Origin of the sequence: Mesorhizobium loti, assembly GCF_013170705.1 — a bacterium.
Lineage (GTDB): Bacteria > Pseudomonadota > Alphaproteobacteria > Rhizobiales > Rhizobiaceae > Mesorhizobium > Mesorhizobium loti_D.
In genome coordinates this window covers 6,130,497-6,245,839 of the sequence record NZ_CP033334.1, presented here as the reverse complement: position 1 = coordinate 6,245,839, position 115,343 = coordinate 6,130,497, and the positions used below count along the sequence as shown (strand labels likewise).

Sequence of the window (115,343 nt, the reverse complement as noted above, 5' to 3'; positions counted from 1 at the left end):
ACGGGCTGGCTCGGCATTCCGTCGTCGATCTCGGCCGAACTGATGGCCCAGCAAGGCTGGGATGCGCTGACCGTCGACCTCCAGCATGGCGCGACCGACTATGTCGACGCCGTGCCGATGCTGCAGGCGATCTCGACGACCGATACGACGCCGATGGTGCGCGTGCCGTGGAACGATCCTGCGATCATCGGCAAGGTGCTCGATGCCGGCGCCTATGGCGTGATCTGCCCGATGGTCAACACCGCCGAGGAAGCTGATGCCTTCGTGAAGGCCTGCCGCTATTTTCCCAAGGGCGGCCGCAGCGTCGGCCCGCTGCGCGCCTCGCTCTATGCCGGGGCGGACTATTTTCAGCACGCCAACGACACCATCATCACCATGGCGATGATCGAGAGCGACCAGGCCGTGAAGAACCTGGAAGACATTCTGAAGACGCCGAACCTCGACGCCATCTTCGTCGGTCCCTCGGACCTTGCCGTCACCATGGGCGAGGCGCCCGGCTTCGATCCGCGCTATCCCTCGGTTTACGAGGCGATCGAATACATCGCCGCCAAGTGCAAGGAAGCCGGCGTCATTCCGGGCATCCATTGCGGCTCGGTGGCCTATGGTGTCGACATGCGCAAGATGGGCTACCGCTTCATGGCCTACCTCTCCGACTTCCGCATGCTGCAGCAGATGGTGGCGCGGTCGCTGCCGGCCTTCCGCGCCGGCACGCCGAGCGCGATCGCGCCCTGATCGGCACATCCGGATCGATCGCCATGACATCGACAAGCACGCCGCGCGGCAAGGTGACGGTCATCGGCGCCGGCATCATCGGCGTCTGCACCGCGAACTATTTGCTCGAGCAGGGTTTTGCCGTCGAGGTGGTCGATCCGGCCTTGCCCGGATCGGAGGAGCAATGTTCCTTCGGCAATGCCGGCGGCATCTGCCCGGGATCCTGCATCCCGAACGCGATGCCGGGTGTGCTTCGCAACGTGCCGAAATGGCTGATGGATCCGGAAGGTCCGCTGATCGTGCGGCTCGCCTATCTGCCGCACGCGCTGCCCTGGCTGTTGCGCTTCCTAGCCGCCAGCCGCAGACCGCGCGTCGAGGAGATATCAGCGGCGATGCGCTCGCTGCACCGCTACACATTTGAGTGCTACGAGCCGCTGATCAAGGCAGCCGGCTGCGAGGATCTTCTGCAGAAGCGCGGTCAGCTTTTCGTCCACGAAACGGCCGATGGCCCGTCGAAGGGTGCCTATGGCCTCGGGCTGCGGCGCGAGCACGGCGTCAAGGTGGACATCCTCGATGCCGATGAAATCCGTCAGCTCGAACCGGCCCTGGCGCCGATCTTCAAGAGCGCGGTCTATTTGCCCGAGCAGGGCCAGTGCCCCAATCCTGGCCGGCTTGTCGCCAGGCTCGCCGAACACGCGGCACGACAGGGTGCACGGTTCTTCAGGGCGAAAGTCATCGGCTTCGACATGGGGGCCAGCGGTCCTTCGGCGGTGCGACTTGAAGGTGGCGATCGCATGCCGGTTGAGACCGTGGTGATTTGCGCCGGCGCCCGGTCGGGCGAACTTGCCCGCCAGCTTGGCGACCGGATCCCGCTTGAAAGCGAGCGCGGCTACCACATCATGGTCAAGGGCGCCGATACCGGCTTGCGCATCCAGACCATCTCGGCCGACCGCAAGTTCGTCGCCTCGCCGATGGAAGATGGCCTGCGGATCGCCGGCAATGTCGAGTTCGCCGGTTTGAGGGCGCCCGCGAACATGCACCGGGCGGATGTTCTCCTGAAGCAGGCGAGACCCATGTTCCGGAAATTGGAGGTCGGCGAGGTCACGCGCTGGATGGGTCATCGGCCGGGAACCCCCGACAGCATTCCGGTCATCGACCGGGCGTCGCGGGCGAGGAACGTCATCTACGCCTTCGGCCATGGCCATCAGGGCCTGATCGGAGGCGCTGTCACCGGCAAGATCGTGTCGCAGCTTGCCGCCGGTTTGCCGACGGCGATCGATCTGGCACCTTTCCGGAAGGATAGGTTCTGATCCAGGACGCGTGACGCGGCTTCAGCGGGAAGTCGCGCGCCATTGTAACTCGACGACCAGCCCTGCCGGTCGGGTCGATTCCGGAAACTAAGGATCGCTCCCAGTCGCGCCGCCGCCATTGTTGCGATCGTAAGACAAAGCCCGGTGCCGGAAGCGCTTTGTTGCGCCCTCGATGGAACCGCTCGATGATGCGCGGCAGCTCATCGTCATCCACGCCTGGCCCCCATCGGAGATCGCCACGCCATTTCGGTCTAGGCTGCGGAGGGCGGCGGCGCCGCTTCGAGCGCCGCGAGCGCCAGCACTTGACGGACGATTCGGCTGGTGCGGTCGACAGACGTGACGATATGACGAAGCGCCTCTTCACGACCGGGACCATCAGGGGTTGCAAGCGCCACCTGTGCCTGGGTCTTCAAGCCCGCCAGAGGGGTGCGAAGCTCATGCGCTGGTATCTGGCATATGGCTTGAGCCTGCGGGATCTGTTCTATCGCTCAAGAGCTGACTGGCCGCTTCGGCCCCAAAGCACGCCAATCTTTGGGAAACTCCATAGCTTCTATCTTGGACCCTTCAGCCGAGAGATCTCCATAGCGAAAGCGTATAGAGCGCATTTGAAAAATGTATTACCTCCAAGGTCCTGATTGCCCGATAGTCCCTCGCGGGTTCCACTGAACTCAGCGTGCACACGGCTCAACGCCCGGCACTAAGGGAGGAAAAATTGACGACATTCGCAACCATGTTGCGATCGCTTGCCGTTGTCGCAACGATCGCCAGCTTCAGTCCGGCATTTGCCGGTGGCGTGGATGAGCTGCCCAAGAACATCCAGGACGAACTTTACAACAAGGACATGATGGATCCGATGCAGCCGCTCGCGGAGAGTGCGTATCGCGATTGGAAGCCAAAGAAGGGTCCGCCGTGGACGATCGGCTATGCAAGCTCATATGCGGGCAATACGTGGCGCGCTGACGTGATGAAACGTCTGCAGGAGGAACTCATTCCGAAATGGAAGAAGCTCGGCCTCGTCAAGGACGTGATCATTACCCAGTCGAACCTGAACGACTCCACGCAGATCCAGCAGATGCGGCAGCTTGTTGACCAGGGCGTCGACGCAATCATCGTCTGTTGCTCCAATCCGACTTCGCTGAACCAGACCGTTGAATACGCTCACCAGCGTGACATACCGGTGTTTTCGGCCACCGGGTATCTGACATCTCCATATGCTGTGAACTCCTCCGCGAATTTCGTGGTCGGTGGCAGCATGCTCGGCGAATGGATGGCCAAGCAGATCAATGGCAAGGGTAACGTCCTTGTTGTCGAAGGCATTCCCGGCGCTTCGGCATCGGATTCCCAGAACGTTGGCGTGCTGAAGGCACTGGCGAAATACCCCGACATCAAAGTGGTGGGTCAAGTTGCCGGCATGTGGACCGACCAGGTTGCCCAGTCCGAGATCCAGAAATGGCTGGCCACCAATCCGGGCGACCTGAACGGCATCATCATCCAGTCGGCGTCTGAGTTGGGTGCCTTGCGCGCTCTGCAACAGAGTGGACGCGACATGGTGCCGTTCTCGATCGGCGGCGAAATCGGTGCGCTTTGCTATTGGCGCAACAACAAGGATTTCGTCAGCCAGGCGGTCCAGGCATGGCCCCCAGGTGATGATTTTGAGTTCGCGTGGAACATCATGATGCGCACTCTTCAGGGACAGGGGCCGAAGGTCCAGTCCATCCTAACGAAGCCGCAGACGCTCACTTACGAGCAGCTCGAAAAGGCCGTCCCGGCCGACTGCAGCGAAGACTCTGACGGCTGGTACAACGTCGGCGCACAGAACTGGGCAAGCAAGGATTACCTGGACCAGTTTTTCCTGCGCCCGGCTGATCCCGAGACCTTCAAGGCGCAGTGACTGCCACCGGTCTGGCCACCCCTTCGACGCCGACGGGGTGGCATTTCCTTCATTCCATGCAAGTCTAGCCGACCAACGTCGGCCAACTGGACCTATGATGTCGTACCCCACGGTTGAACTCTCATCGGTCAGGAAGACCTTCGGGCCGACGGTAGCGCTCGGCGGGTGCAACCTGACGGCCTATGCGGGCGAGGTTCACGCGATCATTGGTGGTAATGGCTCGGGCAAAAGCACGCTCGCGAAGGTTATTTCGGGCGTTCTGATTCCGGATAGCGGCCAGGTCTCAATCCTTGGAAAGTCGGCAACGTCTCCACACGAAGCGCGCCAGCTGGGCATCTCCAATGTTTTTCAGGAGGTGCTTGTTGCAGATGAGTGCTCGGTGCTGGACAACCTTTACCTGGGCGCAGACAGCCTGCTGGGTTCATCCATGAACCGGGAGGAAAAGGAGGCCAAGGCAGCCGCGCTGATGCGCGAGCTCCTCGGCTTCGAAATCGACCTCTCCGGCCTGGTAGGCGAACTGCCCCTGAGCGTCAAACAGTGGGTCACGATCGCCAGGGCTCTCCTTACCGATCCCAAGGTCCTGATCCTCGATGAGTCGTCTGCGGCGCTCGACTTCGATTCCACGGAGAGGCTGTTTCGCAAGATGCGGCAGTTGAAGCAAGGGGGGGCGAGCATTCTGATCGTCACCCACCGTATCGCCGAGCTGGTGCGTATTGCAGACCGTGCGACAGTCCTGCGCGACGGCGTGGATGTCGGCAAGCTGGCTAAAGAGGAGATCACCGAGTCCAGGATTCTCGAACTCATTGCCGGCGCCGAGCGCAGTGGGACCAGCCGTGATCAGCCTTTGCCGACGCGTCTTGGCGACCGACCGGTTCTGCGCGCGACTGACCTTCGGGTCTGGTCAGACGCTGCAGCTGTCAATTTCACGGTGTACCCCGGCGAGGTCATCGGGATCACCGGCCTGGACGGGCAAGGGCAGGCGGACTTCGTAAGGTGCATCGCCGGCATCCAGTCTCCGATTGCCGGCCGGCTGGTGGTGGTTAACGACGGCAAGGCCAGCGAGGTTACTGATCTCGCATCGGCGCGACGAAACAACATCAGCTACGTGAGCGGCGATCGCAAGAAAGAAGGCATCTTTGCCAATCTGAGCATATACGAAAATCTGCTGCTCCCAGTGTATCGCGAATTCCGGTCCGGCGGTGTGCTGAACTTCGTCAACCGAACCAAGCTGACGCCGGTTTTCGAGTGGGAGTCCAGCAAACTGGCCGTCAAAATGGGAAGCCCCCAGAACCTGATCACATCGCTGTCAGGCGGCAACCAGCAGAAGGTGCTGATTGCCAGGGCCTTTGCCGAAAAGCCGGTGGTTTTGGTGCTCAACGATCCGGCCCGCGGCATCGACGTGGGGGCCAAGCTGGATCTTTACCGCAACCTCAAGGAATTCGCGGCCCGGGGCAACGCGGTGGTGTTCCTATCCAGCGAGCTCGAAGAATTCCTGAATCTGTGCACGCGGGTTCACGTGTTTCGCAATGGCGCGATTTCGGCTGATTTTGAGCCGCCGTTCGACGGACATGTCATCCTCAATGCCATGTTCGGTCGCCGCGCAACGGCGCGATTGCCCGGGGAGGCCGCCAACGAGAATGATCCGGACAACCCGATGCCGGTCGCAGATAGCCATAGTCCGAGACTTGAACAGGGCCGGCCGGTGCCAAGGTCTGTGACCCTGCTGAACCAGGAGGTGAACCATATGGCGGCAACACCATCTTTCGTGCTGAGTTGTCCGGATATTGCGCCGGGGCGCGTTATCCCCGACCGGTTCGCCGAAGACAACCGCCTCTCGCCCAGGTTGGTTTGGTCAGGTCCTCCGGAAGGCACGCGCAGCTTCGCGTTGGCCATCACCGATCCTGATCTGCCAGAGGCGTTTAATTTTCCCCGCTCGTTTGCACACTGGCTGGTGGCAAACATTCCGGCGGAACTTAGGGAACTGCCGGAAGGAGCGAGCGGGAGCCTGGGAATGCCGCACGGCGCTGTCGAGTTCAACAGCGACTTCGTGACATTCAAGATCCCGGGATTTGGCAAGGGATACGGTGGACCTTGGCCGCCGGATCGAGCGCACCGGTACTTCTTCACGCTCTATGCGCTGAAGGTGGACAAAGTCGAGTTGCCGGCCGAAGCCGATTTCGCGGTATTTGCGGCTGCAGTGATGCCGGTTGCGATCGATGCCGCGTCGTTCGTGGCAGTTTACGGGCCCGCAAAGAAGTCATTACCCGGTTAGGAACGGGCAGGAATTCCCCAATCAGGAGGATCATATGAGTAGATATGGAAGCAGGAGCAGCTTTGATCTGGAGTGGATCGAGCGATGGGCCAGAAAGGTCAACGATGACCGTATCTTACCGGTCGTCGGCCGTTTTTTTACGAGCAAATTCGTCCTGGGTTTCGATGACACCGAGTATCTGGTGGATGTTCGGGGGGGCAAGATTCAGAAGATTGCACAGGGTCTCACCCCCAATGACATGGGCGTGGAGTTTTGGCTCAAGGCTCCGAGCAGCGCCTGGTCGAAGTTTGCCCAGGAAATCCCACCGCCGATGTTCAACGACATCTGGGCGATGGCGCATCCGCTGCACAAGCAGCTGATTATTGAGGGCAATTCGCTCCCCTTCTGGCAGAATCTGCGGGCGCTGACGCGTATGCTCTCGCTGATGCGACAAGTTTAACGGCAGCGCAGGAGAGTTGTCATGAATACACACGATCCGATTGTGGGGCGTTACGTTTATGTCCAGTGCGAAGGCAAAACGTATCGCACGTACTACGAGGAACACGGCGAAGGCATTCCGATGGTCTGCCTGCATACCGCCGGCACTGACGGGCGCCAGTACCGGCATCAGCTTTGCGATCCCGATATCAGCCAGAATTTCCGTGTCATTGCCTTCGACATGCCTTGGCATGGCAAATCGATCCCGCCGGCAGACTTCCATCTGATGGAAGACGAATACAAACTCACGACCAAATTCTATTGTGAGTTCATCGTGGCGTTCTGCCGGGCGCTGGATCTGCGCAAACCGGTCCTGATGGGCCAGTCAATGGGAGGCAACATCTGCCTGGCATTGGCACTGCGCTATGAAAGCGAGTTTTCTGCCTTCATCGCTCTTGAAGCCTGCGACTATTCGCCGGGATGGTGGATCGATCCGCTGCATCACCCCCACATCCATGGTGGCGAAGTGGTCGCGACCTCGGTGTTCGGTCTGATGGCGCCGCTCTCTCCCGACGATTACCGGTGGGAGACCTGGTGGTACTACGCGCAAGGCGGCCCGGGCATTTTCAAGGGCGACCTCTATTTCTACAGCGTCGATTCGGATTTCCGCGACCAGTGCCAGAAAATCTCGGGGAAGGTGCCGATCTACTTCCTGACTGGCGAGTACGATTTCGCCTGTACGCCGGAAATGACCCAGCGTACCGCCGAAAAGGTCAAGAATTCCGAGTGCATCATCTTTGGCGGCGGTCACTTCCCGACGTCGGAAGACCCGGCGAAATTCAAGGAGGTCATCTCTCCCGTGCTGAAGAAAATCCTCAATGCGGATCCGGAAAGACGCGGTCAAGGCAGCAATGCCCTGTCGGGACGGAGCATTTCCGAAAGCCGGTCATCGTCCCGCAACGAGCGGCCCAACGAGGGCCGGAAGGTCATTGAGTTCTAGGTTGCGTTAGCAACGAAAGACAAATGGTAATGTCTCAGTCCAGGGCCTCCCAAAACACCTACCTGCTGGTCCCGATCCTGCTGATCGCGCTGCTCCTGAGCACTGCGGTCATCAGGGGGCCGAACCTCGTATCGTTATCGGGATTCGGCAGCGCGATCATCGTGTCGGCGCCCTTGATACTGGCGACATTCTCCCTTGTGGCCCTGGCTGTGGCGGGACGCGGCACTGTCGACTTGGCAGTCGGACCGCTGCTCGCTTTCATCAATGTTACGATCGTCAAGCTCAACGGGCTTGGCATCGTGACGGGTCCCTTTGGTGTCATCCTGGTCGCCCTTGGGATCGGCGTGCTCTACCAGCTCTTTTTCGCGCTCATCATCATATTCGTGCGTGTCCAGCCGATCATTGTAGCGCTGAGTGGCTTTCTGGCCCTGACCGGCATCAACCTCGTCATCCTCCCGAGGCCTGGCGGCACTGCGCCCGACTGGATGTCGTCCTGGGGCCTCGGCAACACCATCTTTTCACCGGTCCTTCTGATCGTGTTGCTGGCTATCGCGGCATGGTTGCTGTTCACCATGACCTCGTTCTACACAAACCTGCGTCTGATGGGTTACGATGAGCGCGCGGCCTACACCAGCGGCGTGCGCATCAACGTGGTTCGGATCGGTGCTCATGTCATCGCCGGTCTCTTCGTTGGCCTCGGCGCGATCTGCTATACCGCGCTGATTTCGTCCGGAGATCCGACACAGGGCACCACCATGACGCTGACGGCGGTGACCGCCCTCGTGCTCGGGGGCGTCAGCCTGTCCGGCGGGCGCGGTGGCGTGGCGGGCGGGCTGCTCGGCGCGCTCAACCTCTTCCTGATCGGCTATGTGCTCGCCACGTTCAATTTCGGCTCGACGCAAGCGTTTGTGACACAGCTTTTCTATGGGCTGATCCTCGTTCTCTCGCTGCTGCTGACCCTGCTCGTCCCAGTCATCGGGCGATACCTTTATTTCATTTCGCCCTTTGCGGCATTTGTCGTCCTGGGCTGCGTGGTTCTCGGCATCATGCTGTATGTCAGCACCCGCGACACCTATGGCGTGGCGGCGGTGGCCAGTGATGCCTTGAAGACCAATCCGGACGTGTTGACCCGCTATTTGCTGCTGCCCCCGCAGTCGGGAAGCGGAGTCGCGTTACCCGACCTTTCCCCGCTTCAAAAGGCCGTCTTTGGCTTCGCCGCGATACTGGCCGTGCTGACCCTTACGGTCCGTGTGGTCGTGTCTGAAGCCGTATCAGTGCGCCTCGGCGCGTTCATCTATGTGTTCGTCTCGGCACTCATCCTGCTCCTGTTTCTGGTCGTCGGCGAGCAAAGCCATGCGGCCGGCATTGCGGCGGCCGGACAATTGGTGGGGATCACGGCATGACCCAGACGTTTGGCGACGGCAGCCGCGGTGGCGGCTTATTTGTTCCGCGATCGCGCGCTCTGGTGTGGCTTAACCTGGCGGTCACGTTCGTAGTTGCCGCGATCAGCTTTGGCTTGGGATTCTGGCAGGGGATCAGCGCCCAGGTTGTCATTCTCTACACGGTCGTGCTGGCCGCTGTTCTTTTCTGGCTGATCAACTACATAGCGGTCATATTTGAGCCACGGCCTTCGTCACTGGACACCGGGAGCGCGCCCGCCGCTGCCGGCGGCGTCTGGGCCGGTAACCGGGTTCTGATCATCACCATGTCGGTGATGCTGATCGTGTACCTGCTGATTACCGCTACTGTCCCGTCTTTCAGAAGCCTTGGCAACCTGATCGCCTTCCTGCTGCTGGAAGCGATCCTGGTCTTCGCGTTCAAGGTCAGCAACCGTTTCGCTCACGGCCGGAGCGCGTTTATCGGGCTGATTGTCCTGCTGGCGCTGATTGTGATCAGCTCCTTCACGATCAACGGGTTTCTCTCAGCACCCAATATCAAGGCAATTCTGCTGTTTGCCGCTTTCCTGGGAATCGCCTGCGTTGGCCAAACGCTGGTTGCGCTGCTGGGCGGCTTGGACCTGTCGATCCCATTTGTGATCGGGTCCTCGAATATCGGGCTGCTCTTCCTGATCGGGCTCGGCGTGCCATCGTGGCTGGCAGTCGTCTTTGTGCTGCTCATCGGCGCCACTCTGGGTTTTCTCAACGGCGTCCTGTCATACAGGCTGCAGGGCCAGGCTTTGATCCTGACGCTCGGCATGGGCTTTGCGATTGCAGGTCTGGTCCAGATCCTGACCAGTATCGGGTCGTCATTTGGCGGCAATGTTTTTGGGACGGTGCCCAAATGGCTCCAGAACCTCGCTGCTATGAACGGTCGTACCTTCGGTTTGGCCGTTCCGCCGACAATCCTCCTGTGGATCGTCATCGCGATCATCGTCATTGTCGGACTGCGGTATTCCGCCTTTGGCAGGTATATTTATGCTCTTGGCGGCAATCGCCGTTCCGCCAAGCTCATCGGTGTCTCTGAGTTCAAATACTGGACCGTGGCCTACACCATAAGCGGCTTCTCGGCCGCCCTGACAGGATGCCTGCTGCTGGGATGGAGCGGCGGCGGATTCATAGGGGTCGGCGACCAGTATCTTTTCACAACCCTGGCTGCGGTGGTGATCGGCGGAACCTCGCTTATGGACGGGTACGGCGGCTATGGCTACACAGTGATCGGGGTTCTCGTCCTGCAAGTCCTGAGTGCCTTCCTGATCGGCATCGGGCTCAAATACGAATGGCAACAGTTCATTTTCGGTCTTCTGATCCTGCCGATGGTCGCGCTCTACGGCCGCGCCCCAGACATCAGAGCCCAAGTTTAGGGAAAGCCCATGTTTGGAACACTCTTTCAGTCCAGCGCCGTTGTGAGCACCGCGCTCAGCGTTGCTACCCTTGCCACGTTTGCAACCGCTGCCTTGGCGATGCTGGGCCTGACGTGGACGTCCGAGCGGTGGCGGGTTCCGCTGGCGCTGTCAGGCGTCGCCCTTCTCGCATCGGGCATTGAATACTACGCTGCTTCGAACATTTGGCTGACGGGCCAGCAGCTCAGTGCGGCTTCGCGCTATGTCGCGTGGTTTGTGGTTCAGCCGATGCAGGTGGCATCGGTGTTCTTCTTTGCGAGCATTGCGGGAAAAGTGCCTGTAGGTGTCTTCTGGCGGACACTTGCAGCTGCAATCCTGATGGTTCTCGCACGATACTTTGGTGACGCACGGATTTTCAATCCGACCCTCGGCGTGCTGCTGTCGATCGCCTTCTGGCTCTACATTCTCGGCGAGATGTATTTCGGTGCGATGGCGGATGCCGTCAGCAAGTCGACGCGGCCAATCCGGCTCGGTTATTTCTGGATCAGGCTGATCCTGACCATCGGTTGGGCGATCTACCCGATACTGCACTTCGTGGATGTCGTCATCGGCACGGGACATGTGGCGCCGATCATCGTGCTCTACACCGTTGCTGACCTTGTCAATCTCATCGCCGTCTCAATGATCGTACTCGCCGTCGCCGGCGAGGAGCGTTTCTGAGGGCTGTCAATCTTCGCGCCAAAGTGCTCGGCGCTCGCGGTTAAGTGGAGGATCTTCCCATGAATGGCTCAGATGTGATCGCAGTCGTTATTCTCATAACGATCATCATCGCGATTGGTGTCTATCTGCTGCACTGGCTTTACAGACATTCGTCAAAAGACCAGTCCTTCGTCCGGACCGGCCTTGGGGGCGAGCGAGTGGTCATGGGCGGTGGTGCGCTGATCATCCCGATCGTCCACGACATCACCCGCGTCAACATGAACGCGATCCCGGTGGAAATCAGGAGGCTCGGCGAGCAATCCCTGATCACCAGGAACAAGATGCGCATCGATATCATCGCCGAGTTCTTCGTGCGGGTCGTGCCGACGCAAGTCGGTGTCTCGACCGCCGCCAGGACGCTCGGCGAGCGCACCCAGAATCCGGCCGCGCTAAAGGAGATCGTTCAGGGCCGGTTCGTCGACGCGATGTCGGCCATCGCTTCCACAATGACGATGGATGAGATCCACACCAACCGCGGTCGTTACATGAGCGAGGTCGCCGCTCTGGCGGCGACAACTCTCGGCTCCAACGGTCTCGAGCTTGAAAACGCCTCGCTGACCAACCTCAACCAGACCGCCATTTCCGTATTTGACCCGTCCAACGCGTTCGATGCTGAAGGACTGACGCAGCTGACCGAGCAGATTGAAGAGCGCCGTCAGCTCCGCAACCGCATCGAAAACGAATCGCGGATCGGTATCAAGCTCAAGGATTTCGAGACGGAGCAGCGGGCTCTGGAGATCGAGCGTGACCTTGAGTACGCCCGCATCGAACAGACACAGGCAATCGAAATCCGCAAAGCCTCGCAGCTGGCGGAAATCGAGGCAGAGCGGTCCAGCTCCACGATCAGTATTCAGAACGCCAGGATTCGCAGCGAGCAAGAAGGCGAGCGGATCCGGATCGCCAAGGACCGACTGATTGATTCCGAACGGATCACTACCCAGTCGGAGGTGCGGTCGCTGGAGATCAAGAAACAGCAAGAGACTGAATTGACGGAGATCATGTCGCGCCGCGAGCTCGAGATGCAACGGATCCAGAACCGCCGGGAAGTCGAGGCCGAGAGGATCGAAAACGAGCAGCATGTGAAGGAATCGGAAATCCGGTCGCGACAGGAGTTGTCGATTATCGAGACGACGTCATCGGCCGAGATCGACCAGGCCAGACTGCAGAGCCAACGGGTCACCGAGACACACCGTATCGAAACCGACAAAACCATTGAATTGCTGGCTGTGGCGAAGTCAAAAGAGGTTCGCATCAGCAATGAGCTTGCCGAAGCAGACCAGGAAAAGGCGCGCCTGCAGAAGCGTTACGATGTCGACGTCGAACGCTTGAGGGTTGACGAGGAAATCGTGCAACTCGAGATCGAGAAAAACCAGAAAATCAAGCTTGCCGAGACCAAGGCATTCCAAGAAATCCAGGACGCGTCGATCGAGGCCAACCGGCAGATTGATGAACTGCGCATCGCGGCGCGGAAGTTTGTCGATAAGTATGAGATCGAACAGCAGAAGGAGGTTGAAATCGTCGACAAGGAACGGCTCATCGCGGTGATCAACAAGTCGATCGAGGAAGCCTACGCGAAGACGGAAGCTGCGGAAGCCCTGAAAAAGCAGGTTGAACAGGAAGAACAGGTCAACAGCGCACGCGAAGAAGAGGTGGCCGAACGCATCAAGCGGATCGAGCTTATCCAGTCTTCGTCCAGGATCGAGCGCGACGCCCAGCGCGTGGTCTCTTCGGCAAGAGCCGAGAAGGAAGCTACGGAACTAAGGGCACAGGCGGAAATCGCAGAGTCCAACGCAGCCGAAATCCGCTACGCCAAGGACGCCGCCGGGCAGCGCATGCTCAACGAGTCGGAGAACACCCGTTCGGACGCCAGCAGGCGGAGTGCCATCTACGAGAACCTCGTCAGCAATCTGCCGAGTATTATTCGCGAGACGGTCAAGCCGATGGAAAATATCGAATCCATCAAGATCCTGCAGGTCGATGGACTGCCAGGCCTCAACAGTCCCTCGGAAACAGCTGGCGCGGGCAATGGCGGTTCGGGTGGCGGCAACATGACCGACCGCGTCGTGAACTCCGCCATGAAGTACCGTACCCAGGTGGCGTTCGTAGACGGGCTCATGAAGGACCTCGGGCTGCCGATCGAGAATCTCGGGAGCGCGGGCGGGATGTCGTTCCGCAACTTCCAGGGGCCGGACGCTCCTAAGGACAAGGACGACTGAACGCGGCCCACTTTAGCGAGAACTTTTCATGACCCCGCTCGGCCCAAATGAAACGCTAGACCGCCACGCCCTGGTTATGGCGTGCTGGTTGGCAGCGGCCCTGCCGGCCGCATTCTTGTTCGACTACGGATTCGGCCAAGGCGGGGCGCCCTATCTCCTCTCCGGGTTCGCGATTATTCTGGCGGGATTTGTGGCGCATGTGATCGTCAATGCTGTTTACGGCACAGGATTCTCGCCCCGCGAATTGGGACTTGGCCTCATCATCTATGGAATCGGCCTGCTCCTCTTCGTAGCTCTGTCGCTCGTTGGCGCGCCATTGGCCGTGAATAACTTCATGCCGCTCAGCGTCGGCTTTATCACCACAGGGGCCGTGGTGATTTTCTACCTGATCACCCGGTACGGCGCGCGACAGGCATTTGAAGGGTTCGACGCCATCCGCGACTTCCGTTCGGGTGACCGAGATTCAACCCGTTCGACGGGAGGCTCCGAATGACCTCCCTGCTTGTTTCCATGCTCGCTATCGTTGCGGTCTTCGGTCTCTATCTTGCAACCATCAGCGGCCGTCACACCCAGCAGGCGTCTGACTTCGTGGATGGCGGTCAATCATTGCCGCCTTGGGTGATCATCTTCGCTGGTGCCGGCATTACCTTGGCAAGTCTTAGCCTTTCGGATCACCTGGTTTTGCTCTCCATCTTCGGCCTGCAATACAATCAGATTGCTGTCGGGATCATCTGCGTCGCCCTCGTCGCAGCCCTTACGCAGAAGCGCCTTTGGCTCGCCTCGAGACTGACCTCGTTGCGAACCCTGGGTGACCTGCTCGGCGATTATTTTGGCAGCACCACCCTGCGCATTTTCATGCTTGTCTTGTTGTTTCTCTTCACCATCCCGTTCGCGGCGACGGCTTTGTCTCAGGCGGGCGAACTGGTGGAGGCTTCAACCGCGGGCGACATCCCGTCCGGGCTTGCAATCTGGGCGTTTGCGTTTGCGCTGTTCGTTTGCAGCGTGATCGGCGGCTGGCGCGGCACCGCCTATTTTGTTGCCGCCCAGTCCTTGCTGATCTTAGCCCTCCTCCTGTTCTTCGGCGGTTTCACGGGCTTCACAGTTGGCAAGCTCGCGTTTACCGCTGGCGGCATTGCGACCACCGGGGGCGTGCTGCCCGACATGATCCCCGGAGTGATCCAGTTCACAGCCGGTATCGGCAAGGAACTCCCGATCGGCGGCATCTGGACGACGTTTGCGGGATTGACGTTCGCACTCTCTTTGGGCGGCATCGCCATCAGTCCCGGGTTCAGCTTCCTCGGCATGACAAGTAAGCCGCATCGCGGCTTTGCATTTGGCCAGGTCTGGATGATCGCGGGGGTGGCGGCCGGTGCACTGATATTGGTCGGGCCGATCCTAGCCGGCGAGATCGCGGCAGGAAGGACCCTGACCGCCTTCACCACGCGCCTGGCGTCGCTCGACCAGATGGTGGCGGTGGGCTTCATTGTTCTTTTGGTGGCGGCATCCCAAATTGCCGTGGCGTTTTTCGCTGGATCGGGTGCTTCCATCTGCACGCTCGAACTCACGTCCCGCTATATTGTTCCGGGCATGGACCAACGCACGATGCGGTTTGCGGCACGTGTCACCTTAGCCCTCGTCTATGGCGCCGTCGCCATCGCCGCGAGTTATGCACCGCTTGGCGCGACGATCTTTTCGTCTCTCACGCTCAGTCTGTCCGTGCAGTTCCTGCCGGCAGTGTTAGGCCTTTGCTGGGTGCGTTGGATTAGCCGCAGCGGTGTGCTGACGGGGCTAATTGTCGGAGGTCTCTTCGTGGTGTTTACAGAGAGCTTCGGCTTGGTCCTGTTCGAGCGACTGTTCATCGACCTGCCGTGGGGTCGTTGGCCTCTATCGGTGCATTCGGCCGGATGGGGGCTGATCCCGAATTTTGCGGCGTGCCTGCTGGTCTCTCTGTTCACGCGAAGCGGTGCTGAAAGAGATCGCAGGGACCGCCTCCACGATGCATTTGAGAAAAGCCAACCGGCGCGCAATGGCAACCCTGCGGCCACGACCGCGAAATGGTCGCTGACCCTGCTCTGGGCGTTCTTCGCGCTCGGACCTGGAGCGATCCTAGGCAACAAGTTCTTCAGCGAGCCGATTTTTGCAGGAACTGTCGTGGCGCCGGGCGTGCCATCGCTGCTAATCTGGCAGGTGCTGTTCTGGTTCGTCGGCGTCTTTATCGTGTGGTGGCTAGCCTATCAGGGCCGGCTATCCGTGATAGATCAACCACCGCGCCACCAGATAAACCTCGTGCCTGACATCAACCCCCTGTTTGAGCCAACCACGACGCCGTGGATTGCCCGGCTCCTTGACCGTGTCACCGGCAGGTAGCGGGGAGATGGAGGGCATCGATCTCAGGCGCCTGCGCTATTTCATTGCGGTGTGCGAGCACGGGGGCTTTTCTCGGGCGTCCCAATCCATCGGCGTAGCGCAGCCTTCGCTGACGCGGCAGATCAAACTGCTTGAGAAGGAGGTCGGCGTTTCCCTGATCAACCGCAGCGGACGGGGAGCCGAGCCCACGGCAGAAGGCCGGTTCCTGCTGGGTCGATCCCGCCTTCACATAGATGGCCTGGATGACGCCGTTCGCGAGATGCGTCGGCGTTCCAATGAACTGAAAGGCGAGATATCGCTGGGTATCTGCCCAACTATCGCTTCGCTGTTCCTTGAGGACATCCGCAGTTTCGTCGGAGTTCAATGTCAGGGCGTGACACTGAACGTGGTCGAGGCCTACAGCGGCGACCTCGCCAGCCTCATGCGCGGCGGACGTCTCGACGCCGCGCTTACCTATCGGCCTACTTCGCCGGAAAGGCTCGACATCATCGATCTGTTCTCAGAGCGCCTTGTACTTGTAACGTCCTATGCCGGTGTGAAGCTCCAACCGCCGCGCCAGCTCAGCGACATCGGCCGTCTGAAGCTGATCCTCCCCAGCGAAATCCATGAGTTGCGGCGAATTATCGATCGGGTCTACCAGGCAAGGGGCATTGCCCTCAAGCCAGAGCTGGAACTCGATTCCCTTGGCGCGGTCAAAACCGTGATCGCGGATAAGGCCACGCAATATGCAACCATTCTGCCTCACTCAAGCGTGGCCCGTGAACTCTCTCAACACGCATTGAGTGCCTCCGCCATCGCCGACAGGGACATGACGCGAACCATCGCCCTGGTGCGGCCGCAGGAAAGCGCGGCCCAGCATGTCGTCCTCCCCATCCTGATTGACGAAATCCGCCGGTTGGCGCAGCGACTGAAGAAATCCCAGGGTAGCGCAGACACGGTGTCGTTGGGACAGGGCTAGAATAAGAGGCATTGCCTCGTGGCCTTACCATCACACCGTAGGGAGTCGAGTGTGCCGTTTCGCTATATCTCCCATTACAAAACGCTATTTGACGGAGGGACCCCTTCCGGTGCGATGGTATTGGAAAAGGACGTAAGGGAGCGAGCCATGCCAGGCGCGCTGGAGGGAACGGCCGTCACCTGAATCAAGGAGAGCCAAGATCGTGATGGAAACCGCCCCTGCAAGACGTGTCTCCGTTGCACGCCACGACACCAAGGGCGGTACCGACAACCCGGTGACGGCGACCGAACTCGCACAAAAAGCCCCCACGCAACTTGTCGCCGGCGGCAGTTCGGAAGGTCGCGCTGACGAATTAATGCCGTGCTTGGCCTGCCTACGACCGCTCGATACGTTCGCTGGGGGCACTTCGACGCCGGGGATGCTCGTCCCCAAGTCCGTACCGCGCGGAGCGCCTGATGCTTAAGCGCGGTCGCCAGCAATCCAGTAGAGGTGAATAGTCATGGCCGTATCAGCGACACTCCTAAGCAGGATCAAGGATAAGGACCTGGTCCGCGAAGCGGGATTGATCGGCAACGAATGGCTCGGTCGATCGCAGTCCGGCCAAACCTTCGACGTTACCAACCCGTCGACGAACGAGGTGCTGGCAACATTGCCGGATTTCACGCGAGTGGAAATCGCGAAAGCCATCGACGCAGCTCATGTGGCGCAGAAGGCCTGGGCTGCCCGTACGGGCAAGGAGCGCGCTGCCGTTCTGCGTCGCTGGTACGATCTCACAATCGCGAATCTGGATGATCTGGCCACCATTTTGACCGCCGAGATGGGCAAGCCGTTCGCAGAGTCGAAAGGCGAAATCCTTTACGGCGCGTCCTACATCGAATGGTTCGGCGAGGAGGCCAAGCGCGTCTATGGTGACACCATCCCTGGGCATGCTCGTGACAAGCGGATCGTCGTAATCAAGCAGCCCGTAGGCGTCGTCGGGGCCGTGACGCCTTGGAATTTTCCCTCGGCGATGGTGGCGCGCAAGATCGCTCCGGCCTTGGCGGTCGGTTGTTCGATGGTCTTCAAACCGGCAGCCCTGACCCCTTTGTCTGCCTTGGCACTGGCCGTGCTCGCGGAAAGGGCAGGGGTTCCCGCCGGTTTGCTGAGCGTAGTCCCGATCACCAAGAGTTCGGACTTCGGTGATGAGGTCTGCGAAAACGAAAAGGTACGCAAACTCACCTTTACCGGATCCACTGAAGTCGGCCGCACACTTATGGCGCAAGCATCCGCCCAGGTGATGAAGCTCAGCATGGAGCTGGGGGGCAACGCACCGTTTATCGTGTTCGACGATGCCGACATCGACGCTGCTGTCGAGGGAGCCGTGGTCTCAAAGTATCGAAATGCCGGACAGACCTGCGTTTGCGCCAACCGCCTATACGTGCAGACCGGCATTTATGAGGAGTTTGCGGAAAAACTTGCCCTTCGTGTGAAAGCCTTCAAGGTGGGCGACGGCTTCGCGGAAGGCACCGAGATCGGTCCCTTGGTCGACGATCGCGCCGTCGCCAAGGTCAGGCGCCACATCGAGAACGCCGTCGCTCATGGCGCCAACATCGTGGCTGGCGGCCCGAACCACCCCTTGGGCGGCAATTTCATCTGGCCGACCGTCCTGACCGACGTGACAGGCAAAATGGCGGTAGCCCGTGAAGAAACGTTTGGTCCCCTGGCACCCCTGTTCCGTTTCGATACGGTGGAGGATGTCATTGCCATGGCGAATGACACCGAGTTTGGGCTGGCGGCCTATTTCTACGCCAAGGATATGTCGCGCGTCTGGGCTGTGGCCGAAGCCCTTGAGTACGGCATGGTCGGCATCAACACTGGCCTGATTTCGACGGAAGTGGCGCCGTTCGGCGGCATCAAGCAATCAGGCTTTGGGCGGGAAGGCTCGAAATACGGCCTCGATGACTTCACGGAACTCAAATATCTCTGCTTCGGCGGTATCGCCTAACGCACGCAGGGTTGGCGAGCTGCATTTGGAATCCGAGGGGCGGTTGCATGGAACCAGGAATTGACGCGGCAGGTCTGATCCTGGCGATGCTCGAAGACCTTGGGTCGGAAGCAAGATGGATCGGAAGGACGGTGCGGAACATACCGCCCGCCGCCGTCTATGGCATTGCGCGGAAACCCGGCCGCTCTAGTCGCGCGTCGCTTCGATAATTTCTAACAGGCAATCGCCAGCTTGCGTGCGGCTGATGCCCAGATCCCGTACGCTGTTCATATGGTTCCGATCTTCCAGGGACAGGTTGCGGACACCGAGCCCGAGCGCGCGCAATCGCGTTGCGAAATCAGCCGCCTGCTTGTGGAATGGCGGCGTTTCTTGCGCACCTACCACGATCGTCACCGCGGTATCAGGATCGTGTTGCCGCGTCATCGGCGTGAAGGCCGCGGCCTCCTCGTCGGTGATGCCGATCATTGGCTCGAGGAAAGACGTCTGCAGGGGCTTCAGGTCGTAGAGGCCACCCAGCAGCAGCGCCGCATGGATGTGTGCCGGCGCAGGCGTCTTTTCAAACAGGAATGTCGCCAGATGCGCCCCGGCGGAATGGCCGCTGAGGCTTATCCGGCCGGGGTCGCCGCCATGGCTGGCGATGTTGTCCAGCACCCATTGCTTGGCGCGCCGGACCTGATCCACGATCGCCGCCATCCTCACCTCGGGCATCAGCGCATAGTCGACGATCACCGCGATCGCGCCAGCCCTGGTCACGGTATCCGCGACATAGGAATAGTCGGCCTTGGAGAACATGCGCCAGTAGCCGCCATGGATGAAGATATGAACCGGAAGATTGCCGCCCCGGCCCGGCGGAAAGAACAGGTCGAGCTTCTCGGCGGGGTGTTCGCCATAGGCGAGATCGCCCGCCATGGCCAGCGTCGCCCGGGTCGCGGCGCTGCGCGCCACGATATCGGCCACGATGTCATCAAAATCGGCAACGTGGTCGCGGGTGCGGAAGGGGTCTTTCTGCATGGGAGCCCGATCAGAAGGTGACGGCGATGTATTTCGCCTCCATGAACTCAGCGATGCCGTGATGCTGACCGCCTTCGCGGCCAAGGCCGCTTTGCTTGACGCCGCCGAAGGGCGCCGCTGGATCGGACATCAGCCCGCGGTTGAGCCCTATCATCCCCGCCTCGATACCCGACGCCACACGCATTCCACGTCCCACATCGCGCGTATAGATATAGGCGGCAAGGCCATATTCCGTGTCATTGGCATATGCGATGGCCTGCGCCTCGGTTTCGAACATGGTGATGGGCGCGACCGGCCCGAAGATCTCCTCATGCGCCATGTCGGCTTCGGGCGATACCTGCGACAGCACGGTAGGCGGATAGAAAAAGCCTTCGCGGTCCAAAATAGAACCGCCGCAAAGCACCTTGGCTCCCCGATCCACCGCGTCCTTGACGAGACGGTCGATCTTGTCCACGGCCTTTTTTGTGATCATCGGGCCGCACTCGGTATCGGCATTGGTGCCCGCTCCCACTTTGAGCGCCGCCATGCGTTTGGAAAGCCCGTCAGCGAACCGTTCGTGGATGCCTGACTGGACATAGATGCGGTTGGCGGCGGTGCATGCCTCGCCGGCATTGCGCATCTTGGCGATCATTGCACCGTCGAGCGCCGCGTCAAGATCAGCATCGTCGAACACGACGAAAGGCGCATTGCCGCCGAGCTCCATCGAACAGGAGATAACATGCTTGGCCGCCTCGCCGAGCAAGGTCCGGCCGACCCCGGTTGAGCCGGTGAAGGAGAGCTTCCTGACACGCGGATCGGCCAGCATGGCCGATGTCAGCGGACCAGGACTGGTCGTGGTGAGGACGTTGATGACGCCGGCCGGCACGCCGGCCTCACTATAGAGCGCGGCCAAAGCGTATGCCGTCAGTGGCGTTTCGCTGGCGGGTTTCAGGATGACCGTACAACCTGCCGCCAGTGCCGGCGCAATCTTGCGGGTGGCCATCGCCGCGGGAAAGTTCCAGGGCGTGATCAGCACGCAGATCCCGATCGGCTCATAGTCGACTACGATCCGGTTGGTGCCGGATGGTGCGGTACCGAATTCACCGGTGATCCGGACGGCCTCTTCGGCGTTCCACCGAAAAAACTCGGCCGCATATGCCACCTCGCCACGCGCGTCCCGCAACGCCTTGCCGTTCTCCAGCGAGATCAGCATGGCGAGCGTTTCAGAACGCTCGACCATGAGTTCGAAACAGCGCCGAAGGATTTCCGAGCGCTTGCGCGGCGCTGTCTCTCGCCATCCCTTGGCGGCCTTGGCCGCGGCCTCGACGGCGGTTGCGGCATCGTCGAGCGTCGCATCGGGAACCGCCGCGATCACGGCTCCCGAGGACGGATCGACCACATCGATGAGCTGGCCATCGGAAGAGGGGCGCCACGTGCCGTCGATGTAGAGCCCGTGCGAAAACCGGCGCACGTCATAGCCATCCTGGTCGATTTGCTGGGCAAGGTTCATCGTCTTTTTCCGTTCGTTCAATTGGCGCAGGCCGCGAGGTCGCCGTCGTGGGCTGCCTGAACCAGGCGTCGCATGGCGGCGAAATCGAATGGGCGCGGATTGTTCTTGATGAGGCGGTCGATGCCGAGCGCCTGCTCGGCGGTCCAGTCCAGTTTATCGGCGGGTAGGCCAAGATCCGCCAGCGTCGAGGTGATGCCGATCGCCGCGAACAGCCGCCTGATCTCCTCTATGGCAGCGCCGGCCTGCTCGTCTTCACTGCGCCCATTTGCGGAGAGCCCGAGCGCGCGGCCGATCTCGGCCATTTCAGCGGCGGCCACACGCCTGTTATAGGTCATGACGTAGGGCATCATGGTTGCCACGCCCAAGCCGTGCGCGGTGTGCGTCAGCGCCCCGGCGGGATATTGCACGGCATGAGCCGCCGCCGTTCCGGCGGTGCCGAATGCACACCCTGCCGCCAACGCGCCCATCATCACATCGGCACGCGCATCGGCATCGGTGCCGTCCGTGCAGGCTTTCTGCAGGCCGCGACCCAGCAGCTTTATGGCCAGCAGCGCGAAATGATCGGTCAGCGCCGTCTTGCCGATGAACACGTGCTTTTGCGGCAGGTCCGGGTCCTCGCCGCGCCGCATGGCGGTGAAAGCCTCGATTGCGTGAGTCAATGCGTCGGCGCCGGCGATCGCGGTCAGCCCGGGCGGACAGGTCATCGTGAGGTCGGGATCGCACAAGGCAACCGCGGCGATCAGATACGGGCTCGATATGCCGACCTTGAGTGTCCGGTCGGGATCGGAGATCACCGCGACCGGCGTCACTTCGGAGCCAGTGCCCGCCGTGGTGGGCACGGCGATCACTGGCAGCGTGGGACCGGGCACCTTGAACTCCCCATAGTAGTCCTGGAGTTTGCCGCCGTGGCTGAGCAGCAAGGTGGTGCATTTGGCAAAGTCGAGGCAGCTGCCGCCGCCAATGCCGATCACCATCTCGGGCCGGAACCCCGTCGCCTCGTCGACGCAGATGCTGACTGTTTCACGCGGTACGTCGGGAAGGACGCGGTCATGCACCAGCACCTCTATTGAGGCGTCCTGGAGCGATTTGACGACCTCCGCGAACACCGCGGTGCCGGCGAAGCGCTCGTCGGTACAGACCAGCGCGCGGCGCCCGAACCTGCTGGCGACTGTCGGCAGCGCATGACGCTGGCCTTTGCCGAAAAGGATTTCACGCGGAAGCCGGAGGGCGGCGAAGAGGCTCATGATGATCTTTTTTCCTTTGACGGCGGCTCAACTGGGAACTGGGAAAGGCTATCGCGACATGTCCGCCGCCTGTAGGCGAAGGGCGTTGGACGCGCCGCGGCGACACCTAGGCGGCGGCCCAAAAACATATCCGCTTTAAAATCGTATAGGATATAGGATTGCATCGGCCGGAGCATCGTGTTAGCAGTCCTTACTGTCAAGAGGCAAAAAGATGCAGACCGCGAACTCACCCGATACGACCGAAACGATTGGCGCAGCGGGGCGTATCCAGCGCTCCAACAGCCTGGTCGAAGATGTCTACGAAGCCATCTTCGCTCAGCTCATGGCGCTGAAGATCGCGCCGGGTTCACGCATCACCGTCGATAGCCTGGTCAAGGAATTCAACGTCTCGCACACACCGATCCGGGAGGCGCTCGGCCGCCTCGAAGGTGAAGGCCTGGTGCTCAAGACGCATCTCATTGGGTACCGCGCGGCACCCCAGATTACCCGTCGCCGTTTTGACGAATTGTACGAGATGCGCCTTCTGCTTGAGCCGCATGCCGCGGCGAAAGCCGCCGCTGCCATGGACGAAGCGAAGCTCAGCACTTTGCTGGAAGCGGCCGGCGTGATGTCGCGGCGCGAAGGCAAGGATGATCGCCTGCGCTATTCGAATTTCGCCCGGCAGGACGCGATCTTCCACGACAAGATCATGGAGTTTTCCGAAAACGAACTCATTCGGGAGACGCTGAGCCACCAGCACACCCACTTCCACATCTTCCGCCTGATGTACCATTCCCGCGTGACCGAGGAAGCGCTCGACGAACATGAGGCGATTCTCGCCGCATTCGGTCGGGCCGACCCGGACGCCGCCCAAGAGGCCATGCGCGTCCATATCGAGCATTCCCGCGATCGCTTGCTTCCGGCATTCGATTGAGGCTGGAACCGATGTCCATTGCCGCCAATATCGCAGGGGAGGGAGGAAGCACGCTGTCCTCTGGTGACATGCCGGGCGCCGTCGAACCGGTGCTGCGCGCCGGGCACCTCTCGAAACAATACGGCCCGGTGACGGTGCTCGCGGACGTCACGCTCGACATCCTGCCCGGTGAGATCCACGCCATCATCGGCGAAAACGGGGCCGGCAAGTCGACATTGATGAGGCTGCTGTCCGGCTATGTCGAGCCAAGCAGCGGCACCTTGTCGATGAACGGCCACCCGGTGAAATTCACCAAGCCCAGCCAGGCACAGGATGCCGGCATCGCGCTGGTGCATCAGGAGATCCTGCTCGCCGAGGCGTTGACGGTGGCGGACAATCTGTTTCTCGGGCGTGAGCTTTCGCGCGGCCCGGTCGTGGACGACCGTACCATGCGGCGGCTGGCGGCCGAGAAGCTGGCGCAGATCGGCTGTTTCGTATCGCCGACAGCGTTGGTGCGCGACATCTCGCTGGCCGACCGGCAGATGGTGCAGATCGCTCGCGCGTTGCTTGACGACTACAAGGTTGTGATCTTCGACGAACCGACCGCCGTGCTGACCGGCGGAGAGGTCGAACGGCTGCTGGAAATCGTTCTGCAGTTGAAGGCCCACGGCACCGCCGTGCTCTATATCAGCCACCGGTTGGACGAGGTGCAAAGGGTCGCCGACAAGGTGACCGTGCTGCGCGACGGCAAGATGGTCGGCACCTATCCCGGCAGGACGCTGAACCAGATGGACATGGCGCGTCTCATGGTCGGCCGTGAGCTGGCCGCGCTCTACCCCGAAAAGACCGGGGCATCATCCGATATCCCGATGCTGAGCGTCAGGAACGCCACCGTTCCCGGCTATGCCGAGGATGTATCGTTCACGGTCCACAGGGGCGAGATCCTCGGCTTTGCCGGGATGGTCGGCGCCGGCCGCACCGAGCTGTTCGAGGGTATCGTCGGCCTGCGCCCGGCAACCGCCACGGTCGAGCTCGAGGGCAAGCCGGTCCACTTCCAGTCGCAGCGCGCCGCGATCGACGCCGGCATCGGCTACCTGACCGAGGACCGCAAGGGCAAGGGATTGCTGCTGCAGGAGCGCTTGGCACCCAATCTGACACTCTCCGCGCTTAGCGTCTTCCATCCCGGTCTTTCGATAGGTCGCCGGCGCGAAACGGAGGCCTTGGAAAAGGCCGTCGAGACTTATGACATCAGGGTGAAAAGCCCGGCCGCAAAGGCGGCCCAACTCTCGGGCGGCAACCAGCAGAAACTGCTTCTGGCCAAGATCCTTTTGACCAACCCGTCGGTGGTCATCATCGATGAGCCGACGCGCGGCATCGATATCGCCAACAAGGCGCAGATCTACGCCTTCATCCACGGTCTGGTCGCCAAGGGGAAGGCCTGCATCGTCATCTCCTCGGAGATGCAGGAGCTGATCGGTATCTGCGATCGCATCCTGGTGATGCGTGAAGGACATGTCACCGGAGAACTCAGCGGCGCCGAAATGACTGAAAGCAATGTGGCGCTGCTGGCAACCAGTGGCCCGAAGCCGGGGCCAAAGGCCAAGGGAGGAACAGAATGGCTGTCATGACCGGATCCCCGACGACCCGCCGGATCAGCGATTTGAATCTCACCTGGACCGACGTCGGACCCTTCCTGGCATTGGCTGCCTTGCTCGTGGCGGGCTTTCTTATCAATCCGGACTTCCTCTCGGCCACCAACCTTGCCAACGTGATCACCCGCAGCGCCTTCATCGCGATCATCGCGGTCGGTGCGACGTTCGTCATCTCGTCGGGAGGGCTTGATCTTTCCGTCGGCTCGATGGCCGCTTTCGTCACCGGCATCACCATCATGTTCATGAACGCGATGGCACCGCATGCCGGCCTGTGGGCCATTCCCGCCGGAATGGTCGTTGCGATCCTGGTCGGGTTGCTGTGTGGGCTCGCCAACGGGCTGATCGTCACGGTGGGCCGGATCGAGCCGTTCATCGCGACGCTTGGCACGATGGGAATTTTCCGGGCGCTGATCACCTATCTGACCGACGGCGGCACGATCCCGATCGACCGGTCGCTGCGCGACGCCTACCGACCTGTCTATTTCGGTACGGTCGCCGGCATTCCGATCCCGATCCTGATATCCATCGCGGTTGCCGCCGTCGCATCCTTCATCCTCTACAAGATGAAATACGGACGCAAATGCGCGGCTGTGGGCGCCAATGAGGATGTCGCGCGCTATTCCGGCATCTCGGTCATCAAGACCCGCACCATCGCCTACATAGTCCAGGGCGCGTGCGTGGCGATCGCCGCGATCTGCTACGTGCCGCGCCTTGGCGCCGCCACGCCGACCACCGGACAGCTCTGGGAATTGCAGGTCATCACCGCCGTGGTGATCGGCGGCACCGCATTGCGCGGCGGCAAGGGCCATGTGTGGGGAACAGTCGCCGGCGCGGTCATCCTGGAACTGATCGCAAACCTGATGGTGTTGTCGGACTTCGTCTCCGAGTACCTCGTGGCCGCCGTTCAGGGCGTAATCATCATCATCGCCATGCTCATCCAGCGGTTTTCCAATTCGAAATAGCCCGTGTCCGGACCACGCGGGAGCCAGGTTTTTGTAGGTCCATGGGAGAAGAGAATGTTGAGTAGAAAATGGATCGCGGCGGCCGCCCTTGGCTCGCTGCTGCTGGCTGGACAGGCCATGGCGCAGGACAAGAAGGTCGTGGCGGTGTCGATACCGGCGGCTGACCATGGCTGGACCGCGGGTGTCGTCTATCATGCCCAGCAGGCCGCCAAGGAGATCAACGCGGCTTTCCCGGGCGTGGAAGTGGTCGTCAAGACGTCGCCATCGGCCGCCGAGCAGGTCAGCGCGCTCGAGGATCTGTCCGCCAGCCGCAAACTGGATGCATTGGTCATCCTGCCGTACAGTTCGGAAGAACTGACCCAGCCGGTCAAGGCCATCAAGGGCGCGGGAACCTTCATCACCGTCGTCGACCGAGGCCTGACCGATTCCTCGATTCAGGACCTCTATCTCGCCGGCGACAACATCGCGGTGGGCTCCAATACCGCGAAGTTCATGATCGACAAGCTGGGTGGCAAGGGCGATCTCGTCGTGCTGCGCGGCATTCCCACGGTCATCGACGACGAGCGCATCAAGGGCTTCGAGGACACGATCAAGGGCACCGGACTGAAGGTGCTGGACCTCCAGTACGCGCATTGGAACAGCGACGAGGCCTTCAAGCTGATGCAGGACTATTTGGCCAAGTATCCGCATATCGATGCGGTCTGGGCCAATGACGACGACATGCTGCTTGGCGTGCTCGAGGCCGTGAAGCAATCGGGCCGGACCGATATCAAGCTGGCTCTCGGTGGCAATGGCATGAAGGACATCGTCAAGAAGGTGATCGACGGCGACGCGATGACGCCGGTCGAGACCCCATACCCGCCGTCGATGATCAAGACAGCGATCTACATGACTGTTGCCAATCTGATCGGCCAGGCACCTGTCCGCGGCACCGTCAAGCTCGATGCGCCGCTGATCACCCAGGCCAACGCCAAGGAATACTATTTCCCTGACTCGCCATTCTGATCCGATCCGATCCCCAGAAGGCAAGGCGCGATCCGCGCCTTGCCGAGCCAAAACCGAGAGGAAGAGCCATGCCAGGCAAAAAGATACTGATGCTGACCGGTGAGTTCACCGAGGAATACGAAATCTTCGTCTACCAGCAGGCGATGGAAGCCGTGGGTCACACGGTCCACGTCGTGTGCCCGGACAAGAACGCCGGAGACGTGATCAAGACCTCGCTGCACGATTTCGAGGGCGACCAGACCTATACCGAAAAGCTCGGCCACTACGCGCTGATCAACAAGACGTTTTCCGACGCTGAGAAGCAGCTCGACCAATACCACGCGGTCTATTGCGCCGGCGGTCGTGGCCCTGAGTATATCCGCACCGACAAGCGCGTTCAGGCGATCGTGCGTCATTTCCATGAAGCCCAAAAGCCTATCTTCACGATCTGCCATGGCGTTCAGATTCTCATCGCAGTCGATGGCGTCGTGCGCGGCAAGAAGGTTGGCGCATTGGGGGCTTGCGAGCCGGAAGTCACACTCGCCGGCGGCACCTACATCGACCTGTCTCCGACGGAGGCTTATGTCGACGGGACGATGGTTTCGGCCAAAGGCTGGACGGCCTTGGCAGCCTTCATCCGGGAATGCCTGAAAGTGCTCGGCACGGAAATCCGGCATAACTAAAGATGGTCCAGGCAGAAAGTACTTGGAGCGGTTCACCACCCTGGTTTGAAGTTGCACCGCTCCAAGTGCACAAAGCTCTGGTCAAGCCGCGCTGGTGATCCATACGCCAGCTGGTTGTGCTAGCGCCCTGCGCTGCGCCACGCTTCGTACTCTGCGCGGGCGTCTTCATGCAGCGGATAATAGCGTTGCAGCGGCGCGCCCTGCATGAGCTTCTCTCGCGAAAACTCCTCCCAATCGTGATGCTTCTTCGAGTCTTCGATGACCTGCGCCGCCATCGCGACGGGAAACACCACCACCCCGTCGTCGGCAGCGATAAAGTCGCCGGGGATCAACGTGACACCGCCGGCAGGCAATCGGCGTCGATCACGCGGTCGTGGATCGATTACTGCTCCTTCTTGAACAAATCGCGCGACTGACGCCCGGAAGGTAGCCGACGCCCTGTCTCGAACGTACTGCCGTATCAATTACGCAGCCCGATATCCAAGCGGCAATCAGGGCGAGATGGTTGCCTGCGACCGCACGTCGAAATCAACCTGACATCTCTGACCTGCCGGAATTTGATCATCGGGATTGGGAAGTTCCAATCGAACCCCGAACGTACCGCTGGCGGCGTCGAAGACCTTATCCACCACGGTGACCGCTGCTCCACGCCTTTGCTGGTCAGGCTGGTTGAGGATGATCGAGCCGTGAGTCCCGACGATGATCTTGCCCCACAGATCGACGGGAACATAGGCTTCGACAAAGAGGGGATCGATCTGCACGATCGTCATGATAGGGCTGTCCTGGCGGACGAATTCACCGGCGCGCAGGCTCTGTTCGGCGACAAATCCCTTGATTGGGCTGCGGATGCTTTGCCGATCAAGCAGTGCCTGCTGGCGCTGAAGCTCGATCTGCGCGAGCAGCATCTTGCGCTTCTCGGTGTCGAGGTCGCGCTTGGCGATCTCGACATTGGCTTCCAGCTCCTCGACCTTCGAGGTGGCGACGGATCCAGAGTTCACCAGCTTTTTCGAGCGCGACAGATCTGCTTCGGCCAGCGTCAGCCGTGTCTGCTGCGCCTGCACGGCCTCGTCGGCCTCCGCCTGCGCCTTGGCAAGCGCGACATTGGCCTCCTCCACCGTCGATTCCAGCTTCGCCACCACGTCGCCAGGCAGCACGAGGGCGCCGCGACCGACAGCGACGGACGCCAACAGACCGGTGACCGGCGTACCGATCTGGACGCGCTGCGCCGGCTCGGCGACGCAGTCGAACGTCATGGCTCTGACGGCGGTGGCGGCAACGGAAAGAAGGGCGGCTGCAACGGCGACGATTGGCTTCATTGGTTCACTCTGGACGGCCGGAGAAGGCGAGGGTGCGGCTTTGTTTTTCATCGGAAGCCAGCAGGTCCTTGCGCATGCCCGCGTGCACACGTTCGGCACGGCGCTGGGCGTGGCGCAGCAACCAGCGCGACGGCCTCTCGCCGAGGATCGGAGCAGTTGCCCGGGCGAGGTTCTTGAACGCCCGGCTGGCCGCAAACTCGACAAGGGGATCGTCAAGCGACAGGATCGCCTGGAAGCAACCCGGCTGGCCTTGCCGGCCGCTGCGACCGGCGAGCTGGTCATCGATGCGGCGCGCCTCGTGGCGCTCCATCATGATGACGTGCAGTCCGCCGAGTTCCTCGACGCCTTCAGCCAGATGGATATCGGTGCCGCGCCCCGCCATGCTGGTGGCGACCGTGATGCGGCCGAGTTCACCGGCCTGCGCGACGATGGCGGCTTCCGCGCTGTCCTGCGCGGCGTTGAGAACAAGGTGCGGAAGCCCGGCATTGGCAAGATGCTCGCTGGCGATCATCGAGCAGGCCACGGAGCCTGTGCCGATCAGAACCGGAACGCCACGTGCGTGCAGCTCGGCGATGCGGTTGACCGCGAGCTCCCATTTGGCCTCTTCGTCGGGCAGTACCCGATCGACCAGGTTCTTGCGTCGCCTTGGCCGGTGCGTCGGGATCGCCACCACCGGTAGCCGATAGACATTCCAGAATTCACGGGCGACCTGGCGTGCCGTTCCTGTCATGCCGGAAAGATGTGCGTAGCGGCGGAAGAAGCGCTGATACGTCATGCGGGCTATGGTGGTGCGCCGCGCCGAGGGCTTGCAGCCCTCCTTGACCTCGATCATTTGGTGCAGCCCGTCGGTCCAGGCGCGGTCGGGCATCAGGCGACCGGTGTGCTGGTCGATGATCTGCACCTTGCCGTCACGGACGAGATACTCCTCGGCGCGATGAAAAAGATGCAACGCCGACAGTGCCTGGCGAGCGAATTCCTCACGGACGATGACACCGCGCCATTCCTTGCCATGCGCCTCGGCGAACTCGGCGACACGTTCGCGGCCGGCATCGGTCAACACCACTCGCTTCTGTTCTGTCAAAAGCAGATAGTCGGTACCCGCTTCCAGCGTGGCGGCGAGTTCCAACGCCTCCAGCGCCGCCTCTGCCGAAATTTCGCCCTTCGCTTCGCCCGAAATGACCAGCGGCGTTCGAGCTTCATCGACCAGCACGCTGTCGGCCTCGTCGACAATTGCAAAATGCAGGCCGCGCAGGCGCAACTTCTTCGATCGCGGTGTCTCGTCCTGCAGGCCCTCGAGCTTCAACCGCAGGTTCCCGTCGCGTTGGCCGAGCACGATGCGGTCGCGCAGGTAATCGAATGCCAGTTCCTTGTTGGTGCAATAGGTGATGTCGGCACCATAAGCCGCCTGCCGTTCCTGCATCGATTGACCGCTGACGACGACGCCGACGGACAGGCCGAGCGCATCGTAGATCGGCTGGGTAAGCTCGGCGTCACGCTTGGCGAGGTAGTCGTTCACGGTCACGACATGAACCGGCATGCCGGCGAGCGCCGCCGTGCCGGCAGCCAACGCCGCCGTCAGCGTCTTGCCTTCGCCGGTGGCCATCTCGGCGAGGTAGCCGCGGATCATCGCATATGCGCCGATCATCTGGACGGGGTAGTGGCGCCTGCCGCTCAAGCGCGCCGACAGTTCGCGGATGATTGCAAAACATTCGGCGACGGTGTCTTCCGGAAAGCCGCGCCTGCGCCTGAGCGACACCGAAACATGCCGCGCTCGCAGGCGAAGCGCTTCGTCCGACAACGCCCGCATCTCGCCGTCGAACGCATCTGCCTTGGGCACGATATCGGCGAGCCGGCGTGCACGGCGCCCCGAGCCCGCGACGACGGCATAGGCGAGGACACGCGAGGCGAATTCATCGAGCGGCGCCCGCTTGGCATCTTCGCGTTCGGCATAGAGGATCGGCAGCGGCGGCCTGATCAGAGCGGCGTCAGACATTGAAGCGGCTCAGGAAGGTTTGGCGCACGGTGCGCACCCAGCGCCAGATCAGCGGCTCCCTGCCGTGGTCGAAGCGAACGAAGACGCGGCTGCCCAGAAGCAGATGCTCGCCTGCCTGCTGGGGGGCAACGTCGAAAACGAACAGCCCTTCCAGCGCACGAGGCTTGCCGCTGGCGTCGTTTCCGGACCGCATGGCGACGGTTCCACCACCTTCCACGGAAAGCGCCAGGCTTGGCAGATCGAACTGGGCTGCCGGAACTTCCCGGCTGATACGGGCCGGCACCGGCTTTCCGAACTCGCCCGCGTACCGGACTTCGACGCCGTCAGTGCGCGCGCGCACCAGATCGACCTCGCTTTGCGGCACGATCACGCGCAACTGCGGCGTGGCGGTCGAGACGACATAGCCGACCAGATCGCCCTGGTTGAGGAACCGGCCGGGCAGGTTGGCCGCCTTTGGCAGGATGAATCGTCCCGCGTCATGGGCGCTTACCACCAGTCCGTCACGCCGCTGCTTCACCGAGGCGAGCACGCCCTCCATGTTTTTTATCTGCTCGAGCAGGACGTCCGCCTCGACGCGATCGGAGAACCGCACCGCCTCGTAACGCAATTGCAACTCGTGCCGCTGCGCCTCGATCAGTGCGACGCGGCCGCTAATACCTGGATCTTCCAGCCGCAGCAGTGGCGTTCCGGCCGAAACCATCGTGTCCGGTGCGGTGAGAATTTCGGTGACGATACCGGCGGTGTCGGCCCGCACTTCGGCGCGGTCCGGTATCCAGACCACACCCTGTGCCACCGTGCCGTACGGCATGGGCACGAACAGTACGAGCGTGGCCAGCCCGGCAACAGCGGCTCCGGTCAATGCGATGGCGCGTCCGCGCTGGCCTTGCAGGCGAGGCGTCGTCAGCAGGAATTTCAGGCCCTTGAAGATCGGCATCACGACGGTGCCGAAAACCGTGAACAGGGCAAGCAGGACGCCGATGAAGAACAACTTGGTGGCGACCAGCAATGCGATGGTGAGGCTGAGCATTATGCGGTAGCAGAAGGACAGCACGGCGTAGCCGAACAGCCATTTGCGTTCGCCCGGCGCCGAGGCCGGATTGTCGATATTCGTGATCCCCAGAAGGTAACGCTGGACGAGGTACCAGAAGTAACGGTTGGCGCGGGTGCCGAGATTGGGAACCTCGATCAGATCGGCGAAAATGTAGTAACCATCGAAGCGCAGCAGCGGGTTGCCGTTGAAGAACAGCGTCGAGATGCCGCCGATGACCATGACGTTGAAGGCGGCGGCGCGGGCAAGGCCAGGCTCCGCGTTGACCCAGAAGATCATGGCGGCGGCGGCCAATGCGAATTCGACCATGATGCCTGCGCTGCTGACGACCACGCGGCGCCACTTCTCGCGAAAAGCGGTCGATGCGGTTGCATCGACATAGGGCGCGGGAACGAAGATGAGCAGCATCAGCCCGACTTCGTGCACCGCGCCGCCCCACGCTTTGGTGGCGTAGGCGTGGCCCGCTTCGTGGAACGTCTTGACCAGCGGGTAGATGGCGATGATCAAGGCGACATTGCCGGCGCTGAGCAGGCGATCCGATGCGTCGGAACTCAGTTCGGACCAATGAAGCACCGCCAGCGCGATGCCCGTTCCGACCAGCGCCAGCCATGCGATCAGGCCATAGATCGTGAACAGTGGCCGAACCAGCGGCATGGTGAGATCGAGCCACCGGTCCGGATCGAACAGCGGCATGCGCAGCGCCATCGGATTGCGCAGCTTGTTGATCACCTCGTTGCGCGCCTGCTTGGCGGAGCGGTCGGTCAGTTCCTGGAAATCGGGCGGCAGTTCGCCCTGCAGAAGGTCCGAGGCGTGCAGTTCGGCAAGCAGGTGGATTGCTTCATCCTGCGTCGGCGGGTCGTCGCCGGCGCGTCGCCCGACGAGATCCCATATCTCATGCAAGGTGCGCCTGCCGTCCATGAGCGAGATCATCAGATTGGCGGACGCCGACAGCCGGTGGAAGCGTCCGGTCTGGTGATCCTGCAAAACGTACCAGATCTCGCCGCGGAATTTCTGCCGGTGAATCTGGGCATGCCTGCGTAGCCTGACTTTCAGCTCGGCGACGCGATACCAGGACGGGCTGAACAGCGACTTGGCCACGTCACGGCATCCAGCGCCAGCTTGCCAGGCGCCACCATTCCAGTACCGGCCGCGCCCATATCGAGACGAGCCGACGCTGGTCGATCGCGATCTTGGCGACGCCGATCATGCCGGGCCGCAGCCGCGGCGATGTATGCGTCAGGCTGCCCTCTACCTGGAAAAGGTTCTTGCCGTCCTTGGCCTGCGCCACCGGTGTGATCTTGCCCACGGTCAGCTCGAAATGCTCTTCCGGCAGGGAAGCGAAGATAACCTCGCCCTTCTGGCCCTCGCTGACGTCGGCGATCTGGCGTTCGTCGACCTGCATGACGACGCGGTAATCGGTCAGCGGCGCGATCTCGTAAAGCAGTTCACCGCGGCTGACCGAGCCGCCGATCCGCTGGCTGAGATCGCCGGACACGACGAGGCCATCGAACGGCGCCACGATCCTGGTGCGCGCTATCTGTTCGTCGATCAGCTTGAGCTGCGCGTCGGCCTGGTCGATCTGGCTTTTGACGACATTGATCGTGGCCGGCTGGCGGGTCGCCAGGGCCTTGTCGTATTCGAAACTGTATTGCTGCCGCTGGGTCGCCCAGCGCAGCCGCTCGAGTGCCAGTTCGCGGTCTTCGAGCGTCGCCAGTTCATCGCCGGATGTCACCACATCGCCGGCCCGCGCCTTGGCTTCCTGGATGAAGCCGTCATAGGAGGAAATGATCGCGCGGCGAACCGATCCTTCGATTTGCGCGTCGGCGTTGACGCGATAGGTGTCGGTGGCGAAGTAGCCAAAGGCCGCCGCCGCGGCGAGGCCGATCGCGGCGAGCTTGCGGCCGGTGTAGCCAGGCCCGAGCAGCCGCTTGATCTGCTGCCATAGCGATTCGCCGACCTTGAAGATCAGCCAACGGTCGTTCAGTCGTTTCTCGTTGAGAATGGGACCGATGGCGGTGGCGATCATGTCGAGGATCTGCACGATCTCAGGCTCGAAGGCATGACCGCGCCGGCGTTCGAACGTGATGGCGCCGACAAAGGCGTCGACGACGAACATCGGCACCGTGAGCACCTGGCCGTCATGCTGCAGCCGGGCGACTTCGCCGTGGGCGTGGGTGGCGATCGGCTCATCGACGCCGATCGGATAGAGGATGGAACAGCGCTGGTCGATGGCCTCGTCCATGGCCGCACCGATAGCGCGCACAAGGCCCATCTGGCGGCCGAACTGCGCGGTGTGCGAAATGGCGGCGATGCGGGCCGATCCGCGGCGCGTGAAGCCGACGCTGACCCGGGCGCAGTCGAAACGGATCGCGAGTTCCGTCGCGGCCGCCATGGTCGCGGGAGCAAATCGCTGGTGTTCGAGAACCGAAGCGATCAGGTCGAGCGTGGCGCGTGAACGGTCGAGCTGGCGCACATTGGTGCTGGCCCGCTGGCCGCGCAGATGATCGCGCAGCCAGGCCGAGCCCCACTGGATCTGGCGGATGGCGGCCCGCATCGCCTCCTTGGCCTGCGACGGCTTGGCGACGGCGATACCGACCGCAACCACCGCGATGACGGCATCGTCGAGAAGGATCGGAAAGGCCACGGAGGGACTGGCGACGGAATCGGCGGTCGTGCCGCGCGCCACGGCACGGCGTTCGGACAGGGCCAGTTCCGCCGTGCTCTTGAGGTCCGCTGGCTCGTCGTTCGCTTCCGGCCATGCCGACAGCAGGCGCATTCCTCCACGCGCCTCAACGAGCACAATGCCCTTCGACGCACCGGGGATCATGCTGCATTGCAAGGCGAGCCATGCGGTGGCCAGATCCTCGGATGTGCTTGCTTCGGAGAGGCGCTTCCAGAGCGCTGGCGCAAGAAGCGTCAAGGAACTGGCCGATGCGGCCTCTTCGGCCGCATCCGCATCGTCGCTTTGCGTGACCTTGGCCATTTTTCCCGGTCGCTTACTCGACGTTGAGTGACCCGTAGCGGGCCTCATGCTCGCGCAGCACGCCACCGAGCACGGTCCACAACCGTTTCGCCGCCAGGGGCGTCAGGATGATGCGATTGGACAGCTCGACCGAAACGGAGCCGCCATCCTCGACATTCCAGGTCCGGTTGGTGCCGAAGAACAGGTCGACCTGTTCCCTTGTGCCTTGAACGTTGACCACATTGGCGAAGTGGGTGGTCATCTGGTCCTCAAGCCACTGGACGCCCTTGCGCGCCGTGCCGTCTTCCTTTTTGGGTGCTGCGGGTCTTGCGGGCTTAGCGGATGCTGGTGTCTTGGCCATTTGGTCTCCCATGCCTGTCGTCGCTGCCTCGATCGCGGTCGAGAACCACGGTCGTCGAATGCGCTGCCGGTTTTTACGATTCTCGCCCCGAGAAAGGCACCGACCATCTCGGTCGACACGCCCGAGGCGGACAATAATTCAAATGGGTCGGGACCGAAAGACGTCTTCGCAGCGTAAAGGGAGAAGCGGGAGGTAACGTTACCGCGGCCCGCGCACGGCTCGGACCGCGAAGAATCGCGTGCGAGCCGAGAGCCGGCCTCGGCTAGAAATGGTAGGCGAGGCCGATCCTGCCGGTCAGCAGCGACGGCTTCAGCTCATTCTGATCGAGCTGGGTGTTGGCGACGGTCAGGCCATCCACCGCCTTGGTGTACAGGCCTTCGACACGCAGGCTGAGCTTGTCTGTCAGGGCCGATTCAATACCGCCGCCGATCTGGTAGGCCGACAGCATCTTGCTGCCGCCACCATCGAGCCCGAAGAACTCATCATTGGCGTCGGTCCACAGGCCAGCAAAGCCACCCTTGGCATAGACAAGGGTTGAAGGCGTGGCGAAGTAGCCGGCGCGAGCAGTGAGGGAGAGCTCAGCCTTGACGGTGCCAAACAGCGTCGGAGCGCTCGGATCGAGTGAATTCTGCGACGGATCCTTGAAACGTGCATCAAGGTAGTCAGCACCAGCTTCGACACCGAGCAGATAGGAAGAGCCCAGAAGGAAATTGTAGCCGGCAAAGATTCCGCCACCAATGCTCTGCGCCCCATAGGGACCGACGGTTGCGCCGGGCACGTCGACATCGAGATGCATGACGCCGAAATTGTACGAACCGTCGACGCCGGCATAGAAGCCGTTCCAGTTCATGTCGGGCGCGGCCTCGGCGGGGTAAGCGGAGCCATGCTGCGCGTTGAAGCGATAGGCCAGGCCCGCGGTCACCAGCAGATAGTGGGGATTGAAGGATTCGAAATCGTCTTCGAGAGTGAATTTGTTGAACGCCTGGTAATAGTTCGCCTCGATACGGGCCGTCAGGTTGCCATAAAGGAAGGTTTCAGCGCCAATGCCGATTTCGGCGGCGCCGACCGTCTTGCTGGCAGTGTCGAAAAAGCCTTGCTCGATATCGTCAAGCTTGATGCCGGCATATCCCAGCCGGCCATAGACCAGCGTCTGCGGCGTCACCAGGTAGCCCGCGCGACCGGATACCGAATAGATCGATTTTGCCTTGACCAGCGTTCCGAAGCCACCGGCGGCGAAGGGCGAATAGTCGGCGTCGATCTGCGTATAGTCCAGTTCAAAACCCGCCACCCAGCGATTGCTGAACTGGTAATCGAAGCCGCCATGGACGCCGTAGGCGAAGTCCGCGGCGCCAAACTTGTAGCTGACGGTCCTATCTCCCGCAGACACCGGCAACTGGTCGTAGCCCATATTGCCGAAGGCACCACCGCCGTGCACGCCGACAAAGAATCCGGTCCACGACGGGCCGGTGGCTTCCTGGGGCGCGACGATTTGGTCTGCGGCTCGTGAAAGCGAGGTGACGGAAACGAGCGCGGCGATCGTGACCGACGCTGCGAATAGACTGCGGACCATAAAGTCACTCCCTCACCCAATGTTATTGCGACTAACACGCGGTTCTGAAATGTGTCAAAAAATTGTCCGCAGATTGGGCTCGATCCTATACGCTTGCGATGTACTGTGTTGAATCTGCCACAATAGATGACGATGCCGGTGAAAATAGACGGCCTTAACTGTCGAAAGCTCGAACCGATGAGGCTGGGCAAGTGGAACGTGGGCGAGGACTGGGCGTGATCAATATCGATCCGATACGGCAGGTAGACCGTTTCCTCGAAACCGAGATTGAGTCGCGGGCCCTGGCTCTCGCTTTGTCGCGTGGGCTGGTCGACCTGCTGGCTGGCCGACAGTCGGTGGCTCGAAGCGATATCTATCGCTTGGCTCAAATGCCCGAGACTGCTTTCGACTTCTTTCTTCAGTTGCTGGCAAGCAATGGAGTGGTTCGTGGCGAGGATCCGCTCCGCCTGACGCCGGATTTCCGCGAAGCGCTTGCCCACCGTGACCTGCTGGAGGCAAAGCTCTGGTTCGCCAATCTGGCGGCGCCGGACGTTCATGGCCTTTTTGCGGAACTGCTTTCGGATATTCCGCAGTTCATGGCGCGAGCCCAGGTGTTCGAGCTTTTCCGTTACGACCGCTGCATGGAGGTGACGCCGGAAAACCTCGCCGCCACGGCGCGATGGGTAGGCTACACCTCAACGCTTACCCGATACGAAGCGCCGGCCTGTCTCGACCGGCTGAACCTCGCCGGACACAGGAGGATCCTGGATGTCGGCGGAAACAGCGGTGAATTCGCCCGGCAGATATGCGAGCGCAATCCGTCGATGGAGGCGACGGTTTTCGATCTGCCCGTCGTCTGCGCGCTCGGCCGGCGCCATGTCTCAGGCTCGCCACAGGCGGCGCGGATCACCTTCGAGGAGGGCGATTTTCGCCGCGACCGGCTGCCGGCCGGCCACGACATCATCAGCTTCAAGTCGGTGCTGCATGACTGGCCGCGGGACGATGCCGCCACGTTCATGCGAGAAGCAGCGGCCGCGCTCGAACCCGGTGGGCGCATGGTGATCTTCGAGCGCATGCCGATCGAGCCCGCCGGCATCAGGCTCCCCTATTCAATGGTCGCCAACCTTGTCTTCCTGCCGTTCTTTCGCAAGCCGGATTTTTACGCGGTCGAACTCGACAAACTCGGCTTTATCGATATCAGTATCCAGTCCGTTGGGATCGAGATGCCTTTTGCGCTGATCACAGCGAGAAAGAAATGGCAATGAAGCGGGCGCCCATTGTCGCGATATCGGGCCACCCCGGCAGCGGCAAAACCTCGTTGACCAAGGCATTGCAGGATCGGCTCGGCGTGCCGGCCCTGCACTATGACGATTTCGAGACCATCACCGCATCGCCGCCATCAGAGATCAGGGATTGGATCGAACGCGGGTCGAACTACGACGAGATCATGCTGGAGCCGCTGGTCCGGGAGATGATCCGGCTTGCCGAAACGACGCCACCCCCGAAATGCGTCCTGCTCGACACGCTGCTCGGGCGCGCGCACGGCGCTACCGGCGAACTGATCGACACGTTGATCTGGGTCGATACGCCGCCCGACATAGCGCTGGCCCGCAAGATCGGCGAAGCGGCGGGCAGGGCACGCGCGACCCCTGGCGAAGCGCCGGCCTTCATGGGATGGCTGGAGTCTTACCTGGCGCATTACACGGGATTCATCGCCGGCACTTATGCCATGCAACGCGAACGGGTGCGGCCCGCCGCCGACATCATCATGGATGGCCAGGCTTCAGTGGACAGGCTTGCTGAAGAGGCAGTGCTTGCGATCCTGCAGCGGCTGGATCGGTTTGCCGAGGCCGGCGACCCGAAGCGGACGCCGATCGAAGCGCAAGGCAAGCGCATGCTTTCGCTGATCGAGGATTTGAACTGCCCATTCGGGCTCGAGCGATCGGCCAAGCTTGGCGATGGCGAGATCAACGAGGAGCGGTTCCTCGCCATCGTGCACAAGGATTCGCTGGGAACCGATCCCAAGGCCGGACTTCGTTCGATTGCCCGCAAGCTGTCGCTGCCGGAAGCCATGCTTGCCATGTTGTGCGAACATCTTGGCGAGGCCGAGATCGTGCATTTCGGTTACGAGGGCGGCAAGGCCGGACTGTACAAGATCTATGTCGAGTTTTCCGGACGGGTCCGGCGCGGTCTGGCGAAGGGGGCGAAACCGGTGACCGAGCTGGTCCATGTCGCCGTCAAATGGCGACCCGACGACCCTCAATCCGCCAGGGTTTCGCGCTATCTCTGGCCGGCCGAAGCACGTGGTGTCGCCGCAATCCGGCAGCGTCTCGCCGGATTGCGTGCCAATGCCGCTGCCTTTCCCTCGGTCGATGCCGCCTTTGAGATGATCGAGGCGGCGCGCCACCATTGCCCGGACGACCGGATTTTCTTCATGGAGGTGCAGGAAGACGGATCGCCTCGGCATTCCTTCGACATCAACTTCTACTCGGCCGGTCTGCAGGTTGCCTCGGTGGAGGACACGGTCAGGCGGCTGGGGCGTGCCTATGGTATCGAGCCGGCTAAGATTGATGGATGGCTTTCGCGGATCGCCGGCGAACCGCTCGGTCATCTGTCCGGCGGAATTGGACGCAATGGCCGGGATTTCGCGACGCTTTATTTTGGCGCATCCGCAAGAAAGGGCGTTGGCCGTGGCTGACTTTCTTGAGTGGACGCAGCCGGGTGACAAGCAGTTCGACTATTGCCTTTGGCCTTACGAACCGGTGGCCGCCACGGCGGGCAAGCTGCGCTCCTCGACGCTGCTCTGGCAATCCTTCGAGGCGCTTGGCGCTCCGCCCCTGCTGAACGAGATGGTGCGCGCGGTACAGGGCGAAATCGGTCCGTTCCGGACCGTGTGGGGCGTCAAGCAAAAAGGCAGCGATTTCAGCTGGGAGCTCTATTTCTACGACTACGAGCGCCTTGAGCGAGAAGTCTCGATAGAACGGGTGCTGGCTGCGTTGGCGCCCTATGCGCCGTCGGCGCTCGCCTTGTCGCCGAAGCGCCCCTACTTCATGTTCTCGCTCGATCTCGATGCCGCACTCGGCGCGCAGGAACGCGGGATCGAAGAGATCAGCGTCTATCTCGGCAATCCGAGCGGCGTGGTTTCGTCCGGGCTCTGCTACCAGCTCAGCCCGTCCGGCTTGCGCTTCGACAACCTCTATTATTTCTTCGACGCCAAGGATGATTGGGAAGACATTGTGGGCAAGGTCGCGGCGTCGGCGCATCTCGACCTCGACGGCCTCGATATCTCCTCCATCCTGTGGCCGGAACTCTGCGACTGCGGCATCATCGTCGTTGCCAACAAGAAGTACAATGACGGTGTTTATTTCTCCCGGATACGCATCGACCAACTGATCTGGTTCGTCGACAGGCTAGGCTATCCCGACGCCATCCAGGCCTTCCTGACCGCCAACAAAGCCCGGCTCGACCACATGCTCTATGATGTCGGCATCGATTACCGTATGATCGACGGCAGGCTGGAAATTCTCAAAAGCGCCTATTACGGCGTTCTGTAGATTTCTCATGGGCGCGTGATGGCAATCTACGATCATAGCAAATACGTGTCGCTGACGATGGAGTTCCGCTGCAACCTCAAATGCGTGCATTGCATGATCGAGGGCACGATGGATCGCCTTGCGCCCGAGAGCGATGACAGCTTCCGTGAGTTGCTCGCCCACAACAGCCGCACCCGCCAATGGACGGGCCTTATCCTCACCGGCTCGGAAATCACACTTCGCCGCGACCTGCCGGACCTGGCTCGCCAGGCACGTGCCGCCGGCTTCGACCATGTCCGTATTCAGACGCATGGCATGCACCTGGGCCGCCGGGCGTACAGTGAGAGCCTCGTGGAAGCGGGTATAGATGAATTTTTCGTGAGCGTCGCCGGAAGCGACGCCATGACCCACGACACGATAACCACGGTCAAGGGTTCGTTTGAAAAGACGGTACGCGGATTGGAGATCCTCGACGAATATCCGGGCGTCGCTACAATCACCAATACTGTTGTAACTGAAGCCAGCTATCGATTGTTGCCGGCCGTTGTTGACAGGCTTGCGCATCTGAAGCGGCTCACGCAGATGGAATTCTGGTTGTATTGGCCGATGGCCGAGACCGACGAGAAGGGCCTGGCCGCCAACCATCTGGACGTATTGCCCTACCTGAAGGAGGCGGCGCGCAAAGCGCGCGCATACGGTCGTTCGGTGGAGATCAAGAACTTTCCCGAGTGCCTGCTCGGCGACGATTCTTTACTTCTGGTTAACGATCAGCCGCAACTTTACATCGACCCTGCCTTCTGGGACGAGTTCGCAAAAAACGGCTTCTATCAATGCCCCTACAGGGACAGTTGCGCGTCAACACAATGCCTTGGCCTCAACAGCGCTTATGTCAAAAGATATGGCGATCATGCAGATCGACTGGTCCCGCTGATCAATTCTTCAAAAGAAGCTGTTGCCCTTGCGGAAACCATCGTCTAGTTTCCTAATAAAGGGTTTCCTTAATGTTTTTTTTGGACGGAAGCCGAACGAGATCGTTCGGTTGCTTTTTTGTGCTGATACGGGTGGGGAATGGTTAAGCAACTTTTAATATATGAGCGCGCGGTACCGGTATCACGCCAAAGCCACGGCGACTTGTCGGTCAAGACCGGCAACAATTTTGCTTTCGCCAGGCAGGTTAACTCGGTGCCGCTGATGGCCGCCGAATTTTCCGGTGCCGCGGCAGAATATGCCGTGGTTTTCGCCGGACAGGGCGAAAGTATAATTCCTGTGGTTCTGCTCGGCGTGCGCGACGGTGAGAATCTCTTTGTCAATGAGGACGGATCCTGGGGCGGGCGCTATGTCCCGGCGTTCCTGCGCCGCTATCCCTTCGTCTTCTCGAGCACCGATGACGGTGCGAATTTCACGCTTTGCGTCGACGAGGAATTCGAGGGCTGCAACCGCAAGGGGCGTGGCGAGCGGCTGTTCGACGGCGACGGCGAACGCACATTGTACCTGCAAAACGTGCTTGGTTTCCTGCAGGCCTATCAGGTGCAGTTCCAGCGCACCCAGGCGCTGACCAAGCGGCTCAACGATCTCAACCTGTTCGAAGCGATGCAGGCCCGCTTCACGTTGCGCGACGGCAAGACGCTGATGCTGTCGGGATTTTTCGCGGTCAACCGCGATCGGCTGAAGGCGTTGTCTGGCGATCAACTGGCCGAGCTTGCCAGGGCCGACGACCTGGAACTGATTTATTTGCATCTGCAGTCGATGCGCCATCTGTCGGCGACGGCCGAGCGCATGGGGGCGGGAGCGGTCGGGCTGAAAGATGAAGCGCCCGAGCCGGAAACTGCTCCGGAGCCTGCGGACGCATGATTTGAAGGAGGGCGCATTCAATGCGCCCTTTTTCGCCATTGGGCATGGAAATGGGCAGGGAATTTGGGGCGTTCCGCGCGGTTCATGAGATGAGCGCGCGAGCGGGGGGTAAGCGAAGATGGCATTTCCGTTCAAGTCGGAAGGCATTTCCGGCAGGCCTATATCGCACCGGCGGGCGAAGCTTTCTGAAATCCTGAAAGCCAAACTGGCGCGCTTGGTCAAGGGCTCGCGCGTGCAGCGCGAACTCGCCGACCGCATTCGGCTGATCTTCGATCCACTCGAGCCGCGCCTGCTGCTCAATGCCGACCTCAATGTCAATCTGGCAACCGACGGCCCGAACGTCGACCATGAAATCCTGGTCCGTCTGATCGAAGAGGTGCAGACGGTCAACAACGTCGCCACCACCATCCAGCAGGTCCAGATCATCGACCAGACCGATGGCGGCAAGGTGCTGGCATTCGGCGACCTGAGCACCATCAATGCCAGCGCAAACACGTCGTCGATCTCGATCACCGGCGGCAGCGGCAGGGATACGCTGAAAATCGACGAGGATTCGTTTGGCGCCAATACGCTTTCCAAGTCGATCCTGTTCGACGGCGGCGGCGGCAACGACAAGGTGGTGTTCGACAGCTCCGCCAACACCGCCTGGACGCTGAACGGCAACAATGCCGGCACCATCAATGGCGCGCATGTCGATGTGGCATTCACCGGCACGGAGAACCTGAAGGGCGCCGACGGCAACAACGACACCTTCACGATCGCGGCCGCGGGCAAGCTCAGCGGCACGATGGACGGTGGCTTCGGCGGGCAGGACACGATTGTCTATTCGGGAGGCCTGGCCGCCAGCAGCGCGACGCTGGGGGCGAACGGTTCCGGAAAGGTCACGTTCGCCAATCCGAACGGCTCGACGCTTGCCTTCGAGAACATGGAGCCTTTCGCCGTCGGTGGCGGCGTGCTCGTCGTCGACCGCTCGGCCACGGTTTCGGCGGCAGCCAACAAGAACGTCACCGTGCAGGCGAACGGCGCCAACTCCCTGCGCGTGATCATCGACGGCACCAATTACGATTCGGCGGCGACCAGCTAAGTCTGGCTCTATCTCGGCGACAGCGCCAATGTGACGACGCTTTCGTCATTGCCCAGCAATGCCGGCTTCTCGCTGATGCTGGATGCCGGCGAGGAGATCGCCGTCAATTCGGCCGTTTCAACCACGGGCAGCCTTGGCTTGAGCGCCGAGGACATCAACATCGGCTCCTCCGCCGTGATCAGCGCACAGTCGATCGACATAGAGGCCGTTGACTGGGCTCGCACATCGATCGACGCGGCCGGGATCGTTTCGACGCTCAGTGCAACGACGGCGACGTCGGCAACCGTCACCATCGCCGGATCGCTTGCGGCGGCCGGCGGCGCGGTGACGGTTTCGTCTCAGGTGTCCAACACGGTCAAGGCCCACGGCAAGGCTCAGAGCACCCTGCGCACCATCGCCGCGACGCTGACCGACACATCGACGGTGACGCTGGCTGCCACGGCGTCGCTCACCGGATCGGCGATAACGATAGCGGCCAACACCGGTGTCGATGTAGACCTGATGATCACCGAGGTTCCGATCCCCAACCTCCTTGGCCTTACCGAAGTCGTCGTGCCCGACAACGTTCTTGCGCTTACCAGCATCCCGCAAGACACGATCGCCCAGATCAAGGCCGGCTCCGGCGGCATTTTCGATACCAGCTCGCAGGCTTTCAATGACGCGCTGTCGCGCGGCGAGATTGCCGCGGAAGACCTGGCGACGATGGCGAAGACCGTCATCAACGGTTTTACGAACTCGCAGGTTCGATCCAACGTCACTGTCACCAACACGACGGCAACGTCGGTCGATGCCGCAGCAAAGATCATTCAGACCGGCGGCACGATCAACGATGGCGTCACGGACGTGCAAATCTCGGCCGCCGACGACAGCCGCGTTGCGGTCGATCTTCAGACCGAAACCGATGTGCTGATTCCCGGCACCGAGGGGATAGTCATCTTCTCGGCTATCAGTTCGGACACCAATGTCAATCGGACCACGGGCGTCACTGTCGGTCCCGCAACCGCCGCCGTCTCCACCCATCCAGTGGCGATCAGTGCCCATGGCGATGTTGCGCTCGCCGCGTCCAGCAAGGGCGAGGTGCGCAACGCCATTGTCTCGGGCTCGCTCGGCTCGGTGACCAATGTCGCCTCCGATGCAACGAAGGCGCTGGCCCGTGGGATCACCGTGAATGCCGGTGGACTGGAGGTTACGGCCGAGAGTGCGACCACCTACCGCTCGACCGGTCTCGACGCCGAGAATCGCGTCACTGGCGAAACCAGCGCCGGGATAGACGAGAGCGTTGTCAACGCCGGCACTGGCGGCGTTTCTGTGCTGGCCGGCGACTATTCGACCTTCATCGCGATCGCGACACCCTTCCAGCCGCGCGTGAACCCCAACGACACAGCGCCCTCGACGCAGGTCGCGCGCGTCAGCGTCATCAACATGGTGACCAAGACGACCGCCGCTTCGATTTCGCAGTCGAATGTCGACAGCGACGGCACGGTCACGGTCGCCGCGATAAACCAGACCAACCTTTTGGCCTACTCGTCCTCGGCCCCGGTCGGTGAGGATGCGAATGCCCCGATTGTCGCCAAGACAGCGGTCGCCGGCGTTCTGGCTGTCAACGTCGTCAATGGCTCGACCACGGCAACGATCGATCTCAGCGATGTCCAGACGACCGGCACCGCCGACGTCGTCGTTTCGGCCACCGACAACAGCTTCGTCGACGCAACCATCTATGTCGATATAGACGGTCGTGGTCCGGTCAGCCTGGCCATGGGTTCTTCGAAGGCTGTGACCGGGCTGGAGGCGCTCAACGTCATCGGCTTCAATGTCGGCAGCACGGCCGCTGGTATCGCCAGGGCGACGCTCGATGTCCTGCTCGGCACCCAGTTCTGGACCAACGAGCAACAGGTCAAGGTCAGTGCCACGATCTCGGATTCCGTGGTCGCGGCAGCCGGCGCGCTGATGGTCACGGCACTTTCGAAAGGCGTCGTCAACGCCACCGTCAGCAATGCCTCGCGCAATGTCTCCGAAGGCGGCATTCTCTCCAGCGGCGCGAAGTCGATCGGCGCGATCCTGTCGAGCAACCAGGTCAGCAGGCTTGCTTCGGCGACGATCGACGGCGGTTCGACTTCCAAGCAGGTCAGCGCGAGCGGCGCACTCGATGTCAGCGCCCGGGACGACACCACGATCAATTCCAACACCAAGATCGAGACGGCGGCGATCGCCTCCAGTGACGGCGGGCTGCACGCGCTTGCGGATCTGTTCGATGACGGGCAGAAGCCCGACACAGACCGCTTGCTGACCGACGACAAGGTGGTGCCGCTGGCCTATGGCACCAAGGTCGGACTCGATTACGACGTCAAGACCGATGGCAACACCGGCTCGATCGACGTCAAGACCGGCGATATCGTCTATGTTTCGGTGCTGGGCGGCGCCGGCCATCTCTACAAATATACCGGCCCCGACAAGCATATCGATTTCACGCATAGCTCCACGACCGTCGATTTCGCGACCGATCCCGCCTTCGTCCTGCTGACCGGCGAACGCGGGCAAACCTACACCTATCTGGGCGCCGACAATCCGACGCTCGACCTGACGGATCCGAGCCAGGTCGATTTCACCGACAAGGATCTGTGGAAGGCCGATCTCGATTATTCGATACTCGATTTCAACCTGCGCGCGACCAGCGGCAGCGCGATCGGCGCGGCCATCGTGTTCAACGACGTGCGTGGCGGCGCGACCGCGCTCATCAACAAGGCCAAAGTTCAAGCAGCCACTGTCTCGGTGACGGCGGATTCGACCGGCGCCATCCAGGCCATGGCGGATGTGCTCAGCGAAGCCGAAGGCGGTTCGCCGTTCAACCAGGATGCGCTGGTCCAGAAGGCGCTCGGTTCGGTCAAGGGCTTCCTGTTCAAGGCAGGCGCCACCAGCGGGCAGAGCGCTATTGTGGCAACCAACCTGATCCAGGGGCAGACCTCAGCCAAGATCACCAACGCCACCATCGGTACGAGTGCTAACACGGTCGGCGACGTCACCGTCCACGCCGAGAACCATTCGCTGATCGAGTCCGAAAACAAGACCGTCGCCGAAGTGGGAGAAGGCGAAAAGGCCGCGGCGTTCCAGATCGCCAACAACACGATCGGTTGGGAGCGCGGCAACTTCCTGTTCAACACGGTGGAGACGCTGCTCGGAGACGTCGTCGCCGATGTCGCCGGCGCGACGGGCGATACCAACACGTCGCTTCGCCATGAAAACCCGTTCAATGTCGAAGCCTCGATCACCAATTCCAACGTCACCTCCGATGGCGAAGTGCTTGTCGAGGCGGTATCGAGCGCGCTGATCACCGCGACGATCACCAACGAGGCCTCCGCCTCGGTCGAAGCCCTGTTTGACGGTGCGACGACCGGCTACGGCGCGGTCATTTCCGGCAATAAGGTCAGCAGCACGGCGACCGCGTTCATCAGCGGCGGCACGGTCGTCGCCAAGACGGTCGCGGTCAGTGCCGCCGACGAGGCCGGAATCGAAGCCACAACCGGCCTTGGCGTCAGTTCCCAGCTCGACAACACCAATGGTGTCAACATCGTCAACGAGATCGCCGGCGACATGCTGGACGATTACAAATACACGACGAAGTCGGGCACGCCTCATCTCAACCTGGGCGACACCGTTCGTATCAGCGACGCGGACGACTATGCGGGCACGGGCGAAAAGGGCGGCATCTACCAGTACATGGGACCGGACGGCGCGGCTGTCGATCTGGCGACGGCCAATTTCGACGATTTCGGCCTGTGGAAGAAGCTCAACAGCGACAACCTGATCCCGGCGGATCTGGCCAAGACGGGCCTTTTGGCGGCCGGCATGTCGGAGAAATCCGTGGTCGGCAATGCCACGGGCCTGGGCGGCATCTTCGACCGCAATCAGGTCAAGAGCAATGTGATCGCCAAGCTCGTCAACACGTCGGTGACCACGAACGGCGCGGTTTCGGTCACGGCGGATGAGTCCGCCACCATCACCGCCGTCGACACCAGCGTCATCGACTCCTGGGATTCGACCAGCGGCGTCTCGGTTTCCAATACCGTGCAGGGTGGTGCGTCGGCTTCCGTTGAGAACAGCTCAGTCACCAAGGCAACGAGTGGGATTGCCGGTAACGACCTGACCGTCAAGGCGACGACCAAAGCGACAATCGACGCAACGGCGCTCAGCCAGGCCTATGGCTCGGGCAGCGTCTACGGTTTCGTGCTCGCCTTCAACGCCGTCGGCTGGCAGCCGCAGAACCTGCTCTTCGATGCGGTCGACACGCTGATCGGATCACCCGAGATAGGCAAGGCGCTCGGCAACGAAACACCGGTGCTGACCACCGCCTTCATCACGAACTCCAGCATCGACATCGCCGGCGACATCGATCTGTCGGCCGTCAATGAGGCCGGCATCACCGCCACGACCGGCAACGAAACGGCGATGGACTGGACGAACACGTTCACGCCTTCCGCCAAATATGGCGTCAGCGGCACCGCGGCCGGAGCGATCCTGGCCAGCAACAAGGTCAGTTCGGGTGCGTCCGCCTATATCGACAACAGCGGTACCCCGGCCAGGACCGTCACCGCGGGCGGCGCGGTCGACATCGAGACCTCGAATGCGGCGACGATATCGGCCGACATATCGGTGGTGTCGACAGCCGCGCCGGGCAGCACGCTCGGCGCGCTGCAAGATGTCGTCAGCAAAGTGGCCGATGAACTGGGCGCCGGCGATTACAAATACACAACCAAGTCCGGAACACGCACGGTCGAGAACGGCGACAAGGTCCGTGTCGCGCTCGACTATCTCGACGCCAAATACGATCTCGACACGGTGAGCGGGTCCGTCGACATCACGCATGGCGATCTGGTCGAGAAGGGCGGCACTATCTACCGCTATCTCGGCGACGATCCGATCACCCAGACAAGCGGCATCACCCTGACCGACACGGCGCAGTGGAAGGCCCTCGATGTCAATTCGGGCGAGGTCTACAAATATATCGGCGACACGCCGTTCACCGCTGACCTCGGTGGCGGCTCCGTGGACTATTCCGACATCACGAAATGGCAGCAGCTGAAGACGTCCGACTTCGAGGACATCTTCTTCCCGGCAATCGGGAATGTGGTGACGACCAATTCCAAGGCGATCGGCCTGTCCATCGCCTACAACGACACCCGTGGCGATGCCAAAGCCTACATCAAGGGCACGACTGTCGCGGCCAATGGCGGCGACTTGACGGTTGCGGCCAAGGGCGCCTCGACGATCACGGCCTACACCACGAACACGGTTTCGGCCGCCGGCGGCAGCGGCATCGACGGCTCCGGCGACGTGCTCGGCTTCAGCGGCCAGATCGACACCAATGTCGTGCTCGGCAAGACCTCGGCCAGCATCGAGGACAGTTCGGTCACCGCCAGCGGCAACCTGGTCGTGTCGGCGGATAACGAGGCGCGCATCGACGCCAGGCTTTATTCGTCGGGCGTATCCGGCGCGACGGCTGTCGGTGTGACGCTCGCCTACAATTCCGTCGGTTGGGAAGCGCAGAACATTCTGTTCAACACGCTCGACACGCTGATCGGTTCGCCTTACCTCGCCGACAATGCCTTCGACGGCAATGTCGGCGCCGACGCCACCGCCTCAATTCTGAGGAGTTCCGTCGACGCCGGTGGCGGCATCGACGTCTCGGCGCTCAACAACGCGCAGATCAACGCTACCGTGTCCAATGCGGCCGTGACCGACACGGCGGCGCTGTACGGGGCATCCGGCGCCTCCTACGGCGCGGTGATATCGGGCAACAAGGTCTCGGGGGCCGCCAAGGCGACCATCGACAACAGTGGCACGACCGGCAAGACGATCAGTGCCGGCGACACGATCTCCGTCACGGCCAACGATTCCTCCGGCATCTATTCGAATTCCAAGCTGGTCGCCGAGACCTCGGTCAGCACCGATGGCGGCGCATCGATCATCCAGGAGACCATCAACGACATCCTGCCGGCCGATTACGACACGAAGCCTGACGCAGGCATCGGCACCAAGATCCGCGACATCAAATTTGGCGACCGTGTGCGCATCGCCGACGACTACACCGGTAATGTGGTCATCAATCTCGACCAGATGCTGCCGCCGTCGAAATTCCCGATCTCGAACGGCGACGCGGTCCAGTTCGAGGCTCCCGAAGGCGAGGACAGTGGCCCGATCTACCGGTACAATGGCGAGGACGGCGTCATCGATCTCGAGGCGCTGGTCAATGCAATCGACGCTGGCACGGAAGACATCGACAACGATCCTAACTGGACCCGCATCGGCGGTAACGCCGGCAGCATCTATATCTACATGGGCGACAACTCGAGCGGTCAGGGGCTCGATCTCGCCAGCACCGACTTCACTAATCTCGGCTATTGGAAGGAAGCGCCGGAGGCGACTGTCCTGCTGCAGGATCTGAACCTGTCGGCGGCGCCCTCGCGGGCGGTTGGCGGCCTGGTGGTCATGAACGACGTGCGCGGCGGTTCCGACGCCTCGATCAAGAACGCCACCGTCTCCACCACTGCCGGCGACGTGCAGGTTGTGGCGCTGGAAAGCGCCGACATCAAAGCCAAGGTTGACACGTCGATCACGGCGAATGGCGGCAGTTCGATCGACTGGGACGGCGATTCCAAGACCGACGGCAGCAACGGCAAGCCGGCCGACACGGATCCCGGCACCGACCACAAGCCGGGCTCGCCGGCCGATCCGGCCAATCCCGTGACGCCGGCCGATCCGAAGGAAGAGACACCGGCAGACAAGGTGTTGGCGATCAACGGCACCATCGCCACCAACATCGTGCAGAGCAGGGCCACGGCTACGATCTCCAACAGCGACGTGACCAGCACCGGCGCCGTGACCGTGGCCGCGCAGAACGTGTCTGCAATCAAGGCCGATACGCAGAGTTCGGCCTACACAAGCGGCGGCGACACGGGCGGCGTGACGCTCGCCTTCAACACGATCGGCTGGAAGGCGAGCAATGTGCTCTTCAACGGCGTCGACGCCCTGCTTGGCGACGACCTGATCGCCGACGCGTTCGGAGGCCGCAATCCGGCGATGACGCAGGCGACCATCGTCGATTCCAACATCGCGGCCGGTGGCGCCGTTTCGGTGACGGCCGACAACAAGTCGATCATCGACGCTACGGTCGGCAACAAGGCTACCTCGTCCTCGACCTCGATTTCGGGCACGGACGGCAAGGCCTTCGGCTTCATCCTGGCGATGAACAAGATCGCCAGCGAATCCACGGCATCCATCGACAACAGCGGTGCCTCGACGGCCCAGGTCAAAGGCACGGACGTCACGGTGGCCTCGACAGACGATGCCTCGATCACGTCCGACGGTAAAGTTCAGGCGCTCGCCGAGATCAAGAATGATTACGGCGCCTCGGTGGTCACCAATCTGATCAATTCGGCGCTCGGCAGCTATCAGTTCACCACCAAGTCCGGTGTCCAGACTGTCAACAGCGGCGACCTCGTCTATATCGACGACGATACGGGCCTCAACGGTCCGGCAACCGGCGAAAAATGGGTTTATGACGGCCCCGACGGCGCGTCGATCGATCTGTCGAGCATCGATTTCTCGGACGGCAACTGGTCCAAGTTCATCGCTACCGACATTGTCGACTGGATCAACACCAACCTCGTGCCCAGCCTGGCCGGCGGCAGCGCCATCGCGGCGGGCGGCATTGCCACCCGCAACGACATTGACAGCGGTGCGTCCGCCACGGTCACAGCTGCCAGTATCATCGCCACCGGCAACGTGCTGGTCTCGGCGCTGCAAACCGGGATGATCACCGCCACCACCACGGCGCGCGTGGAAGCTACGGGCAGCGCCAAGGGCAAGTCGATCGCCGTCAACGGGGTCATCGCCACCAACAACGTCGTCAGCCATGCCACCGCGCTGGTCGAGGACAGTCACGTCGAAGGCGCCGACCTCGCCGTCACGGCGGAAAGCCAAGCGTCGATCGACGCCTCGATCGACGCCGACACGATCGCCAAGGCGACCGCGGCCGGCATCACGCTGGCTTTCAACACGATCGGGCTCGCCGGGCAGAACTTCCTGTTCAACACCGTGGATGCATTGGTCGGCACCAGTCTTGTCGACACCATCTACGGCCACGATCCGGCCGCGCAGGTCAGTGCGCGGATTTCGAATTCGACCACCGACATGAGCGGTGCCCTGACCGTCTCGGCGACGGCTTCGCAGACGATCAACGCGGAAATCTCCAACTACGTGAAGACCCTGCGCGGCGGTGCCCCGACGGCGGTCAGCGTGGGCGGCGTTTTCGCCCTCAACCGGGTCATCAATTCCGTCGAGGCGGCGATCGAGGACTCGACCGGCATCGACGCCGACGGCTTGGTCACGGTCTCGGCCAGCAACATCAGCGAGATCACATCGCATGTGGTCCTCCCCGTCATAGCCATCAACTACACTTACGGCCAGGATCCTGACGGTAAATCCGTTTCGATCGGGCTGGTGGTGTCGCGCAATGCGATCGACGCCACGGTTTCCGCCACCATCGACAATGTGTCCGACCTCAATGCGGGCAGCGTCTCGGTCACCGCTTCGCAGGCTGGCAAGATCGATGCCACGGCGGCGGCGGCTTCCGTGTCGGTGGCCGCCGGAACTGGCAGCGGGCTGGCAGTCGGCGTCGCCGGCACCATTGCCTTCAACACCATACTGGGCGCGGTCGGCGCGCTGATCCAGGACAGCGATGTGCAGGCGACCGGCGACGTCACCGTGTCCGCCACCAACAGCGCCGACATCGACGCCACCATTGCGGCCGCGGCCGCCTCGGTCGCCGGAGGTTTCAATTCGTCGGGCACCGCGATTGCCGTCGGGATCGTGCTTGCCTTCAACTATGTCGGCTATGCCGGCAGTATCGAAGCACCCGGAGTGGCGACACCGCTGAAAACCGAGGCGCGCATCCGCAATTCCAGCGTCGGCGGTTCCAAGTTCGGCGTGTCGGCGACGTCCGGCCAGACCATAGATGCGCTTACCGTTGCAGGTTCCGTCGCGGTCGGCATTTCGGCGTCCGGCAACGGCACATCCTTCAGCGCCGGTGGCGTGTTTGCCCAAAACAGCATCGCAGCCGACACAACGGCACTGATCGACGGCGGCACTGTCGCCAACGGCAAATCGACCATCACCGCCGGCGCCGGCGGCGCCGATGTCGAGGCAGTGAACACAAGCGAGATCCATGCGCTGGCCGCGGCCGCAACGGTCGCCGCGTCCTTTGCCGCTAAAAATGCGACCGCTATATCGATCGGCCTTGCCGTCGCGCTCAACGACATCAAGGGCAGCGTTGGCGCCGGCGTCGCCGACACGGATGTGACTTCGGACGGAGCGGTCAAGGTAAAGGCCGACAATCACGCCGTCATTGATGCCAAGGGCGCCGCGGCGTCGATAACGGTCGGTTTCTCCGGCAACAATTCGATCGCCATCAGCGGCGCGGGCGCCGCGCTGTCCAACATCATCAACGTCGATACTTCGGCTTCGATCGTGGACTCGGACATCATCGACAGCGCCAGCGTCGATGTCGAGGCGCTGAGCGAATCGACGATTACCGCCACCGTGCTTGCCGCGTCCGTCGGCATCGGCGTGGGCGCGAATGCCGGCATCGGCGCCTCGATCGGCGCCGCCGTCGCCATCAATCGCATCGGCGACTGGTCGGTCGAGGAAGAGGAAGACGATGCGAGCGGCCAGACCTTGCCGACAGGCAATGCAACGCTTGCCAGCGACGGCACCAACGGTGTGCGCGCCTTCATAAGCAACACCGATGTGAACAGCGACGGCCAGGTGAAGGTCGATGCGCATTCCACCGGTTCGATCGAAGCCATTGTCGCGGCTGGGTCGGTTGCGATCGCCGGCGGCGGGTCGACCGGTGTCGGCGTCAGCGTCGCGGGCGTCTACACGCTGAATTTCGTCGCGGTGGCGACCCAGGCCTATATCACCGACGCCAGCAGCGTCTCCGTCGGATCGATCGACATCTCGGCCAAGGACGAAACGACGATCAACGTGCTGGCCGGCGCGGCAAGCCTTGCCGCCGGCATGGCCGGCACCACCGGCGTCGCCGTGTCGATCGGCTTCGCCATGGCGCAGAACAAGATAGAGAACAACGTTGCCGCCTATCTCAAGAACGCCGACAGCGTGGACGCGACGGCGGGCGGCATTTCGATAAGCGCCGAAAACGCCGCCAAGATCCACTCGACGGTTGCCACCGCCTCCATCTCGGTGGCTATCGGCGGCTCCGCCGGTATTTCGTTCAGCGGCGGCGGCGCGGTGGCGCTCAACAACATCGCCACCGACACCAATGCCTTCATCGAGGCGAGCGGCATTTCACAGGCGGATTCCATCTCGGTCACCGCGAGCGGGTCCTCGACCATCAAGGCGGAGACGCTCGCCGTGTCGCTTTCGCTCGGTATCGGCGGCGATGTCGGCGGCGCGGCATCCTTCGGCGCGGCAGTGGCGGTCAACGAGATCGGCCATGGCGAGGCGGACCGCGACCAGGTGCAGGCCTATCTGCGCGGCAGTTCCATCGAAGCCACCGGCGCGCTTACGCTGGGCGCGACCTCGAGCGGAACCATCGACGCCATCGTCGCCGCCGGGTCGGCCGCGATCGGCGCCGGCACGGCCGGCGTAGGCATCAGCGGCGCCGGCGCCGGTACCCGCAACACGGTCGCGGTGCGCACCGCCGCGTTCCTCGACGATCCGAGTGATCAGGCCGGGTCCGTCATCACGGTCGGCTCGGCGGCTATCGGCGCCACCGACACGTCCCACATCAACGCGATCGTCGGGGCGGCGTCGCTGGCGGCCGGCTTCGGCGCCGTGGGTGTCGCCGTCACCATCGGTATCTCGGTCGCTCTCAACGACATCCACAACGACACCTATGCGGGCATCCTCGATGGGCAGACACTAACCACGACATCGGGCGCGATCTCCGTCAAGGCTACCCAGAGCGCCACGATCGACGCCATCTCGGTGGCGGCATCGATCGGCATCGGCATCGGCGGCGCCGGCGGCATCGCGTTTTCGGGCGCGGGTGCCGCTGCCAAGAACACGATCAACGACAACACGATCGCGACCGTCGTCGGCAGCACGCTGGTCAGCGCCGGCGCGGTTACCGTCGAGGCGCTTTCGACATCCTCCATCACCGCCAAGATCGCCGCGCTGTCGCTCGCGGTCGGGGCGTCGGCAGGTCCCGGTATCGGCGCCGCCATCGGTGTCTCGGCCGCCATCAACCGGATCGGCAACTGGACTGTTCCCAACAATCCAGACAATGATCCGACCCTGGCGCCGATCTTCAACGCGACCGGCAGCGGTGGCGTCAGTGCCACGATCATCAACAGCGGCGTGACGGCGGGCGGCACGCTGACGGTTCATGCTAAGGCCGACCAGACAATCGACGCGTTGGTCATCTCTGGCGCCGTAGCGCTCGGTGCCGGAACCGTCGGTGTCGGCGTCGCCGGCGCGGGCGTCTACACCGAAAACATGATCGGCGTGCTGACCGAAGCCTCGATCACCGGCAAGTCCGCCGCCGACAAGGCGACGATCAGGGCGGCCAATGTGACGGTGGGCGCGGAAGATACCTCGCACATCACGGCCAAGGCCGGCGCCGCCGCGATCTCGGCGGCCGTCGGTCTAGTGGGCGCCAGCGTCAGCTTCGGTGTCGCGATCGCCAAGAACACGATCGCCAACGATGTCGACGCCCATTTCGATTTCGCCGATGTGGCGGTCACCGACATACCGATCCACAATCCGACTTACACCAGCGGCGCCGAGACGAACGTGCCGGCACCCGCCGCCGCACCGGGCACCATCACGGTCTCGGCTACGGAAGGTGCGACGATCGACGCCATTTCGGCCGCTGCCGCCGTCGCAATTTCCGGAGGTGCGGTGGCCGTATCCGTCGCTGGCGGCGGTGCCGTCGCGACCAACGTCATTCTCGGCGGAACCCGCACCTACGCGCTCGACAGCGTCCTCGACGCGGGCGGCGACATTGGCTTCAGCGCCGCGAACACATCGGCCATCACGGCGGACATCGTCGCCGCGGCCGTTGGCGTGGCGATCGGCGGCGTTGCGGTCGGTGCCTCGCTCGGTTTCGGCGTCGCGCTGAATTCCATCGGCTACACGGTCGGCGGTGCGCGCTCCGCGGTCGAGGTTTCAGCCTATCTGAAGGACACCAATGTCGACACATATGGCGCGCTCGGCGTGTCGGCGAACTCCGACCAGTCCATCGATGCCAATGTCGCCGCCGCATCGGTCGCCCTCTCCCTCGGCATGTATTCCTTCAGCGCCGCGGGCGCGGCCGCCACGACGCTGAATCGCGTCGGGGCCGACGTGCACGGCTTCATCGAGGGTGGCATCATCAAAGCCGGCGACGTTGCCATCGAAGCGATCGACTCGTCTTCCATCGATGCTTTTGCTGGCGCGGCCGCGGTGGCCATCTCCGTCGGCTTCGGCGGCGGCAGCAGCGCGCTGGCACTGGGCGTCGCCTATGCCGAGAACCTGATCTCCAACGACATCTCGGCCTACGCCGAGAACACCAACATCACCGCGACCGGCCAGATTCCGGTGCAGTCGAACGGCTATATCTACACCTTGCCCGGCGCTGTTCACCCGGGCACGGGCATCTCGACCGTGGTCAACAACGTGCTCGTCTTTATCCCGCCGGTGTACGATCGCGTCATGCCGGCCTATCAGGCCAAAACTGGGTCGCTGGCGATCACCGCCAGGGAAAGCGCCTCGCTCTCGTCCGCCGCCATCATGGCCTCGCTGGCGGCATCGACGGATATCGGCGTCACCGTCGCCGGTGGCGGCGCGGTCACTAAGAACACCGCCTCATCAAGCACGGCGGTCTCGCTGACCGGCAGCACCATCAACGTCAACGGCGCGTTCACCATGAGCGCGCGCGACGTAACCTCTGTGGTCACTGAGGTCGAGGCGATTTCGCTGGCGATCGGCATCTTCAGCCTTGCCGCCGGAGGCGCATCGGCGCAATCCAATGTCAATTCCAGCGTTTCGGCGGAGATTTCCGGCTCGACGGTCACGGCCGGGGCGGTCGATGTCGAGGCGGTCATGACACCGAAAGCGCGCTCGCAGGCGGCCGGCGTCAACGCCGGCACCGCCGCGGTCGGTGTGTCGGTGGCCAAGGCCTATGTCGACACGCATGTGAGCGCCCAGACCAGCAGCACCACGTTCAATGTGGACAGCCTGCGCATCGCCGCAAGCCAGACGCTGCCTTCGATCGGCGATACCGCCAACGCCAAGGCGCAAGGCCTTGCCGGCGGCCTAATCGGCGTCGATGCGACGATTACCGAAGCGATCAACACCAGCACGGTGGTCGCTCTGCTCGGCGCCGGCACGCTGATCACGGCGGCCCGCGGCGTCAGCGTCGCGGCGCAGAACGACAGCCGCCAGCGCGCCGATTCCAACAGCGCTGCCTACGGTCTGGTCGCCGCGGGCGCCACCAAGGCCAAGGCGCAGTCGCTGCAGCATTCCAACAATGGCGTGCCGGTGGCCAACACCACGGCCCAGGTGGCCGACAATGTCACGATCAGCGCTGGTGCGATGAGCATCTCGGCGCTGGGCAGCGACGACAACAAGGCATCGAGCTCGCCGGGCGCCGGCGGCCTCGTCGGCATCGCCGCTGCGGTGGCCGACACGACCTCCAACGCCGTCACTCAGGCGGTGCTGGGAAACAACACGCAGGTAACGCTGTCCAAGGCCGCTACCCAGTTGGCGGGCGAGAGCGCTGCGGCCTTCACCGCCTACCAGGGCATCGCCGGCCGTTTCGCCATGACCTCCGACCATCTGGCGCGCGCCAACACGGTGATCGTCACCAGTGCCTATGGCTTGCTTTCCGGTTCGGGCGCCGAGGCCGACAACAACATCAACTCGACCTCCAACGTGATCGTCGGCGACGGCGCCAAGGTTACCGCCTATGCGATCAACGCTACGTCGCTCAACCGGTTCGACAAGCCGAATATCGGTGACAACGTCAACGGCAGCACCGGCGGCCTGGTCAACGGCGCGGGCGTCAGCAGCGACACGCACCTGACGCTGAACACCGAGACGCTGGTCAAGAACAACGCCCAGCTCAAGGTGATCGGGACGTCGATCAACGCCGGCGAGTTCACGCTCGCGGCGCGGAACGACATCACCTTCTACGAGAACGTCTCCTACAAGGGCGGCGGTCTCGGGTCCGGCATCGGCGCAGAGAGCACATTTGACGCCGACAATGTCTTCGCGACCGTCCAGATCGGCACCAACACGGCCGTCGACAGCAATGTCGAGCTGAGCACCGTCGGCGAGATGGATCTCAAGGCCGACACCAACGCAAACGCGGAACTGCATGTCAGCGTCGACAACTATGGCGGCGTGACCGTGTCCGTGGCCGACGCCACCATCAATCTCAGCCCGACCAACAGCATCCTCGTCGGCAACGGCTCGCACATCAAGGCGCTGTCCGACGTCAACATGCTGTCGGGCATGGATGCCAACTCCAACCATGACGTCTATCGCGTGGCGGTCTACAGCGACACCTTCGCCGGCAGCGTCATCCCGATCGACCACGTGGTTTCAGACGCGCTCCTGTACCAGGAAAACGTGATCACCATCTATGCCGCCGCGCTGGTCGAAACGGGCGGAAATGTCAGGCTGTTCGCCGATAAATCCGCCTTCGCCGACATGACTTCGCAAGGCAAGGCGGTCAACTGGGCGTCTTCGCTGTCGGGCGCCATCGACAAGGCGCTGGGTGGCAATGCCTATGCGCAGTTCGACGGCACCGCGCACACCGATTCGCACGCCTTCGTTACCGTCGACGGCACGGTGAGGACCGGCCTCAACCGCAATATCAATATCACCATCAACAGCATCGGCGGGACCGCGGCCAACCCAACGATCGACTATAGCGGTCCCGGCTCCGAGACCGTCTCGCTGAGCGTTGATCAGGCGCCGCTGGTTTCCGGTTATTTCGACCTGATCGCCGATGCCGAAAGCAAGAAGGCCCAATACGCCGACAACCAGGACCTCGTCGATTTCTACGATCGCGAGATCGCCCGCATGACCAACGAGTTGCTCTTCCTTGGGCTTGCCAAGGTGGAAACACTGGTTGACGGTAACGGCAATCCGATCCTGGATTCGAACGGGCATGTCCAGACCGCGCTTTTCGCGGTCCAGAAAAAGGTGCTGACAATCCATGTCGACCCGATCCTGGCGGCGGCCGGGTACATTGATATCCGGGGCGATGTGCTGCAGGGCCAGGGCAAGCTCGACGCGCCCGGCAACGTCAACGTCACGATCGTCAACAACACGGTCGCCTTCCTCGACATCGGCGGCATCTATATCCCCGAGAACAATGGCGGCGTCTATTTCAACGGCTTCCAGAACGAGATTTCGCAGATCGACAATCCGGCGACCGATCCGGCCGTGGTGCGCGGCCTGCTCAACGGCGTAATCGCCGCCCAGAACCAGGCCAATGCCAACTCCGACAATTCGGACGGCCAGCGCGGCGGCGAGCCGGTGTTGGTGCCGGGCCTCGTCAACCTTGACATCACCCGTACCTTTGGTGTTGCGCCGGTCAACAAGGTGCTCATCCAGAACACGCTGATCGTCGATACCAACCACAACCCGTGGCCGGGAATAACGATTTCCGGCGACATCGACGCGATCTCGGCCGACGTCACGATCGACAACAGCGTCGGCTCTGGCAACATCACCATCACCGGCAGTATCCACAGCGCCTCGTTGAAGGTCATCACCGCCGGCATGGTGGTGATCGACCTGCCGCCGGGCAGCGTGCTCAACACCGGCGGCGACCCCTATATTGCCTGGAAGCAGATCACCAGTCCGGATGGTATGGGCGCGGCGACCGACGCCAACCGCGACGCCGAACTCGCCAAGCAGCCGACCAGCGGCATCTATGCCAGCCTGATCTCGATCAACGCAGAGTATGTGAACCTCAACGGCCTGATCCAGAGCGGTTCGAGCGACTATGTCCTGAACATCGGCGCCGACACGATCGCCGAGATCGACCAGATCAAGAAGGACATTGCCAGCGGCAAGATCCAGGGCGGCAAGGTCATGCTGAAGACCGCCCAGTACAACGAATTCAAGGCGTACTGGGATTCCGACCTCGGCAAGATCGTCATCCAGGAGTTCAGGACGCCGGCCGGATCGATCACGATCACCGGCAAGCTGATGAACACCGGCAACGGGCAGATCAAGGCGCTCGGCGCCTATGTCAACGTCACCGTCAACAATGCGTCGAACTACGACGTGCTGATCAAGCGGATCGACGTGACGGAGCGCGGCCTCGGCACGATCATCCTGAACGACAAGTCGAAGCGTACCGATGGCGGCTACACCCAAACCTGGTACCAGACGCAGATCGACGGCACGGTCGACGTGCGCGTTGTCGACTTCGCGCCGGTGCTGAACGCGCTCGGCGCAAATGGCCAGCCCGTACCGACCAAACAGATGGTCGAAGCCGGAGCGGCAACACTCAACACCTATACAGGCCAGCACAACGGCACCTGGGACTACGTCACGCAGTACAACCCGCAGGCGGGATGGCGCTACGGTTGGTCGGTTGCGACCAAGACACTGGAAAGCGTGACGACCACCTATGGCACGTCGGCCTGGCTGGGGATCGATTTCCTTGCCAGGGATCCGGACAACGTCGTCAATACGGAATACACGCTGCTCGAGAAGCCGACCCTGGTCCCGGGCAGCGATTATTTCTACCAGAGCAACGTCTCCGACCCCTATACCCACAGCTCGTCGACCGTGACGCTGAGCCAAACCGATCCAGTGCCTGGCGACAAGTGGACGACCAGCACCTGGTACGGCAAGAAGACCTATTATCAGAAATTCACCGTCGAGCGTCGTACGCAGACGACGGCGACCAATTCGATCAAGGCTGATCTGCCGGTGCAGATCAGCTTCATCGGCTACGAGGAAGCAACGGTTAAGGTCAATTCGACCGGGGCCGGCAAGGTCATCATCGACAACGGCATCTACAACGATACGGGCCTTACCCAGATCGTCTCCAACACCACGATCGAGGCCAGCAACGACGATTCCGTCGTGCAGGGCGTGCGCGTCACGCTCGACGGCAATCTGGGCGTCGGGACCGCCGAACGGGCACTGCAGATCGATCTCGTCGACCTCTATCCCCAAGGCTACAAGGGGCAGTCCGGCGTGAAGCCGACCGCCTACGCCTACCTGACCGGCCATTCCGCCAATGGCGACATCTATATCAAGGAACGCACCGGCGACATGTCGATCAATTCGGTCGTTGCCGACAAGGGCAATGTGACGCTGACGGCCCAGGCCGGCATCGTCGTCGCCGATTCCGGGCCCGGCACCTACCTGCAGGGCCTGGTGAAGGGTGCCAAGATCACGCTGGTCGCCGACACCTATGTCGACGGGCAGGGTGCCTTGCCGGCTGGCGCGCAGGGCGGCGTCGGCAATTCGGCGCTGCGTCCGCTGCTGCTCGACTCGGGCAATACCAACGACGACAAGGTCAATATCAGAGCGCAGGGCGACGTCTTCGTTTCCGAGGTTGCCGGTGACCTTCACCTTGAGCGCGCCATCACCCAGGGCGACGTCTGGATCCAGGTCCAGAACGGCTCGCTGCTCGATTGCGACGACGTCTCGGTCAAGGACAAGCGCACCTATGACGAACTGAAGGCCGGCGTCTGGACCGACCTGCAACTGACCGGGACCACCGGCGTGCAGGACAAGATCAACTCGACGCTGCTCGGCTACGAGTTGCTGAAGCGTGGCGATTACGACACCTATTGGCGCCTCAAGGCGAACTACGATCAGGTCTCGGGGACGGTGAAGCTCAGCGATGCCGAGCGGCAGTACTACGAGGACACGCTTTCCCCGGCCGACGCCGCGGCAGCGATAGCGACGCTTGAAGCCTCAAGGACAGCCCAGTTCACCGCTCTTGATGCCATCTACGCAAGCTACGGCTCCATCTACCGTGCGGACATCGAGGTCGCTTACAAACAATATTGGGCCTATCGCCATACACAGGCGAATTCGACGACCTACAATCCAGGCACCACCGTCGGCCTGACGGCGAGCCAACTCGCCGATTATGCCGACCTGCAAATGATGTTCGGCCGCCTCGGCGAGGCGCAGCAGGACACGACGCTGTTCATGAGCGCCGATATCAATGCCGACTATGACCGGTACTGGGGATATCGGAGCGGCCAGACCGATCCGACGAAGTTCGATCCCGAATATGTCGTGGCCATCACCGGCGCCGAACTGACCGCGCTCACCAGTGACTTGACCACGCAAGGCCAGCTTAGCGGTCTTTCCGGCAGCGCACTCGACGCCTATGTCGCCGATGGGATCCAGACCGAGCGCGATATCCGCACCACGGAATACCGCAAGCTCAACGAGCAGTTCGGTACGCTGAACGAGACGCAGAAGGACGCCAGCCGAACCTTCGGATACAAGCTCCTGTTTGCCGTGGGAGACAAGGCGACCGAACTCACCAGCACGATCAAGGTCTGGTCGGAGGCAGAACTGCTCAACGCGTTCGGATCCGGACTGACCAAGTCGGTGACCGATACCGAGGTGGTGATCGAAAGCGCCAACATCGTCGGCAAGAACATCGAGATTCACACCAGCCAGAACATCGGCGTCGTGCTGGGCGAACTCAACATCGATCTCAGCGATGGCAACAAGCACATCATCCTCACCGATGACCAGCGCGTCGCGCTCGCTGCCGCCGAGCGGCAGGACATCGTCTATGTAGGCGGCTATGAGACCTCGCCTGGCGTCGTCGCCAGCTCCTACATCGCCTCCACGGTCGTCAACTTTGCCGCCGTGGCCGGCGGCACACAGGGTACGATCACCGCTGCCAGCGCCTGGCCGGCGGGCATGTTCAAGCCGGGTGACCTGCTCTACATCGCCGGAAACACGCAGAACACGACCGAGGACGACGCCTATTTCACCGTTGCCTCGGTGGTCGGCAACGTGATTACGGTCAACCTGGCTCCCGATCAGTCGTTCGTCACCGAGCTCGGTCGCACGGTCACGCTCGCCGCCGTCGTCGACGATCCGCTGAGCACGACCGAGCGCATCACCCGCATCATCGTCAATCGCCGCGAAGACGTCGACGTGACGGTGGGCAACCTGCTTACGGCCAAGGCCGGGGGCGCTATCTATCTCGGTTCCGAAACCACCATCAAGCTCGGCAATGTGGTTGCCGGCGAGGGTCACGCGAACGGCGACGACATCCGCATCAAGACCAGCGGCAGTCTGATCAACGGCGCGACGAGCGGCGTCAATCTGGACGGCGCCAACATCCTGCTGGAAGCCAGCAAGGGCCACATTGGCGAGGCCGGCGCTGCCGTCACCGTGACGATGCGCGGCCAGGGCGGGCTCATCGCCAGGGCACAGGACGATGTCCGCATCACCGCTCCGACCAGCGACCTCAGGGTGGAATCCGTCTATTCGAAGAGCGGGGACGCCTTCCTGACCGCGACGGCGCAGTCGATCCTCGACGCGCTGCCGGGCTCGACCGCGACCAAGGTGCAGGCACAGCACATATCACTCAGCGCCGGCGGAAGCATCGGAACGAGCACCAACGCGCTCGAGATCGACGTCACCGGCAACCTGTCGAGCGACCCTGCGATCAATGCGACGAACCGCGGCACGATCATCGCGATCGCGGGCGGCTCGATATTCCTGACGGAAACGCACGGCGACATGAATGTCCGCGGCATCCATTCGATCAACGGGGATGTCACTTTGGTCGCCGAAGAGGGATCGATCATCGATGCCGAGCTTCCCGATCCAAACTACAATCTCACCATTCCGGACTCGAATATCGACCCGTCGCATCCGACACGGGCGGTCGTGCTGCCGAAGGCCGACGTCATCGGCCGCAACATCAATCTCACCGCGCATCTCGGCATCGGCACCGTCGCCAACGAGCTTGATATCGACAGCTCCGCGTCCGGGCCGGGCACTGTCAGTGCGCACACCGATCTCGAGAGCATCTACTTCATCGAGACCTCGGGCGATCTCGTCCTCAACGAGGTCGGCGCCGGGATGGCCAATGCAGCGGCGTTCGCCGACGCGGTGGCCTTCATCACCGCGGTCAACGGCAGCATCCTGAACGGTCGCACCGACGGCCTTGCCAACGTCATTTCGAAGAAAACCTATCTGTTCGCTTCCAAGAGCATCGGCACGTCCTCGAAGCGCGTCACAACCTCTGTCGCCAACCTCGAATCCTGGTCCTACCAGAACGACACGTGGATTCAGAATCTCGGTGCGCTCGAAGTTGGCGGCGTGCGCGCCGAGACTTCCGGCGTCAATGCCGGGGGCGGCGCCTATATCATGGCGTCGAGCCCGATCCTGATCACCGAAAGCAGTATCGCCCAGCACGCCACGCTCGAATTCTGGGCCGAGGACGACCTTGAGGGCACACACATCGGCGATGACGACCTGCCGGACGACATCACCGTCGCGGCGGGCGTGATACTGGAAGCCTCGGTTGGCGATGTTCGTATCCTGGCGGGCGACAACGTCTATACGGATGCGACCTCGGTCATCATCTCGCCCACCAAGATACTGATTGCCGGCGACTATCAGGCTCCGGCTGTGACAGATCCCGATCCAGGCGTGGGCTCCAGCATCGAACTGCACGGCACGCTGCAGGCGCCGCAGATCGAGATCGCGGGCGGCGGCGACAAGGACAACATCCTGATCGACGTGGCCTCGCTGCGCGGCAACACGCTTGTCCATGGCGGGGGAGACGAGGATCTCATCACCGTCAACAAGCTGCCGTCGATGACCACCTACCTGGGCAAGGACGTGGCGCCGGGCGCCAACGGCCTGCCGGCCTTCGGCCGCGACGCCACCGGTCGCATCATTCGCGACGAACTGACGATCGACGGCGAGGGCGGCACGGATTCCGTGGTCGTCAACATCGAGGGCGATGCCGACTATGTCATGAACATCCATGACAGCGGCGCCGGCGGTGACGGCGTCGACACGCTGACGATCGAGGGCACGAGCGTCGCGGACACGTTCCTGTTCCGCAAGAACTTCATCGCCCACATGGTGCCGGATGGCAGCGGCGGCTACAGGTCCGCCGTCGAGCGCATCAACTATGATGCCAGCAGCAATGGCCGCGTCATCGTCGAAGGCAATGAGGGTGACGACCGCTTCTATTTCGACGACAATTCGGCGATCCTCACCGTTGACGGCGGCATCGGCAACGACTTCTTCCAGGTCGGCCAGATCTTCGGGAGTTCACGCGACCAGAAAGTCGATGCGAACGGCAAACTCGATCCGAACGGCGCCTATGCCATCATCTCGGAAGAAGACCGCTTCGCCACGATCGAGACGACCCTTGGCTATCTGTCGCAAGGCATCACCGTGCCGGCCGTGCTCTATGGCGGCAGCGGCGAGGACATGTTCGTCGTCTACTCCAACCATGCCGACCTCAGGCTCGAGGGCGAGGACGGCAATGACGAGTTCATCATCCGCGCCTTCGCGCTGGCCGACGGCGTCAATGTCAAGGTCAATGGCGGCAATGGCGACGACGTCATCCAGTACAATGTCAACGCGCCGGTCAACATCGATGGCGGCGCCGGGTTCGACAGGGTCGTGGTGTTGGGCACCGAGCTCGCCGACACGTTTGTCATCACCAAGGACGGCGTCTACGGCGCCGGCCTGACGGTCAAGGTCAGCAATGCCGAGGCTATGGATGTCGACGGACTCGAGGGCGACGACACGTTCTACGTGCTGTCGACCGCCGACGACATCGTCACCACCCTGATTGGCGGTCTCGGCAGCGACACCTTCAACGTCGCGGGCGACGTAACGCAGACCGTTGTGTCGGACGATACCAATGGCGACAGCGGCACGATCACTCATACGGTGACCAGTGCCGACCCGCGCTACAGCGGCCTGTTCACGCCGGGTATCGATCTCACCACCAAGGGCAGCACGGCCGTTGCGGTCAATATCGGCGACGGGCTCACGGTCAAGGAAGACGACGCGACCTCGGTGGACAGCTACACGCTGACGCTGCCGATGGCGCCGGTCGCCGGCACCATCGCCTATGTCACGGTTTCGGCCGCGCAGGCGTCGGCCCAGCAGCGTGCCAAGCAGGGCCAGACCATCCTGGTCTCGCTGACCGGAAACGCCGACGACTGGCATGAAGCCGTGACAGTCGCCTTCGACGGCTCGAACTGGCAGGCAGGGCGGCAGATCTTCGTCAAGGCGATCTCCGACAACGCCGAGGAGGGCAAGACCGTCGTTGCCATCAGCCATTCGGTCATCAATGTCGACAGCAATGGCGTCGCCCAGCCGCTTAACAATCTCAAGATCCCGAACGTGCTGGTCACCGTCATCGACGACGACAAACCGGACGCCATCATCACCGAAAGCGGCGGCTCGACGAGTGTGATCGAAGGCGGCGCCGCCGATGGCTATACTGTCGTGCTGAACAAGCCGCCGGCAGTCGGCGAAACCGTCACCGTGACATTGTCCTCCAGCAGCAACCAGGTCGATCTATCGCGCACAACCATCAAGTTCGGGCTGGTCGCGGATGCCGCAAACAATGTCTTCGCCTGGAACGACGCGCAGACCGTGCTTGTGTCCTCGCCGACCGATTCCACGCCCGAGAACCGCATCGTCGCCACCATCAGCAATGTCGTCACTTCGGACAAGGCGGATGGCGTCTATGCTGTCGTCGATACCCGGAAGGTCAGTGTCGAGGTGGTCGATTCCGATACGGCAGCGGTTCGGATCATCGAAACCAATGGCAGCACCGTCGTGTCGCAGGCAGGCGAAACCGACAGCTACCAGATCGTGCTGACGACCAAGCCGACAGCGCCGGTCACGGTCCATATTGCCATTGACGGCCAGGCGCGCGTCGATCTTGCCGCTTCCCCAGGCGTGCAACAGGACGCCAGCGGCTATTTCGTGACATTCAACGACACCAACTGGGATCAGCCGGTTACCGTCAACCTGGTCTTCGACGCCGCCGGCCAGGCGCCGCCGGAAGGCATCCGTGTATTCTCCCAGCAGCCGCATGACCTGACCCGCATCGGCGGCCCCCTGTTCGTCGAAGGCGGCGTCGGACCGGAAGACCGTTCGCTGACGCCTTCGGTGGCGCTGCCGGACGAGTTCAACCCGGAAGTGATCCGGCAGATAGAGGTCGATGACGGCACCGATGTGGACCAGCTCGTCGTATTCAGCGACACCGCCCAGGCGCCGCTGACCGGCGTGTTGACCGACACGCACATTTCCGGCCTGGGCATGCCGGCGAACCCATTGTCGGTCGACTACAATGACGGCAATCCGCCGGTCGACGTGCCGCGCGGCATCACCTACACCAACCTGCAGGTGGTCGAGGTTCTGCTTGGCGTGGCCAACGACAACTTCACCATCAACAGCACCAAGGACCAGACCTTGACCGTCGTGCATGGCGGCGGCGGCAGCGATACGCTGACTGTCCACGACAGCACCGGACCGGTCGTCCTGTTCGGCGACACCTCGGCAAACGGGTTGCGGTACAGCTCGACGCCGGGCACGCCGAACGGCACCGCCTATTCGTTCCTCAATGCCGGTGACGACATCATCGACGCATCGGGCGCCCATGGTATCGTCGTCATCGACGGAGGCGCCGGCAAGGACACGCTGACCGGTGGCCACAGCACGAACTTCATCGCTGGCGGCGCCGACGCCGACCATATCTTCGGTGGCATCACCGGCAAGAACTGGATCATTGGCGACTCGTCCTTCGACGTCGACTATCTCAACCGCACCGTCATCATCGATGATGACGGCATCAACGCCCAGGGCGTCACCGAAACGGCCGGCGCCGATATCATCACCGGTGGTGACACCGGTGACGTCATCATTGGCGATCACGGCATCATCACGCAGGTTGCGACCATCGCCGGCTCCAGCCTCGTTCTGGTGCCCGGCACGCTCGACATGATGGTTGACCGCGCGGTGATCAAGGTCGAGACATCGAACCCGTCGGTGGGCGGCAACGACCAGATCGACGCCGGCAAGGGACCCAATATTGTCTTCGGCGGCTTCGGCGCCGACATCATCAAGAGCACCGGCGGTCAGGACCTGATCGTCGGCGACAATGGCAGCGCCGAATTCGCCAACGGTCTGCCGAAGATCGTCAAGACCACCTATCCGCAGTTCGGCGGCGCCGACCAGATCACCAGCGCCGGCGGCCGCAACATCCTGGTCGGCGGCTCGGCCGGGGACACCATCAAGGTCCTCGGCGGCAGCGCCATGGACATCGGCGACGTCGTGCTCGGCGACAATGGCGTGATCCTGTTCGACGCCATCGGCAATGTCACAAGCATCGAAAGCACGGACCCGATCTACTACGGCGACGACGTGATCGAGACGGGTGCGGGCGACAACATCGTGATTGCCGGCTCGGGCAACGACAAGGTGACCTCGCAGGGCGGCGACGATGTTATCCTCGGCGACAATGGCAAGGCGACGTTCGCAAACAACATCCTTCTCCGCATCGAAAGCACCTTCGCCGATTTCGCACCGCTTCTGAACGGCTTGCCTGTGCTGATCGGCTACAAGGATACGATCAAGGCCGGATCGGGCCGCAATGTCGTCTTCGGCGGCAATGGCGACGACGACATCACCGCCGGCGACGGCGACAGCGTCATCCTCGGCGACAACGGCCTGGCGATTTTCGACGCGACAGGCCGGCGTGTCTCGGTCGAGACGACAGATGTCACCTATGGCGGCAACGACACCATCACCATCGCCAGCGGCAATCATGTGCTGATGGGCGGTTCGTTCGCCGACAAGATCGTTGCCGGCGGCGGCAACGATGTCATCCTGGGCGACAACGGCATTGCCCGCTACGTCGGTGGCAAGATGACGTCAGTGCGCAGTGCATGGACCAAGGACGACGGCATCGACGATATCCAGGCGGGCAACGGCAGCCATGTCGTGTTCGGCGGCGGCGCCGGTGACAAGATCAAGATCGGTACCGGCAACAGCGTCGTCTTCGGCGACAGCGGATATGCCGAGTTCGACAACACCTTGCCGACGCTCGCTTATTCGATCGACACGGGCAAGGGTGGTGCCGACACGATAACGACCGGCGACGGCGACAACATCGTGGCTGGCGGCGCCTTTGGCGACACGATAACCACCGGAAATGGTGCCGATGTCATCTTCGGTGACAATGCCCGGTTCGAATTCGCGATCGCAACGGTCCTGGGACAGCGTGTTGCCAACCTGCAGAGAGGCTTCACCATCAATCCGCTTGATGGCGGCAATGACTTGATCAATACGGGCGGCGGCAACGACATTGCGGTCGGCGGCACCGGCGCGGACGAGATCCACGGTGGCGCGAACGACGACCGCCTGTTCGGCGATCATGCGCTGTTCGACCTGACCTTGCCGGAAAACCAGCGGATCATCTCGATCTACACCACCAATCAGGACGGCGCTGGAAACGACACGATCTACGGCGATGCCGGCAACGATATTATCGTCGGCCAGCAAGGCAACGACCGGCTGTTCGGAGGCGACGGCGATGACGACATCATCGGCGGCCACAATGTAATCGGCGGCGCTGACGGCGACGATTATGTCGAGGGTGGGGCCGGGGAAGACGTCGTGCTCGGCGACAATGGCCTGATCGCCCGCAAGGTGATCGGCGGAACGTCTTGGAAGAACACCGTATGGCAACTCGATCCGGCAATTCCCGGAAAAGCGCCGTCGTTGCTTCGCGACGTCATCCGCTTCGATCTGATCGATGGTGTCGGCGGCAAGGATGAGATCCACGGCGGCGACGGCGATGACCGGATTTTTGGCCAGCGTGGCGACGACCGCCTGTATGGCGACAACGGTATCGACGAGATCGTCGGCGGCCTCGGGTCCGACACGATCGAAGGCGGCGCTGGGGTGGACTATCTGCTCGGCGACGAAGGCCAGATTCTGCGAGCTTTCAACCCCAACGGCACCGCGTTGCTGAACAGCGACGGCAGCTGGCACCGCGATGTGGTGCTGGAAGAAGTCGCCACGATGGTCAGCATCGTCTCGATCAGTTCCAGCAAGACGGTGTCGCGCGCCAATCTGGCATCGAACCTGCTCAGTCCCGACATGCTGCTTGTCGGCGGGGTCGTCAATGCCAACGGCGTCCAGGTGACGTTGGCTGGCGGGACATGGGACACGCAGGCGATCGGCATAGACCTTGAAGCCGCCTATGATGACCACATCGACGGTGGCGACGGCAACGATGTGATCTTCGGCCAGCGCGGCAACGACACGCTGCTTGGCGGGCTCGGCGATGACACGATCTTCGGCGACCGCGCCTCCAACGGGAGCGGTTTCCAGACGGACCTGCCCAAGATCGTCAATGCCTATCGCATCATCGGCGCGGCGGCGGGTCTCAACATCTCGCTGCCGATCGGCGGCCAGCTGGTGGTGCCGGGTGCAAACCTGCTGCCATCGGAATTGACGAATTCCTTGCCGCAGCTGGAGATTCTGCCGGGGGCCGGCGGCTTCCTTGGCGAGTTCTCGGCCAAGAACGACATCATGCGCGTCGATGGAAAGCACATCGAGGTGTTTGCCTCGGTACTGTCGGATGTGACGCGGGTGAAGGACCTGGCTTACGGCAATGACATAATCGACGGCGGCGCCGGCAACGATAGCATTTTCGGCGACGACGGACGGATCACCACCATCACCGAGACCGGCCTGGCGGCTATCGACAACGAGGTTGCCGGCCTGTCGGTTTCGATGAACGACCTGCTGCTCGACCTGTCATCGCTTGGATTTGCCAAAAATGCGCTCGATGCGGCTCCAAAAGCGGCCATCGTCAATGTGACGGTTGGGGCGGACCAGATCACCGGCGGCGATGGCGACGACACGATATTCGGCGATACCGGGACCATAATCGTGCCGGCGACCGCGCTGACCATGGTCGGCACCAACCTCACCGCTGGGGCGCTCAGCCTGCACAACTGGCTGATGGATTTCCAGACCGTGGTCACTGACATGTCGTACACGGCGCATGCCGCCGGCGAACAGGTGATCGCCGATTTCGGCGTCAAGACCAATACGACGAATGCCACCTTCGTTGCTGGTCAGTCGACGCTGCGGGGCGCAACCTATCGGCTGAACATCGGCGATGACGTCATCCATGGCGGCCTGGGCAACGATTTCGTCGTCGGCGACAACGGCATCGTCGTGCTGCCGGCGGTGAGCGCGGCGAATTCAGCCACGCTGGCCGGCGTCTCGACGGCCGAACTCTCCGCCGTCAACGCCGCGCTGGCGGCGCAGGACAAAACCCGGACCACCGCTCTGGCGGCCCATATGGCGCGCGACCATGCCATCAACGCCAACGCCAACAATGTTGGCAACTGGGTGTTCGGTAACGGTCTGGGCTATGCGCTCAATGTCGGCAACGACCAGATATTCGGCGATGCCGGCAACGATGTCCTGATCGGCGACGTAGGACTGATCGAGCAGCCGATGCTGACGATCGCGAGCACGTCGTCGACCGCCAAGCCGATTGCCGACGGTCTGCAAGACGCCTTCTTCAAGACGATCGATCGGCTTTATCTGGGCAATATCAGCGCGACGCTGGCGCGCGCCGAGGCTTGGGGCGTACAGTCGACGCTTACAGCTTCCAAGACCATCGATTGGTCGCAGAACGGGTCAAGGAGTTCCTGGCTGCTCAATACCCAGGACAAGCGCCAGTCGCAGCGTCCTGCCGCCGATTACATCGTCCTCGACAGCGATGTCATGGACGGCGGCATCGGCAATGACCTGATGTTCGGCGATATGGCGGCCGTCATTCCGATCGTCACAGGCACCACAGGCGCCGGCATGATCCAGAGCATGAGGGTCCTGCCTGTCGGAGAAACCGCTGCTACGCTGACGGCGACGCTCCGCTACGTCTACAACTATGGCGCGTTCGGGGCCTTGCATGGCGCCTTGGCGACCGATGTGAACACGCCATCGCTGTTCAAGATCGATGCTGATCGGCTTATCGGCAACGACGGTGACGATGTTCTCTATGGTCTGCTCGGCGACGACTATATTTCGGGCGGCGCCGGCAACGATCAACTGTCCGGCGGCAACGGCTTCGATACCGTCAATGGCGGCATCGGCACCAACATCTATGCCTTCGATCGGACACGCGACAAAGTCGAGGCCGGCGGCGGCACGGATGTGGTCCGTCAGTCGCTGGATGCAGGCTCCAGCAGCCTGGTGCTGGGCAGCTCCTGGATCAGCCCCTTGATGACGCAACTTGGCGCCAATGTCAGGACCGCGGCAGCATCGCTGGACCCGATCGGATTGAATTCGGTCAGAGTTGGCGCCGCATCAGCCCCGGCAAATGGCATCAGCACAACGCCCAAAATCATCAACACGGTCGCTCAGCCGCCGGTCTATCGCCCGACCGCCGACTTGACGTTCATAAAGGGTTTCGATGAAACGACGCTGCCCAACGCGGCCGGACTCCTGATGGCGTTTGCGGCTGCCAAGCCGCAAACGGATTTGCAGGTTTCCGCTGCGGCGGTGAAGCCAGCGGCTGCTCCGGCAGTGGCAGCTCCGGCTGCGAAGGCTCCGGCTGCGCCTGTGGTGACAGCGGCAACTCCGGCAACGAAGGCTCCGGCTGCGCCTGTGGTGACAGCGGCAGCTCCGGCAGCGAAGGCTGCGGCTGCGACCATGGTCAAGACAGTGGCGGCTCCGGCGGCGAAGGCTTCGGTTGCTCCCGTTGTCAAGACGGTGGCGGCTCCGGCGGCAAAGACTTCGGTTGCGCCCGTGGTCAAGACAGTGGCGGCTCCGGCGGCGAAGGCTTCGGTTGCGCCAGTGGTCAAGACAGTGGCGGCTCCGGCAGTGAAGGCTGCGGTTGCGCCTGCGGTGAAGGCTTTGGCTACTCCCGTGAAGAAGAAAAATACAGCGGCGCCGTCTCAACTGATATCGGGCATTCGCAGCGGCGACATCACCATCAAGGGCACCACAGTCGTTCCGACGCCTTCGAAAGATGTCATTCGCAGTGTTGGCAATGTAACATTCCGGATCAGGGAAGAGTTGGGGGCCGCCCCCTACATCGATCGCGACGTTCTGTTCTTCGATGCCGAGACCGGTTCGTTCGAGCTGCCCGCCGATCATGACGACGATATCGCTTTTCACTAAGTCTTGGATCATCGGATAGACCGAGCGCATCTGACGTGGCAGCAATGCCCATGCTACGCGCGGCGATGCACCTCGACACGGTGTTCACCTTGCCGATCGTGACTGTGTCCTGCTGTATACGGACATCGTCGATGGCATCGATGCATTCTCCTATCGCCCCGACGGGAAGGGCGGCGTCGAACTCCACAAGGACAAGGGCAGTTTCGTCGAGACGGTGCGTGATGCGCTTGGTCTCAAAAGGATGCGCGTCGTTGAAACCAGCGGCAACGACTACATGCGTGAGCGCGCCCAGTGGGACAGCGGCGCCGACCTTGTCTGTGCCTCGCCAGGCGTGGTGTTCGCCTATGATCGCAATACCTACACCAACACGCTGCTTCGCAAGGAAGGCATCGAGGTCATCACCATCACCGGTGCCGAGCTCAGGCGTGGACGTGGAGGTGGTCACTGCATGACCCGCCCGATCATCCGCGACGTCGTCGATTATTGACCGTCAAGGATCAAGACGCGGACGTTGTTGAGCCGGTCGAGGTGGGAACATGGCCCAACTCGACACTCCCGGTGCGCAAGAGGCCGCGGCGGCATCCTGTCAACCCATAAGTGCGCGGGCCTTTATCGGGCGGCTTCTGGCGCGCTTACGATTCCACCGTTTCGGGCTTGGGCTGGAGCGCAGGTGAATCAGAGACCGGGCACACATTTTTTGGACTTCCCGCTCATGCGTCGCCTGTTGAAAAAGTAAGTAATTCAAGATGATAGCTCTAACTCAGAGCCATAAAATCGTTCGGAGAATAAAGAAGGCGCAAGATTGCTGAAGCTTGAAGCCTATAAAAACCGCGCTCGATGACCACGCTTCGGCAAGCCGTCCGATCGTCCGGGACTGGTCGACGTCACTGCCCTGACCTTCGCTTTCCCCGGCTGGGGCGGTTCACCATTTGACGGAAACGGCAAACTGCTCCAGCTATTTGTTTTTACGCAATTCCCTGGGAAGCCATTCACGCTTTCCTGTAATTGCTCTAGTTGGTCTTTAGCTTGCCGACGCGGTTCTCGGCGATCCAGCGGGCGGCCAGTACCAGCGCGCCCATGCTGAAATCCTTGCCATGCTTGGCCACCATTTCTTCCGACAGATTGGCAAGCCGTTCGAAAAAATCGTCCTTGCTTTTGTCCTCTGCGGTGAGTTCGGTCTGCATTTCATCCTCCTGTGTCATGCGGACAGCGTCCGCTATTTGAACATCTGCGCGGGGAAGGTGACGATCGCGGCGGTGCCGTCGACGGCGCCTATCGCCAGATGTCGACCATCGCCCGACCAGGCAAGCGCGGTTACCGCGCTGCCCAGCGGCCTGACGAGGAGCTCGTCACGCATGCCGACCTGGGCGACGGTGATGCGGCCATTGGCGTAGCCGGCCGCGATCAGCTTCTTTTCCGGGTGTGCCGCCACCACCTCGACCAGGACCAGCCCGGCACGACCCGTTTCCAATGCACCCGAGGTTTCGCCACCAACCGGCGGGGCTGTCATCGACCAGCCGGCGATCCGGAACGCGCCAGAGGCAAACAGCGCATTTGCCGGCGAGCTCCAGCACACGGCCCGAACAGGCGAGGGGAATCCCTCGACGATGTCAGCTTGGCCACCGGCGATGCTGACCAGGCCAAGGCCTCCTGTCTCCAGCCCGCAGGCCAGCCACGTGCCGTCACGATTCCATCGGATCGACACCGGGCGTGCCGGGAGGGAAACATCGCGTATCAGGGCCGCGTCGTCTTCGATCGCCCAGATCGACAGCCCCTCGCCAAGGCCCAAGGCAAGGCCCCGGCCGCCTGGCGAGAAGGCAAGGCAATCCGTCGACGATGTCACATCGCGTTCCAGTCGCGTGATGCCGCTTTCGCTCTGCGAGAGGAAGACATCATGCCCGTTGCTGACCGCTGTCGTGCCAGCCCTCGCGCTGTGGTCGATCGCGACGATCGGCCCGTCTATTCTGATCAGGGGGTTCGCGACTTCACCGCCGGCGGTCAGATGCAGCACCTCGCCGCTGGCCGCGCCAACCAGAAAGCCGGAATGCGGATGGGTGGCGAGCGGGACGTCGCCCTCCGCGAATGCCGCCGTGGCAATCAATGGCAATGGGGGCTTTTCCCGGGGGCGGATCGTCGTCTGGCCGAGATCGTTGCTCACCCGGATCCGCGCTTCCGGCGGCTCGTTGTCCGCGACCGCGGCAATGGCGACGGTTCCGTCCACCGAAGTGAAAGCGACAGCAGAACCGTCGGCGCTGAAGCCCAGCTCCGCGATCGCCGACGGTCGCTGCCAGGTGCGCGCCAAGAGATCGAACAAGGTCAGGTTCTGCGTCGTCTGCTGGTTCATGCTGTCTCTCCCATCAGTCCTTGTTCGTCGTTGCGGCAAGCCGGCGATCAACGTCATCGACATCATCTTCGGCCGCGACAATGCGTTGTTCGCACGCCGCGCATGCCTGCATGATTGCCGCCGCGCTCTGCTCTGCGTCATGCAAGTCCCGCACCAGTTGCGCACTGGCCCCACTTCTGCCGATTTCCAGCTCCAAGCGCAGCACGTCCATTTCGATGCCGGCGCGCTTCTGGTTCAGCCGCAACGCTTCCGCGGTGAGAGCGGAGACGCTGGCGACAAGATCGAGTCGGCGCGCAAGCAGCGCGCCACGCCTGGCCGTTTCGGATCCCTTGGTCATTTTTCCCTCCCCAAAGGCCCGGCTGGTTTTTCGAAAGCCGAGAGCAATTTGGGCAGCGTGCCGGCCTGCGACTGGAACTGCTTTTCGGCCGTTTCGATATGGCTTTTGAGTTGGTCCCAGATGTCCACGCGGATCATCGACGTCGTGTCGCCCGTCAAGCGCTCGATCTCCTCGACACGGAACTGACGCGTCAGCGAAACACCTGAAAACACGAAGTCCCGCAACAGGATCGCATGGCTTTCTATGAACAGATGGACCATCGGATGCGTCTCCGAGGTGACGCCGCCGGCGGTGAGTTCGGCCCGGATGAAGTCCTGGAAATGGGCCTGCAGGCGGTGCTGGCTCTCGCCCATGAAACGCATGACGAAGACCAGGTCGCGGGGCATCAGCTTGACAAGATCGCCGGCGATGCCGTCGGCATGGCTGGACATCGGTCCGGGCGGCCCGTTTCTGTCTTCATCGTTCGGCATGGTCTTTCTCCAGCGCGAAGCCCGTCGATGGGCTGTGGCTTTCAAATAATATAGAAAGACGAATAATTAAACAGGTGATGTTGATCTTGATATTTGCTGCAATTGCTAACTAAATATGTTGCGATTGCGAATATACACGCCAAATATTACAGCCGTAAGTTACAGGTGTAAAGAAACGTTACACTCGAATTCGGGGTTGCGCGCCGAAGGGGTGGCGATCTTGTTTTCAGTCCCGGCCATGAGTGCTATTCCGGAACTGGCACGCTGCTTGCTTTGCTCATTCTCATAAGAAGCCCATCGCGCTTGGCGCGGTGCCAAAAGAACGAAGGAACGGAGGAAGCAGAGACGCATTCCGCTTCGATACGCCCACCGCACATGCGGTTGGCGCCGCGGGTTTCTGCAAACGCCTCGAGAACCTTTGCCGCGATCCACTTGAATGGCCGGACCATGAGTCGCGCCTCGATGCGCGACCCCTTGTCACGCCGTTCGCACTCTCACTGGCGGCGTTTTGTGCCGCTTCATGCCGGGGTCAAGGGACCCGCGGCTCAAACCTGGTGGAGGCTTATGACCATGACGTCTCTGACGCTCAACAAGATTACCTCGCAGCGCGGAATCTCCGTCGGCGAGGCGACCAAGAAGATTGCCGACCTCGGCTGGAATCCTTCCTACGTGCAGGAAGCGATGACGTTTCCGACCGACTACAAGATCAACAAGACGCCGCGCGACCCGATGAAACAGGTTTTGCGGTCCTATTTCCCGATGCAGGAAGAGAAGGACAACCGCGTCTATGGCGCGCTCGACGCGGCATTGCGCGGCGACATGTTCCGCAACGTCGAACCGCGCTGGGTCGAGTGGATGAAGCTCTTCCTGGCCATCATTCCCTTCCCGGAAATCTCCGCCGCCCGATCGATGGCGATGGTTGCCCGCATCGCGCCCGGTGAGGAACTCAGAACCGGCTTCACCATGCAGATGATCGACGAGTTCCGTCACTCGACGATCCAGATGAATCTGAAGAAATGGTACATGGAGAACTACATCGATCCGGCCGGCTTCGACATCACCGAGGAAGCCTTCGGAAAGTGCTATGCCACCACCATCGGCCGGCAGTTCGCCGAAGGCTTCATCACCGGCGACACGATGACCGCCGCCTGCATGTACCTGACCGTGGTGGCCGAGACCGCCTTCACCAACACATTGTTCGTTGCCATGCCTTCGGAGGCCGCCCGCAACGGTGACTATGCGCTGCCGACCGTCTTCCTGTCGGTGCAGTCGGACGAGAGCCGGCATATCGGCAATGGCCATTCGCTGCTGATGGCGGCGCTCAAGGAGCCGGAGAACCATCTGCTGCTTGAACGCGATCTGCGCTACGCCTTCTGGCAGAACCACGCGATCGTCGATGCCGCCATCGGCACCTTCATCGAATACGGCACCACCAACCGCGACAAGAACAAGGAGTCCTACGCGGAAATGTGGCACCGCTGGATCTATGAGGACTACTATCGCACCTACATGCTGCCGCTCGAGAAATACGGTATCAAGGTCCATCACGACGACGTCCAGGCGGCTTGGGAGCGTATCACCAAGAAGAACTACGTCCACAAGGTCGGGCAGTTCTTCGCGGTCGGCTGGCCCGTCAATTTCTGGCGCATCGAGGCCCAGACCGACAAGGACTTCGAGTGGTTCGAGCACAAGTATCCGGGCTGGTACGCCGAATTCGGCGACTTCTGGAAATGGTACGCCAAGCTCAGCCACAAGGGCGAGAAGGTGCTGCTGTTCAACAGCGACGTCGGCTACGTCTATCCGCACCGCTGCTGGTCCTGCCTCGTCCCCTGCCTGATCCGCGAGGACATGGTGGTCGGCGAGATCAACGGCGAACTCTACACATTCGCTCACGAGCTCGACCGCTGGACCACGATGGTCGCCTTCAACGACGAGTATGAGGGCCGTCCGACGCCGGCGATGGGCCGCTTCAGCGGCAAGCGCGAGTGGGAGACGCTCTATGACGGCTGGGACCTGGCTGATGCCATCAAGGACCTGAACTTCGTCCGCTCCGACGGCAAGACGCTGGTTCCACAACCGCATCTGCGCTTCGACGACAAGGAGATGTGGACGCTTGACGATGTGCGCGGCAACACGCTCGGGTCGCCGCTCAACGCCCTGCGCGCCATGTCGCCCGCGGACCGTGAGAAGCATCTGGCCGAATACCGGGCCGGCTTCACCATCAATCCCTGCAACTGATCAGGCCAGGGGGCGGGTTCGTCCCGCCCCTTGCTTTCATTGGAGGTCCGTATGTCGGAAACCCACACGGTCAGGCTCAGCCCAGTCGGTGTCGAGTTCGATGTCGAGAATGGCGAAACGGTGCTTAACGCCGCGTTTCGTCAGGGCATCGCGCTGCCGCACGGCTGCAAGGAAGGGCAGTGCTCGGCCTGCAAAAGCGTGCTGCTCGAAGGCGAAGTCGACATGCTGAAATACTCGACCTTCGCGCTGAACGACATGGAGAAGGAAAGCGGGCACGTCCTGTTGTGCCGTTGCATCGCCTACTCCGACCTGGAGGTCGAGCTTCTCAACTACGACGAGGAGATTCTGGCGAAGGCGATCGCCGTTAAAACGTACAAGGGCCGGATTGCTCGCATCGAGCAGCTGACCCACGACATTCGCGGCATCGAGATCGAACTCGGCTCGCCGATGAAGTTTTGGGCGGGGCAATATGTCGACATCACGGTTACCACGCAAAAAGGGGAGACGATTACGCGCTCGTTCTCCATGGCAAATACGCCGGACCAAACCCAAAAACTCTCCTTCATCATCAAAAAATACCCCGAAGGAAAGTTCTCGGGAGAACTCGATTCCGGAGGCATCAGGGCCGGAGCCGAAGTCACCGTCGTCGGACCCTACGGAACCTGCTTCCGCCGCGACGAACGGCAAGGACCACTGATCCTGGTCGGGGCCGGATCGGGCATGTCGCCGATCTGGTCGATCCTCAACGACCACCTGAAGAGCGGCGAGAAACGTCCGGTCTATTTCTTCTACGGCGCCCGCACCCGCAGCGACCTGTTCTATCTCGACAGGATCGCCGAGCTGGTCGGCAATCATTCCGACGTCACCTTCATTCCCGTGCTGTCGCACGCCAATGACGACGCCGAATGGCAAGGCGAGCGTGGCTTCGTGCACCAGAGTGTCGATGCCAAGCTCAAGCAACTGGCGGTCGACGGGCAGGGCGATGTCCATGCCTGCGGCCCGCCGCCGATGATCGATGCGCTGCAGCCGGTGCTGTTCATGAACGGCTTCGAGACCGAGCGGATCTTCTTCGACAAGTTCACCACATCGGCAGGCGCAACGTCGGCCCATTGAGGGCGGTCGTGCCAAGCCAACCACAACTGCAACAAGGGAGAGAGACTATGCCTGCAACCTCGAGTTCAGTCGGTTCCGGAGCCGCTGGTGCCGCGATCTTCGCCGACTCCGACAGCCGGAAATACCGGTACTTCGAGCCGAAAGGCCAGCGTGCCACACACTACGAGGACATGACGGTCGACGTTCAGCCCGATCCGGAACGCTACCTGATCCAGGACTGGATCATCTCCTTCGCCGACGGCAAGGGCGCCTATGTCAAGCAGAACACCACCGCCCAGAGCTCCAACTGGCATGCCTTCCGCGCCCCTGACCAGGAGTGGGAGCGCACGCACTACCAGCGCCAGTCGAAGATCGAGACGATGGTGCAGAGCGTCATCAACAATGCCCGCAAGTCGGGTGCGCCGAAGACCTTCGACAAGGCCTGGGTCAAGATCCTGCAGACGCAGCTCGGCGCCTGGAAACATGCCGAATTCGGGCTCGGCACCTCGCTGATGCAGGCGCAGCGTTACGGCTACACCCAGATGATCAACAATGCGACGCTGACCAACTCGTCCTACAAGCTGCGGCTTGCCCAGGACATCACGCTCTACCTTGCCGAGATCGGCATGGACCTGCCGGGCTGGGACGACGAACTCGGCAAGAAGGCCTGGCTCGAGGACAAGAACTGGCAAGGCACGCGCGAAGCGGTCGAGACCATCATGGGCGCGACCGATTATCTCGAGCAGTACTTCGCCATCAACATCGTCTTCGAGCCGCTGGTCGGCGAGGCGTTCCGCTCCGGTTTCCTGATGCAGATCGCCGCCGCCAACCATGACTTCATCACGCCCGCGGTGATCTCGGCGGCCGAGGCGGACTACGAGCGCAACCTCGCCAACACGATCGACCTGATCCACATGCTCGCCAACGACGAGAAATACGGCGCGGCGAACAAGAAGCTCTTCCAGGGCTGGGTCAAGAAGCACGGCACACTCGCCGACAAGGCAGCCACCGGCCTGCAGCCGATCTGGTCGATGCCGCATTCCAAGCCCGTCGCATTCGTCGATGTCCGTGCCAAATCCGAGGAACGGATTGGCCAGATCCTTGGCGAACTCGGCCTCAAGCGCTGAAACAGGAGAAAATCGTCATGTCACTATCTGCACGCGACGCAACGCATTCCAACATCTTCAAGGCGATGAAGGATATCACCTTCGAGCAGACGATTTCGCATCAGTGCGGCGTCACCATGAACGACTCGGTCGAGGCACGCGCCATCGCCGAATTCATGGGCCAGAAGCCTGGGGTGACCATCACCTATCAGCCGGCCCTGATCCGCATCGACGGCGACGGCAAGCTGATCTTCAAGATGGACGCGATCGGCGAATATCTCGGCCGCGAGATGTCGGCCGAGACCTTCGAGGTCAACACCTCCACCCATTATGGCCGCATGGTTCGGGTCGACGACAACACCGTGATCCTGTTCGGCAACATGGACGAGATGTTCGAATACATCGAATAGCCATCGCCAAAAAATCCGGCGCGCCGCCGGGTGCGGCGCGCCCAACCCATCAACGCGATTGCTGCGGAGGAAAACATGTACAGAACACCGGAAGGCAAGGACATCTTCATAGTCGACGGCCACACCCATTTCTGGGACGGCAGCCCGGAAAACCAGAAGAACATCCACGGCAAGCAGTTCATCGAGTGCTTCTATGCCTACCACACGGGCTTGAGTCCGAAGGAGCAGCTGTGGGAGAAGAGCAAGTTCGAGAAATACAGCGCCGATGATCTCTATCGCGACCTGTTCATCGACGGTCCCGACGATGTGGCGATCGTCCAGTCGACCTATCTCAAGGACTTCTACAAGAACGGCTTCAACACGATCGAGCGCAATGCCGAGGTGGCCAAGCGCTATCCCGAGCGGTTCATCGTCAACGGCGCCTTCGATCCGCGCGATGGCGAGAAGGCGCTGGAATACATCCACTTCCTCAAGGAGACCTACAACGTCAAGGGCGTGAAGATGTACACGGCCGAGTGGAACGGCGCCTCCAAGGGCTGGAAGCTCACCGATCCCGATGCCTACAAATGCTTCGAGCTCTGCGACAGGCTCGGCATCAGGAACATCCACGTCCACAAGGGCCCGACGATCCTGCCGCTCTCGAAGGATGCGTTCGACGTTCATGACGTCGACCATGCGGCGACGGATTTCCAGGGCCTCAACTGGATCATCGAGCATTGCGGCCTGCCGCGCCTCGACGATTTCTGCTGGATCGCGACGCAGGAAACCAACGTCTATGGCGGCTTGGCGGTGGCACTGCCCTTCATCCACGCACGCCCGCGCTATTTCGGCGAGGTCATCGCCGAGCTTCTGTTCTGGCTCGGGCCGGAGAAGATCCTGTTCGGCTCGGACTACGCGATCTGGACGCCGCGCTGGCTGGTCGAGAAATTCTGGGCCTACCAGATCCCGCAGGACATCGCCGCCGAACGGGGCGTGCAGTTGACCGACGAGATCAAGGAGAAGATCCTCGGCCTCAACGCGGCTCGTCTCTACAACATCGATATCGAAGCCAAGAAGAAGGCGCTCGCCAGCTCGCCCTTCAGCATCGCGGCGGAGTAGGGGCCATGGCAACCGCCACCGTTTCCGGCGACCGCCAGAAGGAACTCTGGCGGCGCCTTGGGGAGGTCAATGACCCTGAACTCGACGAACCCATCACCGAGATGGGTTTCGTTGAGCGGGGCGAGGTTAAGGGCGATGGCAGCGTGGAGATAGATTTCCGGCTGCCAACCTACTGGTGCTCGCCCAACTTCGCGTTCCTGATGCTGGACGGTGTGCGCAAGGCACTCGACCAGCTTTCCTGGTCACCGGCCTATCGCGTCAAGCTGCACGATCACATGTTCGCCGAAGAGGTCAATCGCGGCATGGAGGCCGGCAAGGCGTTCGGCGACATCTTCGCCGTGCTTGCCGAGGATCAGGATCTCGGCGCCTTGCGCGAAACCTTCGCGATGAAGGCCTTCAAGCGGCGACAGGAGGCACTTCTGCGCGGCCTCAAGGCGCACGGTCTCACCGATCGCGAAATCCTCGGCATGGACCTGCCGGCATATGACGTCGCGCGTTTCGAGCCGGGCGAGGCAGCCAAACAGAAGCCGAGATACCGGGCGGCCCTGCTCGAGCGTTTTCCCGGCCGCAGGGCGGACGAACCCGTCTTCGTGACCTGGGAAGGGCGACCCGTACCGCCTGCCGCGCTCAGCGCCTACCTCGCCGAATTGCGCGGTGTGCGCATCAACATGGAGTTCAACGGCGCGCTGTGCCGGGGACTCAAGCAGACCAGGTACAAGGAACTGGATGTGGTCGACGGCGAACCAACGTTGGTCGATTTCATCATGGATCGCGTTCCGGTGCGAGTCGCACCAACCGCCTGAAGCAGAGCCGACAGCAACGGCCTCCCTTGCACGAGGCCCCTAACCAACAACCCGCCCGTAAGGCGGAAGGAGGAACCATGCCCAAGATAATGCTTCATAATTCCGAAGCCCGCCGCGCTCTCGCCCGTGGCGTCTTCCGGCTCGCCGCCGCCGTCGAGCCGACGCTCGGCCCCAAAGGCATGAACGCCATGATCGACCGGCCGATCGGCACGCCGATGGTGACCCGCGACGGTGTCAGCATCGCCTCCGAGATCGAGCTGCACGACCGTTTCGAAAACATGGGCGCGCAAGTCGTCCGCGAAGTATCGATGCAGACCAACGAGGTCGCCGGCGATGGCACCACGACGGCCATCGTGCTCGCCAATGCGCTGATCCAGGGCGGCGTCGAAGCGAACGAGCGCGGGGTGAAATCCGTCGATCTGTGCAAGGGCATCGACCTTGCCGTGGCGGCGGTGGTCGCCGCGCTCAAGACTTCCGCCAAACCCGCCAAGGGCAACGGTATCCTGGCGTCGGTCGCCAACATCGCGGCGACCAACGCCAAGCTTGGCGCCCTGGTGGCGGAGGCGCATCAGCGGGTGGGTGCCGAAGGCGTCATCACCACCGATTTCAGCGTTACCACCGAGACCACGCTCGACGTCGTCGAAGGCATGTCCTTCGAACGCGGCTATCTCTCGCATCACATGGTGACCGATCAGGAGAAGATGGAGGCGGTTCTCGATCGGCCCTACATCCTGATGACCGACCTCAAGATCAAGGAGCCGGGACAGCTCGATGCGGTTCGCCGCATTGCCAACGAGAATGGCCGGCCTTTGCTGATCGTATCGGAGGAGATGTCGCCGGAAGTGGTGGTGACGCTGCTCGGCAAGCAGGGGCCGGGACGATACCTCGTCGTTCATCCGCCGGAATATGGCCATTGGCGCAAGGCGATGATGGAGGATCTGGCCATCATCACCGGCGGCAAGGTGATCGCGCGCGATCTCGGCGGCCGGCTCGAGGATGTCACCGCCGAGGATCTCGGCACCGCCGACCGGGTGAAGACCAGTTCGTCCTACACCTCGATCATTCGCGGCGGCGGCGACCATGCGGCGATCGCCTCGCGCCGCGCTCAGGTCCAGCGGCAGTATGAAGCCTCGCAGCCGAACATCGACCAGGACAAGCTGCGCGAACGCCTGGCCAAGCTCTCGGGCGGCACCGCGATCCTCTATGCCGGCGGCGTCACGCCGGTCGAGCAGAAGCGGACCATCCAGCTGATCGAGGATTCCTTGAATGCGGTGCGCGCCGCATCCGAAGAGGGTGTGGTCGCCGGCGGCGGCTCGGCACTCGCACAGATCGCGCCGTTGCTCGACAAGGTGGCGGCCGGGGTCGACGGCGACGTCGCCGAGGGCGTGCGCCTGGTGCGCTCGGTCCTGACGCGACCGCTCTGGCGCATCGCCGCCAATGCCGGCGCCGATCCCGAAGCCGTGGTGATCGAGGTCACACGCATCAACGGCGGCTACGGCTACAACGCATCGACCGGCGCCTATCAGAACATGTTCGAGGCAGGGATCATCGATCCGGTTCGTGTCACCTACACCGCGCTCGCCAACGCGGCGTCGGTGGCGACGCTGATCCTGACCACCGAGACGCTGATTGGCGACCTCGCCGAGGATGAGGATCCGACGGCCGGTCCGGCGCGTGGCGGCGGCTCGGAAAAGCTCGGCCGCGCCTGAAGCAATCCAGACAATCCCGACGTTGAAGGATACGACCATGAAAGCTGCCAGACTCTACGAATACGACCCGAAGATGAACGTCCAGCTCAAGATCGAGGAGGTCAAGGCGCCGACAATCACCGCGCCCGACGAGGTGATCGTACGGGTCGGCGCCGCCGGTCTCTGTCGCACCGACCTGCACATCATCGAGGGTGTTTGGAAGCCGACCATGGACCCGGAGGGCACGCTTTTGCCCTACATCATGGGTCACGAAAATGCCGGATGGGTCGAAGAGGTCGGCAGCGGCGTCAAATCGGTCAAGCGCGGCGATGCGGTGATCTGCCATCCTTTCCGCTCATGCGGCATCTGCCTCAACTGTCGCCATGGCGAGGACATGTATTGCGACAACGGTCAATTCCCCGGCCTTGGCATGAATGGCGGCTTCGCCGAATACTTCATCACCAGCGAACGCTCGCTGATCAAGCTCAACGCCAACATCACGCCGATCGAGGTGGCGCCGCTGGCCGATGCCGGCATCACCGCCTACCGCGCCGCCAAACGCGCCGCCAAGCTGCTACGGCCGGGGAGTTACTGCGTGCTGCTCGGCATAGGCGGGCTCGGCCACATCGCGCTGCAATCGCTGCACGCGATCTCGGGTTGCCGCATCATCGCCGTCGATCGCGAACCGGCGGCACGGGTGCTGGCCAAGGATCTCGGTGCCGACTTCATCCTTGATGGCGGGCCAAACGTCGTCGAGGAAGTCAGCCAGATCACCGGCGGCGGCGCGCATGTGGTCATCGATTTCGTCGGCGAACTCGGCGTCGAGAACATCTGCTGGAAGATGGTGCGCAAGGGCGGACAATTGTTTGTCGTCGGCTATGGCGGCAACATCAATGTGCCGACCGCGCATCTCGTCATCGAGGAGATCAACATCGGCGGCAGCCTGGTCGGCAATTTCACCGAGCTTGTCGAACTGATGGAGCTCAACGCCGACGGCAAGGTGAAGATGCACTACACCGAATACAATCTCGCCAGCATCAACACCGCACTCGACGATTTCAAGAACCGGCGGTTCACCGGGCGCGGCGTCATCGTTCCCTGACGCCCGGCCGGAATGCGGGCGCAGGCCAGTCGCCAGTCCGATCCATCAGCCGCAATTCCCCCAACCCCATGGCGCGAATGCCGTGGGGTTCTTCTTTTTGCTGCGTGTTAGAGGAACCCGCGCCGGATGCCGTACTGGCCGAGCTTGCGATAGAGCGTCGGCCGCGAAATGCCGAGCCTCAGCGCAACCTTGCTGAGATTGCCGCTCTCCGCGACAAGCGCATTCTTGATCGCCTGGCGTTCGGCATCCTCGAAGGTGCATACAGGTGCTTCGAGCATGGTCGCGGGATGGTCGCCATGCATGGCTATTGCGTCGCGATTGCCCGCACTGATTTCCCCGGGAAGGTCCTGGAGTTCGATCGTGCCGCCGCGCGCCAGTATATGCAGGCGCTCGACCAGGTTCTTCAATTCGCGCACATTTCCCGGCCAGCGATAGGCCAGCAGCGCGTCGAGGGCGTCGTTTGAAAACTCCAGCGGGTCGTTGCCCGCCAGCTTCGCGATCCGCCGGTTGAAATGCTCGACCAGCAGCAGAACGTCGTCGCCGCGTTCACGCAACGCCGGCACATGGATCGAAACCGCGCCGATGCGGTAATAGAGATCGCTGCGGAAGCGCCCGGCCGCCACTTCCTGCTTGAGGTCGCGGTTGGTCGAGGCGACCAGCCGCACATCCACCGGCCGGCCCCTGGAATCGCCGATGCGGTGGACGACACGTTCTTCCAGGACACGCAACAGGAAGGGCTGGATCTCGAGCGGCAACTCGCCGATTTCGTCAAGGCTGAGCACGCCGCCATTGGCGAGTTCGAAGATGCCCGGCTTGCCCTCGCGCGAAGCTCCGGTGAAGGCGCCGCCGACGTGACCGAACAATTCGCTGCCGAACAGTTCCTTGGTGATCGCGCCACAGTTCATGGCAATGAAAGGGTCGTTTTCGGTGCGTCGGCTGCCGGCATGGACAAGTCGGGCAAACAGCTCTTTTCCGACGCCCGTTTCGCCTTCTATCAGCAACGAGGTGACACCGTTCGAGCCGGCCACCCGGGAGGCGACATCGACGGCAGCCAGCAATTTCTCGCTTTCGCCGACGATCATCGCCGCGGCTGTCCGCAGATGCTTGTTTTCTTCTCGGCGGATCACCGTCATGCTCGAGACGGCCGGCACCGATGGAAACACCAGGGCCGCGCCACGAAGATCGCCGTCAAGCTTCAGCGGTGTGACATGGCAGGATCGCAGATGCGCCGGCAGCGCGTTGGCGAGATCGCTGTCGGAGCCGGAGGCCGGCAGGTTCATCAGCCATCGACCACGCCCCGGTTCCATCGGGCCGTCCATCATCTCTGTCGTGTCGCCATTGGGCACGTTGTTGCAGAAGATCGCGCGGCCGCGATGATCGACAATCACCAACCCATCTTTGCGGCGGTAGCTGGGTGCCGAGGAAATGAAGGCTTCGAGTAGGCGCGTGCGCTGTTCCTGCTGCTGTTCGGCCAGGGCCTTTTCGATCTGCCTGGCGGTGGCCGCGACCAGCGCCGTGTTGTGCGGCCGGAAGATCGGCGAATAGCCCGACAGGTCGACAACGCCGATGATCTTGCCGTCCAGGGGATCGCGGATCGGCGCGCCGGCGCAGGTCCAGGATTTGATGCCGGCGCAGAAATGTTCGGCGGCATGGACGAAAATCGGCTCTCCAGTCCACAGCGCGGTGCCGATGCCATTGGTTCCAACGGCATCCTCGTTCCATTTGCCGCCGATGCCCAGATGAATGTCCTGGCCGTTATGCAGGGTCTTCTTGTCGCCGATCGCGTCGATGAGCACGCCGTCGCTGTCGGCGAGCACCAGCATGGCTCCCGTCCCCTCCAGCAACGGGCCAAGGGAGGCAAACGATCGCCGCGCCGCCGAAAGCAGCTCGGCGTTGGCGCGGGTCAGATATTCGATCTCGTCACGGTCGCTGGAGAGCGGTGCCTCGATGCCTTGAGCGTCGATGCCGCCGGTGGCGCTGCGATACCAGGAATCGTGGATCAGCGAGCGGACATGGACCGGATCGCGGGCGCACTTCGGCGCGTCAGCCAGAAAACTTTCCCAGGCGCGCATGGTGGCGCGCTCGTCATAGTCGACGTTGTCCAGAACCAACTGTCCGGTGGCCATCGACGCACGCGCCGGAATAGCCTTTGTCTTCATCTGATTGGGGCCGTTCGCGTGTCTCATTCAGCCATCACAGTACCTTTTGAGGTATGCCATTTCTGTATGCTGTCGCGGATTGGGCATGCTCAGCGACGCCCAACAGCCTGCCGTCAGTCGATGCCGAGTTTCGCGCCGATATCGGCTGCAAGCTGCTCCTCGGTGTAAGTCGCGGTCAGCCGGGACCCGTCCAACTCGGTGAGCGCCTCGCCGATGGCTTCGTCGACCGGCGAGAAAAAGCCGTTCTGCTTTGTTCCCAGAACGAAGATCTGCTCTCCATCCCGATTGCGGATATCGCCTATATGATGCAGCTGGCGGCCGGTATTCTGGTCCTTGGAGATCACACGGCCATTCATGGTGACGCGGATGGACGGCTTGGCCTCGGCCACGGTGGCCGCGCCGCCGCCAACGTGGATGATCAGGCCTTCAGCCTTGGGTTGCTGGCGTGGCTTCCTGGAAGCCGAATAGCCGCCGCCGCTGATCTGGTCGGCAAGTCGAACGATGGTCGAGCGGTTCTGCTCGATCAGCCGCTTGACCTGAACATCCTCGCGACGCGGGCCGTCCCGCTTGGAGATGATCTCGACCATGAATCCTCCCAGATTCGTCAGCTTGGCGGTGCCGCAGGTACGGTCATTTTTATGTGCGGCGAAGCCTACACTGCCATCGTCAGATGCGCCATTCACAATAGGTAGCGCCGAAATTCGCGTCGGTGGTAGCAGGTGGCTGCTACACCATTACCTGCCGTATCTGCTGTTTCAAAAAAAGGTGAGCCGGACAGCTGGCCGAGCGGTTCGACACTCATTGCGAATGGTTCGGTCGTGAGGTAGTTTACACATTCGGATGAGGAAGGTGCCAGCTGCGGCGACAGGTTTCCGGTCTTGTTTCTGTCCCTGTCGCTGCGGATTGTGAGTTCTTCAACAGATCTTGATGCCACAATCTGGGGAGCTTGTGGTCGTCAGGTCGCGGCGGTTGAGGCAGTTGCCATGCTCCGGCTTTGCGGATTGATCGCGGTCGTCCTTGTCGCGGCCCTTACAAGTTTCGATGCGTCGGCCGATCGAAGGGTCGCCCTGGTGATCGGCAATTCCCAGTACCGGGAAATCCCTGCTCTCAAGAACCCCGACAAGGATGCCGAGGACGTATCCAAGACGTTTCGGCTGGCCGGCTTCGAAGTGTTCGTCGCCAAGGATCTCACAAAGTTGCAGTTCGAGAAGCAGTTCCGCAACTACCTCGCGGCGGCGGATGGCGCCGATCTGTCCGTCGTCTACTATTCCGGCCATGGCTTTCAGATCGGCGGCGAGAATTTCCTGATCCCCGTCGATGCCTCGCTAAAGAATGCGGCCGACATAGAGGTCCAGGCGGTCAAGCTGGACGATGTCCTGCAGCAATTGCGCGCGAAATCGAAGATCCAGGTGATCATCCTCGATGCCTGTCGCAACAACCCGTTTCCGCGCAAGGATTATTGGTTGAGGGATCAGCTGATCACGGCGGGCAATACCGGTCTTGCTCAGGTCAAAAGCTCGCTCAACACACTGATTGCCTTTGCCACCGAGCCAGGAGCGGTCGCTTATGATGGAGCGGGAGACCTCAGCCCGTTTTCATCCGCATTCTCGCATCGCGCGCTGGCGCCCAACCAGGAGATACGCACGGTCATGGCCGCGGTGCGCCGCGATGTGGTCGAGGCCACCGACGGCAAGCAGGTTCCCTGGGAGAATTCGTCGCTCATCGACGAGGTTGTCCTGATGCGCCGCGCCAGCCGACCTTCGCTGCCGCCGGTTCTCGAAAAAGTCGTGCCCTCGGGTGTCGGACCTGTTGCCCTGGATCTGCCGGAACCGGTCGATGTCGATGGCGGATCGATCACGGTCAGCATCGAAAGGCCGCCCGCGCTTGGACGCCTGCTGCTGGACGGCAAGGCTGTCGCGGTCGGCGAACAGATCGACGGCAGGGACCTGCCGCGCCTGAAGATGGATGTGCCCAAGGGCGTCGGTGCGCCCGAAGAGGTCGACATGCTGGCCTACGCCACGCATGACAATTGGGGCGGTCAGGCCCAGGGCATCATGGTGTTCCGCGTCAAGGACGGCCAGGGCGCCGAGGGCGAACAGATCGTGGCCTCGCTCGAGACGGAGCAGAAGCAGGAGGTGCTGGAGCGGGGCATCCACATCACCGGCGCCGCCGAGGCGATCGAAGACCGCGAGATCAGCGTTCCGGTCGGTGTCGGCCCGGTTCCGCTGAAGCTGGACTTCCCGACCCGGGATCCCGCGGTCAGCCTGAAACTCGCGAGCTACCCGGCAACGGGAACCCTGTCCCTGCCGGACCGTGCTCTGTCGCCAGAGTCGAGCCTGATGGCGGATGAGGTCGACCTGCTGCGCTACGAACCCCAGATTGGTGCTGCCGGTGCTGTCGAGGTCGGCTTCGAGATCCGGGCCGACAGCAGCTCCTCAAAGCCCGCTACGATGAAACTGTCGCCAAGCGTCGATCCGTGCGACCAGGCCGCCGGCGAGCCTCTCGATCTGCAAGGCGTGGTTCCCGGTCTGCTGCCGAATGAAATTGGCGCCGAGGCGGTCAAGGCCTGCGAGGCGGCGGTGAAGGCCTATCCCGATGTCGCCCGCTTCCGCTACGAGTTGGGCCGGGCGCTGCTTGCGGCCGGCAAGGTCGAGGACGCCAAGAAAGCGATCCAGGCGGCAGCCGACAAAGGCCACGTTCGCGCTGTGTTCGAGCTAGGCTACCTCAATGCGACGGGAACGGGAATGCCCGTCGACCGCAAGCAGGCCAATAGCTTCTACGCCGCCGCGTCCGACAAGGGCGATCCTTACGGGATGACGTCCTGGGGCCGTGCATTGTTCAATGGCTATGGTGTCGAGCGCGATACCGGCAAGGGGCTGGACCTGCTGCTCAAGGCGGCAGCCATGGGCCATACCTACGCGATGAACGATCTCGCCGCGATCTTCACGGAGGGCCGTAATGGCGTGCCTGCGGATCCGTCCCGCGCCGTGGCTTTTCTGAAAGCTGGCGTGGAGCGGCAGGACATGTATTCGATGAATCTGCTCGGCCGTAACTATTTGGCCGGCGTGGGCGTCGGCAAGGATCCCAGGCAGGCGCAAGGGCTTTTCCAGCAGGCCATGGATCTCGGCCAGCCTTATGCTCCGGCTAGCCTCGCCCGCATGTATCGCGACGGTGTCGGTGTAGGACAAAACCTCGATGAAGCGCAACGACTGTTCGAGCTGGCCACCGCTCGCGGCGATCAATCCGGTGCGTATGATCGCGCCGCGCTCGAGATGCAGAAGGGCGACAAGGCTGACCAGGCGAAAGCGGTGCGTTATCTGGCCTTCGCGGTCGCACTTGATCTTCGCAAGGAACTGCCGGGCGCCCAGACGGCGCTGACAAAATTCGGGGCGAAAACAAAAGCCGCGGCGCTCAAGCAGTTGCGCGGCGAACTCAAGTCGAAGATCCCGGCGAACGGTTCGCTGGACGACCAACTGGTCAAGGCAGCCAGAGCGGTTTGGGAGCAAGCCAACCCGCGACGGGACCTGTTTTGACGCACAAGGAGGTAACTGTGGGCAGGGCAGTGAAGCAGGCATTGATTGCGGCAGTTCTATCTGGTGCCCTTGCGGCGCTAACGGGCTGCATGTCCGTCGCGCCCAAGGCCGAACCGACGGTGACGACGACGAAACACAGGCCGAAGCTGGTTCGCACGACGTCCACGCCAAAGATCGGCCAGCAGAAGAAGGTCACCGCCAAGAAGGTGATCAAGCCGGTTGAGGAAACGGCACCTGTCGTCGTTCCACCTTTGGGCGGTGGCAGCAACGGAGGCGGTGGCGGTGGCTGGGGATGAGTGTTCAATAGCAGTCAAGGTCGGTCCCACCATTTGGTACCGCGAATTCCGCTGCCTGGACTTGATCGGAAGAGCTGCAACTGCTCGCCAAGCAGTCGCAAGTGATCTATGCTCCCGCATGGTGTCGGTATCGATACGGTTGTCCTGGGCAGGGGCGTTCCATGTACGAAGTCGTCGCATTCTGGAAGGTAATGGCGAAAGGGCCTGCTAGGGCTCGTGGCTTGATCGCTGCGTTGTTGTTCCTGTTCGGATCGCAAGCGTCAGGCGCCGCGCCGAACTGGACGCTCGATCCCACCGCTTCGGTGATCACATACCAGTCGGTCAAGAAGAACACGATCGTCGAGACCAACAAGATCAGGAACATCACCGGCACGCTGAGTTCGGCGGGTGATGCCAAGGTCACGTTCGACCTCAATTCGGTCGATACCGGCGTCGATCTGCGCAATGTCCGCATGCGCTTCCTGTTCTTCGAGACATTCAAATACCCGACCGCCGAGCTTACGGCGAAGGTGGATCCTGCCGCATTCGGCGACCTCGCGACAAAGCGCAGGGTGAAGGCAACGCTGCCCTTCCGCCTCAATCTGCACGGCGTCGACAAGGACCTCGAGGCCAGTGTCGTCGTCACCATGATCAGCGACACCATGGTGTCGGTTGCCTCGGAAGCTCCGGTCGCGGTCCATGTCGAGGATTTCGGCCTGTTGCCGAACATCGACAAGCTGCAGCAGGCCGCCAACGTCACCAACATCGTTCCCACCGCATCGGTGTCGTTCGATTTCGTCTTTACCGCGGATGGCAGCAAGCCGGCTGCCACCCAGGCCGCGGCGGCGAGTTCGGCCGATGTGGGGCCGGTTGCCACGGATGCCGCCAAGGCGAACTTCAGCGACGAGGAATGCCTGAACAGGTTCGCCGTGCTCTCGCGCACCGGCGCCATCTATTTCCGGCCTGCCAGCGCTCGGCTCGACGCGAAAAGCCGTCCCTTGCTGACCGAGGTTGAAGGCGTCGTCGGAAAATGCCCGAGCCTGAAGGTCGAGGTCTCCGGTTATACCGATTCAGACGGATCGCCGGAGGCGAACAAGCTGTTGTCGGAGCGCCGGGCCCAGGCGGTTGCGGATGCGTTGGTTGCCGCCGGCATTCCACGCAACCAGGTCAGTTCCACGGGCTACGGCGAGGAGCGGCCGGTTGCCGCCAACGATACCCCCAAGAACAAGGCGCTCAATCGGCGGATCGAGTTTTCCGCCACCAAGCTTTGAGGTCGCGGTGAAGTCCGATCCGATCGCCCGTTGCGGTGGCATCTTTCGCGCCGCCTGTCTTGCGGCGCTCGCCTTGCTGTTGACTTTGACGGGCGCCAGCGCCGAGCGCCGCGTGGCGCTTGTCCTCGGCAACGCCCAGTACCAGCACGCGGCGGCGCTCGCCAATCCGGTGCGCGACGCCCAGGTCATGGCCGAACGCTTGAAGAAGCTCGACTTCGAGGTCGTTTCCGGTTTCGACGAAACCAAATTGCAGACGCAGGCGACGATTGCCCAGTTCGCAAAACAGGTGCGTGGTGCCGACATCGCGCTCTTCTTCTATGCCGGGCACGGCTTGCAGGTTTCCGGCAAGAACTACCTGCTCCCGGTCGACGCCGCGCTGGAGGACGAGACCTCTCTCGACTTCGAGGCTGTGTCGGTTGATTTCGTTTTGCGACAGATGTCGCGGGAGACCAGCATCAGGCTGGTATTTCTCGACGCCTGCCGCGACAATCCTCTTGCCGAGGCGCTGGCCAAGACCGCGGGCGTCAACGGTGCGAGCAGCGGCCTGGCCGAGATTCCGATCGAGAATGGAGGCGCCGGCACGCTCGTCGCCTTCGCCGCCAGCCCCAACCAACTCGCCTATGACGGGTCGGGCGAGCACTCGCCCTTCACAGCGGCATTGCTTCAGCACATCGGCGAATCCAACGTCTCCATCACCGAGGCCATGAACAGGGTCACCAGCGACGTCTTCAAGGCAACAGCCGGCAAGCAGCGTCCCTGGATCAACGTTTCGCTGACCACGGAGGTCGTCCTGCACAAGGTCGATCTCAATGCGCCATTGATCGTTGGCGAGGCGAGCGCGCCTCAGGCGGAAAGCGGCTCCGAAGCGCGCAACACCGGCGCGGCGGCGAACCAGGGCGATGACCAGCTTGCGCTTGATGCGCTGCGTCGGAAAATCCCCAAACTGGCGTCGGATGCCCCGATCCTTTTCGACCATCCGATCGACTTCGGCGATGCGGCGATCGACGGCAAGAGCATCGCCGAACTGATCAAGGGCAAGCCGCTTTTCAGCCCGGTGGAGGGGTTGGACAAGTCGGTCTGGGAGGGCAAGCACTGCGACGGTTGCCACGAATGGAACGAGGCCCGGCTGTGCGATCAGGCGAAGAATTTTGCCGCCAACGATGTCTCGGTGCTGCGCCTGCAACATCCGCTGGGCACACGCTTCAAGGTGGCGCTTGCCAAATGGGCGCAGGGCGGCTGCAAATAGGCAGGAAAGTGGCGGCTCCAGTCGATTCCGCCGGGATGGCGGCCTTAATAGGCATCCGCCGATTGGCGCAACGCCTCGATCTCGGCCATCTGGATGCCCATGTCGACAAATGCCGAAAGCACGGCAAACCGGTCCGTGAGAGCGACACGGGCCAGTCCGGCCAGTATCCCCGCATTGACTGCATGGGCGGCAGGAAATGGTTGCAAGGCCGCCATCTCGGTCGTGGCCATGGCCGAGCCGCTGTCACGCCATCCGGCGGCGAGAGCGATCCAGCCGACCGGCGTTGTCGGTGGTGCGGCCGCGGCTGTGCCGACGGCTGCTCGATGGCGGGGATTGTCCGGTTCACCCACCCAGTCGCGAACATGCGCAAGCAGTTCTTGATCGGTTCCATCGAACAGGTCGGTCAAGTGGCTCAGGCATTCATGCGCCCACCAGACCGCGGCCCGCTCGGGAAGCAGGTAGGCACAAAAGGTGATCGCTTCCTCGGGAACGCGTCCGGCAAGGAGGTCGCGGCAAAATGCGATCGAGTCCTGTTCGGTTGGAGGTGTTCCCATGTCCCTGGCAATGGCGGGACAAGCCATGAAAAGATCCCGTGCCGTCTTGAATCGAAGCCCATTGGCCATGACCGCCACGCTTTCATCGAGAAGCCCTGGCCACTCAAGCCTCAGGCGCGGCGCGGGTCAAGTCTGAACCTCTGACGCCGCGGGACCCGTCGGCACTATCGTGCTCCAGCGTTTATCGACAGACAATTGCCTTGCGATTTGATATCCTCACGATCGTCGAAATCGGATGCTCAAACAGGAGTAACCGCTATGCAGTGGGGCAGTACAGCCTTTGTGTTGGCGTTCGTGTTTTTCTCGACCCACGCTTCCGCCGACCCCGTTCAGAAATCAGAGGACATCGTGAAGTTTTTTGCCGGCGCGGCCGATCTAGGCAAGTCGCGCGGAATTTGTGTCGGCACCGAGGAGGAGTGCAAAAGCAAGAGCAAGGCGAAGGACGGGCCGGCCGAAAAATCCAGCCTCGATATGCTGATCAATTTCGGATTGGATTCGGCCGCGCTCGATACCACAGCGCGCGCTGAACTCGACGAGTTCGCCAAGGCTCTCAAGGACAGCAGGCTGAGCACCTTCAGCTTCGTCGTCGAAGGCTACACCGACGCCACCGGCACTGTGCATTACAACGAAGGCTTGTCACAACGACGAGCACAATCGGTGGCAGCCTTCCTGAGGGCCAAGGGGATTGAGGCAGCCCGCATTGACGCCATTGGCATGGGCGAAAAGAATCCACGCAGCCCCAACCCTTACGATCCGGTCAACCGCCGCGTGGAAATGCGGATAAAGACGCAGTAGCGCGCACCGGTCGCTGGTTGAGCGCGCCACCCCCGGCCACACCGGCGCCGAAGGTCAGTGCCCTTGGCAGGAAGTCGTTGTTGCGCCCGGGTGGCGGGATCATCCCGCCGCACGGCCGCGGTTGCGCCACTTCTCAACGACCTGCAGGGCGTATGTGATCTTGACCCATGATGGGAGCCTCAAAGCGTATTCTGAATCGAACCTATGAGGGCGGTGACGGCCTGCTTGTATTTTTCGAACTCCGGCGATGTCTGGCGGATCTCCGTAGTCGTCGTCTGCGGGCTGGCGTCGGTGGCCACACGGCTCAGCTTTTGGCCCATCTTCCTTTCGGCCCAGTCCACCACATAGCTGGCTGTCTTGCCGGTGAGAAACGGGTTGGCCTGGATGACGGCCGACCCCAGCACGGCGCTCAGTTGCGCCGAAGCTGGCGCCGACAGCACCTGGTGCGCGCCTTCCATTCCCAGGAAATGACAGAGATAGAGCCGGCCGGCCGTGATCTGGTGGCCGCGCGCCCGAAGATAGGCCTCGCCTTCGCGCGCCAGATTGCGCACCATCTCTCGTGAAATGGTGGCGTCGTAGCGCAGAGCCAAGAGGTCGGCGGTCGACAGCGTGCGCGCGAGTTCCGGACGATAGGTATTCATCATCCTGATCCAGGTCTTGGTTATGAACTGGCCGGCGCCGGTCGCCGAGGAATTCGGGTTCTTGGCGCGGGCGCTGCCGCCGCTTTCGACGTGAACGATCCGCTCGGTCAGCGTTTCAACGGCGACATCGCCGGAATTGCCGGCATCATAGGTGGCGACCGTGGTGGAGGTCCCCAGCGGATCGATCGCCTCGCCATTCTGGTAGAGCTCGAAATGCAAATGCGGGCCGGTCGAAAGCCCGGTGGTGCCGATATAGCCAATGACGTCGCCGGCCTTCACCTTGGTGCCGACGCCGCTCGCAATGGCGAATTTTTGCATATGCGCGTAGCGCGTTTCGCGCCCGTTCGCATGCGAGATCTTCACCAGATTGCCATAGCTGCCGCCGTCGCCCTGGAAACTGATCTCGCCATCGAAGGCCGCCTCGACCGGCGTGCCGACAGGGGCTGCCCAATCGACACCCTTGTGGATGCGAACGACGCCGAGGATCGGGTGCTTGCGCGGGCCGAACGTCGAGGTCATGACCCCGTTCACCGGCGTCACCATGCCGTTGGCGACAGTCAGCGAGCGCACCTCGTCATTGCCCGTCACGCAGGCGAACTGGCCGTCGCTCTGCTGGAAGACGAAACAGTCGATGGTCTTCTCACCGCCCTGGACGCCGACATAAAGCACCCGCCCGGACGTCTCGTCCTTGCCGCGCGGCGTCTGCGAGTAGATCAGCACCAGGCGCTGGTCCTCGCTGGCGAAGGCGTCGAGGTCCTGTCCTCGCGACAGGTACATGATCGCCTCGCCGATGACGCCGGTCGGGACCTTGTTGCGCGCGGCCGTCGAATAGATCGCGTCGAGCAGGCGGTATTGCCGCTTGGGCCCGCCTTGATCGGTACCGGAATAGTTGAACAGGTCCTCGCGCACCCAGGGGTCGACACCCGACACGAAGGCGCCCGCGGCGTCGCGCGTCAGCGTGCCGACAAAGACATTCTTGGCGTAGACCGAAACCTGCATGAGCGACATCGTGGCCGTGCCGCGGTTCGGCCGGAACCCGCGCATGGCGACGACATAACCCGGTTCCAGCCCGTCCCGGTTGAAGAGCGCCTTCAGCGCTTCGCCCGCCAGTTTGGCATCGTCGGTGGAGAAATGTGCATCGAGCACAACGCTGTCCAGGCTGCGGTCGTTGAGGATCTTCACGAACGTGTCTTCGGTCGCCTCGAAGCGCTGGTATTCGTTGGTCACGGTTGCCACGGTCGTATTGTTCTCGATCTGGGTCTTCGTGAAAGCGGGCAGCGCTGCCTCGCCCTGATTGACGGTCTCTCCCCAGCCGGCCTCCGGGTCGTCGGCATCCTGCTTGGGCACCGGAACAGCCGGGGCCCCACCCGCATCGGGTGCCGCCTGAAGGTCGTTATTCAGGTCGCCCTGCTGGTCGTCCGGTGGCGACGCCGGGGCAGGCGGGGCGGCCTGCTCTGTGGGTGCGGCAGCCGGAGATGCCGGAGCGGTCCGCCGCTGCGCCTGGAAGAACGCGAAGTCCTCCTGCGTCGACGGGATCGTCGTCATGAACTTTTCGCTGGCGCTAAGCATCACGTCGGAGAGGATCTCGATCTGCGGCGAGGCGCCGGAACTGTCGAGCTCGGCCGGCCGTGCCACCGTATGGCCCTTGCTTGCGGTGTCGGCATCGGGTGCCAGGGTGATCCACATCGGATCTCCAGCCAGGTCTATGATGGCGGGCACGTAGACGGAGGCATCGGCCGGCACATCGTCCGCACCTTCGACGGCGTGCAATTCCTCGTCTTCGTCGCCGAACGACCAATAGTCCGCGGTTAAGTAGAAACCGGCGGCGATGGACAGCAGGATCACCACAGCGAAACCGGCAATGAGCCTGCGCCAAAGCGTGCGCCTGCGCAACGCGGCTCGCGCCTGCTTCTTCTGCTTGAAGCTCGTGTCGATGCTGTGCGTCACGGACTGTTTCCGGTCAGGAAGAAGGTCCACCGCACCTGTTCAAGCGTATCGACTTCGAGAAATTGCGCCGCGATATGGCCACGCTGCCAGCAATCGTCGATGCCGCGTATCGAAAAGCGTCGTCGCTCGATGCACATCTCGGTCGATCCGGTAAGGATCGCGTGACCAAACACATCCGTCGCATAGATGTAGATGTAACGGTTCGTCAGTTCCTCGCGGATGACGTTCACGCATTGATTTGCGCCGATGGTCCACCAGCCGTCGGTCTGGTCCGCATTGTCGACCCTCTGGCCGACCGCCAGATTGACGACGTCGAGTGTCTGGTTGCAGACCGTGAATTCGGCGCGCGCTTCGCTGGATGCCAGCATGGCCAGCAGTGCCGCTCCCGCCATGACCGCGAGCTTGATGCGGCCAGTCAGGGCAGGCAGGGTTCGAGCCGGATCACGCTGCTCTATGGGCAGGCCGGCAGGGGGCAAACACGCGCGGCTGGGTTCCATCGGGCGCCCATGCTATCCGCCGAGCCGGAAATACTTGGCAGTGGCTGAAAACTGAGATCCGTCGGTTTCGATCTCCTCGAGAATTTTTGGCAGCAGCACCGAGGCTGGCGTTGGCGTGGAGAAGGCAGCAGCCTGAATATCCTGCGGGCCTGTGATCACCATTATGATCTGCGGCACGGCCTTCCCAGTGGCTTTGTCGGCGGCGCCCAGCCCGATCGGAATGCTGAAAGTGGCCTTGTCCGGTTGCACGACGATGCGGTCGTCGAGATTGAACACCATGCCCTTGTGGTCGATCAGCAGCACACTGGAAATGAGCCCGCCACGCGTCACCAGCGTACCGCGGATCGGCGTACCATCCGGCACCGATGTCCGGTCGAGAACAAGTTGCGGTCTGTCGGCCGCGGTCTGTCCCAGAAAGCGCAGAAAGTTGGTGACTTCGCATTGGCTCTGCTCAATGAGGCGGACGCTGATGTCCGGCTCGACACGGAATTTTGCCTGGAAAGCGCCCAGCATCCGTTCGAATGGCTGGACCGCCGTGCCAAATCCTTCGATCGCGGGGGGCTTGTCGGCTGATGACGTCATGGTCGCATAGAAACAGTCACCGCCGCTGAAGTCGCGAACCCAGGAGACTCGTTGCGCGCTGTCGTCGACAGGCGAGGGGATCGCTGGTTTGGGCACGTTCAACGCGACGACAGCTTGGTCCGGCTGTTTGGTTGACGGCAACGATGCGTTCTGACCCTCGGCGTTCGCGCCATCCGTCTGGCTTGCAGTGGGTTTGGGGGCCGGCGCAGCCGCCTCGGGTGCCTCCGGCCGACTGATCTGTGGCTCAGGCTTGGGGATCTGCACGGCCTCTGGCTGGGCCGGCGGCGGCGTTGCGACCTTCTCGGCTGGCGGGGTTGGAGCTGTCGTCCCGGATGCTGGGGCCGACATTTGGCTGTTGCTGGCCATCGTATCCGGCTGGATTGCCGGCGATGCCGTTTCGGACGGCTGCTTCACCTCCGCTGCGGATGGCTTCGGGGGTTCTTCGGGTTGCGCGGAGGCTGTGGGCTTCGCCGGCTCCGGCGCTTGCACCGGCTTGGCATCAGCCTGGCTTTCAGCCGACGGCGTGCCCGCTTCTGTTTGCGGTTGCGCCGCCATTGCCGGCGGCTTCGGGGGTGCCTCGGCCGGTGAGAGAGCTTCCGCGGGTTTGGCCGGCCGTGGCTTTTGAGCCACCTCTGCCCCTGGCTGATTTTCAGCCGGAGCCACGCTGGCTTCCGGCTGTGCGGGCGGAACCGGCTTTGCCGGTTCCGGGGCGTTCGCGATCTTGTCGGCCGGGAGCGGCTTTGCCGTTTCCGCAGCCGGCTTTGACGGTTCGGACGCGGAAAGCGACGTCTTGCCCGCAATCGGCGGCGCAGGCGTCATGAAGCCGGCCAAGTAAAGGCCCGCGCCTGAGGCGACAGCCAGCATCGCCACGGCGGCGATCGCGGCGGTGCGGGTCCTTCCGGGTTTTCCTGGAGCGTTGCGTGCGGCAGCACGGGGCGGGCTGGGATTCGCCCGAGGCTGCGGTTCGGATAAAAGCGCGGGCCGGACATGCGGCACGAAGGGCTGCGCGCCCGCGCCCACTGCCGCTGGCGCACCGTGTCCCGGGACGTAGGATGGCTGGGGCTGCGCTCTGGGATCGGGAGCAAGGGTCTGCCCGGCTCGAGGCAAGCCCGGCCGGTCGCGGGGGGTGATCGACGTCGGCGGCGTTGTTCCTTCGTCCTCGTCGCGCGTCATCCTGGCGATATCCGCCATGCTGACCGGCCGGTCCCGCGGATCCGGTTGCAGCATGGCTTCGACAATGCCGCGAAAGTCCTCGTCGATGTCGGCGAGGTCGGGCACGGTCCGGCGCTTTTCGATGATCTCGAACTGCGATCCGCTCATGTCGATCGGCTTGCCGCGCAGGGCGGCGGCCAGCACCAGCCCAAGGCTGTAGATGTCGGACTGTTCACGGACGTCGCCGCTGTAAAGGCCGAGCTGTTCGGGGGAAACGTAGTTGTACTTTCCCGCGAACTTTCCGCCGATCAGCGTCTCACCGCCCACGGTCGCCGATCGCGCAATGCCGAAATCGATGATCTTTGCACGGTCGACGCGGCCTCCCGGCAGGATGATGTTGTCGGGTGAAAGGTCGCGGTGGATCGCGCCCGCCTGATGCACGGCGCTCAGGCCGGATGCGAGGCGATGGCAGAGCTTGCGCACCTCTTCCACCGGCATCGGCCCGCGTCGCATGATGTCGAACAGCGACTCGCCGTCGACGAATTCCATGGCAAGGTAGGGACGGCCGATCCCGGGATCGATGGTGAAGACGTGGTATCGCACGACCGCGTCATGCGACAAATGGTTGAGGATCGAGGCCTCCTTGCGGAACAAGGACAGGATCGTCTGGTCACGGGCAAACTCGGGCAGGACGATCTTGATCGCGACGTGATCTCCGGTCTGGATGTTGTGGCCACGGTAGACCTCGCCCATGCCGCCGAATGCGATCCGCTCGTCAAGTTCGTAGATGCCGCTGAGCTGCGTGCCCACGGCGGTGTTGGCCACCTGCGGCGATATTCGCGTCTTGTCGTCGGCGCTCATCAGCCTCAGCCCTCCGCTCTCGACAGATCAGCGCTGAGCGATTGTCCATTGCGCCCGTTTCCGATCTTCACCAGCACAATGGTGACATTGTCCGTTCCGCCTCGCGCCAGCACCGTTTCCAAAAGATTTTCGCAGGCCCCCTGCGGCGTTGCCGACACCACCGCTGCCTCGATCTCCGCGTCGGTGACATGCGCTGTCAGCCCATCGGTGCTCAGCACGAAAATATCCCCCGGCATCAGTTCGCCTTGCTGGAAGTCGATGATGAAGTCATCGCTGACGCCGACCGCATGCGTGATGACATTGCGGCGTGGCCAGGTGAGCGCCTCGGCTGCACTGATCATGCCTCGGTCCAGCAGTTCCTGCACTTCGGTGTGGTCCTTCGAAATCTGCGAGATCGAGGCGTTGCGGATCAGGTAGATCCGGCTGTCACCCGCCCACAGACAGGCAAACCGTCCGTCCATCGCCAACAGGGCGGCGACAGTGGAGCCGATGGTGATGCCGCGCGATTCCGATATCCTGCGGATCTCGGCATTGGCCCGGCTCAGCCTGTCCTCGAAGCGCGCCCGCAGGTCCGGAGCGGAGCTTGCGATGCCGATCGTGGCCAGATGGTCGACAATGCTGGCCGAGGCGACCTCTCCGGCATCATGCCCACCCATCCCGTCGGCCACCACCCAAAGCCCGGTTCGTGGCTCCAGCAGATAGTTGTCTTCGTTGACCTCGCGGACACAGCCTTTGTGGCTCACGCCGAAGCTGTCAAAGGGAAGGGCGACATTGCTCAACTTGCCACCAAACGCGTCTTGCGCGTCCTCTGCGGCGCACTCGCGGGCGCTCGCTCTCGCCACTTTGCCACAGGCTCGACCATTAAAGTATAGAAATTAAGGTCCGGGCGCGTGAGGCTCATACAGGCTGTCATTGTATTGAAAAGCTCGAAGCTCATTTCAAAACGCCTTCGGACAGCTGAATCCCGAGAGTGCGGGAAGGAAGAAGGGGTTGGGCCCGGAGCCGGTCTGGATCGTATAGGTGACGTCGCGCCCGCCGATCACGAAGCGCGCTTCGACATTGGGGTCGTTGCCGCTGATGGTCGCCTTGTCCAGCAGCCGTTTCAGCGCCCACGGCCCTTCGAACTTGAGGGCGGATTCGCGGCCTGGCATCTCCGGCGTCAGGCTCAGACTGGCGGATCCGGAAGCCGTGCCGCTCGGCCAGGTCACCGTGCTCGGCGTGTTGCCCGCCTGGTTGCTCTGGACGGTCTGGCCATCGACATCGAGCACCGCCGCGTCGGCGTCGCCATGCAGTGAGAACGGCGTGAAGGTGACGCTGACCGAGGGCACCGAACCGCCTTGGGGAAAAAAGGCGCTGCGGATTTCGGCCGCCAGCTGGAAGTTCTTCAGCGTCGACTTAGACAGGCTGCGCCCGAAGCGCGCATCCTGCTTCCAGCTCCAGTCCTGGCCCGTCATGTCGATCAGCGACGCGAGATTCTGGGCGAAGAACCGGTCCATCAGCCCGCCGGGGGCGAACAGTTTCGCGAAATCCGCCATTGCCATGTCCTCGGAGCCATTGCCGGAGAAAGGGTAACGGCCGTTGACGGCCGCCTCGCAGGGCGCCGTGACCGATTGATCAAGCATCTGGTTCAAATTCGCCACCGAGGTCTCGGTGACGTTGCCTTCGAACTCGTCCGCCGTCGCATTGACCATTCTGGCGAGCTGCTTGGGCAGGCGTGAGGCATTGGCGCGAAGGGTGGCTATCTGGAGTTGCAGGTTTGCGTTGACGCGTTCCGTCTGGGAGGGAACGTCGGTCGCCAGTTTCAGGCTCTGGTAGATATCGCGGAAATTCTGGGTCAAGGCATCGATCGGGCGGTGTCCGGCAGGACCGCTCACCAAGGCCTGGAATGACCTGAACTGCGCTTCGATGTTGGCCCCGGGATTTTGGTTTTGCGCGTTTGCGGATCCTGTGCCGGCACGGCTTTGCGATTTTCCGGTGGCGATTTGTATGCCGATTCGAGCCAGGCCCCTGGCCATGTTTACAGCCTCCTGTGACTGGCCTTGAACCGTGCCGGCTTCGGTGCCTGAGTCCTGGCCGGAAGCAGTGCCTCGCGTCAGTGCTGTCTCGTCGGCGATCGCCGTAAACAGCTGTTCGATCGGCGAGGATGGCGAGGCGACGGCGGAAAGCGCGATATAATGCGGCTTGTCCTTCAGCATCGCCTTGAACTTCAACCCGTCGAGAACGCCGTTCCACGCCGTTGCGAACTCCTTCCCGTAACGATCGAGAAGTTCGGGGCCGAGCTTGAGCAACTCCTGGTCGATGCCGCCTTGCTCGCCGCCGCCGCCGAGCACCCACTGGTCGTCGACGAGCATCTGCGCAATGTGCGAAAGCTGTCCGAGATAGAAGTGGTTGAAACCGGCCCAGGTATAGAGGCCAGGCACGCGAAGGCCCGACAGATCGCTGCCATCGACACGTTCGAACAACAGCCGCGCTTCCGGTCCGCCTTTCATGGAAAGGGAAAAATCGTCCAGCGCCGCCGAATACACCGCCGACTTGATCAAGACGGAGGCGCGGTCGGCGAGGCTCATGCGCCCGAGCGAACGCTGAGCGGCTTCGATGAGGGGCTGGTTGAGTTCGAAAACCGGATCATAGGCGTCGTCCAGGGCAAGCATGGCGCGCAGGTGCTTTTCGAGTTGCTCGCGTCCCGCGCGGTTGTTCTCGCCTGGATACCGGTTTTGCTCCCAATCCTGCTTCATCCAGGAAACGATCAGCGCGTCGTCGACCTTCGGCGCCTTGCCGCCGAGCATCAGATAGATCTTCAACGGCTCGTAAAGCGCGGCGGGATCGGCCATCCTGGCCTGGATCGTCCGCTCGGCCTGGATCAGCAAACGCGACCGCAACATGCGTTCCAGCGCTTGCCGGTAAGCCGTCCTGGACGCCGAAACAAGTCTCTCGCGTTGGCCGAGGCCGAAGGTCTCCTCGATCGGTGTCGACACGTCGCCGATTTCGAACCCGGCCGGCAGATCGCGCAACTGGTCGAGCGGGCCGATGACGTTTTCGAGGTCGACGTCGGTGACCTCGGTAGTTTTGAGCAGCGCGTCCGCCGTCGCGCGATACTGGCCCATGGCCAGCGTTGTGGAGGCGATCAGCGACCTGTTGGCCGTGAAGCTCAGGGCCAAGGTGCCGAGGGCCGCCGCGGCGATCAACGCGATGGCGCAAAGTCCTGCAAATCTGGCGATCGCCGCACGCCTTACAGCCGATTTGTCGTAGGAGACCCATCCGGATTCAGCAAAAATGACGCCCGTCAGCAGATCATGCAAAAAGAAGCTTTTGCCGGTTCCCGAAAGATGGGCGCGGGAATTGCCGCCGAAGCTGCGGCCGATCGCGCCCAACACCTGATCGATTGGCGTTCCCTCTTGCGTACCTGACGAAAAATAGAGGCCACGCAGGCTGACATTCACCTGGCTGCGGGCCGGATCGAACAAGCCGGCGATAAAACGCGCAATTCGGATCTTCAGCGCCCCAAACTGCGCCGGAAAGCCAAAAGCGGATATGCGCGCTACCGGATCGACCTCTTCTTGAAGGCGGTCCGGCATCTCCTCGACCAGGCGTCTTGCCAGCGCATCGAATTCGGCCGGGGCCTCGGCCGCCATGTTCTTGTTGCGATCCGTGGTTTGGAACGTCGCGCCCCAGACCTTGCGTCGGCGGGGCTCATCGAAAGCGCCGAAGTAATCCATGAACCCCGAAACGAGATCGGCCTTGGTGAACAGCAGATACACTGGAAACTGGATCTTCAGCGTCTCGTGGATTTCCCGCAGCCGGCTGCGTATCTCCACGACGTGAGCATCAAGCTGCTGATCGTCGAGGCTGATGAGATCGGCGAGGCTGATCGCCAGGATGACGCCGTTTATCGGCTGCCGCGTGCGGTATTTCTTGAGCAGCGACAGGAAGGCGAGCCAGCTCTTCTTGTCGCTCTCGGCATTGGAATCCTGCGTCGTGTAGCGTCCAGCGGTGTCGATCAGCACGGCCTCGTCGGTAAACCACCAGTCGCAGGCACGTGTTCCGCCGACACCGGCGACCGGCTGGGCATCACCCGAACCTGCCAGCGGAAAATTCAGACCCGAATTGACCAGTGCCGTTGTCTTGCCCGCTCCGGGCGGGCCGATGATGATGTACCAGGGGATCTCATAGAGGAAATTGCGCTTGCCGCTCGACCGTTTGAGCGCGGCGATGGCTTCGTTCATGCGCGCCTCGAGCACCAGTGAGTCGTCATCCCTGTCATCATTGCGGGCAACGGCGGTCTCCAGCGCCTTTTGTGCCTTGCGCATCCGCCAGAAACGCAATCCATGGAAGAGCGCTACGGCCGCCACGATCACACCGATGATTGCCGCGCGCAGCCAGGCCGGCCCGAGAGGACGGCTATCGGCGAAGCGGATCAGAGGTCCGGCAAACCACACTGCCGCTGAAAAACCGGCCAGCGCGATCATGCTGAATATCCGCGGCAGCCAACGTGTCATCGGCGCATCCAACCGGCCCTGCTCACAATGTCTCCTCCTTGGCGATCATCACATCGACACGGCGGTTCCTGGCGCGGCCTTCCTGTGTAGCATTGTCGGCGATCGGCTCGTCCTCGCCCTTGCCGTCGACCGTCAGTCGCGAAGGATCGCTCAACTTCTGCGCCATCATGGTTTCGACGGCCTTCGCCCGGGCGACGGAAAGATCGAAGTTGGACTTGAACGGGCTCGACTTTCGTGGCTTCACATTGTCCGTATGGCCGACGATCCTGATTGGTCCGCGCTCCGGTTCCAGGGCGGCTGCGATGTCGGCGGCTATGGGCTGGAACTCCGGCTTCGCGTCGGCTCTGCCGGACTGGAACACCAGGAGATTGTTGATTTCAACGACGATGAAGTCGCCCTTCGTGCCGACGGTCAGCCCGCCGGCCTCGATATCCTTGGCCAGGGCCGAGCGGATGCGATCGATCTGCGTGGTCGTGGCTGCCGGAGGGGTGACTTTCGCCGGCTCGGCCAAAGGCGCCACGCTGGCGCGCTCGATGGTGATGGGTGTCGACGGGTTGAGGGCCAGCAATTCACCAGCGGTGGCGTCGCCTTCATTGGTGATGAAGACCCGCAACGCGAAGAATGCCGCCGTCAGCAGCGCCGCTGCCGCTGCCGCAACGGCCCAGAGCGGCAGGCGTGTCGAAGACTGCGTCATCGTTGCCGCCAGGCCCTGCCAGCGAGGCGAGATGTCTTCGTCCGCGCGCGGCCTGAAATAGCGAAGCGTTTCGTAGACGTCGCGCCGAACGCGTTCGAGATTGGTATCCTCGCGTGTCAGGCCGCGATATTGGCCCTCGTACCCCAGCGACAGGCACACATGCATCAGTTCGAGCAGATCGTAATGTGCCTCCGGGCTGGCCAGGATTTTGTTCAGCGCTTCGAAAAAGCCCGTGCCATTGGGCTCGACGTGGAAGAACCGCGATAGCATGCTGTGCCGCGCCCAGGCGTCCTTCCGTGGCCAGGGCAGGTTGCCGATGAGATCGTCGGCGGTTTCGCACAGGACAAATTTCGCAATCCGCGCATCCTCTTCGGCAACGCCTGCTTTCTCCAGTGCGCTGTCGAACTTGTCGATCGCCTCGGTGATGTGTTCCGCCAACGGCTCCGCTTGTCTCTCGACCGGGATAAGCCTGAACTGGCCGAACAGCATCAGCAACGGTGCAGCCGCGGCAAGGATCGGATTTGCCGCGGAATATCGGACACTGTCCGTGACATTGAGCAGGGTCTCCTGCGACAGAGCCGGAGCCGGCGCCGCCACGGGAGGAGTCCCCTGGTAAATCACGGTTCCGGATGTCCAACCGGGTGGTGTATGCTGGCCGACGCCGGGATCGAACACGGTCGAATCCTTGACCTGCGAGGGTTGTCCGCTATCCGCGACGGGAGGACTAGGGGCCGGTTTTCGCTCACGCCGTGGCGTGGCGCGAATGACGGTCTTGCCCGCCGGGCCGAAAGGATCGTCCTTCGAGCTCATCGTCGATCGTCCGTCCGTGCCTGGCTCCTGCGCCCTTGCCGGACAGGCGCAGAGCTTTTCGCGGTCGGGTAAAACAAAGCCGGGCCCTGCGTAGCAGGGCAGTATCTTGAGGACGGTTGGCTACATCTTGCTATCCCGCCGTAGGATGACATTTGCCGCAGACCCCCAGGTCGATGAGCCTTACCCGCTTGGCGAATTGTCGTATGCGATCGTAGTCTCAGAAACTCCCGATTGGAACCGGATGCCGCGCACCGAAGAGGTATCTTCGTCGGCTGCGGCGCCACGGCTCTCCTGAAGCGCCTATTTCTGCTTGTCGGCCTTGGCATAGGCTTCGCTGAAATAGGCCAGGAATATGTCCAGCATGCCGTTCTCGTGCGCTTCCTCCATGGTTCGCCAGGTCGCGACAAAAGCGTCCCAGGCCTGGCTCTTTTTCGACGAGAACGACGTCGGCGGAAGCTTTCTTCCGATCGCTTCGGGAGACAGGTCGTCGAGCAGCCGCGACAGCGCCGCTTGCATGGCGGCATAGGTGGCGAATTCGTGCGTCTTGAGATCGCGGAACGCATCCTCGATGCTGCGCCTGGCATCGAGATAGCCGGCACGGCGCCGCGCAAACATGATCTCGAGAATGTCGTCGGTTCCTGGGACGAACTTCAGGGGATTGTTGTCGGCCGCGCTGATCATCGTTCGTTGTGTGCTCTTGGCCAGCATTTTCGCGGCCGCGCGTGCTTTCAGCAGCAAGGTCACCTCCTCGACCACCGTCCGCAGCACCGCGCCGATTTCGGCGGCGACTTCATGCGGGTCGCGCGATTGCAGCAATTCCGGCGAGATACCGGCCGCGATCGCGATTTCCCGCAGCACCTCGTCTCGCGTCGAGGGAATCGGCGAGGGTTGCGACGAGAATGCTGGAGCCGCAACCCGCTGCCCGGACCGTTGCTCCGCGGGATCGAGGAAGGGCCCTTCTCCGAATTCCAGCGACCGATTTGTCGCGGCCTGCATTTCTCGCTGCGTCGAGCCGCGGCTGGGATGACCTGTCGCCGCGCGCTCGTCGTCGATCGACACGAAGATCACATAACGGCCGATTAGCATCCGGTCGCCATGACCCAGCCGATGCGGGCCGGCCATGCGCTGGCTTGATCCGTTGATGTAGGTTCCGTTGCGCGAGACATCGTGCAGCCAGAACGCGCCTGCCTCGTATCGAACCTCGCAATGCCGGCCCGAGATGAACTTGTCGGGGTCCGACAAGGTCCAGTCACACGCATCGCGTCCGATTTCGAAGCTGCGGTCGCGCGCCGCGTAGCCGGTCGAGATGCCGGCGGGCAAGGCGTCGACATTGTTGATTTGCAGACTGATGTACATCCAGGATCGCCGTCGAACGCTGACCGATACTCCACATTCTAGCAGTTTGCACATACAACAGGACAGCAGTGTTTCGAGCCGATGCATCGACAGGGCAAGGTTTGGCCGCTGTGCGCCCTCTTTGGTTGGCAGGACAATATGTGGTAGGCTCAACATGGCCTGGCGCGGCGGGTCTTAAAGGTTCCTCAGCGGATGGAACTTCAGATCCACCGCGTCGGCGGCCGCGTCCAGGAGGGGCACGACCCATGCCGAACGAACGTGCCACGGTTGTACAGACACCGGTTGGCGCCGAGCTGTTGACCTTCACGCATCTTGTCGGGCGCGATGAGATCAGCCGTTGCTTTGCCTATACGGTCGGGTTCGTCAGCCCCAGCTCCGACATCGATCCGCTGAAGATGCTGGGAGGCGTGGTTTCGGTCGAAGGTGAATCCGATCCGAAACGGTGGTTCAGCGGCCTGGTGTCGGAGTTTCGCCTGACCCGCATCGAAGACCGGTTGGCCTACTACGAAGCGATCATCAGGCCGTGGCTCTGGTTCCTCGGCAATGCGACCGATTGCCGGATCTTTCAGAACATGACCGCTGTCGAGATCGTCGAAAAGATCTTCTCGAAATACGGTGCGGCGAAATTCGAGAAGCGGCTGCAAGGGTCGTATCCCTCGCGCGAATACTGCGTGCAGTATGATGAAAGCGATCTGGATTTCGTGCAGCGCCTGCTCGAGCACGAAGGCATCTTCTATTTCTTCGAGCATGACGAGGGCAAGCACACGCTCGTGCTGTGCGACGCCATGAGCAAGCTGAAGCCGGCGCCGGGCTACGAGAAGATACTGTATAATTTCGAGGGACATGGCTCGCGGCGCGACGTCGAATACATCACCGAATGGATTCCAGGCAGTTCGGTGCGGCCCGGGGCCTATGCCCATACCGACTATGATTTCCAGAAACCTGGCGCCGATCTGATGGCGAAGTCCGCCCAGCCGTTCAGCCACAAGGAAGCCTCCGGCGAGAATTATCGCCAGCCTGGGGCGCATCTCGATGTGGGGCGCGGCGACACCCTGGCCGGCATCCGGCGCGAGGAACTCCAGGCCGCGCATCAGCGCATCACCGCCGTTGGAACCGTGCGCGGCCTCCATTCCGGCTGTACCTTCAAGCTGGAAAGCTTTCCGCGCGACGACCAGAACCAGGAATATCTGGTGATCAGCGCCGAATACAGGTTGTTCGATCCGGGCTACAGGACCCAGAACGAGGCCCACAGCGAGAATTTCAAGGTCGTGCTCGGCGTCGCGCCGACTGCCTTGCCCTATCGCCCGCCACGGATCACGGCGCGGCCGATCATGCGCGGGCCGCAGACGGCGACGGTTGTCGGCCCTTCCGGCGAGGAGATATTCACCGACAAATATGCCCGGGTGAAGGTGCAGTTCCACTGGGACCGCCTGGGCAAGAAGAACGAAAACAGTTCCTGCTTCGTGCGTGTCTCGCAGACCTGGGCCGGCAGCGGCTGGGGCTTCATCCAGATACCGCGCATCGGCCAGGAGGTGATCGTCGACTTCCTTGAAGGCGATCCCGACCTGCCCATCATCACCGGCAGGGTCTACAACGCCTCGCAGATGCCGCCCTACGGCTTGCCGGGCAACGCGACGCAATCGGGCTGGAAATCCAACTCCTCGAAAGGCGGCGGCGGCTACAACGAGCTGATGTTCGAGGACAAGGCCGGCTCCGAACTGGTCAATTTCCAGGCCCAGAAGGACCACAAGCTGCTGATCAAGCACGACCGCGCCAAGCTGGTCCAGCACGATCAATCCGACCGCATCGACCACGACGCCAAGCACTCCGTCGGCCACAACCTCGACGAGGACGTCGGCAACAACAAGACGGTCAAGGTCGGCGTCGACCAGACCACGAATATCGGCTCGAACGACACCGAGACGGTGGGCAAGAACCGCTCACTGACAGTGGGGGCGAATGAGACGATCAGCATCGGTTCGAACTCGACGGAAACGATCGGCTCCAACCACTCGCAGACGGTGGGGATTGTCCAGACAGTGACTGTTGGCGCGGCGCGCATCGATACGGTCGGGGCCTCCGAGACACGAAGCGTTGGCGGCCCGCAAGCCAATACGATCGGCGCGACACGGTCGGTCACCGTGGGGTCAGCGCAAAGCCACGACATCGGGGCAGCCGACAGCTGGAACATCGCGGCGGCGCAAAGCGTCAATATCGGCGCTGATCAGAGCGTGACTATCGGCAGCGCCCAGACGTTCAACGTCGGTGCGGCGCGCAGCGCCAGCATCGCCGCCGACGATTCCACGACCGTCGGCGGCGCCCATTCCTTGGGTGTTGCGAAAGGCAGTTCGATCAACGTCGGCGAGAACAGCTCCATCAAGGTCGGCAAGAAGCTGGTGATCGACGCCGGTGACGAAATCCTGATCAAATGCGGATCGGCCAAGATCATGATGAAGAAGGACGGTTCGATAGGCATCGAGGGCAAGGACATTTCGGTGAACGGGTCCGGCAAGATCACCATCAAGGCTTCCAGCGACATTGTGATGAAGGGTTCGAAGATCAGTGAAAACTGAGGATGTGACGATGGTCGAAACACGTGAGCGTATCGAAGGGGTCGTGATCGGGATTTTCCTGGGGTTCGGAGAAGGTGCGCCGCTTGTCGTCTTCCCCGGCAATCCAGAAGAGATAGCCATCCCGGCCCGCAGCTTGACCGAACTCAGCTCCGAAATGATCGGTGCCGAAGTCGCACTGCTGTTTCAAGATGGCAATCCGGGTCGCCCTTTGATTGTTGGGCGCGTAGTCGAGCCGGCCCGCAAGGCGGCCTCGCCGCAGATCATTCGCGACGGCGAGATTGTGCGGATTGTGGGCAAGGAGCGTATCGAGTTGCGTTGCGGCGAGGCGGCGATCCTGATGGAAAAAGACGGCCGCATCACCATTCGCGGCACCTATGTCACCAGCCAGGCCAGCGCCGCCAATCGTATCCGGGGCGGATCGATCGATCTCAACTGATGTTGGCGGCACAGGACAAACCGAAAGCGGAAGGCGCGCCCGAGCGGCGAATAGTGCCGGATATCGTTCGGCAGCATGCCGAGCAGGCCGCGTTCTTCTGGGCGCAGCGCGACACGTTGATGGAGAGCGATCCGCCCGATGTCGATGTGGTCGCCAGCGTCGACAGGCGCCTGGAGGCCAACCTTGATGGTTTGCGCATCGCCGGTCCCGCCGCCTGGCCGTATATCTTGGCGGCGTATGATGACTTTCCCGAAAAGGGCGAACTGTTCCTCTACGGATGGATGGGGATCGAGCAGACCGATGGTCGCCGTGTTGCCGAGGCTGTCGAGTTCGGCCGTCAAGGTGGCGACGACGCTCGCGGGCTGATCGGTGCGCTGGCCTGGCACGAGCCGACAACGATCGCCCCCTTGGTGCGGGACTGGATCGGAGCGCCGGATGCGTTCAAGCGATTTCTCGGTGTATCCGCCTGCCTCGGGCACAATGTCGATCCCAGGCAGATGCTGGTTCGACTTGTCCGCGATCCGGATGCACGGGTTCGCGCCACCAGCCTGCACCTCGCCGGAAAGCTGAAACGTGCGGACCTTGTGGAGGAACTGAGAGCCGCCTTGAATGATGCCGACGAGAAGTCGCGGTTCTGGGCGGCCTGGGCGCTGACCGAACTCGGCTCAGGCGATCTGGCCAGCCCTGAATTGCGGAAGGTGGCGGTCGGTGGTGGTGCCGATGCAATGACGGCCTTGCGCGCGGTGATCAAGGCCGAGCCGGACAAGGATGTGCGCGGCTGGATGGGTGGATTGCTCAAGACGCCGGAAAACGCGCCCTTGGCCGTGCGAGGCGCGGGTATGCTCGGCGATCGCACCCTCCTGCACTGGCTCATCCACCAGATGCGCACACCGGCGCTGGCGGTGCCCGCGGGGGCGGCATTTTTAGAATTGTTTCCCGAGGCACGGCTGGAGGACAGCTTGTTTTCCGTCGAGCCGGCAGTGCTCGGTGACGCCTTCGCGACGTATTTCGAGGACAACCCACCCTACCTGCCGGTAGCGGACCGGGTGAAGGATTGGGCAAGGGGGCTGTAAGGCGATGCCGTCACACATCTCCGTCAACAACCTTGGCCTGACCTACAAGGGCACGGTCGGCCTCTCGATGGCGACAATCCCGGATGTCTGCAAGACGCCAAGCCCCGGCGGGCCTGTCCCGCTTCCCTACCCCAATATCGCGGAACAATCATCGCTCTCCGATGGAACGACGACGGTGTTCGCAAAGGGCAAGATGATTGCCATCAAGGGATCCCACTACAGCCGAAGCAATGGCGACGAACCCGGCACCGTTGGCGGCGTAAAATCCAACGTCAACATGAAGGCGACGGACTGGATCACCTACTCCTTCGACGTGAAAATGGACGGCCAGAACGCCTGCCGCCACACGGACAAGAAGTTTCACAACGACAAGAATACGGTGGATCTTGGGGGCAATGTGGATCCCCGGAGCAAGACCGAAGGCACGGTTCTGGTGATCCTGTGCGAAGACGCGCCGAAGGGAAAAACGAAATCCGGAAAGCCGCGCAAGAAGTACGACGAGTGCGAGCTGGAAGAGATATGCGCCAAGATCAAGGCGTACGATGCCGCGCTCAAGGGCAGAAAGAGTTCGGAGTTCACCGAGGTCAAGCAGGCCGGCAAGAGATACGGGCCGGATGGCGACGGAACGAGAAATTCCGGCAACAACGTCTGCAAGTCGATCAAGCGCTACGCCAGGCTGGGCAAGGGTCCGGGCGGGGAAGGAAAGCCCGAGGACATGGGATTCCATGACGTTTCCCCGGACTGTCAGAAGAAACTCAAGGAGAAGGCCGAGAGCACGCGGCCAAAATACAGGCTGTTCAGCCCGGATCACGTCCAGGAAATCCAGCACAACGGCCATCCTACCCGGGGATCCAATCTTCGTTGGATGTCACGCCGGCCGAACAAATGGATCGGTGGTGCGATGAGCGATCTGAAAACGAGCGGCCCGAACCGACATACGGGCGTTCGCGGGGACTGCTGCTGATGGAGCCGCCATGCTGAACGATCGAGAGCGCACGGATCTTGTGGCCCAGCTTTTGGAGGCCAAGCGGGAACTCGACATGCTCACGCTGGATGAGGACATGACCGATCCGCCGTCGAAGCCGGCAACGGAAAAGGACATCGCACGCTTCGAGAAGAAATGCGGGTTCCCCATCGAGCCGTCCTATCGCGAGTTCCTCTTGATGCATGACGGCTGGACCGACTTCGACGGCGACGCCGCGATCCTGGGGACGAGAGGAAGCAACGAGGAATGGTTCGAGGACACGCTCGAGATGGTCTGGGAGGTGTTCGAGGATTTTGGTGACGAGAATCCGGCCGACGACGCGGTCGCCGTCGTGCTCGGCGAGGACACCAACAATTACCTGTTCATGTGGCCGCCGCAGGAGGGTTCGGATGGCAAGGCGACGTTCAAGGAGTATGAGGACGGAAAGCTGACGCGCGAATACGCTGATTTTGACGAATACCTCACGGAGTTCCTGAAATCGTTGAGGCACTCCATCGAAGTGGAGCGCGAAGGTGCGGACCGCGGCGATGCCGACGAACAGTGATCCAGGAAAGCCCTTGCCGGGATTCCCCGCGGCGCTCTTGCGATCGAGAGTGGTCGACGATGCGCCACTCAACAAGATCCTGCTTGAGGTTGTGATCTACCCGAAACGATTGACGGTCGACGATTTCGACTGGATTCTGGATGTTTATGAGGCGGTGTGCCCGAAGAGCCGCATCAAGCTGTTCAAGATAGCGGAATTGCCCTTTTGGTCGTCGGTTGCGGATCCGGTTCTGACGCAGGCGGCGCGAAGCGCTGACCGATCGAACTATCGGTTCTTCGAAGCGGCAAGAAAGCGGATCCGCGAGGGCAGGGGCCTTGAGGCCCAGCTTTGGGACGGTTGTGAGATCGACGATGACCGGGGAACATTCAGCCTCAACATCGAGGCGATGAAGCGACGATCGCTGGGGTTGGCCTGGTATGTCCGTTTTCTCTTTCCGTTGGATTTTCCCGTCGAGCAATTGACGCGTCTTCTGCGCACTCTGGCGGATCGAATAGATATCTATTCGGGGCATGGCGGGCCCGTCTTCGCCTTCGCGAGGGACAAAAAGGACGAGGCCTTCACGGAAATCTACGCCAAGGCCCGACGGTTCTGGGGCGTCGATATCGACATGCTCGACCTCATTCCGTTCCGGATGCGAAGCGAACTGAAATCACCATGTTGGATCAACCTGTTGGGCACGTCCTTCATGGACGACGCGGGCGTGGCTGCCCGCATCCAGGACCTTCGTGCGGACGCCGATATCGCCATATTCGAGCAACGGTTCGGAACAGTGTTCATGTTGGCGGCCGAACCCGACTCGCTCGATAGAAACCGGCTGGCCAGGAAGGTGCTTGCCTATCAGCAAATGGCCAAAGTGATGGACGGCTTTGTCCTCAGCGGCGTCGGCCCGCTGGCCGGCGACGGTTTCATATCCAACGCCGAATCCACCGACGAGTGGCTTCACCGCTTCTCGATCGATTCGAAATGGCTGACCTTGCCTACCGTGCAATAGGCCGGGGGCCGTCAGCCCCGGAACTCGGCCGGACGCCCGGTGAGCCGAGCAGGGCGGCTGCGCGCGAGCCGTTCTCGGAACTTGCCCAGATCAGCGACAGCGGGCCTTTCTGATAGTTACGCGCTTGCGCCTCGGTGACGAGACTGACGTATAGCGGCCCGGATGCCGCGCCGACGTCGCCCCAGCAGTCGGCCGGGGTTTCGAAATCAGCGGCGTCTCGGAAGCGGCCGGGATTGCGGATCACCGCGAAGCCATATTCGTTTCCGCGGTAACGTTCCCCGTTCATGTCGCAGATGATGCGATCGACGGGGTCTGTCGGCGCATCCTCGAACAGAGTCCGGAACGCCGCTCCCAAGCCCTCGCCAAGCACCACGGTCTCCGTCTTGATCTTGTTTTCTTCGCCCGCGGCCGACGTCGCGACAACCTCGAGCAGCGGTTGCAAACCGAGCGCGCGAGCTGTCGCCAATGTGGTCAACAGGCAGAATCCCGCCGCCTCGCCAGGGCAGAATCCGTAGATATTCCCCTCCGAATGCAGCTGTCCGTTCTCATCGAGCCACTCAAGCGTTTCGGGTTCGAGATAGGTGTCGACCCCTCCGGCGAGGCACAACTTGGCCTTGCCTTCGCGCAGCAACTTGCACCCGTGGTAAATCGCTAGCAAACCGCCGGCGTGACCGCCCGCGGTCGAGCCCCCGCCC

70 protein-coding genes and 2 pseudogenes (2 of these 72 cut by a window edge) are annotated in these 115,343 nt (G+C 62.2%); 46 read left to right on the top strand and 26 right to left on the bottom strand.

Annotated features, from left to right (window positions below; genetic code table 11):
- Positions 1-732, top strand: the 3' portion of a protein-coding gene (locus EB815_RS30415; protein ID WP_056565140.1) for an HpcH/HpaI aldolase family protein. It extends 51 nt beyond the left edge of the window; 732 of the gene's 783 nt are visible here — the last part of the coding sequence; the start codon falls outside the window, past its left edge; it ends in the stop codon at positions 730-732.
- 23 nt (positions 733-755) lie between these two features.
- Entirely contained in the window at positions 756-2,021 is a 1,266-nt protein-coding gene (locus tag EB815_RS30410; RefSeq protein ID WP_056565138.1) for an NAD(P)/FAD-dependent oxidoreductase, read from the top strand.
- 251 nt (positions 2,022-2,272) lie between these two features.
- Here EB815_RS30410 and EB815_RS30405 read toward each other — a convergent pair whose 3' ends face one another.
- On the bottom strand, positions 2,273-2,416 hold the full coding sequence (locus EB815_RS30405; RefSeq protein ID WP_432442964.1) for a hypothetical protein: 144 nt from the start codon (positions 2,414-2,416) through the stop codon (positions 2,273-2,275).
- A gap of 335 nt (positions 2,417-2,751) precedes the next feature.
- Here EB815_RS30405 and EB815_RS30400 point away from each other — a divergent pair, with 335 nt between their 5' ends.
- The 12 genes from EB815_RS30400 to EB815_RS30345 all read left to right on the top strand — a co-directional run bounded on the left by EB815_RS30400 (position 2,752) and on the right by EB815_RS30345 (position 18,664).
- Positions 2,752-3,912, top strand: coding sequence for an ABC transporter substrate-binding protein (locus tag EB815_RS30400; RefSeq protein WP_056565137.1), 1,161 nt, complete (start codon positions 2,752-2,754; stop codon positions 3,910-3,912).
- A gap of 97 nt (positions 3,913-4,009) precedes the next feature.
- Entirely contained in the window at positions 4,010-6,184 is a 2,175-nt protein-coding gene (locus EB815_RS30395; RefSeq protein ID WP_162258876.1) for a YbhB/YbcL family Raf kinase inhibitor-like protein, read from the top strand.
- Positions 6,185-6,218: 34 nt separating this feature from the next.
- Complete coding sequence (locus EB815_RS30390; RefSeq protein ID WP_006326052.1) at positions 6,219-6,623, top strand: hypothetical protein; 405 nt, start codon at positions 6,219-6,221, stop codon at positions 6,621-6,623.
- 21 nt (positions 6,624-6,644) lie between these two features.
- Positions 6,645-7,601, top strand: coding sequence for an alpha/beta fold hydrolase (locus EB815_RS30385; RefSeq protein WP_056565134.1), 957 nt, complete (start codon positions 6,645-6,647; stop codon positions 7,599-7,601).
- 29 nt (positions 7,602-7,630) lie between these two features.
- Positions 7,631-9,004: an ABC transporter permease gene (locus EB815_RS30380; protein ID WP_065004914.1), complete on the top strand. Its 1,374-nt coding sequence runs from the start codon at positions 7,631-7,633 to the stop codon at positions 9,002-9,004.
- Positions 9,001-10,401: an ABC transporter permease gene (locus tag EB815_RS30375; RefSeq protein ID WP_081294652.1), complete on the top strand. Its 1,401-nt coding sequence runs from the start codon at positions 9,001-9,003 to the stop codon at positions 10,399-10,401. Before EB815_RS30380 ends, EB815_RS30375 begins: the two co-directional genes overlap by 4 nt.
- 9 nt (positions 10,402-10,410) lie before the next feature.
- Positions 10,411-11,100, top strand: coding sequence for a bacteriorhodopsin (locus EB815_RS30370; RefSeq protein WP_056565130.1), 690 nt, complete (start codon positions 10,411-10,413; stop codon positions 11,098-11,100).
- Between the two features lie 59 nt (positions 11,101-11,159).
- Positions 11,160-13,355: a flotillin family protein gene (locus EB815_RS30365; RefSeq protein WP_056565127.1), complete on the top strand. Its 2,196-nt coding sequence runs from the start codon at positions 11,160-11,162 to the stop codon at positions 13,353-13,355.
- Between the two features lie 28 nt (positions 13,356-13,383).
- Entirely contained in the window at positions 13,384-13,848 is a 465-nt protein-coding gene (locus EB815_RS30360; protein ID WP_056565124.1) for a hypothetical protein, read from the top strand.
- A complete protein-coding gene (locus tag EB815_RS30355) occupies positions 13,845-15,722 on the top strand; it encodes a hypothetical protein (RefSeq protein ID WP_056565121.1) in 1,878 nt (625 codons plus the stop codon). Before EB815_RS30360 ends, EB815_RS30355 begins: the two co-directional genes overlap by 4 nt.
- A gap of 7 nt (positions 15,723-15,729) precedes the next feature.
- Complete coding sequence (locus tag EB815_RS30350) at positions 15,730-16,680, top strand: LysR family transcriptional regulator (RefSeq protein ID WP_155772364.1); 951 nt, start codon at positions 15,730-15,732, stop codon at positions 16,678-16,680.
- Positions 16,681-17,179: 499 nt separating this feature from the next.
- Positions 17,180-18,664 carry an NAD-dependent succinate-semialdehyde dehydrogenase gene (locus EB815_RS30345; RefSeq protein ID WP_056565116.1) on the top strand — a complete coding sequence of 495 codons (1,485 nt, stop codon included), beginning with the start codon at positions 17,180-17,182 and terminating at the stop codon, positions 18,662-18,664.
- Positions 18,665-18,850: 186 nt separating this feature from the next.
- Here EB815_RS30345 and EB815_RS30340 read toward each other — a convergent pair whose 3' ends face one another.
- From EB815_RS30340 to EB815_RS30330, 3 genes are read right to left on the bottom strand one after another with little or no spacing between them, the layout of a single operon-like run.
- A complete protein-coding gene (locus EB815_RS30340; protein WP_065004915.1) occupies positions 18,851-19,675 on the bottom strand; it encodes an alpha/beta hydrolase in 825 nt (274 codons plus the stop codon).
- Positions 19,676-19,685: 10 nt separating this feature from the next.
- On the bottom strand, positions 19,686-21,164 hold the full coding sequence (locus EB815_RS30335; protein ID WP_056565111.1) for an NAD-dependent succinate-semialdehyde dehydrogenase: 1,479 nt from the start codon (positions 21,162-21,164) through the stop codon (positions 19,686-19,688).
- A gap of 17 nt (positions 21,165-21,181) precedes the next feature.
- The gene (locus EB815_RS30330; RefSeq protein WP_056565108.1) at positions 21,182-22,408 is read right to left on the bottom strand and encodes an iron-containing alcohol dehydrogenase; all 1,227 of its coding nucleotides are present in this window, start codon (positions 22,406-22,408) and stop codon (positions 21,182-21,184) included.
- 211 nt (positions 22,409-22,619) lie between these two features.
- Here EB815_RS30330 and EB815_RS30325 point away from each other — a divergent pair, with 211 nt between their 5' ends.
- The 5 genes from EB815_RS30325 (at position 22,620) to EB815_RS30305 (ending at position 27,581) form a co-directional block, all read left to right on the top strand.
- Positions 22,620-23,321: a GntR family transcriptional regulator gene (locus tag EB815_RS30325; RefSeq protein ID WP_056565107.1), complete on the top strand. Its 702-nt coding sequence runs from the start codon at positions 22,620-22,622 to the stop codon at positions 23,319-23,321.
- Between the two features lie 11 nt (positions 23,322-23,332).
- A complete protein-coding gene (locus tag EB815_RS30320; protein WP_081294653.1) occupies positions 23,333-24,928 on the top strand; it encodes a sugar ABC transporter ATP-binding protein in 1,596 nt (531 codons plus the stop codon).
- Positions 24,916-25,914, top strand: coding sequence for an ABC transporter permease (locus EB815_RS30315; protein ID WP_056565103.1), 999 nt, complete (start codon positions 24,916-24,918; stop codon positions 25,912-25,914). Before EB815_RS30320 ends, EB815_RS30315 begins: the two co-directional genes overlap by 13 nt.
- Positions 25,915-25,968: 54 nt before the next feature.
- Complete coding sequence (locus EB815_RS30310) at positions 25,969-26,919, top strand: substrate-binding domain-containing protein (protein WP_056565101.1); 951 nt, start codon at positions 25,969-25,971, stop codon at positions 26,917-26,919.
- A 68-nt stretch (positions 26,920-26,987) separates the two neighbouring features.
- Positions 26,988-27,581, top strand: coding sequence for a DJ-1/PfpI family protein (locus EB815_RS30305; RefSeq protein ID WP_056565099.1), 594 nt, complete (start codon positions 26,988-26,990; stop codon positions 27,579-27,581).
- A gap of 119 nt (positions 27,582-27,700) precedes the next feature.
- On the opposite strand, the pseudogene EB815_RS30300 reads toward EB815_RS30305, so the two are convergent.
- The 7 genes and pseudogenes from EB815_RS30300 to EB815_RS30270 all read right to left on the bottom strand — a co-directional run.
- A pseudogene (locus tag EB815_RS30300) lies at positions 27,701-27,944 on the bottom strand (ribonuclease activity regulator RraA); the annotation flags it as partial.
- A gap of 128 nt (positions 27,945-28,072) precedes the next feature.
- The gene (locus EB815_RS30295) at positions 28,073-28,897 is read right to left on the bottom strand and encodes an efflux RND transporter periplasmic adaptor subunit (protein ID WP_056565091.1); all 825 of its coding nucleotides are present in this window, start codon (positions 28,895-28,897) and stop codon (positions 28,073-28,075) included.
- 4 nt (positions 28,898-28,901) lie between these two features.
- Positions 28,902-30,890: a preprotein translocase subunit SecA gene (locus tag EB815_RS30290; protein ID WP_056565087.1), complete on the bottom strand. Its 1,989-nt coding sequence runs from the start codon at positions 30,888-30,890 to the stop codon at positions 28,902-28,904.
- Complete coding sequence (locus EB815_RS30285; protein ID WP_056565083.1) at positions 30,883-33,036, bottom strand: PqqD family peptide modification chaperone; 2,154 nt, start codon at positions 33,034-33,036, stop codon at positions 30,883-30,885. Before EB815_RS30285 ends, EB815_RS30290 begins: the two co-directional genes overlap by 8 nt.
- Before the next feature lies 1 nt (position 33,037).
- Entirely contained in the window at positions 33,038-34,921 is a 1,884-nt protein-coding gene (locus EB815_RS30280) for an HlyD family efflux transporter periplasmic adaptor subunit (protein ID WP_056565082.1), read from the bottom strand.
- A gap of 13 nt (positions 34,922-34,934) precedes the next feature.
- Entirely contained in the window at positions 34,935-35,261 is a 327-nt protein-coding gene (locus EB815_RS30275) for a DUF3467 domain-containing protein (protein WP_056565077.1), read from the bottom strand.
- Between the two features lie 262 nt (positions 35,262-35,523).
- Positions 35,524-36,831, bottom strand: a complete 1,308-nt coding sequence (locus EB815_RS30270; protein ID WP_056565074.1) for an outer membrane protein — start codon at positions 36,829-36,831, stop codon at positions 35,524-35,526.
- Positions 36,832-37,046: 215 nt separating this feature from the next.
- Here EB815_RS30270 and EB815_RS30265 point away from each other — a divergent pair, with 215 nt between their 5' ends.
- The 8 genes and pseudogenes from EB815_RS30265 to EB815_RS30150 all read left to right on the top strand — a co-directional run.
- Entirely contained in the window at positions 37,047-38,075 is a 1,029-nt protein-coding gene (locus EB815_RS30265; protein WP_244493921.1) for a methyltransferase, read from the top strand.
- Entirely contained in the window at positions 38,072-39,508 is a 1,437-nt protein-coding gene (locus EB815_RS30260; RefSeq protein ID WP_056565071.1) for a hypothetical protein, read from the top strand. Before EB815_RS30265 ends, EB815_RS30260 begins: the two co-directional genes overlap by 4 nt.
- The gene (locus tag EB815_RS30255; RefSeq protein ID WP_244493920.1) at positions 39,501-40,364 is read left to right on the top strand and encodes a hypothetical protein; all 864 of its coding nucleotides are present in this window, start codon (positions 39,501-39,503) and stop codon (positions 40,362-40,364) included. The genes EB815_RS30260 and EB815_RS30255 overlap by 8 nt, the downstream gene beginning before the upstream one ends.
- 18 nt (positions 40,365-40,382) lie before the next feature.
- A complete protein-coding gene (locus tag EB815_RS30250) occupies positions 40,383-41,321 on the top strand; it encodes a radical SAM protein (protein WP_056565065.1) in 939 nt (312 codons plus the stop codon).
- A gap of 90 nt (positions 41,322-41,411) precedes the next feature.
- Positions 41,412-42,194 (top strand): SapC family protein, encoded by a 783-nt coding sequence (locus EB815_RS30245; protein ID WP_056565063.1) that lies wholly within the window; start codon positions 41,412-41,414, stop codon positions 42,192-42,194.
- 118 nt (positions 42,195-42,312) lie between these two features.
- Complete coding sequence (locus EB815_RS30240; RefSeq protein WP_065004916.1) at positions 42,313-43,278, top strand: LEPR-XLL domain-containing protein; 966 nt, start codon at positions 42,313-42,315, stop codon at positions 43,276-43,278.
- Positions 43,279-43,308: 30 nt separating this feature from the next.
- Positions 43,309-72,489: a hypothetical protein gene (locus tag EB815_RS33470; RefSeq protein WP_155772366.1), complete on the top strand. Its 29,181-nt coding sequence runs from the start codon at positions 43,309-43,311 to the stop codon at positions 72,487-72,489.
- Positions 72,490-72,524: 35 nt separating this feature from the next.
- Positions 72,525-72,976, top strand: a pseudogene (locus EB815_RS30150) (arginine deiminase family protein); the annotation flags it as partial.
- Positions 72,977-73,499: 523 nt separating this feature from the next.
- Here EB815_RS30150 and EB815_RS30145 read toward each other — a convergent pair.
- Genes EB815_RS30145 through EB815_RS30130 form a run of 4 tightly spaced genes read right to left on the bottom strand, consistent with a single transcriptional unit; the run spans position 73,500 to position 75,640 of the window.
- Positions 73,500-73,673, bottom strand: coding sequence for a hypothetical protein (locus EB815_RS30145; RefSeq protein WP_171883328.1), 174 nt, complete (start codon positions 73,671-73,673; stop codon positions 73,500-73,502).
- Between the two features lie 32 nt (positions 73,674-73,705).
- Complete coding sequence (locus EB815_RS30140) at positions 73,706-74,833, bottom strand: WD40 repeat domain-containing protein (RefSeq protein WP_065004918.1); 1,128 nt, start codon at positions 74,831-74,833, stop codon at positions 73,706-73,708.
- 13 nt (positions 74,834-74,846) lie between these two features.
- Positions 74,847-75,170 carry a hypothetical protein gene (locus tag EB815_RS30135; protein WP_056565051.1) on the bottom strand — a complete coding sequence of 108 codons (324 nt, stop codon included), beginning with the start codon at positions 75,168-75,170 and terminating at the stop codon, positions 74,847-74,849.
- On the bottom strand, positions 75,167-75,640 hold the full coding sequence (locus EB815_RS30130) for a hypothetical protein (RefSeq protein WP_056565048.1): 474 nt from the start codon (positions 75,638-75,640) through the stop codon (positions 75,167-75,169). The genes EB815_RS30135 and EB815_RS30130 overlap by 4 nt, the downstream gene beginning before the upstream one ends.
- 564 nt (positions 75,641-76,204) lie before the next feature.
- On the opposite strand from EB815_RS30130, the gene EB815_RS30125 reads away from it, so the two are divergent.
- The 8 genes from EB815_RS30125 (at position 76,205) to EB815_RS30090 (ending at position 85,177) form a co-directional block, all read left to right on the top strand.
- Positions 76,205-77,878 (top strand): aromatic/alkene/methane monooxygenase hydroxylase/oxygenase subunit alpha, encoded by a 1,674-nt coding sequence (locus EB815_RS30125; protein ID WP_196772366.1) that lies wholly within the window; start codon positions 76,205-76,207, stop codon positions 77,876-77,878.
- Between the two features lie 51 nt (positions 77,879-77,929).
- On the top strand, positions 77,930-78,991 hold the full coding sequence (locus EB815_RS30120; RefSeq protein ID WP_056565042.1) for an NADH:ubiquinone reductase (Na(+)-transporting) subunit F: 1,062 nt from the start codon (positions 77,930-77,932) through the stop codon (positions 78,989-78,991).
- A gap of 47 nt (positions 78,992-79,038) precedes the next feature.
- Complete coding sequence (locus tag EB815_RS30115; RefSeq protein WP_056565040.1) at positions 79,039-80,097, top strand: aromatic/alkene monooxygenase hydroxylase subunit beta; 1,059 nt, start codon at positions 79,039-79,041, stop codon at positions 80,095-80,097.
- A gap of 17 nt (positions 80,098-80,114) precedes the next feature.
- Positions 80,115-80,486 carry an MmoB/DmpM family protein gene (locus tag EB815_RS30110; protein WP_056565037.1) on the top strand — a complete coding sequence of 124 codons (372 nt, stop codon included), beginning with the start codon at positions 80,115-80,117 and terminating at the stop codon, positions 80,484-80,486.
- A 75-nt stretch (positions 80,487-80,561) separates the two neighbouring features.
- The gene (locus EB815_RS30105) at positions 80,562-81,584 is read left to right on the top strand and encodes an amidohydrolase family protein (RefSeq protein WP_056565034.1); all 1,023 of its coding nucleotides are present in this window, start codon (positions 80,562-80,564) and stop codon (positions 81,582-81,584) included.
- A gap of 5 nt (positions 81,585-81,589) precedes the next feature.
- A complete protein-coding gene (locus EB815_RS30100) occupies positions 81,590-82,387 on the top strand; it encodes an iron-sulfur cluster assembly protein (RefSeq protein WP_056565031.1) in 798 nt (265 codons plus the stop codon).
- A gap of 77 nt (positions 82,388-82,464) precedes the next feature.
- A complete protein-coding gene (locus EB815_RS30095; protein WP_056565029.1) occupies positions 82,465-84,096 on the top strand; it encodes a molecular chaperone GroEL in 1,632 nt (543 codons plus the stop codon).
- 37 nt (positions 84,097-84,133) lie between these two features.
- Positions 84,134-85,177 (top strand): NAD(P)-dependent alcohol dehydrogenase, encoded by a 1,044-nt coding sequence (locus EB815_RS30090; RefSeq protein ID WP_027045789.1) that lies wholly within the window; start codon positions 84,134-84,136, stop codon positions 85,175-85,177.
- A gap of 107 nt (positions 85,178-85,284) precedes the next feature.
- On the opposite strand, the gene EB815_RS30085 is transcribed toward EB815_RS30090, so the two are convergent.
- Complete coding sequence (locus tag EB815_RS30085) at positions 85,285-87,363, bottom strand: sigma-54-dependent Fis family transcriptional regulator (RefSeq protein WP_056565027.1); 2,079 nt, start codon at positions 87,361-87,363, stop codon at positions 85,285-85,287.
- Between the two features lie 86 nt (positions 87,364-87,449).
- Positions 87,450-87,923, bottom strand: coding sequence for a hypothetical protein (locus tag EB815_RS30080; RefSeq protein ID WP_056565782.1), 474 nt, complete (start codon positions 87,921-87,923; stop codon positions 87,450-87,452).
- A gap of 396 nt (positions 87,924-88,319) precedes the next feature.
- Here EB815_RS30080 and EB815_RS30075 point away from each other — a divergent pair, with 396 nt between their 5' ends.
- From EB815_RS30075 to EB815_RS30060, 4 genes are all read left to right on the top strand, one after another.
- Positions 88,320-90,869 (top strand): caspase family protein, encoded by a 2,550-nt coding sequence (locus EB815_RS30075; RefSeq protein WP_056565025.1) that lies wholly within the window; start codon positions 88,320-88,322, stop codon positions 90,867-90,869.
- Positions 90,870-90,898: 29 nt separating this feature from the next.
- Positions 90,899-91,165, top strand: coding sequence for a hypothetical protein (locus EB815_RS30070; protein ID WP_244493918.1), 267 nt, complete (start codon positions 90,899-90,901; stop codon positions 91,163-91,165).
- A 161-nt stretch (positions 91,166-91,326) separates the two neighbouring features.
- Entirely contained in the window at positions 91,327-92,415 is a 1,089-nt protein-coding gene (locus EB815_RS30065; RefSeq protein WP_056565022.1) for an OmpA family protein, read from the top strand.
- Between the two features lie 7 nt (positions 92,416-92,422).
- Positions 92,423-93,661 (top strand): caspase family protein, encoded by a 1,239-nt coding sequence (locus tag EB815_RS30060; protein ID WP_081294655.1) that lies wholly within the window; start codon positions 92,423-92,425, stop codon positions 93,659-93,661.
- Positions 93,662-93,705: 44 nt separating this feature from the next.
- On the opposite strand, the gene EB815_RS30055 is transcribed toward EB815_RS30060, so the two are convergent.
- Positions 93,706-94,242 carry a DUF6931 family protein gene (locus EB815_RS30055; RefSeq protein ID WP_244493917.1) on the bottom strand — a complete coding sequence of 179 codons (537 nt, stop codon included), beginning with the start codon at positions 94,240-94,242 and terminating at the stop codon, positions 93,706-93,708.
- Between the two features lie 231 nt (positions 94,243-94,473).
- Between EB815_RS30055 and EB815_RS30050 the strand changes: the two genes are divergently transcribed.
- Positions 94,474-95,010: an OmpA family protein gene (locus tag EB815_RS30050; RefSeq protein WP_056565016.1), complete on the top strand. Its 537-nt coding sequence runs from the start codon at positions 94,474-94,476 to the stop codon at positions 95,008-95,010.
- Between the two features lie 179 nt (positions 95,011-95,189).
- Here the strand turns inward: EB815_RS30050 and EB815_RS30045 are convergent, their stop codons facing one another.
- The 7 genes from EB815_RS30045 to tagH form a co-directional block, all read right to left on the bottom strand.
- Positions 95,190-97,598, bottom strand: coding sequence for a M23 family metallopeptidase (locus tag EB815_RS30045; protein ID WP_056565012.1), 2,409 nt, complete (start codon positions 97,596-97,598; stop codon positions 95,190-95,192).
- Positions 97,595-97,990, bottom strand: coding sequence for a DUF1036 domain-containing protein (locus EB815_RS30040; protein ID WP_081294656.1), 396 nt, complete (start codon positions 97,988-97,990; stop codon positions 97,595-97,597). Before EB815_RS30040 ends, EB815_RS30045 begins: the two co-directional genes overlap by 4 nt.
- Before the next feature lie 117 nt (positions 97,991-98,107).
- Positions 98,108-100,690 carry a serine/threonine-protein kinase gene (locus EB815_RS30035; protein ID WP_056565008.1) on the bottom strand — a complete coding sequence of 861 codons (2,583 nt, stop codon included), beginning with the start codon at positions 100,688-100,690 and terminating at the stop codon, positions 98,108-98,110.
- 5 nt (positions 100,691-100,695) lie between these two features.
- Positions 100,696-101,469 carry a PP2C family protein-serine/threonine phosphatase gene (locus EB815_RS30030; protein WP_056565005.1) on the bottom strand — a complete coding sequence of 258 codons (774 nt, stop codon included), beginning with the start codon at positions 101,467-101,469 and terminating at the stop codon, positions 100,696-100,698.
- 159 nt (positions 101,470-101,628) lie between these two features.
- On the bottom strand, positions 101,629-105,186 hold the full coding sequence (tssM, locus tag EB815_RS30025) for a type VI secretion system membrane subunit TssM (protein WP_056565769.1): 3,558 nt from the start codon (positions 105,184-105,186) through the stop codon (positions 101,629-101,631).
- Between the two features lie 22 nt (positions 105,187-105,208).
- Positions 105,209-106,690, bottom strand: a complete 1,482-nt coding sequence (tssL, locus tag EB815_RS30020) for a type VI secretion system protein TssL, long form (protein WP_056565002.1) — start codon at positions 106,688-106,690, stop codon at positions 105,209-105,211.
- A 300-nt stretch (positions 106,691-106,990) separates the two neighbouring features.
- A complete protein-coding gene (tagH, locus tag EB815_RS30015; RefSeq protein ID WP_056564999.1) occupies positions 106,991-108,046 on the bottom strand; it encodes a type VI secretion system-associated FHA domain protein TagH in 1,056 nt (351 codons plus the stop codon).
- A 245-nt stretch (positions 108,047-108,291) separates the two neighbouring features.
- Here tagH and tssI point away from each other — a divergent pair, with 245 nt between their 5' ends.
- Genes tssI through EB815_RS29985 form a run of 6 tightly spaced genes read left to right on the top strand, consistent with a single transcriptional unit; the run spans position 108,292 to position 114,648 of the window.
- Positions 108,292-110,619: a type VI secretion system tip protein VgrG gene (gene tssI / locus EB815_RS30010; protein WP_056564996.1), complete on the top strand. Its 2,328-nt coding sequence runs from the start codon at positions 108,292-108,294 to the stop codon at positions 110,617-110,619.
- 10 nt (positions 110,620-110,629) lie between these two features.
- A complete protein-coding gene (locus tag EB815_RS30005) occupies positions 110,630-111,055 on the top strand; it encodes a DUF6484 domain-containing protein (RefSeq protein WP_056564993.1) in 426 nt (141 codons plus the stop codon).
- Positions 111,055-112,128, top strand: a complete 1,074-nt coding sequence (locus tag EB815_RS30000) for a HEAT repeat domain-containing protein (RefSeq protein WP_056564991.1) — start codon at positions 111,055-111,057, stop codon at positions 112,126-112,128. The genes EB815_RS30005 and EB815_RS30000 overlap by 1 nt, the downstream gene beginning before the upstream one ends.
- 4 nt (positions 112,129-112,132) lie before the next feature.
- Positions 112,133-113,092 (top strand): DUF4150 domain-containing protein, encoded by a 960-nt coding sequence (locus EB815_RS29995; RefSeq protein WP_065004919.1) that lies wholly within the window; start codon positions 112,133-112,135, stop codon positions 113,090-113,092.
- A gap of 10 nt (positions 113,093-113,102) precedes the next feature.
- Positions 113,103-113,657 carry an SMI1/KNR4 family protein gene (locus tag EB815_RS29990; protein WP_056564989.1) on the top strand — a complete coding sequence of 185 codons (555 nt, stop codon included), beginning with the start codon at positions 113,103-113,105 and terminating at the stop codon, positions 113,655-113,657.
- Positions 113,626-114,648 carry a type VI immunity family protein gene (locus tag EB815_RS29985; protein WP_081294657.1) on the top strand — a complete coding sequence of 341 codons (1,023 nt, stop codon included), beginning with the start codon at positions 113,626-113,628 and terminating at the stop codon, positions 114,646-114,648. The genes EB815_RS29990 and EB815_RS29985 overlap by 32 nt, the downstream gene beginning before the upstream one ends.
- Here the strand turns inward: EB815_RS29985 and EB815_RS29980 are convergent.
- Positions 114,635-115,343, bottom strand: partial view of a beta-ketoacyl synthase N-terminal-like domain-containing protein gene (locus EB815_RS29980; RefSeq protein WP_056564984.1) — the 3' portion only. Its footprint extends 383 nt past the window's final position; only the last 709 of its 1,092 coding nucleotides appear in the window; its start codon lies off the right edge, out of view — the gene reads right to left on this strand; it ends in the stop codon at positions 114,635-114,637. The genes EB815_RS29985 and EB815_RS29980 overlap by 14 nt on opposite strands.

What these genes read in the sequence shown, in the direction of transcription:
- EB815_RS30115 (WP_056565040.1), top strand. Translation starts at nt 79,039, where the DNA reads ATGCCTGCAACCTCGAGTTCAGTCGGTTCCGGAGCCGCTGGTGCCGCG.
- EB815_RS30085 (WP_056565027.1), bottom strand. Translation starts at nt 87,363, where the DNA reads ATGAGACACGCGAACGGCCCCAATCAGATGAAGACAAAGGCTATTCCG.
- EB815_RS30330 (WP_056565108.1), bottom strand. Translation starts at nt 22,408, where the DNA reads ATGAGCCTCTTCGCCGCCCTCCGGCTTCCGCGTGAAATCCTTTTCGGC.
- EB815_RS30400 (WP_056565137.1), top strand. Translation starts at nt 2,752, where the DNA reads ATGTTGCGATCGCTTGCCGTTGTCGCAACGATCGCCAGCTTCAGTCCG.
- EB815_RS30290 (WP_056565087.1), bottom strand. Translation starts at nt 30,890, where the DNA reads ATGTCTGACGCCGCTCTGATCAGGCCGCCGCTGCCGATCCTCTATGCC.
- tssI (WP_056564996.1), top strand. Translation starts at nt 108,292, where the DNA reads ATGCCGAACGAACGTGCCACGGTTGTACAGACACCGGTTGGCGCCGAG.
- EB815_RS30075 (WP_056565025.1), top strand. Translation starts at nt 88,320, where the DNA reads ATGCTCCGGCTTTGCGGATTGATCGCGGTCGTCCTTGTCGCGGCCCTT.
- EB815_RS30130 (WP_056565048.1), bottom strand. Translation starts at nt 75,640, where the DNA reads ATGCCGAACGATGAAGACAGAAACGGGCCGCCCGGACCGATGTCCAGC.
- EB815_RS30120 (WP_056565042.1), top strand. Translation starts at nt 77,930, where the DNA reads ATGTCGGAAACCCACACGGTCAGGCTCAGCCCAGTCGGTGTCGAGTTC.
- EB815_RS30245 (WP_056565063.1), top strand. Translation starts at nt 41,412, where the DNA reads ATGGTTAAGCAACTTTTAATATATGAGCGCGCGGTACCGGTATCACGC.
- tssM (WP_056565769.1), bottom strand. Translation starts at nt 105,186, where the DNA reads ATGACACGTTGGCTGCCGCGGATATTCAGCATGATCGCGCTGGCCGGT.
- EB815_RS30145 (WP_171883328.1), bottom strand. Translation starts at nt 73,673, where the DNA reads ATGCAGACCGAACTCACCGCAGAGGACAAAAGCAAGGACGATTTTTTC.
- EB815_RS30320 (WP_081294653.1), top strand. Translation starts at nt 23,333, where the DNA reads ATGTCCATTGCCGCCAATATCGCAGGGGAGGGAGGAAGCACGCTGTCC.
- EB815_RS30385 (WP_056565134.1), top strand. Translation starts at nt 6,645, where the DNA reads ATGAATACACACGATCCGATTGTGGGGCGTTACGTTTATGTCCAGTGC.
- EB815_RS30100 (WP_056565031.1), top strand. Translation starts at nt 81,590, where the DNA reads ATGGCAACCGCCACCGTTTCCGGCGACCGCCAGAAGGAACTCTGGCGG.
- EB815_RS30135 (WP_056565051.1), bottom strand. Translation starts at nt 75,170, where the DNA reads ATGACCAAGGGATCCGAAACGGCCAGGCGTGGCGCGCTGCTTGCGCGC.
- EB815_RS30370 (WP_056565130.1), top strand. Translation starts at nt 10,411, where the DNA reads ATGTTTGGAACACTCTTTCAGTCCAGCGCCGTTGTGAGCACCGCGCTC.
- EB815_RS30140 (WP_065004918.1), bottom strand. Translation starts at nt 74,833, where the DNA reads ATGAACCAGCAGACGACGCAGAACCTGACCTTGTTCGATCTCTTGGCG.
- EB815_RS30325 (WP_056565107.1), top strand. Translation starts at nt 22,620, where the DNA reads ATGCAGACCGCGAACTCACCCGATACGACCGAAACGATTGGCGCAGCG.
- tssL (WP_056565002.1), bottom strand. Translation starts at nt 106,690, where the DNA reads ATGAGCTCGAAGGACGATCCTTTCGGCCCGGCGGGCAAGACCGTCATT.
- EB815_RS30105 (WP_056565034.1), top strand. Translation starts at nt 80,562, where the DNA reads ATGTACAGAACACCGGAAGGCAAGGACATCTTCATAGTCGACGGCCAC.
- EB815_RS30250 (WP_056565065.1), top strand. Translation starts at nt 40,383, where the DNA reads ATGGCAATCTACGATCATAGCAAATACGTGTCGCTGACGATGGAGTTC.
- EB815_RS29995 (WP_065004919.1), top strand. Translation starts at nt 112,133, where the DNA reads ATGCCGTCACACATCTCCGTCAACAACCTTGGCCTGACCTACAAGGGC.
- EB815_RS30035 (WP_056565008.1), bottom strand. Translation starts at nt 100,690, where the DNA reads ATGAGCGCCGACGACAAGACGCGAATATCGCCGCAGGTGGCCAACACC.
- EB815_RS30360 (WP_056565124.1), top strand. Translation starts at nt 13,384, where the DNA reads ATGACCCCGCTCGGCCCAAATGAAACGCTAGACCGCCACGCCCTGGTT.
- EB815_RS30375 (WP_081294652.1), top strand. Translation starts at nt 9,001, where the DNA reads ATGACCCAGACGTTTGGCGACGGCAGCCGCGGTGGCGGCTTATTTGTT.
- EB815_RS30090 (WP_027045789.1), top strand. Translation starts at nt 84,134, where the DNA reads ATGAAAGCTGCCAGACTCTACGAATACGACCCGAAGATGAACGTCCAG.
- EB815_RS30395 (WP_162258876.1), top strand. Translation starts at nt 4,010, where the DNA reads ATGTCGTACCCCACGGTTGAACTCTCATCGGTCAGGAAGACCTTCGGG.
- EB815_RS30240 (WP_065004916.1), top strand. Translation starts at nt 42,313, where the DNA reads ATGGCATTTCCGTTCAAGTCGGAAGGCATTTCCGGCAGGCCTATATCG.
- EB815_RS30110 (WP_056565037.1), top strand. Translation starts at nt 80,115, where the DNA reads ATGTCACTATCTGCACGCGACGCAACGCATTCCAACATCTTCAAGGCG.
- EB815_RS29990 (WP_056564989.1), top strand. Translation starts at nt 113,103, where the DNA reads ATGCTGAACGATCGAGAGCGCACGGATCTTGTGGCCCAGCTTTTGGAG.
- EB815_RS30275 (WP_056565077.1), bottom strand. Translation starts at nt 35,261, where the DNA reads ATGGCCAAGACACCAGCATCCGCTAAGCCCGCAAGACCCGCAGCACCC.
- EB815_RS30065 (WP_056565022.1), top strand. Translation starts at nt 91,327, where the DNA reads ATGTACGAAGTCGTCGCATTCTGGAAGGTAATGGCGAAAGGGCCTGCT.
- EB815_RS30380 (WP_065004914.1), top strand. Translation starts at nt 7,631, where the DNA reads ATGTCTCAGTCCAGGGCCTCCCAAAACACCTACCTGCTGGTCCCGATC.
- EB815_RS30345 (WP_056565116.1), top strand. Translation starts at nt 17,180, where the DNA reads ATGGCCGTATCAGCGACACTCCTAAGCAGGATCAAGGATAAGGACCTG.
- EB815_RS30350 (WP_155772364.1), top strand. Translation starts at nt 15,730, where the DNA reads ATGGAGGGCATCGATCTCAGGCGCCTGCGCTATTTCATTGCGGTGTGC.
- EB815_RS30355 (WP_056565121.1), top strand. Translation starts at nt 13,845, where the DNA reads ATGACCTCCCTGCTTGTTTCCATGCTCGCTATCGTTGCGGTCTTCGGT.
- EB815_RS30365 (WP_056565127.1), top strand. Translation starts at nt 11,160, where the DNA reads ATGAATGGCTCAGATGTGATCGCAGTCGTTATTCTCATAACGATCATC.
- EB815_RS30410 (WP_056565138.1), top strand. Translation starts at nt 756, where the DNA reads ATGACATCGACAAGCACGCCGCGCGGCAAGGTGACGGTCATCGGCGCC.
- EB815_RS30050 (WP_056565016.1), top strand. Translation starts at nt 94,474, where the DNA reads ATGCAGTGGGGCAGTACAGCCTTTGTGTTGGCGTTCGTGTTTTTCTCG.
- EB815_RS30260 (WP_056565071.1), top strand. Translation starts at nt 38,072, where the DNA reads ATGAAGCGGGCGCCCATTGTCGCGATATCGGGCCACCCCGGCAGCGGC.
- EB815_RS30280 (WP_056565082.1), bottom strand. Translation starts at nt 34,921, where the DNA reads ATGGCCAAGGTCACGCAAAGCGACGATGCGGATGCGGCCGAAGAGGCC.
- EB815_RS30390 (WP_006326052.1), top strand. Translation starts at nt 6,219, where the DNA reads ATGAGTAGATATGGAAGCAGGAGCAGCTTTGATCTGGAGTGGATCGAG.
- EB815_RS30335 (WP_056565111.1), bottom strand. Translation starts at nt 21,164, where the DNA reads ATGAACCTTGCCCAGCAAATCGACCAGGATGGCTATGACGTGCGCCGG.
- EB815_RS30005 (WP_056564993.1), top strand. Translation starts at nt 110,630, where the DNA reads ATGGTCGAAACACGTGAGCGTATCGAAGGGGTCGTGATCGGGATTTTC.
- EB815_RS30095 (WP_056565029.1), top strand. Translation starts at nt 82,465, where the DNA reads ATGCCCAAGATAATGCTTCATAATTCCGAAGCCCGCCGCGCTCTCGCC.
- tagH (WP_056564999.1), bottom strand. Translation starts at nt 108,046, where the DNA reads ATGTACATCAGTCTGCAAATCAACAATGTCGACGCCTTGCCCGCCGGC.
- EB815_RS30125 (WP_196772366.1), top strand. Translation starts at nt 76,205, where the DNA reads ATGACCATGACGTCTCTGACGCTCAACAAGATTACCTCGCAGCGCGGA.
- EB815_RS30270 (WP_056565074.1), bottom strand. Translation starts at nt 36,831, where the DNA reads ATGGTCCGCAGTCTATTCGCAGCGTCGGTCACGATCGCCGCGCTCGTT.
- EB815_RS30000 (WP_056564991.1), top strand. Translation starts at nt 111,055, where the DNA reads ATGTTGGCGGCACAGGACAAACCGAAAGCGGAAGGCGCGCCCGAGCGG.
- EB815_RS30055 (WP_244493917.1), bottom strand. Translation starts at nt 94,242, where the DNA reads ATGGCTTGTCCCGCCATTGCCAGGGACATGGGAACACCTCCAACCGAA.
- EB815_RS30080 (WP_056565782.1), bottom strand. Translation starts at nt 87,923, where the DNA reads ATGGTCGAGATCATCTCCAAGCGGGACGGCCCGCGTCGCGAGGATGTT.
- EB815_RS30295 (WP_056565091.1), bottom strand. Translation starts at nt 28,897, where the DNA reads ATGAAGCCAATCGTCGCCGTTGCAGCCGCCCTTCTTTCCGTTGCCGCC.
- EB815_RS30340 (WP_065004915.1), bottom strand. Translation starts at nt 19,675, where the DNA reads ATGCAGAAAGACCCCTTCCGCACCCGCGACCACGTTGCCGATTTTGAT.
- EB815_RS30305 (WP_056565099.1), top strand. Translation starts at nt 26,988, where the DNA reads ATGCCAGGCAAAAAGATACTGATGCTGACCGGTGAGTTCACCGAGGAA.
- EB815_RS30040 (WP_081294656.1), bottom strand. Translation starts at nt 97,990, where the DNA reads ATGGCGGGAGCGGCACTGCTGGCCATGCTGGCATCCAGCGAAGCGCGC.
- EB815_RS30310 (WP_056565101.1), top strand. Translation starts at nt 25,969, where the DNA reads ATGTTGAGTAGAAAATGGATCGCGGCGGCCGCCCTTGGCTCGCTGCTG.
- EB815_RS30315 (WP_056565103.1), top strand. Translation starts at nt 24,916, where the DNA reads ATGGCTGTCATGACCGGATCCCCGACGACCCGCCGGATCAGCGATTTG.